This window comes from Actinoplanes sp. NPDC023714 (assembly GCF_040639855.1).
Classification (GTDB): domain Bacteria; phylum Actinomycetota; class Actinomycetes; order Mycobacteriales; family Micromonosporaceae; genus Actinoplanes.
Window position 1 is genome coordinate 1 of the sequence record NZ_JBFAAR010000003.1, and the last position, 104,677, is coordinate 104,677.

Below are 104,677 nucleotides of genomic sequence, written 5' to 3' on the forward strand. Positions count from 1 at the left end.
CGTTACGAGGCAACGGTTACCGTCGCCTCAATCATGATCTGGCTCCGTGCGAAACCCGACCGGAGCCGACCATGATCCGTCAGATTCGCTCTAGCTCCCCACCTGTGCCAGGAAGTTCTCGACGTCCTCGCGCAGCGGGTCGGGCAGGTCCACGAACTCCAGCCCGAGCTCGGTGACCCCGTCGCGCGGCATCCGGCGGACCACCCGGGCGTCGGCCGTGCCGCGCAGCCCACCCGGCACCCCGCCGCCGTCCCCCAGATCGAAGGCCGCCCGGACCGTGTCGCCGACGGCCAGGGCAGCGCTGTTCGGAACCGTGCAGCCCACGCCGTCGGCGCTCAGGTCGACGGCCTGCCCGGTGAGCTCGCGGCCCGCCGCGTGCAGCCGGACCGTCCCGTGCACCGGCAGCCGGTCGGTGCGCCGCCGCTCCAGCCGCTCCGCCACGTCGGACAGGTCGCCGATCTGCGCCATCGTGGCGTCGACGCTCTGGTGCAGCAGCATCACGATGTCGTTCTGCCGGTCCGCGATCCCGCCCAGCTGCCGCATCGCGTCCTCGATGTCGCCGACGTCCTTGATGATCGCGGTGAGCGTCTCGCCCATCTGCGCGACGTCCGCCTCCAGCGCCGCGATCGTGCTCGTGATCTGCTCGGTCGAGTCGGCGGTCGTGTCCGCCAACCCCTTCACCTCGTCGGCGACCACGGCGAACCCGCTGCCGGCCGCCCCGGCGCGAACCGCCTCGATGGTGGCGTTCAGCGCGAGCAGCCGGGTCTGCGAGGCGATCCCGGAGATCACGCTGGCGATCCCGGCCACCTGCCGCAGGCTGGCGTTCAGGGCGGTGGCCGCCTCGTCGGCGCTGTGCGCCCGCCGGACCAGGGCCTCGGCCGCGCTGTTCGTGACGGTGACCCGTTCCTGGGTGGCGGCCGCGGCGTCCCGGGCCGCTCCCACCTGGATGACCACGTCCTCCAGCTTGCCGCCGATCACCGCGGCCGTGCCGTCGATCGCCTCCTTGGCGCGGCGGCGCAGGCGCTGGTTGAGGCGTACCTGCTCGACCTGCGAACTCTGCGCCCGCGCGTCCCGGTCGGCGCGCAGCCGTTCCAGTTCGGCGTCCCGCTCGGCGAGGGCGGCGGTCAGCTCGTCGATCCGCAGCTGTGCGTCGGGGGAGACGCTCTCGCCGCCGAATCGTGTCCGCCAGCTGGGGGTCAACCGTCCGCCTCCCATCGGGCACGTCGAGGGCATTCCCGACGCTACCCCCTCCCCCTCCCCGATCTTGTGAACTTCGCCAGGAACGGTCCCGCCGAACTCCCCAAGATCGCGGAGAGGCGGGGCTGTGGCCGGGCGGGGCGCCCTCTCCCGCCCCGATCTTGTGAAGTTCTGCAGGAACGGTGCTGTGGAGCTTCACAAGATCGGGGTGGGGTGGGGTTGTGGCCGGGCGGGGCGCCCTCTCCCGCCCCGATCTTGTGAACTTCGGCAGGAACGGTGCTGTGGGACTTCACAAGATCGCGGAGAGGGGGAGGGGCGGAGGGATTACAGCAGGGCGTCGATCTGGTCCTGGGCGGAGCGCATGCCCTCCTCCATGCCCATCTCGGCCATTCTCTCCAGCTGTTCGGCGCTGGTGAACGTGGAGACCGTGGTCATCCGCGTCCGGTCGCCGACCTGCTCGAACGTGACGACGCCGTGGGTGGTGTCCTTCGGGTCGACCGGCTCGAAGTTCTCGTCGGCGAACCCGTCGTCGAACTCGAGGCGGTGCGGCGCCTCGACCGCGGTGATCGTCCACCAGCCGCGGGACCGGGTGCCGTCCGGGCCGGTCATGTAGTAGTGCACCCGCCCGCCGGGCTTGAACTCGTACGTCTCGAAGGTCGCCGGCCAGGTCGGCGGCCCCCACCAGCGCTCCAGCTTGCGCGGATCGGCCCAGACCTGCCAGACCCGGTCGACGGCCGCCTCGAACTCGGCGACGAACGTCATGGTGAGCGCTTCCACGTTCTTGACAGAGCTGACCACCGGCATGACCGGTCTCCTCTCACTCGTCCTCGTCCAGGATGTCGGCGATCCGGCCGGCTCGTCGCCGCCAGACCTCCTCGTACGCATCGAGCAGGAGGGCCACCCGGCGCAGCGCCGTGACCTCCCCGTGCACGATCTGCTCCCGCCCGCGCCTCGTCTTGGTGACGAGGGCGGCGCGTTCCAGCACCGCGACGTGTTTCTGCACCGCGGCGAAGCTCATCGGATAGTGCCGGGCCAGCTCGGAGACCGACTGCCCGGAGTGGATGACCCTGGTCAGGATGTCGCGTCTCGTCGCGTCCGCGAGGGCGTGGAAGACGAGATCGGCGTCCTGACCTACAACCATGTGGTTGTACGTTAGTCGCGACCGGTGGCTCTGGCAACCCACTCGGTAGCGGATCGGGTGCGGCGTCCGATTTCTCTGGAACGGATGCGGCGCCGGCCGATCAACGGGGTAACACCCAGCTGATCAAGCCGACAGAGGAGTCGTCATGAGCCTGACCATCGGAACCTCGACCCCGCCCACCACCCGTGACACCCACGCCGCGTGGCTGCGCCGCCGGGAGGACGACCGTCCGTTCAACTGGGCCGAGCGCGCGACCGAGACCGACCGCCGGGAGCTTCAGCCGGCGCTGGTCTGATCGGGGAGCACCTCGACGGCGACCGGGCCGACCCGCAGCACGCCGTCGGTGAGCGGCACGCAGCGGACCCCGCCCCGGCGGCGCAGCGCCTTCCACGCGCCCGGGCCGACGGTCACGTCCATCCACGCGCATGGGTGGGCCGGACGCCGGACCCGCAGGAGCACCGGCCCGTCGCCCGAGTCGAGGCTCAGCACCGAGCCCACGAGGTCGTCGACGGGGATGCCGGCGGTGAGGATGTTCCGTCGTACCCGGGAAAGGCCCGCACCCGCGGGCAGAGACTCACCCGCCATGACTGTGACGCTCGCGTCCCGATGGGCCGGGTGGTTGAAATAGCGGTCACCCACGATGCCGAGCCCGGCCCGGAGACGGATCTCCTCGACGAGCTCCCCGGCCGGGGCGGGCGCGGGGCCGTCGGACGGGCGGCCCTCGAAGCGGTGCACGGGTGAGGCGAGCAGTTCCAGGATTCGCGGCGACGACACGCCGGAATCCTAGGAGATCACCCCAGCGTGGCGAGCGCGTCGGCCAGGGCGTCCGTGGCGTCCTGCACGTCGACCTCGCGCGCCTGCAGCGGCCCGCCGGTCTCGGTGAGCCGGGCCGCCTTGGCCCCGCCCGCATAGAACGGCGCGAACCCGAGCTCGCGGATGATCTGGCAGGCCGCCTCCCGGGCGTCCCGCTCGTCGGTGCAGACGAACTCGGCGAGCAGCGGGTCGTGGCCGCGCCGCCGGCTCAGCACGTCGGTGGAGAGGTTGTTGAACGCCTTCACCCAGTGCGCGCCGGGCGCCCACTCGATCAGCGTCTCCAGGCCGCTCTTGGCGCCGGCGTGCTCCATCAGCCGGTCGGACGCCTCGCCGGGCGGGCCGTTGACGGCGGCGGCGATCAGCACCGGGTCCTTGGTGCTCGCGCCGGTCAGGTAGCTGCCGGTGAACGCGCCGGTGAACGAGCCGGCGGGCACCCCCGGCACGCCGTCCTCCGGGTTGGTGCCGTCGATGACGACCTTGCCCTCGAGCGCGGACCGGGTGAGGTCGACCGCCTCCTTCGCCCCGGACCAGTTCGGCGCGAAGATCACGATGTCACCGAACGCCGCGGCCTGCGGGATCGACATGACGCGCAGCTTCCCGCCCATCCGGTCGACCCGCTCGCGGAGCCGTTCCGGGTGGCGGGAGGTGACGGCCACGTCGTGACCGCTCTCGGCGCACCACGCGGCCAGAGTGCCCCCGAGCTGACCTGCCCCAATGACACCGATTCGCATGTCCTCAGCGTGCCTTCTGAATCACCCTGCCGCGCCGGTTTCCCCTATTTCGCCGTAGAGGATCCGCAGCTCGACCAGGACCATGTCGTCGACAAGGCCGGCCGGGTCCGCTGCACCGGCGAACGCCGCCAGCCGCAGGTCGTCGATCAACCCGGCCAGGACCGCGGGGGCCGGCCCGTCCGGGGCGAGCCCGGCCGCGCGGTCCCGCTCGATGCGCGCGGCCAGCCGCTTCACGTGCGCGTCGCGCAGCCCGGCGCGCCACGCGGCGATCGGCGGGCAGCCCGGAGCGGCGGCGAGCGCGCCGGCCAGCAGCCGCCCGTGACCGCTCCAGATCGCGGCGAGCCCGGTCAGCGAGCGGCGCAGCGCCTCCTCGTCCGGCCCGGTGCCGTCCAGCCAGGGGCTCGAGCCGGCGTGCAGCTCGCCGGTGAGGTCGTGCAGCAGGGCCACCACGACGGCGAGCTTCGAGTCGAAGTAGAAGTAGAAGCTCGACCGGGAGATCTCCGCGCCGGCCGCGAGCTCGTCGATCGTGATGTCGGCGAGCGGTTTGCGGGTGAGCAGGTCACGCGCGGTGGTCAGGATCGCCCGCTCGCGGCGATCGCCTTTGCTGGGTCCTCGCCGGCGGGTCATGACACCACGGTAACGCGGTTAACATCGAATAATCGACGCGGTGTCGACTTTCTCGACGTACTGTCGAAAAGCCTCGACCGATTGGAGATCCCCCGTGCAAGAGATCCGCCTCGCCTCCCGTCCCACCGGCTGGCCCACCGCCGCGAACTTCGAGCTCGCCGAGGTCGAGACGCCGGTCGCCGGCGAGGGCCAGGTGCTCATCCGCAACATCTACATGTCGGTCGACCCGTACATGCGCGGCCGGATGAACGACACCAAGTCCTACGTCGCGCCCTTCGCGGTCGGCGCGCCCCTGGACGGCGCCGCGGTCGGCGAGGTCGTCGCCTCGAACGCCCCGGCGGTGCCGGTCGGCGCGGTGGTCGCGCACGGCCTGGGCTGGCGCGAGTACGCGGTGGCGGACGCGAACCGGGTGCGGGTCGTCGACCCGGCGCAGTCGCTCTCGGCGTACCTCGGGCTGCTCGGCATGACCGGGCTCACTGCGTACGTCGGGCTGCTCGACATCGCGCAGTTCAAGGAGGGCGACACCGTCTTCGTGTCGGGCGCCGCGGGAGCCGTGGGCAGCGTCGTCGGGCAGATCGCGAAGCTGAAGGGCGCGAAGCGCGTGATCGGCAGCGCCGGCTCGGCGGAGAAGGCCGCGTACCTGACCGGCGAGCTCGGCTTCGACGCCGCGTTCAACTACAAGGACGCCCCGGTCCGCGAGCAGCTTCGGGCCGCCGCGCCGGACGGCGTCGACGTCTACTTCGACAACGTCGGCGGCGACCACCTGGAGGCCGCGATCGCGTCGGCCAACAAGTTCGCCCGGTTCGCGCTCTGCGGCGCCATCGCGCAGTACAACGAGACCGCCCCGCCGGCCGCGCCGCGCAACCTCGCGCTCGCCATCGGCAAGGAGCTGAACCTGCGCGGCTTCATCGTCGGCAACCACAACCACCGGATGCCCGACTTCCTCGCCGAGGTGGGCGGCTGGCTGCGCGACGGCCGGATCTCCGCGCGCGAGACCGTCGTCGAGGGCCTCGAGAACGCGCCCGACGCCTTCCTCGGCGTCCTGCGCGGCGACAACACCGGCAAGATGGTGGTCAAGGTGGGTGACACGCCCACTGTCCGTTCTTGATCATTGGGTACGGGGGAGCGAGTCCCGCTTCCCCGTAACTCTGTGTAGTTGTTGCCGGTTTGCCGGATCCTGAACGATGATTCGGTCGCGCGGCGCTGTGATCGCGATACGGAACGTACGGATGATCGCACTCGTCCGTATGGACGAGGTGACTGACGGAAAGCAGACACTAGCGTTCCCGTGTGGCGAATCGGTTCCAACTCTGGGGACAAGCGGGCTGGGCAAGTGCCGAGGTGGTCGGCGAGACGCACTACGCGAAGGCGATACGTGCGCTCTTCGGCTCCGACTTCAACCCACAGGGGACCGACATATCCGTTCCCCTGCAGCTCATACCCGACCCCAAGAACCGTCACGACCGCAACGCGGTGGGCGTCTGGTCCGGGTCGGCGCTGCTGGGTCACCTGCCCCGGCCGGAGGCCGCGCGGTACGTGAAAGTCCTCTCCTCGCTGCACAAGCGCGGGCTGGTGCCCGAGGTCAACGGCCAGATCCACGGCCGGGAGTGGGGCGAGTACGACGGCCGTCCGCCGGCCTTCGTCGGCACGATCCGGCTCGACCTCGCCGAGCCGCACATGCTCGTCCCGGCGAACGAGCCGCCGCCCGCCGAGCACCGGCTCCTGCCGTCCGGCTCGGCCGTCCAGGTCAACGGCCAGCAGCAGTTCCTCGAAGCGCTGCGGCCGCTGCTGCGCCCGGAGGGTGAGTGCTGGGCGTACGTGACCCTGCACGAGATGGCCGACCACCTGGTCGAGGTGCGCATCGGCGACGCCCGGGTCGGCGACCTGAGCCCGAAGATGAGCGGCGAGCTGCTGCCCACCCTGCGCCACCTCGCCGAACAGGGCCTCATCACGGCCGCCCGCGGCATCGTGAAGGGCAACGCCGGCGAGGCCAGCGTCATGCTCTACATCTCCCGCGTCCAGGATCTCCCGGAAGCCTGGCAGGGCCGGCAGTCCTCCGCCTCCTCTTCCCCCGCGTTCCCCAATCCCTCGTCCTCCGGCCGTGCCGCGGCAGGCGTTTCCGCGTCCGGCGCGACCTCCACGGGACCGGCCACACCAGGCGCGGCGCCCGGCCCGGCCGGGGGCATCTCACCGAGCTGGTCCACGCCCGGTTCGCCGCCCGCTTCCCCGCCCGGTTCGTCGCCGGGCGAGCTCGCCCCGAGCTGGGCGGCGAGCAGCGACGCGACGCCGGCCTGGACCCCGCCGGTCGACCCCACCTCCGGCTGGACCCCGCCGGTCGACGCCACCTCCGGCTGGACCCCGCCGGCGGAGGGTGCCCCGAGCTGGGCCGCCCCCGGCGACCCGGTACCGAGCTGGGCCGCCCGCGACGACGTGACCCAGGGCTGGACCCCCGGCGCCTCCAGCGAGGCGACGGCAGGCTGGCAGGCGGGCGAGTCGGGCCTGCGGCTGGGCATCGCCAGCGACGCGGGCCTGGGCCGGACCGCGGCCGACAAGCGGGACAACCCGGGCTTCGGCGGTGGCGCGGGTACGGATCGTGACGCTGCGTTCGGTGGCGCTGGTTCGGACCGTGACACTGCGTTCGGTGATGCGGCTGCCGGTCGTGACGCGGGCTTCGGCGGTTCGGCTGCCGGTCGTGACGCGGGCTTCGGTGGCGCTGCTCCCGGCCTGGACGCCGCTGCCGGCCCGGACCCGGCCGCCGCCCGTGACTTCGACGCGGCCGCCGGCCTCCCGGTGCGCCCGGCCGGCGGCGAACCCGCGCTCCCGAGCTGGGCCACTCCCGCCGAACCCGGCCCGAGCTGGGGTACCACCACCGGCGAGGCGATCCCGGGCTGGGCCGCGCCGGGGGAGGCGGTGCCGAGCTGGGCAGTACCGAGCACCGGCATCCCCGCCTGGGCCACCCCGAGCGCCTCCGCGCTGCCCACCCTGCCCTCCACCGGTTCACCGGCCGGCGGCACGGCACCGCGCCTCGACACGCCGTCCGAAGCGACCCCCACCCGCCCGTCGTCGCCGGCGCCGGCCTATCCGGGTTCCCCGGCGGCAGCCGTCACGTCATCCGCGCCGGCGCCGGTCTCCGCATCCCCGTCCGCCGACGCGGCGGGAGGCTCGTCGTTCCCCGGCTCGCCCGCAGGTGCAACGACGTTCGCCGGCACTTCCGCCTCGGTGTCGGCCATGCCCGGCTCCCCGGTAGCCGCATCGCCCTCGCTCGCGGGATCGCCCCTTTCGGCCATGCCGTCCTCGGGGGCCCCGGCGCTCAACGGCCAGACGCCGGCAAGCCAGTCACTGGCCGGTCAGGCTCTGAGCGGTCAGGCTCTGGGCGGTCAGGCGTCGGCTGGTCAGGCGCTGGCTGGACAGGCTCTGAGTGGTCCGGCGCTGGGCGGTCAGGCGCTGGGCGGTCAGGCGCTGGGCAGCCCGGCGACGGTGGGTGAAGCCGGGCCGGCGGAATCGTTCGCCCATCCGGTCAGCCCGGCCCCGGTAGGCGCCCACATCGCCGAGACCACGGTCATCCCGGCCCTGGCCGCCGTCGTGAAGAGCAACCCGAGCCGGCTCTCCGGCGCCGCCCCGGTATCCGCGGCCCCCGCCCCGGCCGCCGAGGCCAACCCGCACCCGCCGATCCCCGGCGCGCCGACCGGCATCAAGTTCGTGGTGCCGCCCGGCTGGCCGGTGCCGCCGGACGGCTGGTACCCGCCCGAGGGCTGGCGTCCGGACCCGGGCTGGCCGCTGGCGCCCGCCGGCTGGCAGTGGTGGGTACCGATCTGGGAGTGACGGCACCCCGCCGGCTGCAGCGCATGGTCGTCGACCGGGCCTGTCGACAGCAACGGACTGCGGCCCGCTTCGGCCGGCTGCAGCCTATGGCTGTGTGGGAGCGCTACCAGCGACCATAGCGTGCAGCCGGCCTTCGGGCCGCGACCATAGCGTGCAGCCGGCCTCCCGGCGACGACCGTAGGCTGCAAGCCGCCCTCCCGGCGGCGACCACAGGCGACCATGGGGTGCAGCCGGGATGGGCGGGCGGCGGCGCGGCTTCCTGGCTGAGGGCGGCGTGTGCCCGTGTGGCATCGGATCGGCGCGCCACGCCCGACCTGTCGTACATGTCGGTAATGTTCTGTTTGTGGAAGTTTGCGGCGGCGTGAGCACGTCCTGCCCCGGGTCGGACAGGCCGAATTCGATTGGTTGAAGTCCGGAACGTCGGATTAACCCGGAAAATCGCCACGGTGACCCGCCTTGCCTTGCTGGAATGTGGCAATGCGGTGGGATGATGCTGACGGGTTGACCGGACGGCCGGATGCGCGTGTTCGCGGAGTGCTGGAGTCCTGGCGAGCCGGTCTGCTGGACTTCACCGGCAGCAATCCACTGATCGACGTGGATCCCGCGGGTCCCGGGGTCGTGGCGATCGTGAGCCCGACGCCGCGGAGCATCCTGGAGGCGCTCCGGGACGGACGGGAGTGCGGATTCCTCGGCATCGAGGAGCAGGCCGAGGGGCCCCGGCCGCGGGCCGCCAACGTCTTCCAGACCGAGATGATCGACGCGGACATGGACGCGACGCTGCACGCGCTGCGCCGGACCGCCCGTCGCGACCAGTACGAGCAGGGCATCTCGGCGCTCTACCTGACGCTGGGATCGCTGCACTGGGTGGACGGCGGCCAGCAGTTCGCCAGCCCGATCGTGCTGGTGCCGGTCGAGCTGGTTTGCCCGGACCCGCTGGACTACCCGCGGCTGCGGGCGCGGCCGGAGGACCCGATCGTGAACCCGGCGCTCGCGGTGCGGCTGCACGCGTACGGCATCGACCTCCCGCAGGTGGACAGCCTCGCGAACCTGGACCTCACGGTGTTCTGGGCCCGGCTGGACGCGGCGATCGGCAACCACCCGGACTGGCACTCCGACGAGTGCGTGATGCTGTCCCGGTTCGACGTGCAGCGCGAGGTGATGTACACCGACCTGGTCGACAACGAGCGGCAGATCCTCGCCCACCCGGTGATCCGGGCCCTCGCCACCGACCCGATCGCCCAGCCGGACGCGCTGCGCTTCGAGCCCGTCCCGGTACGCCGGATCGACGAACTGGCGGCGCCCGACGACGTGCCGCTGGTCCTCGACGCCGACGCCGCCCAGCGATCCGCCATCGCCGCGGCGGTCGACGGCCGTACGTTCGTGCTGCGCGGCGCCCCCGGCACGGGCAAGACGCAGACCGTCGCCAACATGATCGCCTGCCTCATCCACGCCGGGAAGCGGGTGCTGCTCGTCTCGGAGAAGGCGGCCGCCCTGGACGGCGTGAAGGAGCGGCTGGCCCGGGTGGGCCTCGCCGACTACCTGCTGGAGCTGCACAGCGACCGGATCGGCCGGACCCAGGTGGCCGGGGCGCTCGCCACGGCGCTCGACTTCATCCCGCTGCCGCCGCCGAGCCTCTCCACCGACGAGCGCGAGGAGCTGCGGCAGCACCGGATGCGGCTCAACGCGTACGCCGAAGCGATGAACGAGGTCCGCGAGCCGCTCGGTCACCGGCTGCACGACGTGCTCGGCATGTGCGCCCAGATGACGGATCTGCCGGCCGGGCCGGTGCCGGGCGGGTTGCCCGTACCCCTGACCACGCAATCCTTGCAGCGCGTCCGCGACGCCGCCGACCACCTGGGCCGCGCCTGGCGGCCCGCCCTCGAGGGCGACGACTTCCTGTGGCGCGACGTGATCGACCGCAACCGCCTGGACGCCCGGCTGCACCAGGCGCTCGCGGCGCTCGACCACCTGATCGAGGCGGAGAACAACGACCGGCTCGCCGAGGTGTTCGAGGCGCACACGATCGCCGACGCGATCGCGCTGACCACGCTGGTCGGGCACGCCGCCCGGCGGCCCGGCGAGGTGCCCGACGAGTGGCTGACGCTGGAGAGCCTGGAGCCGGTGGCGAAGGCCGCCGAGGGCCTGGTCGGCCACCTGCGCTCGCTGCACCAGGCCGAGGAGGCGGTCCGGGCGAAGGCCGGCGTCACCTGGTCGGCGCTGCCGTCGCCGGCGAAGCTGCCGGTGGTGCCGACGCTCGCGCACCTGAACCCGCCGCCGATCGAGATCCTGCCGCTCACCACGGCGCAGGCGATCGGGCTGGCCCGGCGGTTCGCCGAGGAGGCCGACCGGCTGGAGCAGCACCAGCACAGCCTGGACCGGGTCACCGCCCGGCTCGGCCTGCCGAACGTCGTGGCGTTCACCGACCTGCCGAGGGTCGCCGCGATCGTGGACCTGCTGAACCGGCCGAACAAGCCGGAGCTGGGCTGGTTCGACACGACCGGGATGGCGAACGCCCGGGCCGCGTCCCGGGTGCTGCAGCGCGCCGTCGAGGCGGTGAAGGCCGCCGAGTCCCGGGCCCGCGAGCACTTCAACGAGTCGGCGCTGGTGGAGCCGGTGGACGAGCTGGTCGAGCGGTTCGCCACCCAGCACAAGGGGATCCGCAAGCTGCGCAAGCCGTACCGGCGGGACAAGCGGATCACGGCCGGCATCGCCCGGCCCGACGTGAAACGTTCGGACGCGGTCGCGAACCTCGACGCGGCGGCCGCCTGGAAGCGGGCCGTCCAGGAGCTGGAGGCGGCCGAGCTGGAGTACGCGCGCAACCTGGGCCGGCACTGGAAGCACCTGGACACCGACTTCGACGCGATCCAGGACGCGCTGCGCACCGCCGAGGAGACGCTGCGGATCACTCCGCCGCTGGCCGTCGGCGGCATCATCGAGCGGGTCTGCGCGGCCACCCCGAACGGCGCGATCATCCGGATCGTCAGCGAGGCGCGCACCGAATTCGAGCGGTTCACCGCGGCGCTGCGCCCGGCGCCCGAGCCGGCGCCCCGCCCGCAGCTCGCGACCGGGCCGATCCACGACGCGGTCACCTGGCTGCGGGCGCACGTGGAGCCGCTGACCGCCGCGGCCGAGCTGACCCAGGCGTACAGCGTCGCGGCCGGCCGGGACTTCACGCTCGCCGAGTCGGCCGCGATCGGCCTGCTCCGGGAGACCGCCTCGGACGCGGCCGGCGCGCTCACCGCGAACGCCGGCGAGTACGCCGAGGTGCTCGGCCCGCTGTACCGGGGCACCCAAACCGACGTGGACGCGCTCGCCACCGCGATGTCCTGGGCGTCCGAGGCCCGCCGGGTGCGGGCCGGCGCCGACGTCCCGTTCACGCCGGAGCAGGCGCAGGCCCTGGCCCGGGTACGACCCACCGACGCGCTGCCGTCCCGGGTCGCCGAGTGGCAGTCCGCCCGCGACTGGATCCTGCGGGCGTTCGCGCCGCGCCGGCACCCGTCGCTCACCGCCACCCTGGACGACTACGAGCACGCCCGCGAGCTGATCACCGCGCTGCTCGAGGACGTGCACGGCCAGCAGGAGTGGTTCGACTACCAGGCGGCGCGGGAGGTGCTCAGCGAGCACGGCCTGGACCCGGTCGTGGAGTTCTGCGCGAGCCAGGACCTGCCGGTCGAGCAGCTGCTGCCGGTGCTCGGCCGGGCGCTGTTCCAGTCCTGGGCCGACATGATCATCCGGGAGGACGAGCGCCTGCCACCGCTCGACGCCGCCTCCCGGGACCGGCTCATCCGCGAGTTCCGGCTCTGGGACACGCTGCTGGAGCGGGCCGCCGCCGCCGACGTCATGAACGCCGTCGACGACATGCAGCCGTCCGGCACCGCGGTCGCCGAGGCGGCGATGATCCGGTCGGCCGCGGCCCAGCAGGGTCGCCGCCCGACCGTCCGGGACCTGCTCGCCGAGACCCGGCACGCCACCCAGGCGGTGAAGCCGGCGATGCTCACCATCCCGGCCGACGTGAGCCGGCTCATCCCGTCCGACCTCTACTTCGACGTGGTCATCGTCGAGGAGGCCTCGCGGGTGCCGGTCGCCGACGCGATCACCTGTGCGTACCGGGCCAGCTCGATGATCGTGGTGGGTGACGACCGGCAGCTCGGCGCCACCCCGCTGCCCGGCGGCGGCGACGGCCAGTCGATCCTGGGCCTGGCGATCCACTGCGGGGCGTTCCCGGTCCTGGACCTGACCACGCACTACCGCAGCCGGCACGAGTCGCTGATCGCGTTCGCGAACCACAGCTTCTACGCCGGGCGGCTCAACACGTTCCCGGCCGCCGGTCCGGCCGGTCCGGACGCGGGGGTGCAGCTGTTCGCCGCGGAGGGCGACGAGACGCTGGCCGAGGAGGTCGCCAGCCGGGTCGCCCACCATCTGGTGACCCGTCCCGACCGTACGCTCGGGGTGGTGGCCTGCACGCCGGAGCTGCGTCGGGAGATCGAGGCCGCGGTGGCCGACATGGTCGGGTCGCCGGACGACGACCGGTTGCGCGGGTTCTTCGTGAAGGACCTCGACGCGGTGCAGGGCGACGAGCGGGACGTGGTGATCCTGGCGATCGGCACGGATCTCGGCGGTCTCGACGGCCCGGACGGCTGGCGGCGGCTCAATGTCGCGACCACCCGCGCCGCGCGCCGCTTCGAGGTGGTGTCGGCGGTCCGGGCGCAAGAGCTTGCGGGGTACGAGAACCTGACGTTCCTGGCGGCCTACCTCGACTACGCCGTGCGGGGCGAGGACGCGCTGGACCTGACCGATGCGAGCGCCGAGGCGCAGACCCCGTTCGAGGACTCGGTACGGGACGTGATCGCCTCCTGGGGCTACCACGTGCGGGCCCGGGTCGGCACCGGCGCGTTCCGGGTCGACCTGGCGGTCCGCACCTCGTCGCGCCGCAACGCGCCGTACGCCCTCGGCATCGAGTGCGACGGCACCACGTACGACTCGGCGCCGGCCGCCCGCGACCGGGACCGGCTGCGCGAGCAGGTGCTGCAGAGCCTCGGCTGGAACCTGCACCGGATCTGGGGCACCGCCTGGTATCTCGACCGCGAGCACGAGGAGCAGCGCCTGCGGATCGCGATCGAGGAGGCGCTCGCGCAGTACCCGGCCGAGTCGGCGCCGGAGCTGACGGTCGAGGAGAGTCCGGTCACGGAGAGTCCGGTCACGGAGAGCCCGGTCACGGAGAGCCCGGTCACGGAGAGCCCCGTCATGGAGGCCGAGCCCTCGGTGGAGGAGCTTCAGGAGTACGAGGAGGAGGCGTTCGCCGAGGCCGACACCGAAGGGGAGATCTTCGCGGAGGCGTTCGCCGAGGTCTACGGCAGTCAATCCTTCGATGACGAGGTGACCGTCGAGATCAGCCCGGAGCAGGCGGCCGCCGCGACCGGCCCGGTCTTCCAGTACGACGAGCCGGCCGGTCCGGAGCCCTGGTACCTGGCCCCGGACTACCTGGTCGAGGAGGCCGGCGCCTACCTCGCCGGAGTGGACGACGTGGGCCGCGAGATGGCCGACGCCGGCGCGCCCGAGGAGGAGCGGACCGAGGTCCCGCGGGAGTGGGCGGACACCCCGTCGATGGTGGACGTGGAACTCGACGCCGACCTGGAGCCGTTCGCCGAGGAGTTCGAGGAGCACGTCGTCGTCCCGGCCGTCTTCGAGCACCTGCACCGCGAGGACATCGACCCGGCCGACATGCACCCGATCGCCGCGCACGCGCCGGAGCACCACGAGCCCGAGCCCGAACCCGAACCCGGGCACCACGAGGAGGAGGAAGCGCACCCGGTCGCCGCCCACCTCGCCGAGCAGTGGGCTCAGCCGTACCGGAAAGCGCAGCTCGCACCCCTCCCGGCCGGCGCCGGACTCACCGACCCGGACACCCGCGGGTTGTTGATCGACGCGGTGCGCGAGCTCGCGCACGTCGAGGGACCCGTCCATTTCTCGGTCGCGCTGCAGCGGATGCGCGAGGAGTGGGGCCTCACCCGGATCACCAAGCACGCGAAGGCGGCCGTCGAGGAGGCGATCGTCGAGGCCGGGCTCGGCTGGGACGGCACGTTCCTGAGCGACCCCGGGCAGGGCGAGCCGATGGTCCGGTTCAAGGCCGAGGACGTGGCGCGCAAGGCCGACCAGGTCGCCGACTCGGAGCTGAAGGTCGCGCTCGAGCACCTCGTCCACGACGGCGGCGTGCTCACCGTGGATCAGCTGCTCGCCGCGACCGGCCGGCTGCTCGGCTGGTCCTCGCGGCGCTCGCCCGAGGTGGAGGCGCGGCTCACCGAGCTCATCGCCGACCTGGTCGACGAGGGACACCTCATCCACCAGGCGGACGGCCTCGCGATCGGGCACGGCCTGCCGGACATCGCGTCGCTGCCCCGGCACGACGCGGGGGCGAAGGCGTCACGGCCACGTCGGTCGGCGGCCAGCCGGAAGTGAAACGGGGTTCACCGGCGCTGCCTAACGTCCGGCCACATGGGAAAGATCATTAATCGTACGATCGCCGGCGCCGGGGCTGTCGCTCTCACGCTGACGCTGGCCGGCACCGCCTCGGTGGCCGGCGGGCAGCACCACGACCGGATCACCAGGCCCACGCTGACCGGCTGGGCGTCGCTGCCCGCCGGAACGTTCGTACCGGGCAGCGAGCCCTCCGGCAGCCTGGTCACCGGCAACCTGAACGGGTTCACGGCGCCCTTCGCCGACCAGCCGGTCCAGGGCTTCTCCGGCATCGCGGACAACGGCGACGGCACGTTCGACGTGCTCAGCGACAACGGGTACGGCAACCAGGCCAACTCGGGCGACTTCCTGCTGCGCGTCCACCGGCTCGCCCCGGTCTTCCGGAACAACACCGTCGACGTGCTCGGCGGCGTCAACCTGACCGACCCGGACGGCCACGTGCCGTGGAAGCTGACCCGCGCGGACCGGGTGCTCACCGGCGCCGACTTCGACGTCGAGTCGATCGTGAAGGGCGCCGACGGCTCGTACTGGATCGGTGACGAGTTCGGCCCGTACCTGCTGCACTTCGACCGGGCCGGCAGGCTGCTCTCGGCCCCGGTCGCGCTCGACGGCGTGGTGGCGCCGGAGACCGCGGCGCGGACCGGGACGACCGCGACGCTGGGCAGCAGCAAGGGCTTCGAGGGGATGGCCGCGTCGCCCGACGGCCGCTACCTCTACCCGCTGCTCGAGGGCACGGTCACCGGCGACCCGGCCGGCGTGCTGCGGTTCAACGAGTTCGATCTGCGCAGCCGCAAGTACACCGGCAAGCGCTGGACCTACAAGCTGGACGCGCCGGCGCACGCGATCGGCGACGCCATCGCCGTCGACAGGAACCGCTTCCTGATCATCGAGCGGGACGGCGGACAGGGCGCCACCGCGGTGAACAAGAAGATCTACATGGCCACCAAGCGCTCCGACGGCACGCTCGCCAAGAAGCTCGTCGTGGACCTCATGGACGTCGCCAACCCGCGCCGGCTCGGCGGCTTCGGCACCAAGTTCACCTTCCCGTTCCAGACCATCGAGGACGTCGTCATCCTGGACGAGAAGACCATCGCCGTGCTGAACGACAACAACTTCCCGTTCTCCACCGGCCGCTCCGCGACCGCGGCGGACAACAACGAGTGGATCACCATCGCGCTGCCCGAGTCGCTGCGCCCGGACAAGCGCGTTCTCCGGTAGTTCCCCGGGACGAGGCCCGGGTGTCCACCTTCCGGACACCCGGGCCTCCTACCGTCGGGACGTGGCAGTTCTGGAGGCCACCCGACACGTGGTCCGCAATGAGACTCCGGTACGCCTGAGGCTGCTGTCCGCCCTCACCGCCGCGGCCGCCGCGGCGCTGCTGCTCGCGACCGGCCTCGTGATGGCGCGGGTCCAGGACCAGGTGCGGGTCATCGGGCATCAGGCCGCGCCGCAGGCGGTCACCGCGGCCGGGCTCTACTTCGCACTGAGCGACCTGGACGCCCAGGCCACCCGGATCCTGCTGGCCGGCGACGAGGACACCCTCGCCGGCAGCCGGCTCGACGCGCTCGGCGCCTACCGGGAGCGCGGCCGGCAGATCGACGCGGGCCTGCAGGACCTGCTCGCCGCGGGCGCCGGAGACCTGGAACGGCGCCTGGTGACCGAGGTGCGCGACGGTCTCGCCGTCTATCGCCAGCGGATCGGGCAGGCGCTGGCCGCCCAGCCGCACTCGGCCGCCGAGGCGCTCGGCCACTACACGCAGGCCACCAACGTGCTGCACCTCGACCTGCTCCCGGACGCGGCCCGGCTGCGCGCCGTGAGCGAGGAGAGGCTGACCCGGGCGTACGAGGCCAAGCGCGGCACCGAGGCGACCGCCGACGCCGTGGTCGTGCTGCTCGGCGGCGCGCTGCTGATCCTGCTCGCCGGCCTCCAGGTCTGGCTGGCCCGGCGGTTCCGCCGCACCTGGAACCCGGCGCTGGCCGCCGCCACGGCGCTGAGCCTCGCGCTGCTCGTGGCCGTGTCGTCGGTCGCCGGCGCGCAGGAACGGCGGCTCACCGGCGCGCGGGTGGACGCCCTCGAGCCGTACCTCGCGCTGTCCGAGCTGCGGGCGGTCGGCTACGACGCGGCCGCCGACACGAGCCGGTACCTGGTCAGCGGCAACCTGGCCCACTACCGGGAGGACTTCACCGTGAAGTCGCGGCAGCTGAGGGCTCTCGACCCGGTGGCCGGCGAGCGCTGGCAGGCCTACGAGCGCGGCCACGAGCGGATCCTGGCGCTCACCGACGCGGGCCGGCGGGACGAGGCGATCACGGTTCTCACCGGGATCCGGCGGGGCGACGCCGCGTTCGACTTCGCCTACTTCGACGCTGCCGTGGCGGCCGTTACCGACGTACAGAAGACCGATTTTGATCGTGGTCTCAGGGATGCCGAACGGGTGCTGACCGGAGCGGTGGTGCTGCCCGTCGTGACCCTCGTCGTGATCATCGGGCTGATCGGGATCGGGGTGCGCAGGAGATTGGCGGAGTATCGATGAGGGTCGCCGTCCTGATCCTGTTGCTGGCGCTCGCGGCCTGCTCAGCGCCGCCCGAACCGGCACCCGAACCGATCTCGTGCGCCTCCGGGACGACCGGCGGGCAGGGGTCGTCGGCGCAGACCAGCGCCCTCCAGGCCTGGATCAAGGCCTATCAGATCGCCTGCCCGGACGCGACCATCGCCTACGCCGGCACCGGCTCGGGCGCCGGCGTGCGGGCCTTCCTGGACGGCGAGGGAGACTTCGCGGGGACCGATTCCGCCCTCTCCGGCCAGGATCTGCGGAAGGCCGCCGAGCGCTGCGGCGGCCCGGTCGTGCACCTGCCGCTGGTGGCCGGGCCGATCGCGCTCGCCTACAACGTGGCCGGCGTGGGCGAGCTCCGGCTGACGCCGGAGACCATCGCGGAGATCTTCAGCGGGAAGGTCACGGCCTGGGACGACCCGGCCATCGCGGCCACGAATCCGCTCGCCGCGCTGCCGTCCACCGCCATCCGTACGATCCACCGCGCCGACGGCAGCGGCACCACCGACAACTTCACGCGCTACCTGGCGGCGGCCGCACCGGGGCGATGGCCGCACGGTGCGGGGAGCACCTGGCGGGCGCCCGGCGGCACGGGGGAGAAGGGCAGCCATCGGGTGGTGGCCGCGGTCGGCCGGACCGATGGGGCGATCGGCTACGTCGAGTCGTCGTACGCGCTGCTCAACGACCTGCCGGTGGTGCGGATCGGCCCGGCCGGCGGGCCGTTCACCGAGCCGACGAACTCGGCGGTCGCGGGCGCCCTGCTGCGCGCCACGATCACCGACGACCTCCGGATCGCGCCGCGATACGACGGGACGGCCGATTACGCGTACCCCCTGGTTTTGATCTCCTATGAGCTCGTGTGCCGAACCGGGACGCCGGCCCTGACCCGCAGCTTCCTGGCCTACGCGGCCGGTCCCTCCGGTCAGGCCGCGGCCGGCTCGGCGCTGCCCGAGGAGCTGCGCACCCGGGTGGAGCAGTCGGTGTTGGCGTTAACGTGACGTTTTCAGGCCTGCTACGGGTCGGTTATGGTGAGCGCTAACATTCGCTCTTTTCGTGTGTGGGGAGACGGCGTGACTTACGGTTCGAAGGCTCTGCGCCGGGCCGTCCTACGGGCCAACCTGATGATCCCGGCGGCCGGACTGGCCCAGCTGACCTGGGGAAACGTCAGTGGCATCGACCGTGAGGCCGGGCTGTACCTGATCAAGCCGTCCGGCGTCGCCTACGACGAGCTGACCGAGGACCACCTCGTCCCGGTCGACCTGGAGACCGGCAAGGTCCTCGCCGGCGACCTGCGCCCCTCCGTGGACAGCGAGTCGCACCGGGCGTTCTACCTGGCCTGGCCCTCGATCGGCGGCGTCACCCACACCCACTCCACGAACGCGGTGGCGTTCGCGCAGGCCGGCCTCGACATCCCGCTGCTCGGCACCACCCACGCCGACACCTTCAACGGCCCGGTCCCGGTCACCCGGGGCCTCACCGCCGCCGAATGCGCCACCGACTACGAGCTCAACACCGGCCGCGTCATCGTCGAGACCATCGGCGACGACGCCGCCGCAGCCGCGATGCCCGCAGCCCTGGTCGCCAACCACGGCCCCTTCACCTGGGGCCCCGACCCGATCAAGTCGGTGCAGCACGGCATCATCTGCGAGGCGGTCGCCGAGATGGCCCTCAAAACCCTGGCCCTCAACCCGGCCGCGTCGATCCCGCAGCACCTCTCCGAGCGCCACTTCAAGCGGAAGCACGGGCCGGGCGCCTACTACGGCAACCCGAAGCCCACAGCCTGACCAGTCCCTACCTCGACGTCCTGCGCCCGACGTCCCTCGGGCGCAGCGGCAGTCCTTTCCGCCGTTCCCGCCCGCTGCGCCCAGGCCGAACCACCTTTTCGTGCCGCACCAAGGCGTCACGGCGTCACCTCACAGCGCCGCGTCACCGCCCCATCTCATAGCGCCGCGCGATCGCGTCACCTCAAATCGCCGCGTCACTGCGCGTTCCCTGGCGCGCACAGCGCCCGAACCGCTCCTGGCGGAACGCCGCGGCACCCGCGCACCCGAGCCACCAGCCCACCATGCGTTCACGCATCCGTGCCCGCGCGCCCTCTCCTACTCGCAGATCTTGAACGGTCTCCCACCCCGCTCCGCGATCTTGGACGATCGACGCCCTCCTCCGCGATCTTGGACGGCTTGCCACCGAATCTGGTGGTGATGCGTCCAAGATCCGCCCGGGGCGCCCTTGGTTGCCGAGATCTTGGACGATCGCCCACCGGACTCTGCGATCTTGGTCGATTCGCCACCTTCCTTCGCGATCTTGGACGGCCTGCCACCGAATCTGGTGGTGATGCGTCCAAGATCCGCCCCGGGCGTCCTTGGTCGCTGAGATCTTGGACGATCGCCCACCGGATTCTGCGATGTTGGTCGGTTCGCCACCTGCTTCGAGATCTTGGACGGCTTGCCACCGGATGCGGTGGTGAAGCGTCCAAGATTTGCGAGAGGGTGGGCGGCGCGTGGGCGGCGCGGCGCGGGCAGAGGCGGTGCGGGCGAGGGCGGCGCGGCGCGGGCAAAGGCGGTGCGGGCGAGGGCGGCGCGGCACGGGCTAAAACGGTGTGGGCGCGGGCGGTGCGGCGCCGGCTAAGCGGTGGTGGGGTGGTGTGGGAGGGGGAGGGTCAGGTCGGGGAATTGGGGCGCGGATCCAGGGCCGGCCGGCGAGTGGTGTCGGGTTGGCGGTTGGGGAAGCGGCCCGCCGGCGTGGGGGAGGGCGGGAGCGCGTTCGCCGGCTGGGCGGGAATGGGGAGGCGGGGCATGTTGGCGGCCCTCGGGCGGGGGATCGTCGCGGGCTGGTGGCGCCAGGTGAAGGTGACGCCGCCCAGGATCACCGTCTCGCCGCAGGCGCACAGGCCGGACTCGCGGACCTCCGGCGCATGTCCGTAACTGATCATCAGGGTGGTGTCGTCGGAGGCGGGGGAGGTGTGTACGGCGTGGACTTCGCCGTAGCCGGTCAGGCCGCTGCCGTTCGCGGTGAGGAGGGTGGCCCGGCCGCGCAGGGGCACGGCCAGTTCGCGGCCTGCGGCGTCGCGGATGTGCAGGGTTCCGGAGAGGCGCGGGCTTCGGCGGCGGCCCAGCCAGCCCTCACCCATCGGCCGAGGACGATCGGGCCGGGGACGATCGGGCGGCGGAGGAGCGGCAGGAGGCGGGCACCCCTCGGACTGTAACGGCGATGGGCGTCCGGCGCCGGGTCAGTCACCGCCGAGGGTGACGGATCGAGGACAGAACTACCTCAGTCACCGCAGAGGGTGACGGATCGAGGACAGAACTACCGCCGCGGCGCCGTCGTGCTGGCCCGGGCCACCAGCGACGGCGCCACCAGCACGTCCTCCGGCGGCGCCGCGCCGGGCCGGCCGAGGTGGCGCAGCAGCAGGGCGAGCGCGCGCCTCCCCAGTTCGGCGAAGTCCTGGTGGACCGTCGTGAGGGGAGGCAGGAAGAACCCCGAGTCGGGCATGTCGTCGAACCCGACGACGCTCACCTCCTCGGGTACCCGGCGGCCCGCTTCGTGCAGGGCGCGCAGTACGCCGAGCGCGATCCGGTCGTTGGCGCAGAAGATCGCGGTGACCGCCGGGTCGGCGGCGAGGCGGCGGCCCTGCTCGTAGCCGGCGGCCGCGTCCCACCACCCGGCGGTGACGGCGGGGACCACGGCGCCGGCGGCGTACAGGGTCTCCCGCCACCCCTCGACGCGCGCCTGCGACTCGGGCCAGTCGGGCGGCCCGCCGACGTGGTGGACCGTGGCGTGTCCGAGATCGAGCAGGTGCCGGGTCGCCAGCCGGGCGCCCGCGATGTTGTCCACCCGTACCGTTGGGAATGGCTCCTCCAAGGCGCCGCCGGCGCCTCCCACGGCGACGCACGCGAGCCCTCCCGGCGCGTGGGTGAGCGCGGTGAGCACGGAAGGCTTGGGCGCGATCGCGATGATGCCGTCGACGTCGTGCTGGGCCAGCCGGTCGACCGCCTCCAGCACGGGACGGTGCTCCAGGTCGCGGACCGTGGCGACGCTGACCAGGTATCCGGCGGCGCGGGCGGCGCTCTCGATGCCGTAGAGCATGGACTCCGGCCCGAAGAGCGTGGTCTCGAAGCCGATGATGCCGAGCGTGTGCGACTCGCGGGTGGCGAGGGTGCGGGCGGCCAGGTTGCGGCGGTAGTTGAGCGACCGCATCGCGGCGAGCACCCGTTCCCGCGTCTCGGCGCGCACGTGGGGATGTTCGTTGATCACCCGGGAGACCGTCTGGTGGGACACCCCGGCCAGTTTGGCGACGTCGCGCATGACGGTGCCGCGCTCCTTGCCGGTCCGCGTCTCGCGTCGTGCGCGCGGTGTGCGGGAGCCGGCCGTGGATCGCTGCTGGGCTGCGGGTTCCGGACCCGGCGCCGCTGATGGGGTCGCCATTGGACGATTCCTAGCAGGTGATGGCGCAGTGACCCTGGGCGATACCGCCGTTCTTGCAATCTAGCTGAAACAAAGATCGAGATCTCTTGACGAGCACGTTGAGAACGGTAACACTCACGAAACGCAAGCTGTGACGCCGGTCGCAGCAGTCCGACTATCCCTGCGGTCAAGGCAAGTGCTGCCTGCCGCTGCTCATTTTGTGAACGGTAACAAGTTTCGGGAGGTTATGGTGCGCAGGAACTGGTCCGCGGCCGCTCTGAGCGGCATCCTGGCCGTCTCCGTGCTCGCCGGTTGTGGCGGCAGCGACGGCGGCGACAGCGGCTCGGGCAACGACGACGGAAAGATCACCCTCGGGTTCTCTCAGGTGGGCGCCGAGAGCGGATGGCGTACCGCGAACACGAAGTCCATCCAGGAGTCGGCTGCATCGGCTGGCATCGATCTTAAGTTCTCCGACGCACAGGGCAAGCAGGAGAACCAGATCTCCGCGATCCGGAACTTCATCACGCAGAAGGTCGACGTCATCGCCTTCTCGCCGGTGGTCACCTCCGGCTGGGACGCGGTGCTGCAGGAGGCCAAGGACGCCGGCATCCCGGTGATCCTGACCGACCGCGCGGTGGACTCGCAGGACACCTCGCTCTACAAGAGCTTCATCGGCTCGGACTTCGTGGTCGAGGGCCAGAAGGCCGGCGACTGGCTGATCAAGGAGTACGAGGGCAAGAACGAGCCGGTCAACATCGTGGAGCTGCAGGGCACCACGGGCTCGGCGCCGGCCCTGGACCGCCAGAAGGGCTTCGCCGAGAAGATCGCGTCGAACCCGAACTTCAAGGTCGTGAAGTCCCAGACCGGTGACTTCAAGCGCGCGGACGGCAAGACTGTGATGGAGACGTTCCTTCAGTCCACCCCGGACATCGATGTTCTCTACGCGCACAACGACGACATGGGTCTCGGCGCCATCGAGGCGATCGAGGCGGCCGGCAAGAAGCCCGGCACCGACATCAAGATCATCACGGTCGACGCGGTCAAGGACGGCATGACGGCCCTCGCCGACGGCAAGATCAACTTCATCGTCGAGTGCAGCCCGCTCCTCGGCCCGCAGCTGATGGAACTGGTCAAGAAGGCCGACGCCGGTGAGGAGATCCCCGCCCGGGTGCTCACCGAGGAGACCACCTTCACCCAGGAGCAGGCGAAGGAAGCCCTGCCCACCCGTCAGTACTGAGTGATCCCGTGAATGCCCCGGCCGGCCCGGCCGGGGCATCCGCGGAGCTTCGAAACGGAGCACGAATGGGCGAGCAGTCCCCGGTCCTCGAGATGACCGGGATCCGAAAAGTCTTCCCCGGCGTCGTCGCCCTCGACGGCGTCGATTTCCGGTTGTTCCCGGGCGAGGTCCATGCCCTCATGGGCGAGAACGGCGCCGGGAAATCCACCCTGATCAAGGTGCTGACCGGGGTCTACACCATCGACGGCGGCGAGGTGAGGCTCGGCGGCGAGGTGGTGCGCATCAACGGCCCGCTGCAGGCGCAGCAGGCCGGCATCAGCACCGTCTACCAGGAGGTCAACCTCTGCACCAACCTGTCGGTGGCGGAGAACATCTTCATCGGGCGGGAGCCGCGCAAGTTCGGCCGGATCCAGTGGGGCCTCATGCGCAAGCGTGCCGCCGAGCTGCTCGCCCGGCTCGATCTCGACATCGACGTGTCGGCGCCGCTGAACACGTACTCCCTGGCGATCCAGCAGATGGTCGCGATCGCGCGCGCCGTGGACATCTCGGCGCGGGTGCTGATCCTGGACGAGCCGACCTCCAGCCTCGACGCGTCCGAGGTGGAGCAGCTCTTCGCCGTGATGCGGCGGCTCAAGGCGGACGGCGTGGCGATCCTGTTCGTCTCGCACTTCCTGGACCAGATCTACGAGGTCTCCGACCGGCTCACGGTTTTGCGCAACGGCCAGCTGATCGGCGAGTTCAAGACCGAGGACCTTCCTCAGGTACGCCTCGTCGAGAAGATGATCGGCAAGGAGCTCGCGGCGCTGGAGTCCCTGGAGGACAAGGCCCAGCGCACCCGGGAGCGGACGGCCGGCGCCGAGCCGGTCCTTCAGGCGAAGGAACTCGGCCGCACCGGCGCCATCGCGCCGTTCGACCTGACGATCCACGCCGGCGAGGTGGTCGGCCTGGCCGGGCTGCTCGGCTCCGGCCGCACCGAGCTGGCCCGCCTGCTCTTCGGCGCGGACAAGCCCGACTCGGGCGAGCTGCGCCTCGAGGGCAAGCAGGTCAACCTGCGTGACCCGCAGGTGGCGATGAAGCGGGGGATCGCGTTCTCCTCGGAGAACCGCCGTACCGAGGGCATCATCGGCGAGCTGAGCGTCCGGGAGAACATCATCCTGGCGTTGCAGGCCTCCCGGGGCTGGACCCGGCCGATCCCGCGCCGCAAGCAGGACGAGATCGTCGACAAGTACATCAAGGCGCTGCAGATCCGGCCCGCCGACCCGGAGCGCCAGGTCCGCAACCTCTCCGGCGGCAACCAGCAGAAGGTGCTGCTGGCCCGCTGGCTGATCACCGAGCCGCGGCTGCTGATCATCGACGAGCCCACCCGGGGCATCGACGTCGGCGCCAAGGCGGAGATCCAGAAGCTGGTCGCCGAGCTCTCCGACGGCGGCATGGCGGTGCTCTTCGTCAGCGCCGAGCTCGAGGAGGTCCTCCGGCTCAGCCACAAGATCGCGGTGCTCCGGGACCGGCGGCTGGTCGAGGAGCTGGAGAACACGCCGGACGTCGACGCCGACCGCATCATGCAAACCATCGCCAGCGGAGCGAACCCATGACCATCCTCAAGAACAGGTTGTTCTGGCCGGCGGCGATCCTCGTGGTCCTGCTGGTCGTCAACGCGTTCACGTCCAACCAATTCGTCACGGTGCGCGACGGGCACCTCTTCGGCAGCCTGATCGACATCCTGCGCGGCAGCGCCCCGCTGGTGCTGGTGGCGCTCGGCATGACGCTGGTGATCGCGACCGGCGGCATCGACCTCTCGGTCGGCTCGGTCATGGCGATCTCCGGCGCGGTCGCCTGCCTGCTGATCAGCGACCTCGGCGACCAGAACAGCGTCGGCAGCGTCCTGCTGATCATGCTGGCCGCGATCGGGGTGTCGCTGCTGGCCGGCCTCTGGAACGGCGCGCTCGTCGCGATCATCGGGATCCAGCCGATCATCGCGACGCTGATCCTCATGGTGGCCGGCCGCGGCATCGCGCAGCTGATCACCGATGGTCAGATCATCAACGTGCAGTCCGGGCCGTACGCCACCATCGCGACCGGGTTCTTCCTGGCCATCCCGGTGGCGTTCCTGATCGCCGTCGCGGCGGTCGTGCTGATCACGCTGCTGACCCGCCGTACGGCGCTCGGTCTGCTGCTGGAGTCGGTCGGCGGCAGCCCGACCGCGAGCCGGCTCGCCGGCATCCGGGCCAAGCGGATCACCGTGATGGTCTACGTCGTGTCCGGCGCGTTCGCCGGGCTCGCCGGCCTGATCTACAGCGCGAACATCAAGAGCGCGGACAGCATCTCGGCCGGCAACCTGATCGAGCTCGACGCGATCCTGGCCGTCGTGATCGGCGGGACCGCGCTGATCGGTGGCCGGTTCTCCATCGCCGGCACCGTGCTCGGCGCCGTGCTCATCCAGGCGCTCGGCGTCACCGTGGTGGCGATCGGCGTGCCGTCCGACTTGACGCTGCTGTTCAAGGCGATCGTCGTGGTGGCACTCTGCCTGTCCCAGTCGCCGGAGTTCCGGGCCAAGGTGTTCGGGCGCTTCAAGACGCGAACGGAGGCCATCGCGTGACGACCGTCGACGTCACCCCGGAGACCGGCGGCAAGAAGGACTCGCCGATCAACCCGCGGCGCCGGGTCTACCGGCCGAACGCCAAGTACATCCCGATCCTGGCGACCCTCGCCCTGCTGGTCATCATGTACAGCGCCGGCGTGGCGAACTACGAGAACTTCGGGCAGCCGAGCGTCATCGTCAACCTGTTCCGCGACAACGCGGTCCTGCTGGTGGTCACCGTCGGCATGACGTTCGTGATCCTCACCGGCGGCATCGACCTGTCGGTGGGCGCGGTCATCTCGATGACGACCACGCTGACCGCGACCCTGCTGCAGGGCGGGTGGCCGCCGTTCGTCGTACTCGTGCTGGTCCTGCTGCTCGGCTCGCTGATCGGTGCCGGACAGGGTGCGGTGATCCACTACTTCAAGGTGGAGCCGTTCATCGCCACCCTCGCCGGCCTCTTCCTGGCCCGCGGCATCGCGCTCTTCATCAACCAGAGCTCGATCCCGATCCGCGACGAGACCTGGAAGGCGATCTCCGAATACCGGATCCCGCTCGCCGACGGCGTCGTCACCAAGCCGGTCGCCATCATCGCGATCATCACGGTGCTGATCGCCGCGGCGGTGCTGGCCTGGACCCGGTTCGGCCGCAACGTGTACGCGATCGGCGGCAGCGCCGACTCCGCGCTGCTCATGGGACTGCCGGTGGCCCGTACCCGGATCGCCGTCTACACCCTGAGCGGCTTCTGCGCGGCGCTCGGCGGCGTGCTGTTCAGCATCAACTCGACCTCCGGCTGGGCCCTGCAGGGCAACGGCCTGGAACTCGACGCGATCGCCGCCTGCGTCATCGGCGGCGTGCTGCTGACCGGCGGATCCGGCTACGTCTTCGGCGCCCTCCTCGGCGTGCTGGTGACCGGGCTGATCCAGACGATCATCATCTTCCAGGGCGACCTGAACGCCGCCTGGACCCGGATCATCGTCGGCGTTCTGCTCTTCGCCTTCATCGTTCTGCAGCGACTCGTGACGCGAAAGGTCAAGTAAATGAGCAACGGGGAAGTCTGGTTCCTCACCGGCAGCCAGGGGCTCTACGGGCCGGAGACCCTGGACCAGGTCGCGTCGCAGTCCCGGGAGATCGCCGCCCGGCTCGATGCCGCCATCGACGCCGACGTGGTGTGGCAGCCGGTGCTCACCAGCGCCGAGCAGATCCTCGACGTGTGCCGGCGGGCCTCGTCGACGCCCGGCGTGCTCGGCGTGATCACCTGGATGCACACGTTCTCGCCGGCCAAGATGTGGATCGCCGGCCTGGACGCGCTGCGGGCGCCGCTGCTGCACCTGCACACCCAGCACAACGTCGAGCTGCCCTGGGCCGAGATCGACATGGATTTCATGAACCTCAACCAGGCCGCCCACGGCGACCGGGAGTTCGGGTTCATCGAGAGCCGCCTCGGGGTTCCGCGCAAGACGGTGGCCGGGCACGTCTCCAATCCGGCGGTCGTTAAAAAGATCGAGACATGGGTACGGGCGGCGCGTGGTTACGCGGCCATGCGCAGCCTCAAACTGGCCCGATTCGGCGACAACATGCGGGACGTGGCCGTCACCGAGGGCGACAAGGTCGAGGCGCAGCTCCGCTTCGGCGTGTCGGTGAACACGTACGGTGTGAACGACCTGGTGGCGGTGGTGGACCAGGTCCTGGACACTGAGATCGACAAGTTGGTCGGGGAGTATTCCGACATTTACGAAATTTCGCCCTCGTTGCTGCCCGGTGGTGATCGGCACGACTCGCTGCGCTACGGCGCCCGGATCGAGATCGGTCTCCGGCAGTTCCTCACCGAGGGCGGCTTCAAGGCGTTCACCAGCAACTTCGAGGACCTCGGCGGTCTGCGCCAGCTGCCCGGCCTCGCGGTCCAGCGACTCATGGCCGACGGCTACGGTTTTGGCGGCGAAGGCGACTGGAAGACCTCGGTGCTGGTGCACACGCTCAAGGCGATGGCCCCGGGCGGCGCCACGTCCTTCATGGAGGACTACACGTACGACCTCACGCCGGGCAACGAGGTCATCCTCGGCGCCCACATGCTGGAGGTCTGCCCGACGATCGCGGCCGGCACCCCCAAGCTGGAGATCCACCCGCTCGGCATCGGCGGCCGCGAGGACCCGGTCCGGCTGGTCTTCGACGCGGCGCCCGGCCCGGCGATCGTGCTCGGCCTCGCCGACCTGGGGGAGCGGTTCCGCCTGGTCGCCAACGAGATCGAGGTGGTACCGCCGACCGCGCCGCTGCCGAAGCTGCCGGTCGCCCGGGCCGTCTGGAAGCCGGCGCCGTCACTCGAGACGTCGGCCGAGTGCTGGCTCACCGCGGGCGGGCCGCACCACACCGTGCTGTCCGCGTCGGTCGGCGCCGAGGAACTCGCCGATTTGGCCGAGATGGCCGGCACCGAGCTTTTGGTGATCGACGAGGCGACCACGACGAGGTCGTTCGCCAAGGAGGTGCGCTGGAACCAGGCGTACCACCGCTTGGCACGCGGTTTCGGTCGCTGACCGCTCTCCCGAGCGTCTCCCCGCGCGCCTCTCCCGTGCCTCGCCCCCTGCGCCGATCTTGTGAAGCTCCGCAGCACCGCTCCCGCGGAACTTCACAAGATCGGCGTGGGGGGAGAGGCGGGATCACCACTGCTCGGGGGCGGACTCGATCGTGATGTAGTCGAGGTCCCCGGCGTAGTAGTCGCAACCCACGTCGATCTGGTCGCAGTCCAGCTTGCCGCCGATCGAAACCGGCCACCCGTTCGCGATCGGCCCGGTCCAGCCGCTGCGCGCCGCCACCTGCCGCCCGTCGATCATCAAAGCCACCCCGGCGCGGACCCGCACGCACCGCACGATGTGCCAATCCCCGTCGTTGATCGAGTACGGCGCCACCACCTCGAGGAACGCTTTGGTGCCCCGGAACGTGCACTCCACCCGGCCGCTCGGGATCTGCAGCTTGAAGTTGCCGCCCGCGACCGTGGCCTGGCCCTTCTGGATGATGTTGCCGAACTTGTTCTTCGTCCGGAGCCGGACCGTGACGGCGTAGTCGTCGGTGCCGGGATCGAGGGCCGAAGAGTCGGGAACCACGACCAGATGGCCGGGCCGGGTAGGCGGAGTGTCCGGTTCCAGCCGGTCGAAGTGGTAGCCGATGTCGTCGCCGGACGTCAATCCGGTGGCGACCTCGTCGCCGATTCTGCCGTCCAGGCCGTTGCCGCTGCTGTCGATCATCCGGGTGGCGCCGGGCTGTTCGTCCATCCGCCAATACGCGACCAGAGAGCCGGCCGCGCCGGACAGAGCCCCGGCCGCGCCGGCCGGGGAGCCTGCCGCGCTGGCCGGGGAGCCGGCCGCGCCGGCCGGGGCGGGGACGAGCGCGGAACCGGCCGTCAGGGCGGCAGTGAGAAGAGCGGCCAACATGATCAGAGCCTATTGGGGCGAATATCCGTTTCGTGCCCGGTTCCGGAAATCGCCTGCTCGGCGTGATCCGCTGCTCTCTCGCAAACGGCCAGCTCAAGTTGGTAGCATCCGCCGATCATGGTCGCAGCTCCGACGGGAACCCGGGGCCGGACCTGATCCCCCCTGCGCTGACAATCAGATAAGGAACGTGTCGAAGTGCTGCTCAATGGGACGGACAGTGAGACCTCGGAGCACACCATGATCCCGCCGAACCCGGGCCTGCCGAACCAGGCGCTCCAGGTGCTGGCCCTCGCCCAGCGCACGGCCGAGGAGCACGTGGCGAGCGCCCAGCACCACGCGGACAAGATCCGTACGGACGCGCTGGCGGCGGCCGAGCAGATCGCCCGGGACGCGCAGGCGCACGCGAACAACGTGCGCCGCGAGGCCGACCGGGTCATGGCGGAGGCGCGCGCCGCGGCCGAGCAGATGGCCCGCGACGCCCAGGCCCGTGCCGAGGAGGCCCGGCGCACCGCCGAGAAGATCGTGGCGGACGCCCGCTCCCGCGCCGAGACGATCGGCGCCGACGCGATGGCCGGCGCCGAGCAGCTGCGCAACCAGGCCCAGCAGCGCTACGACGACGTGGTCGGCAGCCTCGGCCAGAAGCGTGAGGCCCTCCAGCAGCAGATCGAGGCCCTCGAGGACTTCGACCGCGAGTACCGCGGCCGGCTCACCGCCTTCATGCAGAGCCAGCTGCGCGCCCTCTGGATGGACGCGCCCCAGCTCGCCGCCGAGGTGATCGAGGAGGAGCCGGTGGCCGAGGAGCTGGAGGCCGCCGCCCCGCAGCAGGCCCAGCAGCCGGCTCGGCACGCCCACCAGCAGCAGGCCGCGCCCGCCGACGAGGCCGACGACGACGAGGACGTTCCCGCCGAGAAGTGACCGCCGGAGAAGGCCCGGGAGTTTTCCCGGGTCTTCCTTGTTGTGCATCGCGGACTAGTCTTCACAGCGGATTAGCTCTGACTGCGGACTAGTCTCTTAAGCTGCATAGACCTGAGCTCCGTCGATGTAAGTGAGTGCCACCGAGGCCGCGCCGATCTCCTGCACCGGCGCGTCGAACGGATCACGGTCGAGCACCACGAGGTCGGCCACGTACCCGGCCCGGATCACCCCACGATCGTCGAGGTGATTCACAAAGGCAGACCCCGCCGTGTACGCCGTGAGCGCCGTCCCGAGATCCAACTCCTGACCCGGCAGGAACGGTGGGTGGTCGCTGCCGTGGTGCACCCGGTTGACCGCCACGTGGATCGCTTCGAGCGGGTCCGGGGTCGTCACCGGCCAGTCGCTGCCGGCGGCCAGGTGGGCGCCCGCCCGGCGCAGGTCACCGAACGGGTACTGGCGGCCCACCGCGTCCGGGTCGAGGAACGGGATCGTCAGGTCGTCCATCTGCGGCTCGTGCGACGCCCAGTACGCCTGCAGGTTCGCGCTCGCCCCGAGCCGCCGGAACCGGGGCACGTCGTCCGGGTGCACGACCTGCAGATGGGCGAGGTGCGGGCGGGTGTCGGTGAACCCGTTCGCGGCCCGCGCCGCCGCGACCGCGTCCAGCGCGTCCCGCACCGCCCGGTCGCCGAGCGCGTGGAAGTGCGGCTGGAAGCCGAGCGCGTCCAGTTCGGTGACGTACGACGGCAGCAGCGCAGGGTCGATGAAGGACAGCCCCCGGTTCGTGGTGGCGCAGCCGCACCCGTCCCGGTACGGCGAGGTCATCGCGGCCGTGAAGTTCTCCGCGACCCCGTCGAGCATCAGCTTCACGCTGCCTGCGCGCAGCCGGCCGGTGGTGAACCGCTCCCGCTTCGCGACGAGCTCCGGGATCTGCGAGGCGTCCCGGTCACGGTCCCACCAGAGCGCGCCGACCACGGTGGCGCGCAGCGAGCCGTCCCGGGCCGCGGTGAGGTAGGCGTCCGAGACGTCCGGGTACCCGTTCGTGGCGCACACCATGGCGTCCTGCCAGGCCGTCACGCCGAGCGAGAAGAGCAGCTCCTGCCCGCGGTACAGGCCGGCCAGCCGGTCCGCCGCGGTGGTCTCCGGCAGCAGGTCGGTGACGAGCCGCATGGCCCCCTCCTGGAGGCCGCCGGCCGGGGTGCCGTCCGGCTGCCGGTCGATCCGGCCGTCGTCCGGGTCCGGGGTGTCCGCGGTGATCCCGGCCAGTTCCAGCGCCCGGCTGTTCACCCACGCGCCGTGGTGGTCGCGGTTGGAGAGGAACACCGGCCGGTCCGGTACGACGCTGTCCAGCAGCTCACGCCCGGGCACCCCGCCGGGGAAGCTCTCCATGGCCCAGCCGCCACCGGCGATCCACTCGAGATCCGGGTGGGCGTCGGCGTACTCCCGCACCCGGCGCAGGTACTCGCCCACGTCGGTGGTGTTGCTGAGGTCGCACTGGTTGAGCTCGACGCCGCCCATGACGGCGTGCACGTGCGCGTCCTGGAACCCGGGCAGCAGCAGCCGGCCGTCCAGGTCGACGATCTCGGTGTCCGGGCCGGTCAGCAAGTCCCGTACCTCGTCGGCCCCGACCTGCTGGATCCGGCCGCCGCGCACCGCGACGGTCGTGGCGTAGCCGAGCGCGGGATCGGCGGTGAAGACACGTCCACCGGTGAAGATCAGGTCGGCGGGCGGCACGGCGATCGGCATGCCGTGATCGAATCATCAGCCGCGAGAGCCCGTCAAACATCAAGAGCTTCTTTCGTACGGAATGCGCAGAGGTCCCGAGTCGTCACTTAGGGTGAGCGCGCGAGGATGCCCGGCATGTCACTCGCACGGGTGAATCGACGAGTGTGCCCGCCGGGTATGCGGTATGCGGGTGATCGTGCGGTGGGAGCGCTTCCAGGGGCAATGCGGTGGCCTCAGGCGCACAAAGCGTGTTTGTTGTGTCTGACGCGGCGCAACTATGGTGAGCGGATGGCGTCGACCTCTGTCGATCTAGATCGCGATGACCGCGAGCGCCACGAATCCGGTGGCCGCGGTTCCGTCGCTGTCGACGCCATCGTCGGAGTTCAGTCGTCCGCACGCTATCGGAACGACCGGTTCTGCGCCGCCCTGGAGATGGCCGTCGTGGCGGCTCACGAGATGGACACCGGCCGGATCCCGGTGCAGCGGGCCGAGGTGGGCCTGGCGGGGCGCATCCAGCGGGATGCGATCGTGCGGCTGCGGGCCGGCGCGACCGCGAATCCCGGGCTGCTCGCCCTGCTGGCGGAGGGCCGTTTCCTGCCGCCACCGGGGATCGCCCCGGCGGGCGGGAGCCTTTCCTCGGCCGGGGTGGATGGGCGGCATGCGGCGAAGGCCGGGAATGTCGGTTCACATGCGAGCGGGACGGCGCCCGACCGTGCTGAGGCGGTGCGGAGGGCTCTCGCCGTACCCGATCTGCTCTGTCTCGTGGCGCCGCAAGGCGCGGCACGGACCTTGACCCTCGTGGAGATCGTGCGGGCGGCGGCGGAGCGAGGCGAGCGGGTGCTGGTCACCGGACCGGACGCGGCGGCCGTCGACGCCGTCGTCACCCGGCTGCCGCCCGGGCATCTCGTCGTGCGCGCCGATCAGTCCGGAGGGGACGCGAGCCTGGCCGCCGCCGCTGCCGAGATGCAGCGGAGCATCCTGGCGCGCTCGCAGGCCGCGGCGCTCCGGCTCGAACCGTGGCTCGGTGATCCGTCGCCGGCGATGGGCTGGCTCCGGCGGCTCGGCAGTGCGCTCGCCGAGGCCGCCGAGGAACGGTCCCGCGCCGACGTGGCCGGCGCCGAGCGGGACGAGATCGCGGCGGCCGCGCGGAAACGGCTCGGCGGCGCGGTACGCGATCAGCGCCGGGTCGTCGAGGTCGCCGAACGAGCCGCGGCGCTCGCCGGCGAGGCCGTCCAGCGGCTCGGCGCCGCCCTGGAACGGGCCGAGAGCTCGCGATTCGGGCGCTGGCGGGCCGGTCGGCTGCGGACCCGGCTGGCCTCGGCCGTCCCGGCGGCGGACGTGGCGAACGGTGCGCTGGCGCAGGCCCGGGAGGAGTACGCAGGCCGCCAGAACCGGCTGGAGAAGCAGGTCGAACAGGACGGCGCCGTGCGGGCCGCCGCCGATCGGGCCGCGTTCGCCGACCTGGCCGCCCACCGCGCGCTCGAGGCCGCCGAACGCTCGGCGCACCAGCTCACCCGGCTCATGGAGGGCGTGGCCCCGGAGACCGGGTGGATCGCCGACGCCCCGGGCATGGCCGGGTTCGCCGCCCGCTGCGACGCGCTCGAACCGGTGCTGCGCGGCCGGGCCGGACTCCTGCGCGAATGGCGGCAGCGGGTCGCGCGTCCCAGCCGTCAGCTGCACGCCGAGCTGCTGCGCTACGCCGACGTGGTCGCGGCCACGTGCCTCGGCGTCGGCCGCCCCGAGCACGGCGACCTCGCGTTCGACCTCGTGGTGATCGTCGACGCGGGCCGGGCCACGCTGCCGGTCGCGCTCGTGCCGCTGGTCCGCGCCCGCCGGGCGGTCCTCGCCGGCGACGTGGCGAGAGCGCCGTTGCGCCAGGCCGGATCGCCGGCGTTGCGTGAGCCCGGGTCGCCTGCACTGCGTGAGCCTGGGTCGGCGGCGCTGCGTGAGGGCGGGTCGGCGCTCGTGCCGGATGAGGTGGCCTGCCTGCTGACGGCGAGCGTGCTGGAGCGGCTGCTGGAGAAGGCGCCGGCCGCGAACCGCGTACGGCTGCGGGCCGGGCCGTGACCGAGCCGGCCCACCTGCCCCTCCGCGAGATCGAGCGGCGGGTCGGTGCGCTGCCCGGGGTGCGGCCGCGACGGATCGTGCCGCTGCTGCTCCCGGTGTGGGCCGTCGAGGTGACCGCGACGGTGCGGGAGTCCCAGTCGTACGACGTCCTCGACCGCTACCTCTCCCGGGCCGTGGCCGAGGGCCGGCTGGATCGGACCGAGGAGCTGGCCGAGTTCCTCGGGGTGGAGCAGCCGATGGTGGCCCGGGTGGTACGCCACCTGGCCGGGATCGGTCATCTGGTCCGCGACGGCGACAAGCTGAGCCTGACCGATCTGGGCCGGCGGTCGGTGGCGGACGGGCGGCGCTATCAACTGGCTGCCGGGCGACGGATGCTGTTGCGGTTCGACGGGTTCACCGGGGGACCGGTGCCCTATGCGACGGCGATCCACACGGTGTGGTTGACCCAGCCGGCGCTGCGGTTGACCGACGGCACCACATTCCACGAAATCACGGAAATATCCGAAATCTCGGACGATGCGGTGGAACGACTCCTCGAACGGCCGGACGCCGACGACTTCACCGGCCCGGTCGTCCCGGTCTCCGCCACGATCAACTCGGTCAAGAAGCAGTATCTGCCGATCTATCTCGTGGAGTGCGACTCCGAGGACGACCTCGTCTTCGGGCGCGCCATGGACGGCCCCGACCCGTACCTCTCCGGGTTTATCCCTTTCCTGAGCGGGAACCGCGAAACCTAGCATCACCCAGTGTGGGGACCGACACGGTCCCTCCCGGACCATCTTGGTCCATTACGGTCTACCGTGGTCCTATGCCTCGCCCCACGAAGCAGCAGATCGACGACGAGATCCTCGACACCGCGGCCGGCCTCTTCGCGCGCCACGGCTTCAAGGAGACGTCGCTCCAGCGCATCGCGGACACCGTGGGCTACTCGAAGACCGGCCTGCTGCACCGCTTCCCCACGAAGGAGGCGCTCCAGACGGCCGTGATCGCCCGCTGTGTCGATCGGATCAGGAACACCGCCGCCGGCGTCTCGGACCTGCCGGTCGGCCCGGAGCGGGACCGGGCCGTGATCACCGGGATCGCCGAACTCGCCCTGGCCCAGCCCGGCGCCGTGGCGCTGCTGCTGTCCTCGCTGCTCAACGACGGCGGCCCGACCGGCGAGAGCGCGGGCGACAAACCCCTGGAAGTCGTCGGCGAAGCCATCTCGGAGGCCTTCGGCGACGCCTTCCTCTGCGACGAGAGCCGGACGTTGCGCGTCGCGGGGGCGCTGGGCGCTCTCGCCGTCGGCAGCGTCGCGCTCCGCGACCGGATGACACCGGCGCTCACCGCCGTCCTCGTCGAGGTCGGTTACGACGCTCTTGGACACAGGACACCCTGAAAGGGAAGTACCCCTCATGGCAACTTTGTTGCATCGCCTCGGGCTGGCGTCCGTACGGCACAGGATCGTCGTCACGCTCGTCTGGCTGCTGGCCCTCGTGGCCGTCGGGGTCGGCGCGGCCACGCTCTCCGGCAAGACGGCGAACACCTTCAGCATCCCGGGCCAGGAGTCGACCACGGCGCTGGACCTGATGGAGGAGAAGTTCGGCGCGGCGTCGGCCGGCGCCACCGTGCAGGTGGTGTTCGAGGCCCCCGCCGGCGAGACCGTCACCACCCCGGAGAACGCCGCGCAGATCGCCAAGACGGTCGCGTCGCTCGGCCAGGTCCCGGGCGTCGTCGGCGTGAGCAACCCGCTCGACCAGGCGAACCCGACGGTGTCGCAGGACCAGGGCGCCGCGTACAGCACCGTCACGTTCGGTGTGCAGCCGTCCGAGGTCACCGACGAGGAGCGTGAGGCGCTCATCGACAAGGTGGAGCAGGCCCGCGCGTTCGGCATGACCGTCGAGGCCAGCGGTGAGGCGCTCAGCAACCCGGCCGACATCGGCGGCGCCTCGGAGATCCTCGGCGTCGTGGTCGCCCTCATCGTGCTGGCCCTGACCTACGGCTCGCTCGTCGCCGCCGGCATGAACCTGCTGACCGCGATCGTCGGCGTCGGCATCGGCGCGGCCGGCATCGTCACCCTGACCGGTTTCGTCGACCTGCAGTCCACCACCCCGATCCTGGCGGTGATGCTGGGTCTCGCGGTCGGCATCGACTACGCGCTGTTCATCATCACCCGCTTCCGGCACGAGCTGCGCCGCGGCCTCGACGTCGAACCGGCCGCCGCGATGGCCGTGGGCACCGCCGGCTCGGCCGTCGTGACCGCCGGCCTCACCGTCGTGATCGCGCTGGCCGGCCTCTCGGTCGTGGGCATCCCGTTCCTCACCGAGATGGGTCTCGCGGCCGCCGCCACGATCGTCATCGCCGTTCTGGTGGCCATCACCCTCGTACCCGCGATCTTGGGTTTTGTGGGTCTGAAAGCCCTTCCCCGCAAGCAGCGTGACGTGTCCGGCGCGGAGGAGCTCCCCGTCGGCCGCGGCTTCATCAAGGGCTGGGCGCACCTGGTCACCAAGCAGCGCACCCTCAGCCTGATCCTCGCCGTCGCGGTGCTCTCCGTGATCGCCATCCCGTTCTTCTCGATGCAGACGACGCTGAACCAGCGGGCCGCCGAGGGCAGCACCCAGGCCCGCGCCCAGGCGATCATGGACAGCCGCTTCGGTCCGGGCGTCAGCAACCCGCTGCTCATCCTGGTCGACGGCCCCAACGCGGTGCAGTATGCCGCCACCGTCCAGAAGCAGGTCGCGTCGCTGCCGGACGTCGCCTTCGCCACCCCGCCGCGGCCTAATCAGGATCAGTCAGCCGCGCTCATCACGATCATCCCGGCGTCCGGCCCGGAGGACGAGAAGACCGTCGACCTGGTCCACTCGATCCGCGACACGGTGGCCGACGGTGACGGCGCCGAAGTGTACGTCACCGGCAACACGGCGGTCAGCATCGACGTCTCGCAGAAGCTGAACGACGCGCTCCCGGTCTACCTGGCCCTCGTCGTCGGCCTCGCGTTCGTGCTGCTGGTGCTGGTCTTCCGCTCGATCCTGGTGCCGGTCGTCGGCGTGCTCGGCTTCCTGCTGACCATCGCCGCGGCGTTCGGCGCGACGGTCGCGGTCTTCCAGTGGGGCTGGGCCGCCTCGGCGGTCAACGCCGGCTCCACCGGCCCGATCCTGAGCCTCGCCCCGATCATCATCGTCGGGATCCTTTTCGGTCTCGCGATGGACTACCAGGTCTTCCTGGTCTCCCGCATGCACGAGGCGCACGCCCACGGCGCCTCCCCGCGCGACGCCATCGTGACCGGTTTCCGCCAGGCCGCCCCGGTGGTCGTGGCCGCCGCGACCATCATGTTCGCGGTCTTCGCGGCCTTCGTCCCGGAGGGCAACGACACGATCAAGCCGATCGCGTTCGCCCTGGCCGTAGGCATCGCCTTCGACGCCTTCGTGGTCCGCATGATCGCGGTCCCGGCGGCGCTGGCTCTCCTGGGCCGCTCGGCCTGGTGGCTGCCGTCCTGGCTGCGCTGGCTGCCGGAGCTGGATGTGGAGGGTGCGGCGCTGCAGTCGTCTCCTTCCTCCTCGCCGTCCTCCGCTTCGTCTTCCGCCACCCCCTCTACTCCTTCGTCGCCTTCGTCCCCCTCCGCCCCTGCGTCGCCTGCGTCGCCTTCGTCGCCGGAGGAGCGCGCCGGCGTCTGACCGGGTCTTTCTGAGCGAGGCCGTCGCCCTTTCCGGGCGGCGGCCTCGCTTTCTCTGTACGGGGGACCGCCCTTTTTCTTTCTTGACCGGCACTCTTCGGTCTCGCCAGTCCGATGGCTGGCGCTATCGTTTGCCCGATGAGCGAGCCGATGCCGGAGTGGGAGCGCTACCGCATCCTGCGAGCCGAATCCGAATTCGCCGCGGTCCGCAAGGAACCCCGAACCGTCTTCCTGATCTGGGCCGTGACCGGTCTGCTCGGCGGCCACCGCTTCTACCTGGGCGACACGGCCCGCTCGATAGCGATGCTCTTCACCCTGGGCGGCCTGGGCCTGTGGACGATAGCCGACGCCTTCTGCATCCCGAACCGGGTCCGCACCGTCAACGCCCGCCGCCGAGCCGACATCATGGCCCGCCACGGAGTCCTGGAGTCCTGAATGGCCTACGGAGTAGTCCTCCGCCCCGACCCGCAGACCGCCCGCGACCTGATAGCCCTCTCCCAATCGATCGGCGCCGCCCACACCCCGCTGATGCTCCTGGGCGAGAAGTCCCCTCCCCACGTCTCAGTCCTGCACGTGGACGCCGACCCGGGCGACATGCCGGCCGTGGTCAGATCCCACCAGGGCCGAACCTTCGACGTGAAACCGATAGGCCTCCTCTTCGCCGTAGTCCCACCAGGCGACTACTACGTCCCGACGGGCGGCCACTACTTCGGCATAGAGGTGATCCGAACCCCCGAGCTGAACGCCCTCCACCACCGATTCCTGGAGCTGGGCCAACCCCCGCTGGGCCTGGTAGGCGATGATTACCGCCCCCACATAACCCTGGGCATGACCGCCGAGCAGCCAACTCTGCCGCCGCTGGACCGGGTACCGGCAGCCACCCTCAAGATGACCCTCGCGAGCGGCCCGGTGGCCCCGTTCGGAACCTTCCCCCACCTCACCTGAACCGCCACTTCACCGAGCAATCCACGCTCAGGCTGTCGTTTCCTGCCCCAAGGCTGCCTGGCGCGGACCGCATCGGTTCGACAGCGATCGCCTCGCCCGAAGCCTCCCGACGCAGGCCGCGGGATGGCCGATCGTGCCTGCCCAGCCGAGACCGCCCGGGCTCGGATCACGGGACGTTCAGCGACGAGCCTTCGCCCGAGCCCGGCGCGAAGGCTGAATCCCACCAAGGCTGTTCAGGGCAGCCCGCCCCCGTAGCCCTCGGAACGCCCCCGAGCTATCAAGCCCGAACCCCGTCCCCAGCCGAAGCCCGGTCGCCAGCCCCGACCCCAGCCCCGCCCCGCCGAACCCGCCCGCTTCGTGCCCACCAAGGCCACCCGCCGCGTGTCCACCCGCTGCGCGCCCACCAAGGTCGCCCGCCGCGCGCCCGTCGAAGCTGCTGGTCACGTGCCCGTCGCTGCCGCCCGCCGTGCGCACGCCGATCCCGAGCACAGCCATTCCCTCGCTCGAGCCGTCAGCTCCAGCCCTGCCCGCCACCTCGGACATTTCTGAAATGTCGCCCACGTCATTGAAGCCCTCATCGCCGGCCGCAGGCGTGAAGGCGGGGAACTCGGTCGCCGGCGCCGGTGCGTTGGCCGCTCCGAACAGGACCCACGCGGCGGCCACGTTGGCGATCGCGAACGGCGCCGCCGTGAACAGCACGACCGGCGACGCCGCCTCCGGCAGGATCAGCCACGCTCCCGAGGCCACCGCCGTGACGAGAGCGGTGACGCCGTCCCAGACGCGGGGCGCCTCGTGGGGCCGCCGGGCGAACCGCACGGTCGAGATCGCACTGGCCGCACCGAGCGCCGCGGCGGCGACCCATCCGGCGACGAGCGGCCAGAGCCGTCCCCACGTCCCGGTCTCATCGGCGAAGAAGAACATCAGGAACAGCGCGCCGACACCCGCGATACCGGAGAACACGATCGCGTTCACCGTCAGCACGATCATGGCGCCGTGGACCGTGTCGAGGCGCCGCAGTCCGCGACCGATCGCCGCCGTACCGATGCTGACCATCGCCGCGCCACCTTCCTGGGAACTGCCTGATGACCTTGGCACGGAACCGTAACGTATCGACGCCATAAAAGACCATGTGCAACCGATGGTTGCGCTTCGGCCCGCCGCTCCGCTAGCGTGATACGCAACCAAAGGTTGCAGCAGCCCGTTTCGCAGGAGGTAGGCATGGAGTTCGGAGCGATCGAACGCGAGATCTACATCGAGGCGACGCCCGAGGTGGTCTTCGACGTGGTGAGCAGTCCGGAGCACATCAAGGGCTGGTGGCCGGACGACGCCGACTACTCTCTCGTAGCCGGCGAACCCGGCCACATCAGCTTCGGCGACAAGGTCGAGCAGTTCACCGTCGTCGAGGCGAAGCCCCCGGCCCTCTTCCAGTTCCGCTGGACCCACGGCCCCGGCGAGGTGGCCGCCGCCGGCAACTCCCTCCTGGTCACGTTCGAGCTGCACCCCTCCGGCGACGGAACCCTGCTCCGCATGACCGAGACCGGCTTCCGCGAGCGCGGCTGGGAAGCCGCGGTCCTGGAGCAGTGCTTCAACGACCACGTCAGCGGCTGGAACCACTTCCTTCCCCGCCTGGCCCCCTACGCCGAGAAGCTCCAGTCCCACCCGTGACCGCCTCCTTTCTTCCCTCTGCTGAAGGCCGTTCCCCACTCGCTGAAGGCGGTGCGCCTTGTCCGTGATCGACGACGACCTCTGGTCGGCCATCGGCGACCCGACCCGTCGCCGCATGCTCGATCTGCTGCTCGTGGAGGGCAACGGCACCGCCACCTCACTGAGCCAGCAGATGTCGGTGACCCGCCAGGCCGTGGCGAAACACCTCACCGTCCTCGACCGAGCCGGCCTGGTCCGCTCAGCCCCGGCCGGCCGCGAACGCCGATACCACGTAGACGACGCCCAACTGGCCCGAGCAGTGGCCCAGCTCAACCAGGTCGGCTCAGCGTGGGACGCCCGTCTGCGCCGCATCAAGTTCATCGCCGAGGCCATCCAGAAGAACGAGTCCACGCAGAGCCAGCCCACGCAGAAGAGCCAGTCCACGCAGAAGAGCCAGTCCACGCAGAAGAGCCAGCCCACGCAGAAGAGCGAGCTCAACCCGAAGAGCAAGTCATAGGAGGAAGCAATGCCCGACATCCTGCACCGCGTAGGCGTGAAGGACTCAACCCCGCAACAGGTCTACGAAGCTCTCACCACCATCGAAGGCCTGTCCGCCTGGTGGACCAACGACACCAAGGGCAGCCCCGACCAGGGTGGCGTGATCGAGTTCCGCTTCGTCCCGGGCGGCTTCGACATGGAGGTCACCTCCCTGAAGCCGGCCGAACACGTCGCCTGGAAGGTGGTGGACGGCCCCGAAGAGTGGATCGGCACCACCATCACCTGGACCCTTCACCAGGAGGGCAACTTCACCATCGTCCTCTTCAAGCACGAAGGCTGGCGCGAGCCGGTCGAGTTCATGCACCACTGCTCGACCAAGTGGGCCCTCTTCCTGATGAGCCTCAAGTCGCTGCTGGAAACAGGCGAAGGCGCACCCTCCCCGAAAGACGTCCACATCGACAACTGGAATTGACAAAATCCGACAGTAGATCGTCACGCACTTTCCTGACCACCTCCTCGGCATTGTGACGCACCCACGTAGGGATTCCACAGCCGCGCATTTCGTGCGGCCGCCGGCGAACATCGTTGCGGACGCCTCATGCATCCGCCGCAGGCAGTCGACCTGCTGAAAGAACTGCCTTGCCCTCGCATGCATGAAATTGTTCCAGGTCGCGGATGGCCCCGCTAAGTGCAAAATCGTGCCGATTCGAACGCCATTTGCGAACCTGACACCTCGCTGATTAAACCCTGAGATGGCGTCTCTCAGGGCGACTCGTTCTGCCGCATCAAGGTGAGTTCAAAAATTCTAGGTCGCGGGGCTTGAGTCGTCCCTTGGGGCCGGGTTTAGCGTCGTTGGCAGGACGTGAGGGAAGGAGGTGGGGCGTACGAATGAAGGGTCTCAACAAGCGACCCCGTCGGCGAGGGTCAGGTCACTCGTCGACGGGGTTGCAAGGGCCACGCTTCCCGACCGCGCCTGACGGGCGGGGAGTGCGGGGCGGCAGCCAGGCGGTCGCACCATGACGGACGTGCGAGGTGGCTACACACGTGCGTGCGAGGGGGTACAGACGTGCGGGCGAAGGGATGCACACGTGGGTGCGAGGGGGTACAGACGTGCGTGCGAAAGGATGCACACGGGGGTGCGAGGTGGCCACACACGTCTCCGCCGCCGAGGTGGCTGCACAGGTGTCCCGCCTGTGTAGCGGGGGAGTGCCCCGCCGGCGCGGCGGGCAAGAGTCGCGCCGGCGGGGAGTTGACGGGTGGTCGGGGTCAGGACTCGATGGCGGTTGTCCGGGCTACGACCTCGGCGGACGTGATTTCGAGCAGTTGGTCGTCGACCGCGGCCAGGCGTTCGCGGGCGTCGGACGGGAGGTGGACAGGGGTTCCTGCGGCCAGGGGCAGCAGGTGGAGGGTCAGCTCGGCGTTCTGGTGGTAGCCCGCGTCCGTCAGGTTGACGACCCAGCGGGAGCCGTCCCAGAAGCGGTCGGTGACCGTGGTGCCGTCGACGCGGAGTTCGCCCACGTCGCCCGCCCAGTCGATGCGGAGGAGGGGGTCGAGAGCAGGGTCGGCGGCCCAGGACGGCAGGGTCAGGCGATAGACGGCGGCCAGTTCGTCGAAGGTGTCCGGGGTCGGGGCGGAGGGTCGGCCGTCGTGTTTGCCGTAGCTGACCGGGACCGTCGTGGCCGCGGCGCGCACCTGGTCGGCTGCTACCCGCTCAGGCGCCGGAGGGAGGTCCGGAGAGGGGAGCGGAGACGGGGCCGGTGAGGCTGCCGACTTCTGCTGCGGGGTGAGGTCGAGGTCGGCGAATGTGCGGATGGTGGGCTGGTAGACCCGTACCCTCGGGGTCTCCGCGGCCTTGACCCGCACCTTGCCGGAAGCGTCCCACTGGAGTTCGTCGTCGCTGAGCAGCAGGCGGCGGTTGTCGCCTTCGATCACCCAGGCCGACGCGGCCACGGAGGAGGGGAGGACCAGGACGTCGAGGGAGCCGAAACGGACCGGTTCGAAGCCGGGGGTGATCTCGTGGACGTCGATGTGCGACCGGCCTGCTGAGTCGGCGGGCAGGTGCGCGACGGCCACCTCGGGGGTGATGCCGGCATCGGCGATGAGGACCAGCGTGGGGATCTCGCCGGGTAGCAGGGTCAGTGCCGTGGCGGTGGCCCAGGCGATCCGTACGCCGCCGAGGACGGTGTTGACCGGCCAGCGCGCGAGGGTTCCGGGTGGGATGTCGACGGGCTTCGAGGGGAACTCGAGGATCTCGTCGTCGAATTCGATGCGGAAGCGGGCCTGCTCGTAGGTGGAGAGGGGGAAGTGCGGCTGGTGCCAGGCTACGAAGACGAAGCCGGAGGTGCCGTCGCTGCGGAGGGCCCAGCGGAGGGTCGCCGAGTCCTCTACGCCGGTGGGGCGGACCTCGGGCAGCGACGACGGCATGTCGGCCAGCCGGTCGCCGAAGGCTGCCAGGAAGGCGTGCTGGCGGCGGAGTTCGGCGTGGCTCGGGGCGAGTGCGCCCGCCTCGCCGACCGGGGCGTGGAAGTCATAGCCGAGACGGGGGAGGTCGTTCGGGTATCCGGTGGCGTGTGACTCCTGCATGCCGCCGGCGGGGACGGGATGCGTGCCGCCAGCGGGGACGGGGGCGTGGACGGAGTGCGTGTCACCTGCGGGGACGGAGCTCGTGCCGCCGGGGGAGACGGGGTTTGTGCCGCCTGCGTACATGTAGTAGCCCTGCCAGGCTGAGCCGTTGCCGATTTTGCAGTGGGCTATGGCGGCTACGTCAAGGGCGTCCGGGCGCGGGCGCCTGTGGTAGGCCGTCGCCATGCCGCCGGCCAGTTCGCAGGTGGCGGCCGGGAAGAGGTCGGACGGGGTGCGCGGGCCGCCCTTCGCCGCCTCGATGTTCTGGGCTCGGCGGACGTCGGCGCCGATGCCGGGGTCGTCCCAGACGTGGGAGAAGAAGTAGTGGTCGCGGAAGTTCGGGGCCCACGGGGCGTCCGGTTCGACCCAGAAGCCGTCGCCGTAGCCGCCGTAGAGGGGGAGGACCTCTTCTTCGGGTAGTTCGGCGCTGTCCCACGCGGTCGCGGTCCACAGGGGTGCCGACATGCCGGCCTTGCGGGACATCCGCTTGAGGGTGCGCAGGTGTTCGGGCTGGGTGTAGAGCTCGTTCTCGAGCTGGATGCCGAGGACCGTGCCGGTCGCCGAGGCACGGCCGTCGAGGGCCGCGCCGATCTGGCCGAACCATTCGCGGACCAGTGTCAGGTAGAACGGATCGTCGGTGCGGTGCCGGACCGGTGCCTGCTGCACCCAGTCGGGGAAGCCGCCGTTGCGGGTCTCGCCGTGGCACCACGGACCGATCCGGAGCACCACGTCGAGGCCGGTCTCGACGGCGAGGTCGACGAACGCGGCCACGTCGAGGTTGCCCTGGAACGACGCCTCGCCCCGGCGCGGCGAGTGGTGCAGCCAGAAGATGTAGCTGGCCACCACGGTCACGCCGCCGGCCTTGAGCTGGCGCAGGCGCTCGGCCCAGCGGTGCCGTGGGACCCGGCTGAAATGCAGCTCGCCGGAGACCGGGATGACCGGCACGCCGTCACGCAGAAGGTACCGGTTGGTCAGGGCGATCCCGTCCCGTACGTCTTCGTCGTTGCTCATCCGTGGCCGGCGCAGCGGCGTCTGCCAGGCGTGGTGGCGGACGGAGAGCGGCTCGGGCCACCTCGTTGGTTCAGTGGGCACGAGAACCCCTCCTCGAGTTTTGACTGTAACCGGTCACAGGCCGGTGAGGCCGAACGATACACAGCGGTAACGGGTCAGACGCAAGGGCTTGACACATCGCCGTAACACCAGCACTGTAACCGGTCACAGGGCTGACCCCACCGCCCTCGGCTTCCGTTCCCCCGGCCAAGCCGATCAAGGAGGATCGATGAAAACGAAATTCGCCCCGCTCATGGCGGCACTGACCGCAGCGGCTTTGTTCACCGGCACCGCCTGCTCCAGCGGCTCGGACGACACCACCGAGCAGTCGAACCCCGACGAGAAGGTCGCCCTGACCTACTGGACCTGGGCGCCGAACATGGACAAGGTCGTCGCGGCCTGGAACGCGGCGAACCCGAACATCCAGGTCACGGTCAACAAGCAGGACGGCGGCGACCCGGCCGTCACCAAGCTGCTGACCGCGATCAAGGCCGGCAGCGGCGCGCCGGACATCATGCAGGCCGAGTACCAGAAGATCCCCACGCTGGTCTCCGCGGACGCGATCGCCGACATCGCGCCCGAGGTCGGCTCGCTCAAGGACAGATTCCCGGAGGGCTCCTGGAGCGGCGTGACCCTCGGCTCCGAGGCCGTCTACGGCGTCCCGCAGGACTCCGGTCCGCTCATGTTCTTCTACCGCGCCGACGTCTTCGAGAAGAACGGCCTCGAGGCGCCGAAGACCTGGGACGACTACGCCGCGGCCGCCGAGAAGATCCACAAGGCGGACCCGAAGCAGTACCTCGGCACGTTCTCGGCGACCGACGCGGGCCTGTTCACCGGCCTCGCCCAGCAGGCCGGCGCCTCCTGGTGGGGCGTGAACGGCGACGCCTGGAGCGTCAACATCAACGAGCCGGCCACGCAGAAGGTCGCCGCGTACTGGGGTGGCCTGGTCGAGAAGGGCGTCATCGACAACAAGCCGATGTACACCCCGGAGTGGAACGCCGCCCTCAACGACGGCACCCAGGTCGGCTGGGTCAGCGCCGTGTGGGCGCCGGGCGTGCTCGAGGGCAGCGCCAAGGACACCAAGGGCAAGTGGAAGGCCGCTGCCATGCCGCAGTGGGACGCCGCCAGCCCGGCGACCGGCAACTGGGGCGGTTCGGCCACGAGCGTGACGACCCAGACCAAGCACAAGGCGCAGGCCGCCAAGTTCGTCTCCTGGATCAACAGCGACCCGGCCGCGCTCAAGCTGCTCGCGACCGAGGCCAACATCTACCCGGCCGCCAGCGACGCCGCGAGCGTGCTGACCTCGCCGCCGGCGTTCTTCTCGGACCAGGCGGACTTCTACACGATCGCCGGTGAGGCCGCGAAGGCCACCAAGCCGTTCACCTACGGCCCCAACGTCAACGTGGCGTACAGCGCGTTCAACGACGCGTTCGGCAAGGCCGCCGAGGCGAAGAAGGCCAGCGCGTTCACCGAGTCGCTGGTGACCATGCAGCAGACCACTGTCGACGACCTGAAGAACAGCGGCTTCAACGTCGCCGGATGATCCCCGGGCCCGGGCTCGCGTGGAGCCCGGGCCTATCCGGAAGAGAGGTTCGGCGATGTCGCTGACCATTGACAGGCCCGCCGTGGCGACAACTCGACCCCCATCGACGAAAAAGGCGAAACGGACAGGCGTACCCTGGGCCTTTCTCGCCCCCGCCCTCGTCCTCTTCACCGCCTTCCTCGCCGCGCCGATCATCTACGCCGGCTACCTGAGCCTGCGGAAGACGCAGGTCAGCGGCCTGGGGCTGGGTAAGGCGTCGCGGACCGAGGTGTGGGCCGGGCTGAGCAACTACGCCCGCTCGCTCACCGACCCCGACTTCCTGCCGAGCGTGTGGCGGGTCGGCGCCTACGGCCTCATCGTCGTGCCCACCATGCTGGGCCTGGCCCTGCTCATGGCCCTCCTGTTGGACGCCGCCCGCACCAGGGAGTCGATCGGCAAGTTCGCGCGGATTTCAATCTTTCTTCCGTACGCCGTACCGGCCGTGGTGGCGTCACTTCTCTGGGGCTTCCTCTACCTCCCTCGTGTCAGTCCGATCACCGACCTGTTCGAGGCGGTGGGCATCACCCCGCCCAACCTGCTGTCGTCCGACCTCACCCTGTGGTCGGTGGCGAACATCGCGGTCTGGGGCGGCACCGGCTTCAACATGATCGTCATCTACACGGCGCTCCGGGCGGTCCCGACCAGCCTGTACGAGTCGGCGCGCATCGACGGCGCCTCGGACATCACGATCGCGTGGCGCATCAAGATCCCGATGGTGATGCCCTCGCTGGTCATGACGTTCGTCTTCTCGATGATCGCCACGCTCCAGGTGTTCGCCGAGCCGATGACCCTGCGGCCGCTCGCCAACACGATCTCGACGACGTGGACGCCGCTCATGAAGGTCTACCGGGACGCGTTCACCCGCAACGACATCTACGCGGCCGCCGCCACCTCGGTGATCATCGCGCTCGCCGCCTTCATCCTGTCCTTCGGCTTCCTCAAGCTCGTCGGGCGCCGGGCGTTCAACCAGGAAGACTGATCATGGCTGTCAAACATCGCAGCGTCATCGCGACGACGCTCCTTCTCCTGGGTGCCGCGTACTGCCTGCTCCCGGTCCTCTGGGTGCTGATCGCCTCGACCAAGAGCGCCGGCGAGCTGTTCTCCACGTTCACCCTGTCTCCCAGCACCCACCTGTGGGACAACCTGGTCGACCTGAACGGTTACCGCGACGGCCTCTACTGGCGCTGGATGGCGAACACCGCCGTCTACGCCGGCCTCGGCGCCGCCGTCTCCACGTTCGTCTCGGCGATGGCCGGGTACGCGCTGGCGAAGTTCGAGTTCCGCGGCAAGGGCTTCGTCTTCAACCTGATCCTGGCCGGCGTCCTCGTACCCGGCGTCCTGCTGGCCATCCCGCAGTACCTGCTGCTGGCCAAGGTCGGCATGACCAACACCTACTGGGCGGTGCTGCTGCCCAGCTTCATCAGCCCGTACGGCATCTACCTGGCCCGGATCTTCGCGGCCGCGTCGGTGCCGACCGAGATCCTGGAGGCGTCCCGGATCGACGGCGCCGGGGACTGGCGGACCTTCATCCGGGTGGTGCTGCCGATGATGCGCACCGGCCTCGTGACGGTCTTCCTCTTCCAGTTCGTCGCGGTCTGGAACAACTTCATGCTGCCGTACATCATGCTCGGCGACGACCGGCTCTACCCGATCACCGTGGGCCTGAACGGCCTGCTCAATCAGGGCGCCAACCAGCCGGCCATGTACACGGCCGTGGTGACCGGCGCCCTCGTCTCGATCATCCCGCTGATCGCCCTGTTCCTGGCGTTGCAGCGCTACTGGCAGGTCGACCTGGCCGCCGGTGGGGTCAAGGCGTAGCTATGATCCCGAACGTGCAGTCGCGTAAACGCCCCACCATCCGCGATGTCGCTCGCGAGGCCGGGGTTTCCTACGCGACGGTGTCCCGTGTGCTGAACGGCCGCGACTGGGTCAGCCCGGAAGCCGTCCGCGCGGTCCGGGACGCCATCACCCGCACCGGGTACACCACGAACCACCACGCGCGGTCGCTCGCCACCGGCCGGTCCGGGTCGATCGCGTTCCTGCTCACCGAGCCGCAGCACCTGCTCTTCGAGGACCCGAACTTCTCGGTGCTGCTGCGCGGGGTGGCCCAGGCGCTCTCCGACCGGGAGCTCACCCTCATCCTCATGATCGCGTCGACGCCGGAGGAGCGGGAGCGGACCATCGCGTACCTCTCCGGCGGCCATGTCGACGGGGTCCTGCTGGTCTCCCCGCACTCCGGTGACCCGCTGCTCCGGCAGCTCGTCCAGGCCGAGGTCCCGATCGTCGCGTGCGGTCAGGTGCTCGGCTTCGAGGACACCATCAGCTCGGTCTCGGCCGACGACTGGGGCGGCGCCCGTACGGCGGTCGAGCACCTGCTCGCCGCCGGGTGCCGCCGGATCGCCACGATCACCGGCCCGCAGGACACCTTCGGCGGCGTGTTCCGGCTCCGCGGGTACTCCGACGCCCTGGCCGCGGCCGGCCTCGCGGTCGACCCGGCGTACATCGTGCACGGCGACTGGAGCCGGGAGAGCGGCGCGGCCGGGATGCGCGCGCTGCTCGACCGGGTCCCCGAGGTGGACGCGGTGTTCGCGGCGTCCGACGGGATGGCGGCCGGCACCCTGCCGGTCCTCCGCGAGGCGGGCCGGGACGTGCCCGGCGACGTCCGGATCGTCGGCTTCGACGACTCCGGGCTGGCGGCCACCACCGAGCCGCCGCTCACGACCGTCCGGCATCCGCTGGAACGGATCAGCGAGGAGATGGTCCGGCTGCTCACCGATGTGATCGCCGGCCGTACCCCGCTCTCGATCACCGTGCCGACCAGCCTGGTGATCCGCTCTTCATCCCCAACCTGAGGTTCGGTCCTCCCCGGGGCCGCCTCATCCGTGAAACACCCCTTTTGTCCACAAAGGAGTGTCATGAGATCCGTCCTCGCGATCGCCGCCGTCCTCGCGGCGATCCTCACCCCCGCCCCCGCCGTCGCGCATGACAAAGAAGCCCTCACGATGCGCGGCGCCGACGTCTCCACCCTTCCCCGCGCGCTCGACCTCGGCGCGAAGTTCTACGACTTCCGGGGCCGGCGCGACAACGCCTACGACATCCTCAAGCGGGCCGGCGTCAACTACGCCCGGCTGCGCATCTGGAACGACCCGACCAGCGGCTACAGCAACAAGGCGAAGGTGCTTCAGCAGGCCCGGGCGATCAAGGCCAAGGGTCTGAAACTGCTGATCGACTTCCACTACTCGGACACCTGGGCCGACCCCGGCAAGCAGTTCACCCCGGCCGCGTGGGAGGGCCACGACCTCGCGCGGCTCACCGAGGACGTCTACGACTACACGTACGAAATCTGCTCCTCGCTGAAACGCCAGGGCACCGTGCCGGACAGCGTCCAGGTCGGCAACGAGATAAACGTCGGCATGCTGTGGCCGGTCGGATACATCGCGAACAGCGACTTCGGTCCGGTGTCGCAACTGCTCAACGCCGGGTACGACGCCACGAAGGCCTGCAACCGCTCGACGAAGGTCCTCGTGCACACGGCGCTGGCCGGCAACCTCGACGCGGCGCACTGGTTCTACGACGGCATCACCGCGGCCGGCGCGAAGTGGGACATCACCGCGCTCTCCTACTACTGCATGTGGCACGGCAGCCTGGACAACCTGGCCACGGTGATCGGCGACGTCAAGAGCCGGTACGCGAAGCCGGTCGTGATCGCCGAGACGGCGTACCCGTACACCACCGAGAACTTCGACCACCTCGAGAACATCGTCCTGTCGCCGGCACCGTGCGACGGCATCCCGGCCACGAAGAAGGGCCAGGCGCAGCAGTTCGCCGCCGTCCAGCGGACCGCCCGCGACGCCGGGGCGATCGGCGTCTTCTACTGGGAACCGACCTGGACTGCGATCGACGGCAACGGCTGGGACACCGAGGACATCGAGAACTCGGGCAACGCCTGGGAGAACATGGCGACCTTCGACGACGGCGGGCGCGTCAACCCGTACATCAGGTGGGTGAAGTGATGCGCATCCTCCGAGCGCTCCTCGTCGCGGCGGTTCTGGTCGCCGTCACCCCGAGCCCCGCGCAGGCAGCTTCGCTCACCATGCTCGGCGCCGACGTGTCCAGCCTGCAGCGCAGCCTCGACCTCGGCGCGAAGTATTACAAGAACGGCACGGCGACCGACCCCTACGACATCCTCAAGGGCGCCGGCGCCAACTACATGCGGCTGCGCGTCTGGAACAACCCGGCCAGCGGATACAACAACAAGGCGAAGGTCCTCCAGCAGGCCAAGGCGATCAAGGCGAAGGGTCTGAAGCTGCTGATCGACTTCCACTACTCGGACACCTGGGCCGACCCGGGCAAGCAGTACCCGCCGGCGGCCTGGCAGTCGCACTCGCTCAGCCAGCTGCAGACCGACGTCTACAACTACACCTACGACGTCTGCACCGCGCTCAAGGCGCAGGGCACCACGCCGGACAGCGTCCAGATCGGCAACGAGATCAACGTCGGCATGCTCTGGCCGCGTGGCCAGGTGACCAACAGCGACTTCGCGCCGCTGGCCTCGCTGCTGAAGCAGGGCTACAACGCCACGAAGGCCTGCAACGGCTCCACCCAGGTCATGATCCACACGGCGAACTCGGACAGCCTCACGAACGCCCGCTGGTTCTACGACGGCATCAAGGCGGCCGGTGTCACCTGGGACATCACCGCGCTCTCCTACTACTGCATGTGGCACGGCACCCTCGCCAACCTCTACAACGTCATCACCGACCTGCGCACCCGGTACGGCAAGCCGGTGGTGGTCGTGGAGACCGCCTACCAGTTCACGTCGGCCGACGCCGACGCCGAGAAGAACTCCATCCCCGGCACCGTTCTCTGCGACAACATCCCGTCCACCTGGGCGGGCCAGGCCCAGCAGTTCGCCTGGGTGCAGAACACCGCCCGCAACGCCGGCGCCGTCGGCGTCTTCTACTGGGAACCCACCTGGTACGCCGTCAAGGGCAACGGCTGGGACCCGGCGAACATCAACGGCACCGGCGACGGCTGGGACAACATGGCCACCTTCGACTGGTCCGGCAACGTGAACCCCTCCCTCAGGTGGATCGCCTGACGTGAGCGACGCCGCCGCTGATTCCCTCCCGGGGCTCAGCGGCGGCCCGGAGGTGCCGAAAGGGGGGAGAGGGAAAGGGGACCGCATGTCTCGCTCGCCGCGACAGCGTCTGTCTGATCTGCCCATGGCCGTCAAGGTGTTCACCTCGGTCGTGGCGGTCGCGGTGGCCTGTGCCGCGGTGATCGGGATCGCCGTGGGCGGGCTGCGGTCCGTCGAGCAGAAGTCGAAGGTCGTCTACGACCACGGGGTCACCCCCATCCAGCTTCTCGCCAGCCTCCATCAGGACGTGCTGCGCACCCGGATGTTCACGCTGAACTACTTCATGTCCGGCGCCGAGTACCGCCAGAAGATCACCGCGCAGGTGGCGGACCTCGACGAGAAGGTCGCCGGGACGTGGGACGACTACACGCCGCTCGCCGCCGACTCCGGGGTCAACACGGACCTGCGGGCCAACTACGACAAGTTCCTCCAGCTGCGCGACGACGTGATGCTGCCGGCCGCGACGGCGAGCAACCTGCCGGGATTCTGGGGCGGCTGGAACGAGGCCACCACCGTCTTCACCACGATCGACGAGCAGTTCGCCGATCTGGAGGCGAAGCACGCCGAGCAGGCGGTCGCCTCGATCCAGGAGGTCTCCGACGCGAAGGGGTCGGTCACCACGCAGGTGCTGGTCATCGGCGTGCTCGGGCTGCTGATCGGGCTCGGCGTGGCGCTGCTCGCCGTGCGGGCGCTGGTCGGGCCGGTCCGGAAGGTGACGAGCGTGCTCCAGGCGGTCGCGGCCGGTGACCTGACCCGGGACGCCGACGTGCGCAGCCACGACGAGGTCGGGCAGATGGCCGAGGCGCTGCGGCGGGCGACGACCAGCATGCGCGAGGCGGTCGGGGTGATCAACGGCAGCGCCGCGACCGTCCTCGAGTCGAGCCGGAACCTGAACTCGGTGAACGACAGCCTGGCCGGTGGCGCGATGACCGCGTCCGACCGCGCGGCCGCGGCCCAGCAGGCGGCCGAGGACGTGGCGCGGCACGTCGGCACGCTGAGCGCGGCGGCCGAGGAGATGGGCGTGTCGATCCGGGAGATCGCCACGAACGCCTCGGACGCGGCGGGCGTCGCCAACGAGGCGGTGTCGGTGGCGCACGAGACCAGCGGCATCGTGGCGAAGCTGGGGGAGTCGTCGAACGAGATCGGCAACATCGTCAAGGTGATCAACCAGATCGCCGAGCAGACGAACCTGCTCGCGCTGAACGCCACGATCGAGGCGGCCCGCGCCGGTGAGCTGGGCAAGGGGTTCGCCGTGGTGGCCGGCGAGGTGAAGGAGCTGGCGCAGGAGACCGCGAAGGCGACCGAGACGATCAGCCAGCGGGTGCAGGAGATCCAGGGGGACACCGCGAGCGCTGTCACCGCCATCGAGCGGATCTCCGACGTGATCGTGCGGATCAGCGACTACCAGACCACGATCGCCTCGGCCGTGGAGGAGCAGACCGCGACGGCCGCCGAGATCAGCCGCAGCGTCACCGAGGCGGCCGGCGGCGCCGAGGAGATCGCCCGCAACATCAGCGACGTCGCGGACGCGGCCCAGGCCACCACGAGTGGGCTCGCGGGGTCCCGGTCGGCGGCGCACGAGCTCGCCGGGATGGCCGACGAGCTGACCGGCGCGGTGCGGAGGTTCGAGATCAGCCGGACGTAGTAGTGTCCGATCCATGGGCGACGATCGATCTCTTGAGGTCGTTTACGACGAGGAGGAGCGCCCCGCCCGCGTGCTCACCGGGCGCTACGCGTCGTTCGTCGCGGTAGTCGCCTTCGCCGTCGCCCTGCTCGTCCTCTGGCAGGTGTTCCGCCCGCTCGCGCAGGGCAGTCAGTTCTACCTGATCATCTTCTTGTCCGGCACGCTGCCACTGGTCTTCCTCGCGTACCGAAGCGGTTTTCCTTCGTACCGAAGCGGTTTTTCTCCGAAGAGCGGGCCCACCTGGCCCGACCTGTTCCTGGCCGCTTTCGCCATTGTCGTGTGTCTCTATCCGGTGAATCCTTTCGCCGGCGGATACGACGCCTTCCTCGATCGGCAGGGCCTGCTCGAACCCGTCGACGTCGCCTTCGGCGCCGTGCTCCTCGTCCTGGTCATCGAGGCCTGCCGGCGGACCACCGGGTGGGCACTGCCCGTCGTTTGCCTGATCTTTCTCGGGTACGGCTATTACGGCGGTCTTCTGCCACAACACTGGCCCGTCGCGCACGCGGGGCTCGATTTCGCCCAGATCGTGGACGCTCTCTACAACTCCGGGAGCGGATTCTACGGGACCCCGCTCGACGTGGCCGCCACCTACATCGTGCTGTTCACGATCTACGGCGCGGTGCTCGATCTGTCCGGCGCGAGCCGCTTCTTCGTGGATCTCTCGGTGGCCGCCTTCCGGCGCTCGCGCAGCGCGGCCGGGCGCACCGCGGTGGCCGCCGGCTTCCTGCTCGGCACGGTCTCAGGGTCGGGTACGGCGACGGCCGTCAGCGTCGGCGCGGTCACCTGGCCGATGCTCAAGAAGGCCGGCTACCCGCGGGAACAGGCCGGCGGGATGCTCGCCGCGGCCGGAGTCGGCGCGATCCTGTCACCGCCCACCCTCGGCGCGGCCGCGTTCATCGTCGCCGAATACCTCAACGTCTCCTACCTGACCGTCCTCGGCTGGGCGATGATCCCGACGGTCCTCTACTACCTCGGCATCCTGCTCGCCGTCGAGATCGACGTTCGGCGCTTCGGGGTGCGGCCCTTGGATGTGGGCGGCGCGAGCGCGTGGCGGTTGCTCGCCCGGTTCGGCTACCACTTCTCGTCGCTCGTGCTCATCGTCGTGCTGCTCGCGCTCGGCGAGTCGGCGACCCGCTCGGTCGTCTACGCGACGATCCTCGCGGCGGCGCTCTCCTTCCTGGACCGGCGCTGCTTCCTGACGCCGCGGCGGGCCTTCGAGGCCCTCTCGGCCGGGGTACGCAGCGTGCTGCCGGTCGTCGCGGTCTGCGCCGCCGCCGGCATCATCACGGCCACCACGACCAAGACCGGGCTCGGCGCGCAGCTGGCGTCGCTGCTGGTCGGCGCGGCGCAGGCGGTCACCGACAACCCGGCCGTGGTGCTCGGCCTGACCGTGGTGCTCGCGGCGTTCGCCCTCGCCCTGCTCGGCCTGGCCGTCCCGGTCACCGCCAGCTTCATCATCGGCTGGGTGATCATCGGACCGGCGCTGCTGGCGCTGGGCGTGCCGGCGCCGGCCGCCGCCATGTTCGTCTTCTACTACTCGGTGCTCTCCGAAGTCACCCCACCCACCGCGCTCGCGGCGGTGGGGGCCAGCGCCATCACCGGCGGCCGAGCGATCCCGACCATGTGGCAGGCCCTGAAATACGCGTTGCCCGCCTTCCTCGCGCCGATCGCCTTCGTGCTGACGGACAACGGCGAACATCTCCTCGCGCGCGGCTCCCTCGTGGACATCCTGTGGACGTCGGTGGTCGCCGGGCTGGCCGTGCTGAGTCTGGCGATAGCCACCGGCGGGTGGGTGTTCGGGGTGGGGCCGGCCGGGGTGGTCAGCCGGGTGCTCGGCGGGGTGGCCGGTCTGCTGCTGCTGTATCTCGCGCCGATCGCCGTGGGCGTGGGTGTGGGGGCGCTGATCCTGGCGGTGCTGCTGGCTCTCCTCGGCCGCCGGGCGCGTCGATCGGCTCCCGTGCCTGCGCCGGCTTCCGTGTCTGAGCCCGGTTCCGTGTCCGCGCTCTCTGCTTCCTCGCCCGACATTTCGGAAATGTCGCCCGAGAGCCGCGATGTCGACAACAGCCGCGACCGGAACCGCGACGCCGGCAACGGCCACGAGGCCAGCAACGGCCGCGACCGTGACGCCGGTAAGGGGCGCGTCGACGGCGACGGCGATGCCGGTCATGGCCGTGGCGCCGCTGATGGCGGCGACGGTGGCCGGGATGCTGCCGTGCGGGATGGCGGGAGCGGCCGTGACGGGACTTCTGCTACCGCGTCCGTTGAGTCTTCTGACACGTTGCCACGGAGGAATGCATGAAGCGTGCTCTTGCCCTCACCCTGATCGGAACCCTGGCGGCGGCCACCGCGGCGTGTGGTGGCCGGCAGGACAGTGCGACCACCGACGCCGGTGGGGAGGTCACGTGCGAGGTCGGGCAGCCGACCCGGATCGGGATCGCCACCGGTAATGCGATCGGCGTGTACTTCGCGCTCGGGAACGCCTATGCCGAGCAGATCAACGCGGCGGGCGGCAACCTGCAGGCCACCGCGTCGGAGACCGGTGCGTCGGTGCAGAACATCCAGCAGCTCGTGGCGGGCACCTATGACGTCGCGTTCTCGCTCGCCGACACCGCGGCGGACGCGGCCGGGGGCAGCGGGAGCTTCAGCGGACCGCAGCCGGTGGCGGCGCTGGCCCGGATCCACACGAACTACACGCAGGTGATCGTGCGGAAGGGCGCCGGGATCACCGACGTGGCCGGGATGAAGGGCAAGCGGGTCTCCACCGGTTCGCCGAAGTCGGGTACCGAGGTGATCGCGCAGCGCGCACTGACCGCGGCCGGGTTGAATCCGGAGACCGACGTGAGCGCGCAGAAGCTGGACCTCACGAAGACCGTCGACGGGATGAAGGACGGCACCATCGACGCGCTGTTCTGGTCCGGTGGGCTGCCGACGCCCGGCATCACCGACCTGCTGACGACGTCGGCCGACAAGGTGGAGTTCCTCGACATCACGCCGCTGCTCCCGGAGATGCAGAAGATCAACGAGGTGTACCAGGAGGGCGTGATCCCGGCCGCCACCTACAAGACGCCGGCGGACGTGAAGACGATCGTGGTGCCGAACTTCCTGCTGGTGCGCCAGGACCTCGACCCGGATGTCGCGTGTGTCCTGACGAAGACGCTGTTCGAGCGGAAGACACAGCTGGAGCAGGCGAACGCGGCGGCCGAGGAGATCAGCCTGGAGACGGCGCGGCAGACCGGGCCGGTGCCGCTGCACCGTGGCGCCACGAAAGCCCTCGACGACCTGAAAGCGCCTCAATAGACCGTGCAACCTCCCACCACGCTCGCCTCGTGATTAGCGCGAACTGACGGGATGGGGGATGACATGGGCGACCGCGACGAGGCGTTCGCGGAATACTTCGCGGCCCGGTCGGCGGCGATGCGCTCGACGGCCTTCCTGCTCTGCGGGGACTGGCATCGTGCCGAGGACCTGGTGCAGGTCGCGTTCACGAAGCTCTACCTGCGGTGGAACCGGGTGCAGCGGCACGACACCCTGGACCCGTACCTGCGGAAGGTGCTGATCCGGTCCTTCATCGACGAGGGACGGTGGGGGTGGTGGCGGCGCGAGCGGCCACACGACCGGCAGCCCGAGGTGGCCGCCGCGCCGGTGCCCTCGGACGACCGGGTCGTGCTGCTCGCCGCGCTGGCCCGGGTGCCGGCCCGGCAGCGTGCCGTGCTGGTGCTGCGCTACTGGCAGGACCTGAGCGTCGAGGAGACCGCGGCGGCGCTCGGCTGCACCGCCGGGACCGTGAAGAGCCAGGCCGCCCGTGGCCTGGAGACCCTTCGTGCCCTGATCACCCAGCCCGTCGACGCCCGCTGAGAGGAGGAGTCGTGAACGAGGATGATCCGCGAGGAATCGTGGACGAGGACGATGTGCGAGCGGCGATGCGTACGACGATCGCCCGGAACCCGGCGCCGCCGCCGATGACCTCGGCGTCCGCGCTCGCCGCCGCCCGCCGGTCCGCGCGGCGCCGGAATGCGCTGGCCGGGGCGGGAGCGGCCGTGGCGCTCGCGGCGGTGGCCTTCGCCACCGTGCCACTGCGGGACGCCCTGGGGGAGCCGCCGATGACGGCCGCGGGAGACGGGCAGCCGGTGATGGCGCCGTCCGCTCCGGTCGAGACGCCGGATCCGGATGACACCAAGCCGTCGTGGCCGGCCGAGGCGAGCGGGGATGCGACGTACGACAGCGGAACCCACTACGTGAAGGGGAAGAGGCTGCTCGACGAGGTGCTCGCGATCGTGCCGGAGGGGTATACGGCGCCGGAGATGACGACGCCGGAAGGGATGCCGTCGCGGTATCACCAGGCGGCCGTCGAGGAGCGCGGCACCGGCTACTCCGCCTACGCGTTCGTCGCGAAGGGGGGCGGCACGGGACGGATTCTGGTCGAGGTGCGCCGGCCCGGTGACGGGTTGCCCGGCGATCCCTGTGAGCTGGCGCGGTCGTTCTGGGGGATGGGCGGCGTGTGCGAGGTGTCCACGACGGGCGGTGAGCGGGTCGGTGTCGTCAAGTCGAGTTCGGAGGAGCGTCTCGACCAGTGGGCGGCGTTCCGGCACGAGGACGGGACGGTGGTTTTCGTGGCCGAGGCGCGGTCGGCCGATCCGAGCCTTCCCTCGCTGCGGGACGTGCCCATCCCCGTACAAAAGCTGGTTGATCTTGCCACTGATGAGCGTTTCCTTTTGCAGTGAGCCGGTGGCGGGCGGGGGTTGAACCTGAGAGTGACGGCTGCGGTACACCCTGTAGAGAAGAAGACCAGCAGGGGAGACCGGGATGATCGCCGTGACCCATCCGCAGGTAGTCGCCGTCCGCCACCCCGCCCGGATCGCGCACGTCGTGATCTGGGCGTTCCTGCTCGTCAACCTGGCCGTCGTGCTGAGCATGTTCGTGCTGGCCGGGCCGCCTGCGCACAACACGCTCGGCTCGATCGGCCGGATGCTCGGCCTCACCCTCGCGTTCGTCATGGCGATGCAGCTGCTGCTCGTCGCGCGCCTGCCGATCCTCGACCGGGGGATCGGCATGGACCGGCTGACGACATGGCACCGATGGACCGGTTTCACCCTGTTCTGGCTCGCGATCCTGCACCCGACGTTCGTCATCCTCGGATTCGCACAATACGACCGGGTGCCGGTCCTCACGACGTTCCTGTCGCTTTCGCGCCAGACGCCGGTGCTCCTCGGGTTGATCGCCGTGGGGCTGATCGTGCTGGTGGTGGCGCTGTCGATCCGGGCCGCGCGCCGCCGGCTCTCCTATGAGGCGTGGCATGCCGTGCACCTGCTGCTCTACGTCGTCGTGGCGCTCGGTGTGGTGCATCAGATCTACGAGGGGACCGCCTTCAGAATCAATCTGTATACGCAGATCTACTGGTGGGGTCTGTGGGCGTTCGCTCTCGGTTCGCTGCTCACCGGCCGGCTGTTCCTGCCGCTGATCCGCAATGCGCGGCACCGGTTGCGCGTCGCCGCCGTCGTCCCGGAATCCGACGACGTCGTCTCCGTGCACGTGACCGGCCGCGACCTGGAACGGCTCCGGGCGTCGGCCGGGCAGTTCTTCCTCTGGCGATTCCCGCGCCACCAGTCGTGGTGGCAGGTCAATCCCTTCTCGCTGTCCGCCGCGCCCAACGGGCGTTCCCTGCGATTGACCGCAAAGGCCATCGGTACGACGTCAGCCGGACTGCGTGAACTGCCGATCGGAACGAGGGTGTTCGCGGAGGGGCCGTATGGCGCGTTCACGCTGGCGCAGCGCTCCCGCCCCGGAATCCTGCTGGTCGCGGGCGGTATCGGCGTGACACCGATCCGGTCGCTGCTCGAGGATCCGGCGATCGGTTCCGACGTGGTGGTCCTCTATCGGGTACGCAGCGCCGCCGACGCGGTCCTCCTCGGCGAACTGCGGAATCTGGTGCGCGAGAGGGGCGCCCGGATGCACGTCATCACCGGCCGGACCGGCGGCAGCAATCAGCCGTTCCGCCCGGAGAATCTGTTCGCCCTCGTGCCCGATGTGGTGAATCGGGATGTGTACGTGTGCGGCCCGATGCCGTTGACGAAAGCGGTGGTGGCGAGTCTGAAGGCGTTGCGGGTGCCGGCACGCCAGATCCACGCCGAACTGTTCCGGCTGGCCGCCTGAGGATCGTCAGAGATCACGGACCTCGATGACCCGCGTGACCGGGGCCGCGTCGCCCAGCGCGGTGCGCAGGGCGAGACGATCCGGATCGACCATGAAGGAGTCGTAGCCCTCCCGGCCCGCGAACCGGATCACGTGCACCTCGGTGCCGCCCGTCCCGTCGCGCATGCGCCGCTCGAGGACACCGCCGTGCCGGTCGAGGATGGCAAGCACCCGATCCTCATATTCCTGCCCGGCCTCGGCCCGGCCCTCCGCCATCTCCACCACCGCAACCAGAAGCATGCGATCAGTATCGGCCATGACGACGCAGGGAAATGAAGTGATCTCTGGGGTGCGGGCTGCCATCATCGTCCGCATGAGTGCGAGGTTGCGGGGGATGGCTAAGGAGACCCTCGCCGTCATCCGGAGCGGGCGGCTCGGCGACACCGACATCGCGGACGGCGTGGAGCGGGCCGTGCGCGGCACCCGGCTGATCCTGCCCGGCGACGAACTGCCCTCCCCGGTGGCCGTTGATGGGTCGCCCGCGATCGAGGTCACCGGTGAATCCACATTGGCCGCCGCTGCCCGGCTCGCGGATCCGGTATGCCTGAACTTCGCGTCGGCCCGCAACCCCGGTGGCGGCTTCCTCAACGGCGCGCAGGCACAGGAGGAGAGCCTGGCCCGCAGCTCGGCGCTGTATCCGTGCCTGCTCGAGGCCGGCGAGTTCTACGCCCATCACCGGGCGGAGCGGAGCCTGCTCTACACCGACCGGGTCATCTACGCGCCACGGGTTCCGGTGTTCCGGGACGACCGGGGGCGGTTGCTGCCCGAGGCGTACCCGGTCTCGTTCCTCACCGCGGCCGCCCCGAACCGGTCGATGATCGTCCGCAACCAGCCGGAGCTGCTGCCGCAGGTCCCCGGCGTGCTGGCGCGGCGGGCCGCGCGGGTGCTGCGGGTGGCGGCCGCCTTCGGGCACACCGAGATCGTGCTGGGCGCGTGGGGCTGCGGCGTCTTCGGCAACGACCCGGGCGAGGTGGCGGACGCGTTCGCGGCGGCGCTACGGGAGACGCCGTTCAGTCGGGTGGTGTTCGCGATCCTGGACCGCCGCGAGGAGATGCGTGACGCGTTCCGGTCCCGCTTCCCCGGGGGATCCCGATAGTCTGAGCGCAGACTTCGGCAGGAGCCCGCGATGGCGACGAACTCCGACGACGTATTGGTCCGTGCCGGCCGCTGGGCGCTCGGCAAGGTGTTCTTCGGCTGCGTGCTCTCCGGGGCGTACGCGGTGGGCCGTCACTACGACTGGGCGCAGGCGTTCCTGACCGTCGCGGCGGTGCTCGGCGCGGCCGGGCTCGCGCTCGTCGCCTCGTTCCTGCCGATCTGGACCCGGCAGCGGCCCAGCGGCATCCCGGTCGCCGACGTCGGCCTGCGGGTGATGGTGTGGGGCGGCCTGACCGGTTCGGTGATCGCGCTGCTGATCGGCATGCCGGCGGTCGGCATGGTCGCGGCGGCGCTGCTGCTCAGCACCGCGGCGCGCACGTTCGGCGACCCGTTCGCGCCGTTCCTGAGCCGGCTGCGGATCACGCCGGCCACTCCCTACCGCGAAGCGCGGGCTCGCGTAAGGAAACGTGATGAGTCCCGCATGAGCTGGAAATAGGTATGCCCTCATACCTAATAATGGAGCCATGACGGACGACGCCGTAGCGCTGATGCACCTGGCCCACCAGCTGCACCGCAATCTCGAGCGTCGCCTTCAGTCCGATTTCGCCCACCCCAAACCGCCCGAGATGCAGATCGTCGCGCTCTGGCAGGTCCGGGAGCGCCCCGGCATCACGGTCCGCGAGCTCGCCGACGAGCTCCAGCTGCGGCCCAACAACGCCAGCGCCCTGGTCACCGCCATGGTCACCGCGAATCTGCTGCGCCGCGAGCCCGACGAACGGGACCGGCGGGTGGTGCGCCTGCACACCACCGAGGAGGCGCGGGAGCGTATCGACCGGGTGCAGGACCTCTTCACCGGCTACCTGCTGAACGGTCTCGGACAGCTCACCGACGAGCAGCAGTCCGCGATCAGGGCCGCACTGCCCGCGCTGGCCGCCCTGTCGGCTTCGGTGCGGCGCGATGCGCACTGAGCTTTCGACGTACTGATCAATCGCACCAAAGATGGAGCACCACCATGCCGCCGGCAAAGATCCAAGCCGCACCCACCCCTGCCCACTCGCCGCCGGCCGCAGGCCGACGCGGCAACCCCTGGCTGTCTCTGATCGCTGTGGCGTTCGGCCTGTTCATGGTCGGCCTGGACGGCAGCGTCGTCTCGATCGCCAACCCGGAGATCGGCCGTGACCTGGGCGCCAGCACCGCCGAACTGCAGTGGGTCACGAACTCCTACCTGCTCGCCCTGGCCGCCGCGCTGATCCTCGGCGGCAAGCTCGGTGACCGTTTCGGACGGCGCCGCTACTACCTCATCGGCGTGGCCGGCTTCACCGTCGCGTCCGTCGCCATCGGCCTCGCCGGCTCGATCGAGGGCGTCATCGCCTTCCGCGCGGCGCAGGGCTTCTTCGGCGCGCTGCTCATGCCGAACACGCTCGGCATCCTGCGGGCGACGTTCCCGCCGAAGAAGTTCGGCATGGCCGTCGGCATCTGGGCGATGGTCTCCTCGGTGTCGACAGCGCTCGGCCCGATCGTCGGCGGGCTCCTCGTGCAGCACGTGAACTGGGAGTCGGTCTTCTACATCAACGCGCCGGTCGGCGTCATCGCGCTGCTGGTCAGCGCGGCCGTGCTGCCGGAGAGCAGGAACTCGACCGGGCAGCACCGGTTCGACGTCCCGGGCGTGCTGCTGCTCGCCGCCGGCCTGCTCGTGCTGGTCTTCGGCGTGGTCAAGGGCGAGACCTGGGGCTGGGGCTCCAGCGCTACCCTCGGCACGATCGTTCTCGGTCTGGTGATCCTCGTGATCTTCGGCTGGTTCGAGTCCCGGCAGGAGCACCCGCTGCTCCCGATGCGGCTCTTCCGCAGCCCGGCGCTCACCATCGGCGCCGTGATCACCGCGATCAACTTCTTCACGCTGCTCGGCTCGATCTTCTACATCATGCTCTACCTGCAGAACGTCCGCGGCTACACGCCCGTCATGGCCGGTGTGCTGACGCTGCCGCTGAGCCTCGCGTCGGTCGTCGCGTCGCCGCTCGGCGCCGCCCTCACCGACCGATTCGGCCCACGGTTCACCATGCCGCTCGGCATGCTGCTGCAGGGCGCCGCGTCGTTCGGCCTGATGCTGCTCGACACCGACTCGTCGTACGCGGCGATGTGGCCGTCCTTCATCGGGCTCGGCCTCGGCGTCGGCATGGTGATGGCCGCGTCCTCCGAGGCGATCGTCGGCAACGCGCCGGTCAAGGACGGCGGCGTCGCCGGTGGCCTGCAGGCGACCATGCTCCAGATCGGCGGCGCGCTCGGCACGTCGGTGCTGATCTCGCTGATCAGCAGCCGGGTGGGTTCGACGCTCGTGGATTCGCTCACCGGGGCGGGCGTTCCCGCGCCGATGGCGCATGGCCTCGCCGAGGCCAAGGACGCGGTGGCCATGGGAGTCGCGCCGGTCTCGGCCGAGATGACCGATTCCGTACGGGCGGCAGTGACCGAGGGGGCGGGGCTGGCCTTCATCGACGGGGTGCACCTCGCCGCGTCGGTGGCCGGAGTGATCTGCCTGGTCGGGGCGCTGGTGGCCGCGGTCGGTATCCGTCGGCGGGAGTGATTCGTCGGGTCCGACATTTCGGAAATTTCCGGATTGTCGGACCCGTTGGTCTCTCAGCAGGTGCGCCCCGGTTGCCGACTGGGAAGACATGAGCGCGATGACCGCCGAGGCCGTGATGCCCAGGACCAGCAGCCGGGGCTACTGGGCGGACCTCAGTGTCAACATCAAGATTCTGGTGGCGGTGGCCGTCGCGTCGGTCGTGGCGCTGCTGATCGGGGTGCTCGGCCTGCGCGCGCTCGGTGAGTCGAGCGACACGGCGCAGCAGATCTACCGGAGCAACCTGCTCGGTGTCGCGGCGCTCGGCTCCCTGCAGAACTCCATGACGCAGGCCCGGCTCGACCTGTCGAACAACGCGGTCATGCGGGACCCCACGACGAAGCAGCAGTTCGCCGAGAGCTTCGCCGCCGACGTGAAGGCGATCGAGGCGGGCTGGGAGGAGTACGAGTCCACCGGGCCGGTCCCGCCCAGCGCCATGATCGCCGACGTGCGGGCGGACTGGCAGAGGATCGTCGACATCGCGAACGACCAGCTGCTGCCGGCCTCGGCCCGCAACGACCTCGCCACCTGGGCATCGGTCCGCAACGGCGACATGGCGGAGATCGTCACCGAGGTGAAGGAACACCTCGGCGAGATGGCCGCGATGGAGAAGGCCGCCGCCGCCCAGGCCGCCGACGACGCCCGCAGCGGGTACGAGTCCACCCGCCTCCAGCAGATCCTGCTGCTCCTCGCCGGGATCATCGCGGCGCTCACCCTCGGCTTCCTGGTGGCCCGCGGCATCGTCCGCTCGCTCAGCCGGGTCACCGAGGTGTGCGAGGGCCTCGCCGACGGCGACCTCACCCGCAGCAGCGGCCTCACCTCCGCCGACGAGCCGGGCCGGATGGGCCGCGCCCTCGACACGGCGGTCACCCGGCTCCGGGACACCGTCACCACCATCGGCGGCTCGGCCGCCACCCTGGCCGGCGCGTCCGAGGAGCTCTCCACGGTCAGCGCCCAGCTGCAGAGCGGCGCCGCCGACGCGGCCACGAAGGCGAACTCGGCCAGCTCCGCCAGCGAGGACGTCAACCTCGGCGTCCAGTCGATCGCCGCGGGCGCCGAGCAGATGAGCGCCTCGATCACCGAGATCGCCACGAACGCCTCGGAGGCGGCCCGGGTGGCCCAGGAGGGCATGGCCGTCGCCGAACGCACCAACAACCAGGTCGCCGAGCTGGGCGCGGCCAGCGCGGAGATCGGCGACGTGGTCCGGCTGATCACCAGCATCGCCGAGCAGACCAACCTGCTCGCCCTGAACGCCACCATCGAGGCGGCCCGGGCCGGCGAACTCGGCAAGGGCTTCGCCGTCGTGGCCGGCGAGGTGAAGGAGCTGGCCCAGCAGACCGCCAAGGCGACCGAGGAGATCACCCAGCGGATCGGCGCCATCCAGGAGTCCAGCGACTCGGCGGCCTCGGCGATCGGCGAGATCACCCACGTGATCCAGCAGATCGGCGACTACACCACCACGATCGCGTCGGCCGTCGAGGAGCAGACCGCCACCACCGGCGAGATGAGCCGCTCGGTCGCGGACGCGGCCACCAGCAGCGGCGACGTCGCCCGTACCGTCTCCGGGGTCGCGGAGGTCGCGAACGCGACCGCCGACGGCGCCCGGGCCACCCAGCAGGCCGCGGCGGACCTCACCCGGCTCGCCGGCGATCTCGCGAACCTGGTCGGCGGGTTCCGGCACTGAGGCCGTGCCGGCGGCTTTCGGCACCGAAGGTGCGGAAGGCACCGAGGCCCCGGGGTTCCTCCTTCCTGGTTTCGTTTCCCTCCGGTCGGGGATGCGGCCGCCGATGGTGTCTTCGCAGATGTCCGCCCGACACCCGGAGCCTTGATGACCGACGAAGCGTCCTACGGACTGCCACGCCCCACCGTCGAGGACGCGCGGGAAGCCGTCTACCGGGTGCACGGCGGGGACGGCCCCCGCGTCTGGGACCAGCTGGTCCGGACCGCCGGGGACAGCACCCTGGAACGGCTGCTGCCGGCCATGCAGTCCGCCGACCCCACCACCCGGCTCTGCGCGCTCGCCCTTCAGATCCGGGTCACCGCGCACAGCCAACTCACCGCCGCGTACACCACTGTCAGGAGCTGATGTGAACACCGAACTGTTCGACCGGCTCGGCACCCCGGAACGGATGCGGGAGATCGCCGGGTACGACCTGCTCCACCCGGACCTGCGCACCAGCCTCGACGAGATCGCCAAGCGCAGCGCGTCCCTGCTCGAGGCGCCGGTGTCGCTGGTCTCCGTGGTGCTCGACACCTCCCAGCTGATCATCGGAGCGCACGGCGTCTCGGGCTGGGTCGCGGAGGCGCAGGGCACGCCCGCCGAGTGGGCCATGTGCACGCACACCGTGCTCGCCGGGGAGCCGTACTGCGTGGTCGACGGCCGCGAGGACCCGAAACACGTGAACAACCCGTTCCTGGAGATGACCGGGCTGCGGAGCTACCTCGGGGTGCCGCTGCTCGGCCGGGGTGAGCAGGTGATCGGTGCGCACTGCGTGATCGACAGCCGGCGCCGCATCTTCACGGACGTGGACCTGGCCGTGCTCACCGACGGTGCCGAGAAGGTGATGAAGCTGCTGGGGGCGTATCGGCTCTAGGCCGTCGTCTCTCGAACCCCGGCCGGCTTCATCGCGGGTTCGCGTCCCAGCGCCAGCCGGTCAGCCGCTCGTGGCCGGGCAGGTCGCCGCGGCCGGTCGCCCAGAGCAGTGTCTCCCGGCGTCCGGTGCCGATCGGCGCGTCCGGGAAGAGCCGCCACAGCACCCGGTCGCAGAGGTCCTCCGGCGGGGTCCACTCCAGACCCAGGCCGCCCGCGAGATCGTGCAGGTGGACCAGCGTCTCGACGACCCCCATCGCGGCGAATCCCTCGGCGTCGGCCATGCCCATCGGGTGGAACGCGCGCCGGGGCCGCCCCTCGGCGGGCTTCGGGGCCGGCGCCTTGGCCGCTTCGGTGCCGCTCTCGGTCGCTTGGGTGCCGCTCTCGGTCGCTTGGGTGCCGCCCTCGGTCGCCGAAAAATGTCATAGGTGCGCGGCATCATCGCGACATGGGAGAACCAGCCACACCGATCCGCCGCCGTCTCGAGCTCAGCATCGCCGAGGCGCGCCTGCGGTTCCAGCAACTCGTGCGCGTCACCGGCCTCACCGGCCAGGTGACCGTCGTCGTCGACGGTGGCCGCCCGATCGCCGCCATCGTCCCGATGTCCGGCCTGCCGGGCGACGGCCCGCCGGTGACCGCCCCGGCGGCGGGAGCACCTCCCGCCCTGAGCCCTCCCGCCCCGGGCCCTCCCGCCCAGCCCTCTCCTGCCCAGCCCATTCCTGCCCAGCTTCCTCCCGCTCCTGCCCAGCTTCCTCCCGCTCCCTCTCCCCGGCGGCCGGTCGCGCCCATCCACGCGACCGAGGGCGCCGCCGACGGGTGGATGCGCCGCATCGAGAAGGTGCGCGAGGACGTCCGCCGCCAGCACGCCGGCCGCATCGGCGAGCTGACCCGGGCGCTCGACGAGGCGTGGCAGGCGCTCGACGCGGTGCGCCCGGCCGGTACCGATCGGGTGGTCGACACCCTTCGCGCCGCCCACGCCGACCTCCGGCCACCACGATGATCAATGGATATATGGCCTATCGGGGCGGGGGTAAGATCGGACGATGCCTGAGCAGCTCGACCTGTTCGTGCCGGGGGTGGTGTACCTCGACGTCATCTTCACCGGCCTCCGTGAGCTGCCCGGCCCCGGGACGGAGGTGTGGGCGCCCGGGATGGGCTCGTGCCCCGGCGGCGTGGCCAACCTCGCGGTCGCGGCGAGCCGGCTCGGCCTGCACACCGGTCTCGGCACGGCGCTCAGCACCGATGCCTACGGCGAGTTCTGTCACCAGGTGCTCAGCCGGCAGGAGGGCATCGACCTGTCCGCCTCGAAGCGGGTGGACGACTGGCATTCGCCGGTCACGGTGTCGCTCGCGTACGACCGGGACCGCAGCATGATCACGCATGGGCACCCGCTGCCGACCGAGCCCGACGGGCTGGTCAACGGCCTTCCGGCGGCCCGCAGTGCGGCCGTGAGCCTGGCCGGCTCCGGGATGGGCTGGGTGCACCGGGCCAAGGCCGGGGGCATGCTCGTCTTCGCCGACGTCGGGTGGGACGAGACCGAGGAGTGGTCGCGTGACGTGCTGGCGGCGCTGACCGACTGCCACGCCTTCCTGCCGAACTCGGTGGAGGCGATGCGCTACACCCGTACCGATGAGCCCCGGCAGGCGCTGGACAAACTCTCCGGCCTCGCCCCCGTCGTGGTCGTCACCTGCGGCGGCGACGGCGCGCTCGCGGTCGACGCGACGACGGGCGAGGTGGCCGCGGTGCCGGCCGTGCCGGTGGAGGCGCTCGACCCGACCGGCGCGGGCGACGTGTTCACGGCCGGCTTCATCACCGGCACGCTCGGCGGCTGGCCGCTCGCCGACCGGCTCGCGTTCGCCAACCTGGTGGCGGCGCTCTCGGTGCAGCATTTCGGCGGTTCGCTCTCGGCACCCGGCTGGGGCGACATCGCCGACTGGTGGCAGGCCGTGCGCGGTGCCGCCACCCGCCACCACGACGAGTCCGGCGAGGCCGGGCTGGCCCGGCGCTACGCCTTCCTCGACGACGTGATCCCGCCCGGCCGGCGGACCGCGGTGCACCGGGCCACGGCGACGATCGCGAGGCTGTCCGACGCCCGCCCGAGCACGGATCGTGAATCGGAGACCGAATGACCATGGGCGACTGAAAGACGGCGCCGCGTGCCGGCAGCCGTTCGTGACCGGGTCCGCGCAGGGCTTCTGTCCGCCGGCGGCGGCGGGTGGGTGGCCGCGGGCTCGTGCCTGGGCGGCCGCCTGCGATCGAGCGCTGACCGTGAGCGGGCGGCGGTTTCGGCGTGGGCGGCGGGCTGAGCGTTGGGCGCCGGGCGTGCGCAGTGGTTCGGGCGTGCGCGGTGGTTCGGGCGTGCGTGGCGGGCTGGGCGGTGGTCCGGGTCTGCGCGGCGGTCCGGGCATGCGCGGTGGTTCGGGCGTGCGTGGCGGGCTGGGCGGTGGTCCGGGTTTGGGCGGCGGTCCGGGCGTGCGTGGCGGGCTGGGCGTGGGCGGCGGGCTGAGAAGGGGTGGCGGTTGGTGACTTCGGCACATTTCGCGGCTGGGGGCCGCTTTCGACGGGGGAATGGATGCGACTGACGATTCTGGGTGGTGGCGGGTTCCGGGTGCCGCTGGTCTATCGGGCCCTGCTGGCCGATCACCGGCGGACCGGGATCACCGAGGTGGCGCTGCATGACGTCGACGGCGGGCGGCTGTCGGCGATCGGGCGGGTGCTCGCGGCTCAGGCCCGGGACGTGCCGGACGCTCCGGCCGTGGTCACGACCACCGACCTCGGGGAGGCGGTGGCGGGGGCGGCGTTCGTGTTCTGTGCCGTCCGGGTGGGTGGGCTGGCCGGCCGGGTGCTCGATGAACGGGTCGCGCTGAGGACGGGCGTGCTCGGGCAGGAGACCGTCGGGGCGGGCGGCATCTCCTATGGGCTGCGGACCGTGCCGGTGGCGCGGCGGATCGCGGAGACCGTGGCGCGGCGCGCGCCGGAGGCGTGGGTCATCAACTTCACGAATCCGGCGGGGCTGGTCACCGAGGCGATGGCGGGGCTGCTCGGCGATCGTGTGATCGGTATCTGCGACTCGCCGTCCGGCCTTGTCGACCGGGTGCTGCGGGCGCTCGGGGCCGACCCGGCGACCACGGACGTCGACTACGCGGGCCTCAACCACCTCGGGTGGCTCTACGGGGTGCGGCCGGAGGCGACGGGCGAGGATCTGCTTCCCGGGCTGCTGGCCGACGAGGCGCTGCTCGGGACGCTCGAGGAGGGGCGGCTCTTCGGGGCCGGCCGGCTGCGGGAGCTCGGGGCGATCCCGAACGAGTACCTGCACTACTACTACGACCCGGCCGGCACCCTCGCCGCCATCCGGGACGCGCCGCAGACCCGGGGCGAGTTCCTGCTGGAGCAGCAGCACCGGTGCTACGACTCGCTGGGCGACCGCACCCGCGATCCGCTCGACGCCTGGCTCGGCGCGTGGCGGGAACGGGAGGCCACCTACATGGCGGAGAACCGGGAGCTCGCCGGCGCGGGCGAGCGCGAGCACGACGAGTCCCGCCCGGCGGGGTACGAGGGGGTCGCCCTCGCGGTGATGCGCGCCCTCGCCGCGGACGAGCCGGCTCGGCTGATCCTGAACGTCCGTAACCGGGGCACCGTCGGTGTGCTCGACGACGACGCGATCGTCGAGGTTCCGTGCACCGTGGACGCCGCCGGCGCCGTACCCCGCAAGATCTTGACCTTGCCCGATCATGGGGTGGGCCTGGTGCGTGCCGTGAAGAGCGCCGAACGCGGGGTGCTCGAAGCGGCCGCCGCGGGATCACGGGCGGCGGCGATCCGCGCGATGGCCGCGCACCCGCTGGTCGGCGAGGTGGACGTCGCGACCCGCCTGGTGGACGCCTACCGCGACGCATTCCCCGACCTGAACTACCTCAGATAAGGATAAAACCAGATATGTACGGATATTTCGGCACGATGAAAGCGAAGCCCGGCCACCGCGACGCCGTCGTGGAGATCCTCGTGAGCGGCGCCGGCGGGCTGAAGGCGGCGGGCGCCCACCTGTACGTCGTGGGCGTGTCCGACACCGACGAGCAGACGATCTTCGTGAACGAGGTGTGGGAGTCGAAGGAGCACCACGACGCCTCGCTGCAGCTCCCGGAGACGCGCGCCGCGATCGCCACCGCCATGCCGATGCTGACCGGCGAGTTCAGCAGCACCGAGGCGCGCATCGTCGGCGGCCTGGGGGTGTGACGACGAAGGCCGCCCCGGACGACGCCGGGGCGGCCTTCGAAAAGGCGATCAGACGGTCGCCGGCTCCGGGTGACGCGGCGGGATCGCGTGGTCGATGTCGTTCGCCTTCTCGCGGTTCGGCAGCGCGAGGCGGAAGACCTTGGCCCACGCCGACGCGACCTGCATGGGCAGCGGGCCGGACACGTAGTTGAGGTCGTACTTCTCGAAGAGCGCCCGCACCTTCGGCGCGATCTCCGCGTAGCGGCTGGCCGGCAGGTCGGGGAAGAGGTGGTGCTCGATCTGGTGCGACAGGTTGCCCGTCATGATGTGCATGAGCTTGCTGCCGGAGATGTTCGCCGAGCCGAGCATCTGACGGAGGTACCACTCGCCGCGGGTCTCGCCCGTGATCGACGTACGCTCGAAGGTCTCGACGCCGTTCGGGAAGTGACCGCACATGATGACCGAGTGGCTCCACAGGTTGCGGACCACGCTGGCCACCGCGTTCGCGCTGAGCGTGCCGAGGAAGGCGCCGAGCGGGTTGCCGAAGGCGAGGCCGACCGGCACCGACAGCAGCGGGTGGACCACGTAGTCCTTAGCCGCCTGCTTGCGGATCTTGCGGCCGACTTGGCGGAGGGCGGCGCGGAAGGCCGGGTTGTTGCGGCGCTTCTTGCTCTTCAGGTTGCGGCCGAGCTCCAGGTCGTACGCGGCGATGCCGTACTCGAAGAAGATCGCGTTGATGAAGTTGTAGAGCGGCTGGCCGAGGTGGGCGGGCACCCACTTCTGCTGCTCGTCGACGCGCATGATGCCGTAGCCGAGGTCGTTGTCGCGGCCGACCACGTTCGTGTACTTGTGGTGCAGCTCGTTGTGCGAGTGCTTCCACTGCTCGGCCGGCGACGCCGAGTCCCACTCCCAGGTCGTCGAGTGGATCTTCGGGTCGCGCATGAAGTCGTACTGGCCGTGCAGGATGTTGTGGCCGATCTCCATGTTCTCGAGGATCTTCGAGATGGAGAGGCCGACAGTGCCGAGGATCCAGGCCGGCGGGAAGAGCGAGAAGAGCAGGACCGCGCGGCTGCCGAGCTCGATGCGCCGCTGCACCTTGATCATGTTGCGGATGTACTTGGCGTCCTTCTCGCCGCGCTTGGCGATGAACTCGTCCCGGATGGCGTCGAGCTCACGGCCGATCGCCTCGATGTCCTCGGGCGAGAGATGGGCGATCGGGTTGACGTCCTTGCGCTGCAGAGTGGTCACGGCGGTTCCTCGTTCTCTTTTTCGTCTGTTTCTTCGTCGGGAAGCGGTCAGGCGACGATGCTTCTTCTTCGGGAAGCGGTCAGGCGTCGATGCGGCACGGCCCGGCGGAGGCCGAGATGCACGTCTGGATCAACACGGGCTCGTCGAGCTCGGTGACGGTGGTGACGGCCCCGTCCCGGACGTCGCGGATGATGCCCTCGCGCATCGGCAGCACGCACTTGAAGCAGATCCCCATCCGGCAGCCGGAGGGCATGAGCTGACCGGCGGCCTCACCGGCGTCGAGGATGGTGACGCCCGGCGGGACCTCGGTCTCGACACCGGAACGCTCGAAGGCGACCGTGCCCCCGTCGCCGGCCACCAGCACGGTCGGCCGGAATCGCTCGACGTGCAGCCGGTCCTCGGCGCCCGCGTCGGCCCAGTGCTCGGCGAGGGCGTCCAGCATCTCGCCCGGGCCGCACGCCCAGGTCTCCCGCTCGAACAGGTCCGGCACCAGCTCGGCCAGGTCGGCTGCCTTGAGCCGCCCGTCGGCGCGGGTGTGCCGTTCGATCAGGCGGATGTGCCCCTTCGCTGCCAGATCGCGCAATTCAGACCCGAAGACAACATCTTCTTTCGTACGGGCGGAGTGCACGACCACGACGTCCGGCAGTTCGTGGACCGCGCTCCGGAGCATCCCCATGACCGGGGTGATCCCGCTACCGGCGGTCACGAACAGCGCCTTGGCGGGCCTCGTCGCCGGCAGCAGGAAGTCGCCGGCCGGCAGGTCGAGGGTGAGCAGCATCCCGCGGCGGGCGTGCTTGCGCAGGTAGGAGCTGACGACGCCGTCGGCGACCTCGTTCACGGTGACCGTGAACCGGCCGTCGGTGCGGCCGGCCGCGCTGCTCACCGAGTAGGCGCGCCAGAGCCGCACGCCGTCGACGTCCACGCCGAGGCGGACGTACTGCCCGGGCTGGTGGGGCTGCCAGTTACGGCCGGGACGCAGCTCCAGCGTCACGGCCTTGTCCGTCTCGTGGCGGACCGCCTCGACCCGGGCACGGAGGACGTTGGGGTTGCGGAGGGGCGCGATGACGTCGAGGTAGTCGGCCGGCACCACCGGGGTGGTGATCAACTCGACGACACGCCACGCGCCGTTGCGCAATGTCTGTGTAACTGGCACCTGACCAAGCCTGCTGCCTCACAGCGGCGAAAGCATGACCACGGGAAGTGAATCGGACGCCGCATAATTGTTCGGCGGGGACAAGGGTCGGACCGAAGAAGGGACAGAGAGTGATCGAGCCGCTGCGTGACGTGCGGTCCTACCGTCTCCCCGAGGACGTCGTGGCGCCGTTACGACGGGGACTGCCCGAGGTGGCCGTGCAGTGCATCGCCGCCATCACCATGGAAGTGCCGGCCTACGCGGAGGCGTTCGCCGGCGAGCTCGGCCACAAGATCGAGCGGGCCGTGCAGGCCGCGCTCGGCACCTTCTTCGACCTGGTGTCGCGGCCGGGCGCGGACGGGGGCGTGCCGCTGCGGGCCGCGTTGAGCGGGGCGTACGCGCTGGGCCGGGGCGAGGCCCGGTCCGGCCGCAGCCTGGACGCGCTGCTCGCGGCGTACCGGGTCGGCGCCCGGGTGGCGTGGCGCGAGCTCGCCGCGATCAGCGTCGGCGCCGGTCAGCAGGCCGCCGTGGTCGCCGACTTCGCCGAGATGGTGTTCGCGTACATCGACGAGCTCTCCGCCGCGAGCGTGGCCGGGCACGCCGACGAGCTGGCCGCGTCCGGGCGGATCCGGATGCGGCACCTCCAGGAGCTGGCCCAGGCCCTGGTCGCCGGCGAGCCGGCGCACGTCATCCAGGCGGCCGCCGAGCAGGCCGAGTGGACGCCGCCGCAGACGCTCACCGCGATCATGCTGCCGGAACGCGCGGCGCGCTGGGTGATCGACCTGCTCGACCCCCGGACCCTGCAGCTCGCCGACGCCGTACCCGAGCTGCCCGGGATGACCGTGCTGCTCGTCCCCGATCCGCAGGGCGAGTCCCGGCCGACCCTGTTCCGGCTGCTCACCGGGCACAGCGCGATGATCGGCCCGACCCGGCCGTGGCTGGAGGCGCAGTCCTCGGTGAACCGGGTCATCCGCGTCCACGAGCTGTGCCGGCCCGCCGGCGGGGGAGTGGTCGACACCGAGGACCACCTCGCCTCGGTCGTGGTCACCGCGGACCCGAGCGCGCTCGCCGACCTGCGGGCGCGGGCGCTCGCGCCGCTCGCCGGGGAACGTGGCGCGGCCGCCGCGAAGCTGGTCGAGACGCTGCGCAGCTGGCTGCTGCACCAGGGGCGGCGCGAGGACGTGGCGGCCGAGCTGTTCGTGCACCCGCAGACGGTCCGCTACCGGATGGCGCGGCTGCGCGAGCTGTACGGCGATCGGCTGAAGGAACCGGAGTGGGTGCTGGCACTCACCATCGCGCTGGCGGTCCCGGAGCCCGACCCGCTCTGAGGCATATACCAAAGTCGCGGGGCCGTCGACTTCGGTAGTCTGGCCCCGCTCTCCCCGGCGGCATAGCGTCGTTCCCGTGCCCGGAGAACCGACAGTCCTCACCCTCTCCCGAGCCGACCGTGCGTGGATCACCCTCGGCCCGGCGGCGGCCGGCGTGCTGCTCGCGCTGATCCTGCCGGTCGTCGCGCGGTGGCTCGCCGGCCTCGGCGTCGCGCTGCCGTTCGGCTTCGTGATCAAGGCGGTGGCGGGCGTCGACGCGTGGTGGAAGGTCGCGATCCAAGCGGCGATCTTCGGCGTTCTCGGCGCCCTGGTCAGCGCCGAGATCCTGCGGCGCGTCACCCGGGTCACGGTCGCCGACGACCGGCTCGAGCTGCAGACGGCGGGCGCCCGGCAGACGTTCGCGCGGCTCGAGATCGGCGCGCTCTACCCCGAACGCGACCTGCTGATCGTGCTCGACAACGACTCCCGGCACATGTTCCACGGCGAGCCCGGCGCCAGCCGCGCCCGGCTCGGCGAGGCGTTCCGCGAGCACGGCTGGCCGTGGCACGACGACGACCCGTTCGCCGGCCTCTACCAGCGCTGGGAGCCGTCCGGCGGCCAGCTGCCCATCGACGCCGACGCGGTGCTCACGGCCCGGGCCGTGGCGCTGCGCAAGAAGGCCGGCAAGGAGGCCGGCGAGCTGCGCGACACGCTGCAGAAACTCGGCTACGCCGTCCGCGACGAGGGCGACCGGCAGTTCTGGCGCCCGCTGGTCCGCCGATGAGCGGCCCGGCTCCGGGTGGGCCGTCTCCGGGTGGGCCAGCTCCGGGTGGGCCGGATCCGGGTGGGCTGTCTCCGGGCGGCTCGGGTCCGGGTGGGCCGGGTCCGGGTGGCCCGGGTCCGGGTGGGCCGCCTCCGGGCTGGCCGGTGGCTCTGCTGCGGCGCGGTGGTCCTTTGCGGACGGTGGTGAAGGATCGCGCCATCGACGTCGCGGCGATCCTGGTCTCGTGTTTCTGCGCGCTGCTGCTCGCCGGGTCGGCCGAGTCGTCCGGCCGGATCCAGGGCGACGAGACGTTCTTCGCGCTGCTGCTCGGGTTCGCCGGCTCGCTGTCCCTGTGGTGGCGGCGCCGCAACCCGCTCGCCGTGGCGTTCTTCCTGACGGCGCTCAGCCCGCTCGCCGAGACGATCGCGTTCGCCGGGCTGGCCACCCTCTACACGCTCGTCGTCCGGCGCCGCACCCGGGCCGTGCTGCTGATCGTGGTGCTGAACATCGGGACCGGATTCGCCTATTCGCTGCGCCGCCCCGACGTCGAGCTCACCCCGGTCGCCGAGATCGTGCTCAACGCCGCGCTGCTCACCACCGCGGTCGCGATCGCGCTGGCGGTCCGCTCCCGCTACGAGCTGATCGACTCGCTGCGCCACCGCGCCGAGCAGGCCGAAGACCACGCCCGCCTGCGCGCCGACCGGCTCCGCGCCCTGGAGCGCGAACGCATCGCCCGCGAGATGCACGACTCCATCGCCCACCGCATCTCCCTGGTCAGCCTGCACGCCGGCGCACTCCAGCTGCGCCGCGACCTGACCCCCGACGAGACCGCGAAAGCCGCCGCGACGATCCGGAAGAGCGCCCACGAGGCCCTCGAGGAACTGCGCGCCATCCTCGGCGTCCTGCGCGCCGGCGACAACGACAGCAACCTGCGCCCCCAACCCGACCTGACCCACCTCGGCGACCTGCTGGCCGAGGCCGAGGCGGCGGGCATGCGCGTCCGCGCCGACAACCGCCTCAACGGCACCCCGGTCTCGGCGGCGCTAGGCCGTACTGTCTACCGCCTGGTGCAGGAGGGCCTCACCAACGCGGGCAAGCACAACCCCGCGGCCACCCCGGTCGACCTGGTGCTGGAGCGGACCCCGGAAGGCGAACTCCACGTCCACCTCTCCAACCCCCTGCTGTCGCCGCCGCCGGGTCATGCTTCGGCGCCGGCTGGTCCTCCACCGCCGGGTCATGCTCCGGCGCCGGGCGGCCTCCCGTCCGGGCCGGCGGTTCCTGGAGCGCACGCGGGGCTCCTCGGCCTGAGCGAGCGCGTCGAACTCGTCGGTGGCCGCCTCCGGCACGGTGTCCGGGCCTCCCCGGGCGCCGGCCTCACCTTCGACCTGGAAGCCTGGCTCCCATGGCCGAAGACCTGACCTCCGAGCGCAGCGAACCGACCGGCGATCCGGCCTCCGAGCGCAGCGAACCGACCGGCGATCCGGCGTCCGAGCGCGGCGAACCGACCGGCGATCCGGCCTCCGGGCGCGGCGAACCGGCCGGCGGGGTGACCTCGGGGCTGGGCGAGCCGGCTGCCGCTGCCGGCGGCGCGGTGATCCGGGTGCTGATCGCTGATGACGATCCGCTGGTGCGGGTGGGGTTGTCGCTGGTGCTGGGGGCCGGCGCCGACATCCGGGTGGTGGGGGAGGCCGCCGACGGCGTCGAGGCCGTCGAGGCGGCTCGGCGGCTGGCGCCGGATGTGGTGCTCATGGACGTCCGGATGCCTCGGATGGACGGTCTCGCCGCCACCGAAGTGCTGCGGCGCGGCGGGGAGAAGCCGGCGATCGTGGTGCTGACGACGTTCGACACCGACGACTATCTGCTCGGGGCCCTGCGGCTCGGCGCGAACGGGTTCCTGCTCAAGGACATCGCGCCCACCGAGATCCTGGACGCGGTACGCCGCGCGGCAGCGGGTGAGCCGATCCTCGCGCCGTCGGTGGTGCCCCGGCTCATCGAGCACGCGGTCGGGCGGGGGAGTGTGGCCGGGCCGGATCCGCTGGACGGGCTGACCGAGCGGGAACGGCACGTCGCCGAGGCCGTCGCGACCGGGGCCTCCAACGCGGAGATCGGTCGTGATCTGCACATGAGCGTGCCGACCGTGAAGTCGTACGTCTCCCGGCTCATGGAGAAGCTGAAGTGCGCCAACCGCGTCCAGATCGCGATCCTGGTCCACGAGTCCCGGAGAAACTGACCGGCTTGAAAGTGACGATCTTCGTGAGGGTCGTTACATCAATTGGCGTCACGGACACCTGAAAGCTATCTTTGGCCACGGTGCAAAGCCGATCAGTTGAGTAGGTTTTGCGACGCTCGTCACATCGGCTGACCAGGGTGTTTTACGTGATAGAAATCAGCGGTCTGCACAAGACTTACCGCTCACGCAAGCGAACGGTCAACGCCGTCGACGGCGTCGACCTGTCCGTGGGCGAGGGCGAGGTCTACGGCGTCCTCGGTCAGAGCGGCGCCGGCAAGAGCACGCTGCTGCGCTGCGTCAACATGCTGGAGAAGCCGGACGCCGGCACGGTCGAGGTCGACGGCGTCGAGCTCACGAAGCTGCGCCGCGGGGACCTGCGGATCGCCCGGCACGGCATCGGGATGATCCACCAGCACTTCGCGCTGCTCTCCTCGCGGACCGTCGCGGCGAACGTCGCGTTCGCCCTGGAGATCACCGGGACGCCGCGGGGCGAGCGTCGTCAAAGGGTGAAGGAGCTGCTCGACCTCGTCGGGCTCAGCGAGCGCGCCGACGCGTACCCCGCTCAGCTCTCCGGCGGGCAGAAGCAGCGCGTCGGCATCGCCCGCGCGCTCGCCGCCCGGCCGAAGGTGCTGCTCTCCGACGAGGCGACGTCGGCGCTCGACCCGGAGACGACCGACTCGATCCTGCGGCTGCTGCTCGACCTGAACCGGCGGCTCGGCCTCACGATCCTGCTGATCACCCACGAGATGACAGTGGTGAAGCGGATCTGCACGTCGGCCGCGGTGATGCGGGACGGCCGGTTCGTCGAGTCGGGGCGGGTCGCCGACCTGCTGCGCGAGGACTCCGAGCTGGCCCGTGACCTGTTCCCGATCGAGGCGCCGACCGCGATCCCCGGCTCGACCGTGATCGACGTGACGGTGAGTGGCGAGGATGCGGATCGGCCGTTGCTGGCGGAACTGGCCCGCCGGTTCGACTCCGACGTACGCATCCTCGGTGGCTCGGTGGAGACGCTCGCCGCAACGCGCGCCGGAAGATGGAGGCTCGCCCTGCCTGGCGAGGACAACCAGGAAGCCGTGGACTTCCTCCGCAAGTCGGGCGCGTTGGTGGGGGCCGCGAGATGACCTGGTCCGAAACGTTCGAGCTGCTCGGCACCGGATTCCAGGAGACCGCCTGGATGGTCGGTGTGTCGACGCTGCTCACCGCGATCGGCGGCCTGCTCATCGGCGTGCTGCTGATCCTCACCGACAAGGGCGGGCTGCTCGAGGCGCGGCCGGTCAACGCCGTGCTCGGCGTGATCGTCAACGTCGGCCGGTCGCTGCCGTTCATCATCCTGCTCGTCGCGATCATCCCGTTCACCCGGCTGATCGTCGGCACCACGATCGGCACCGACGCGGCGATCGTGCCGCTGACCATCGGCGCCATCCCGTTCTTCGCCCGGATCGTCGAGTCCGCCCTGCGTGAGGTGCCGTCCGACGTCGTGAGCGCCGCCGTCGCGATGGGCGCCACCCGCCGCCAGATCGTCGGCAAGGTGCTGCTCCGCGAGGCGATGCCGGCCCTCATCGCCGGCCTGACCATCACCGTGATCGCGATCATCGGCTATTCGGCGATGGCCGGCACGGTCGGCGGCGGCGGTCTCGGCGACCTCGCGATCCGGTACGGCTACCAGCGCTTCGAGACCGAGGTCATGATCGCCACGGTGGTCGCTCTGGTGGTCTTCGTCCAGCTTGTCCAGATGGTGGGCGACATTCTCGTCCGCCGGCTCTCACACCGCTAGAAAGGTTCCGCGAAAAATGCGCCGCTTGGCCGCCCTCATCGCCGCTGGTTCCCTCCTTCTTGGCCTCGCTGCTTGCGGTTCTTCCTCTGACGAATCCGGCGATTCGGACGTCTTGAAGGTCGGCGTCAGCCCGGTCCCGCACGGCGAGATCCTCAAGTACGTCGCCGACAACCTGGCCTCCGCCGAGGGCCTCAAGCTGGAGATCGTCGAGTTCAACGACTACATCCAGCCGAACGTCGCCCTCAGCGAGGAGCAGATCGACGCCAACTACTTCCAGCACATCCCGTACCTGGAGGAGGAGGTCGCGGCGAAGGGCTACAAGTTCAAGGCCTTGGCGCCGGTGCACATCGAGCCGCTCGGCGTCTACTCCAAGACCGTGAAGAGCATCGCCGAGGTCCCGGACGGTGGCGTCGTCGCGATCCCGAACGACCCGTCGAACTCGGGCCGCTCGCTCAACCTGCTCGCGAAGAACGGCCTGATCACGCTGAAGGACGGCGTCGGCGTCAAGGCCACCGAGAAGGACATCACGGCCAACCCGAAGAACCTGCAGTTCAAGTCCCTGGAGGCGGCCCAGCTCCCGCGCAGCCTCGAGGACACCGCGATCTCGGTGATCAACGGCAACTACGCGATCGAGACGGGCCTCAAGCCGTCGGCCGACTCGCTCGCGCTGGAGACCGGTGACGACAACCCGTACGCCAACCTGGTCGTCGTCCGGGCCGGCGACGAGAGCGACGCCCGGGTCGTCAAGCTGGAGAAGCTGCTGCACTCGGCCGAGGTGAAGAAGTTCATCGAGGACAAGTACCAGGGTTCGGTGCTCGCCGCCTTCTGACCGCTCCCGGTCCTCCCCGATCTTGTTGATTCCGTGCGCCCCGTTGCCGCGCAGATCAACAAGATCGGGGACTGACTGGAATCGGGGGTCAGCAGGCTCCCTGGTCCACCCATACGGCGGCGGAGCCGGGCGTCTCACCCTGGGTCCACCACGACGCCCGCCACTTGCGGCCGTTGTGGGTGGCCAGGTTACCGCCGACGTACACCGTCGAGCTCGCCCACGCTCCGACGCCACCGCAGTTGCCGGTGGGCGGGGGAGTCGTCGGGCCACCGCCGCCGGTTCCGCCGACGTTCACGTCGATGCACGAGTAGAACGCGTTGGTGGTGTCCGAGATGTTCCAGACGGCGAGGATCTTCTGCCGCCCGGAGTAGCCGCTCAGGTTCACCGTGTGCGACAGCGTCGCCGGCGGCTGCTGGTTGTTCCCGCTGAACGACGCGATCCGTGTGTTCCCGATCCAGTACTCCCAGTTCGCCGTCGCGTGCCGCGCCGTATTCACCCAGGTGAACGTCTGCGACGTGCCCACGTTGGTGGCCGGCCAGCCTCTGCTGTCGTCGTTGAGCTCCGCGAACTGCCCGACGTTCGCATTGCACGTCTTGAGCCCCTTCGGCCCTTCGACGCTCTGCGGCTCGTACTTGATCTGCCCGCACGACATTCTGCCCTGCGCGCAGAGCGCCTGCCTGCTGGGCGGCGAGGAGACGTACCCGTGCGCCGCTGCCGGGGATGCCGCCAGCAACGACCCCGCGGCGCCGACGATGGCGACCGCGAGCAGGGCGAGCAACCTACGCATGCCACACCTCCAATGACGTTCATCGATTCATGGGTGTGACAAGAATATAAAGCAAACTTTCCTAACAGAGAACAGTCAGATTCAAGGTCAAATTCAAGATGTCGCATCGGGGTGGGTGGTTCAGTTCGCTGCTCCCGCCGAGGGCCCGGCCCGGGCCGCTGGCCGCTACGCGTCCATCCCGCGGCCACGAGCCGGGCGACCTGAGTGAGCCCTCCGCTCCCTTCCTCTCAGTCCCGCCCCGAATCCGTCCCCGCCGGGCACGCTGTCCCTCGTACCCGAGAGGGGTTTGGTCCATGAAAAACGGGCGCGTCGCCGGAAGGGTCCGGAAACGCGCCCGCGGGCGACCTGCTAAGCCAGGATCGTGGAGATCTTCTCGGTGGGGAGGCCCAGGGCGGTGCCGACCGAGTCGTTGGTCAGGGTGCCGTTGTGAGCGTTGAGGCCCAGGGCCAGGGCCGGGTCGGCGCGGAGGGCGTCCTTCCAGCCCCGGTCGGCCAGGCGGAGGACGTAGGGCAGGGTCGCGTTGGTGAGGGCGTACGTCGAGGTGTTCGGGACGGCGCCGGGCATGTTCGCGACGCAGTAGAAGACGGACTCGTGGACCTGGTAGACCGGGTCCTGATGGGTGGTCGGGCGCGAGTCCTCGAAGCATCCGCCCTGGTCGATGGCGATGTCGACGAGGACCGAGCCGGGCTTCATGCGCTTCACCAGGTCGTTGGAGACCAGCGTCGGGGCCTTCGCGCCGGGCACCAGCACCGCGCCGATCACCAGGTCGGCCTCGAGGACCGACTGCTCGATGGCGAGCGAGCTCGAGACGAGCGTCTTCACCCGGCCGCCGAACTGCGCGTCGATCTGCCGCAGACGCGGGATGCTCAGATCAAGAACGGTCACGTCGGCGCCGAGGCCGAGGGCGATGGTGGCCGCGTTGACGCCCGAGACGCCGCCGCCGATCACCGTGACCTTGGCGGGGGAGACGCCCGGGACGCCGCCCGGGAGCACGCCGCGGCCGCCGCTGTTGCGCATCAGGCTGTACGCGCCGACCTGCGGGGCGAGCCGGCCGGCGACCTCGGACATCGGGGCGAGCAGCGGCAGCGAGCCGTCCGCGAGCTGCACGGTCTCGTAGGCGATCGCCGTCGTCCCGCTCTCCAGCAGCGCCTTCGTCCCCTCGGCGTCGGCCGCGAGGTGCAGGTACGTGAAGAGCACCCGGCCTTCGCGCAGCCGGTGGTACTCCTCGGCGATCGGCTCCTTGACCTTGAGGACCATATCGGCCGCGTCCCAGACCGCGTCGGCGTCCGGGGCGATCGACGCGCCGGCCGCGAGGTAGTCCTCGTCGGTGATCGCGGAACCCGCGCCGGCCCCGGCCTGGATCAGGACCTCGTGGCCGTGGCGTACCAGCTCCACCACGCCGGCCGGGGTGATGGCCACCCGGTACTCGTGGTTCTTGACCTCTTTCGGCACGCCGACGCGCATGGGGGTTGTCCTTTCGACTCCGTTGTCTTCTGGCGATAGGGTGGAACGATGTGCAGCGGGCGGGCAAGTGCGGCGAAGATGATTCTGTCCGCGTCGGCCTCGGTGTTTTTCGTTCGCGCGGAGATCGCATGATGGCCGAGCCGCCGAAGGATGTTCGAGGCCTCGACGAGATCGATCTGGAGCTGCTGAGCCTGCTGCGGGCCGACGGCCGGATGCCGAACAACGCCCTCGCCGACCGCGTCGGCATCGCCCCATCGACGTGCCTCACTCGCGTCCGGCGGCTGCGCGAGCTCGGCGCGATCCGCGGCTTCCACGCCGACGTCGACCCGGCGTGGATCGGCCGGCCCATCCAGGCCATGATCGCCGTCCGGATCCGGTCGGACGCGCGGGACGGCATCGGCAAGTTCGCCGAGTCGCTCGCCGGGATCCCGGCCGTCCGGGACGTCTACTTCGTGTCCGGGTCGTACGACTTCCTGCTGCACGTCGCGGCCGCCGACGTCGACGACCTGCGCAACGTGATCACCGAGCGGCTGAGCAGCACCCGGCTCGTGGCGGGCACCGAGACGTACCTGATCTTCGAGCACCGCCGAGGGGCTTAATCCGGCATTGCTCTCCCGTTCGATCGTCCGGTATGGAGGGTTAAGACTCCGGCGATCGGATGGTGTGATGAAGAGAGTTCTTCTCGTCGCCGCGCTCATCGCGGCTTTTGTCCCGTCTTCTGCTTTTGTCCCGTCTGGTTTTGTCTCGTCTCCCGCCCAGGCTCACGGGCGCCACGACGATGTGCGATTCGCGACTTTCAACCTCTCGCTGAACCGGTCCGCCGAGGGCCTGCTCCGCGAGCATCTGGCGAACCCCGATGTCGACGACGTCTACCGCCGGCAGGCGCGCAACGTCGCCGAGGTCATCCAGCGGGCCGCCCCGGACGTAGTCTTGATCAACGAGTTCGACTACGACCCGGCGGCGGCGCGGCTGTTCTCGGCGAACTTCCTCGAGGTGTCGCAGAACGGCGCTCCGAAAATCCGGTATAAATACCGATATGTCGCCCCGGTCAACACGGGTGTCGCGTCCGGTTTCGACCTGAACAACAACGGTGTCGTCGACACGACCCCGGGTGACGGCTCCTACGGCGACGACGCGTTCGGCTACGGCGTCTTCCCCGGCCAGTACGGCATGGTCGTCTACTCGAAGTACCCGATCGACTTCGGCTCGGTGCGCACCTTCCAGAAGTTCAAGTGGAAGGACATGCCCGGCAACCTGATCCCGGCCGGCTTCTACTCGCCGGAGGAACAGGCCGTCCTCCGCCTGTCGTCGAAGAGCCACTGGGACGTCCCGGTCCGGGTCGGCGGTCGTACCGTGCACTTCCTGGTCTCGCACCCGACGCCGCCCACCTTCGACGGCGCCGAGGACCGCAACGGACGCCGCAACCACGACGAGATCCGGTTCTGGGCCGACTACGTCCGCGGCGCCCGCTACATCTACGACGACCGCGGCCGGCGCGGCGGTCTGGCCCGCAACGCCGCCTTCGTGGTCGCCGGTGACCAGAACGCCGACCCGAACGACGGCGACTCCTACGACGGCGCGATCCACCAGCTGCTCGACCACCCGCTGATCAATTCCGGCCGCATCCCGTCGTCGGCCGGCGCCGCCGAAGCGTCCGCTCTGCAGGGTGGCGCCAACACGTCGCACACCGGCGACCCGCGACACGACACCGCCGACTTCGCCGACACGGCGCCCGGCAACCTGCGCGCCGACTATGTCCTGCCGAGCACCGGCCTCAAGGTCGTCGGCAACGGTGTCTTCTGGCCTACCCGGGCGAACCCGCTCTCCCGGCTCTCCGGCGTCTACGGGCCGGAGTGGTCGGCGGTGGGTGGCTTCCCCACTTCGGATCACCGCCTCGTCTGGACCGACCTGAAGCTCCGCCGCTGACGCCATCCCGCGTCCCGGTTCCCTGGCTGTACCACAGAGCGACAATTCGGGCGTGGGGTCAGCCGTGGTGTGCAGCCGGTCTCGGTTGGCTGCACAGGAGGGCGACAATTCGGGCGTGGGGGCAGCCGTGGTGTGCAGCCGGTTCGGGCTGGCTGTACGGCAGGGCGACAAATCGGGCGTGGGGGCAGCCGTGGTGTGCAGCCGGTTCGGGCTGGCTGTACGGCAGGGCGACAAATCGGGCGCGAGGTGGAGGGCGCGGGGTGCGGCCGTGGGGTGGCGGGCGCTGGGTGGCGGAAGGCGGCGGCCGCGGGGTGGCTAGGGGTGCAGAGAGTTCACTGCTTCGGGCACCGGGGTCTCGCCGTTGAAGAGTTCGGCCACCGTGCCGATGGTTGCCGGCGTGTGGAGAATCTCGGCCAGGACCGCGGCCACGTCGTCGCGGGTCACCGGGCCCCGGTTGCCCAGGGTGGTGGTGAGGTTGACCCTGCCCGTTCCGGGGTCGTCGGTCAGGGAGCCGGGCCTGATGATCGTGTAGTCGAGGCCGCTCGCGATCAGGTGGCGGTCGGCGTCGGCCTTGGCCTGGAGGTAGGGGAGCATGGGACCGTCCGCCGCCTCGGGACGGTCGGCGCCGATGGAACTGATCATCACGTAGCGGCGTACGCCCAAGGCTCTTGCCGCATCGGTGAGCTTGACCGCGCCACCCAGATCGACTGTCGCCTTGCGCGCGGCGCCGCTGCCGGGGCCCGCACCCGCGGCGAAGACCACCGCGTCGGCGCCCTTCACGTAGGCCTCGAGGCTCGCGTCGGCCTCCAGATCGCCGAGCACCGGGATCGCGCCGACCGCTTCCAGATCGGCGGCCTGCCCGGGTTTGCGGATCAGGCCGCGGGCCCGGTCACCGCGCGCGGCGAGCAGCCCGAGGAGCCGCAGAGCGATCTTGCCGTGTCCACCGACCACGAGAACGTCCATGGGGCGACCGTACCTCGCCGGGGCGGCCCGCCTCTGGGATGATCGACCACCATGAGCCAGACATGGGGTGTCACGCCGGCGGGCAAGATCGGGCCGATCGTGGCCGGGGTGGTCGTGACCGGGTACGGATACGCGGTCGCCGGCCCGGTCTTCGGAACGGTGGCCCTGGTCGTCAGCGCGGCCGGGATCTGGCTGGCCGCGTTCCGTCCGTCGCTCACGCTGACCGCCGACGAGCTGATCGTGCGCAACCCGTGGAGCACCACGACGATCCCGCTCGCCGACGTGAAGGGGTTCGGCGGGGCCTACGCCGGGCTCAGCATCGAGCGGCACTCCGGGGGTTCGGTGGCGGCGTGGGCCGTGCAGAAATCCAACGCCGCGAAGTGGGCCGGCAAGCGGACCCGGGCCGACGAGGTGGCCGACGCCATCCGCGAGGCCGCGGGCCAGCGCCTTTGAGAAGCGCTTCGAAAAAGCGCCTTCAAGAGAGGCCGTAGACCCGGATGGCGGTGCCCCCGAAGATCTCGTCCAGCGCGGCCGCGGGCAGCGGCGGCAGGGCCTCCCGCAGGGCCGTCAGCACCTCGCCGTAGCGAGCCACCAGCAGGCAGACCGGCCAGTCCGAGCCGAACATGAGGCGGGAGGGGCCGAACACCTCGACCGCCGTGGCGATGTAGGGGCGCAGGGCTTCGACCGTCCAGGACGGGCCGATCTCGGTGACCAGGCCGGAGAGTTTGCAGGTGACGTTCGGGTTGGCGGCGAGGTCGGCGAACGGGCCCCGCCAGCCGGCGAAGGTGCGCGGCTTGCCGAGGTGGTCGAGGACGAACCGCAGGCCGGGGATCGCCTGCGCGGCCCGGGCCGCCGCCGGCAACTGGTCCTCGCGGATCACCAGGTCGAAGACGAGGCCAGCGTCGGCTATCGCGGCGAGGCCGCGGCGGACGTCGGGGCGGTCGAGGTGGTCGGGGTCGGGTTCGGCCTGCACCTGGGCGCGTACCCCGACGAGGTGGGGCGACCGGGGGAGCGGGCCGGGGTCGGTCACGTCGACCCAGCCGACCACGCCGGCGATCTCCGGGGTCTCGTCGGCGTAGCGCAGGAACTCGGCCGTCTCCGAGGGGTGGCACCGGCCGCCCTCGACCAGCACGGTGGCGCCGACCCCGGCCGCCCGGAGCTCCGGCGTCAGGTCGGCGGGCAGGAACGGGCGCCGGATCGGGGCGAGCCCGGGGGCGTCGAGCCAGGCGTAGCCCGCCTCCGGCCGCCACAGGTGATGGTGGGCATCGACGATCACGGATCAATACTGCCCTACCGGGCGAGGAGCGCCTCGACCCCGTCGAGCAGGCGCTCCAGGCCGAATCGGAAAGTCCGATCCGGATCACCCACGGCGTTGTACTCCTGTCCCGCCGCCGTGCCGACCCGCCCGGAGAGCGGGTACGCGCCGGGCGGCATGACGCGCTCCAGGACCGGCGCGTTGACCGCCCACCAGTCGGCGTCCGAGATGCCGCTCTGCTCGGCGGTGCGGCGGGCCGTGACCGAGACCTGCGCCGAGCCGGCCGTGTAGGCGCCGAGCATCGCGACGACCTGGTCCATCTCGAGGTCGGTGAGCCCGGCGCCCTCGATCGCGGCGAGCTGCCACTCGTAGCGCTCGGAGGAGTGCGGGCCGATCCACGGCCGGCTGCTCTCCACCTGCAGCAGCCAGGGGTGGCGATGGTATTCGTCCCACATGTGGAAGGCCACGGTGGTGAGGCGTTCGCGCAGGTCGCCGTCGAGCGGGGGATGCGCGTGCTCGCCGATGACCTCGTCCACCATGAGGCCGATCAACTCCGAGCGGCCCGGAACATACGTGTAGACGCTCATCAGCTTGAGGCCCAGCCGGTCGGCGACCTTCCGCATCGAGAACGCCGGGAGGCCCTCCTCGTCGGCGACGGCGACACCGGCCCGGATCACCTCGTCCACGCTGACGCGCTTCTTCGGGCCCCGGGTGCCCTGCGGGGTTCCCAGCGTGCGCCGCCAGAGCAGCTCCAGCGTGCGGTCCGGTTCCCGATTCTCCATGTGCGGATATTACCCCGTGGGGTGTACGGTGTTCGGCGCAGCAATTTCCGTAAGGCATACGGAGTTAAGGAGCGCCGGTGCACACCCTCTTCGCTGAAGGACTGCGCAAAAGGTACGGAGACCTGCCCGCCCTCGACGGTTTCGACCTCACCGTTCCGGCGGGCGTCATCCACGGGCTGCTCGGCCCGAACGGCGCCGGCAAGACCACGGCGGTGAAGGCGCTGGCCACCCTCGTCGACGTGGACGAGGGGACGGCGCGGGTGGCCGGGTACGACGTGCGCACCCGGCCCGCCGAGGTCCGCCGCCGGATCGGGCTGGTCGGGCAGAACGCCGCGGTCGACGAGGTGCTCGGCGGCCGGCAGAACCTGGTGATGTTCGGCCGGCTCTACGGGCTCGCCAAGGCGGACGCGCTGAGCAGGGCGGACGAGCTGCTCGGCGGGTTCGGGCTGACCGACGCGGCCGACCGGCCGGTGAACACCTACAGCGGCGGCATGCGGCGGCGGCTCGACATCGCGGCCGGGCTCATCCTCACGCCGGCCGTGCTCTTCCTCGACGAGCCGACCACCGGCCTCGACCCGCGGGCCCGCAACGAGGTGTGGAACAGCGTCCGCGAGATCGCCGGCCGGGGGACCACGGTGCTGCTCACCACGCAGTACCTCGACGAGGCCGACCAGCTGGCTTCGCGGATCTCGGTGATGGACCACGGGCGGGTGGTGGCCGAGGGCTCCCCGGACGAGCTGAAGCGGCAGGTCGGCGGGGAGCGGGTGACGGTCACCGTGTCGATCGACGACTCGCTCGACGAGGTGGCGCGGAGGCTGGAACCCGCCGTCGTCGATCATGACGCGAGGACGGTGACCGTCAGCGGCGGTGTCAAGGACGTACTCATGATCCTCGAAAAATCCGAGATCTCGCCGGAGGACCTTCAGGTGCGCCGCCCCACCCTCGACGAGGCTTTCCTGGAGCTGACCGGAGGTGACCGATGACCACGATGCGCCCGGGATGGATCCTCACCCAGCGCGAACTCGCGCACTGGGTCCGCGAGCCGTGGGGCCCGATCTTCTCGGTCCTCTTCTCGATCATGTTGTTGCTGGTCTTCGGGTTCCTCTTCGGCGGGGCGATCGACCTGCCCGGCGGCGGCGACTACATCGACTACCTGCTGCCCGGCATGCTGGCGCTGTCCATGATGTTCGGTGTCGAGTCGACCGCCACGGCGATGGCGAACGACGCGAAGAAGGGCATCACCGACCGGTTCCGATCACTGCCGATCGGCAGCGCGTCGGTGGCCCTCGGCCGGGTCGGCGCCGACATGGCGAACTCGGTGCTGGAGCTGTTCGTGCTGATCGCCGGCGGTCTGCTGGTCGGCTGGCGGATCACGTCGGATCCGGCGTCGGCGGCTCTCGCCGTACTCATGCTGTTGCTCTTGAGGTTTGCGGTTCTCTGGATCGGGATCTTCCTGGGCCTGACGTTCCGCGGCGACGGTGCGACGGCGGCCGTGCAGGTGCTGGTGTGGCCGATCGGCTTCCTGTCCACCGCGATCGTGTCGGCCGAGACGATGCCGGCCTGGCTCGGGGCGATCGCGGCGTGGAATCCGCTGTCGGCCACGGCCACCACGGTCCGGCAGCTGTTCGGCAATCCGACGGGCGTGACCGGTGGCGTGCTCGAGGACGGCGCCGTGTGGCTCGCCCTCGGATGGCCGCTGGTGCTGACGGCGATCTTCGTGCCGCTGTCGGCGCGGGCCTATCGACGGCTGCGAGCCTGACGACGGCGTCGGTGCTGCCCGCCCCCCACTCGGGCAGCACCGGCGCGTTGTCGTACGCCCCCGTAGCGACGACTCTCGGATCGTATACGATCCAACGAAAGATATACGATCACCGCGGACGGGGTCTATGTCATCTCTGCTCTCGAAACACGAGTCGGTGTACCGGTCCATCCGGGAGCGCATCCTCGGCGGAACCTACGGACCGGGGGAGCGGCTCGTCCTGAGCGCCATCGCCCGCGACCTCGACGTCAGCCCGGTCCCGGTGCGCGAGGCCATGCGCCGCCTCGAAGCCGAGAACCTGATCACGTTCGAGCGCAACGTCGGCGCCCGGGTCAACACCCTCGACGACGAGGAGTGGGAGCAGCTCGTCGAGATGCTCGCCCTGCTCGACGGCTATGCGATGCGCCGCGCCCGGTGCCGGATCACCCCGGCCGCGATAGGCGAGGCGCAACGGCTCAACGACGCGCTGCGCGCCCACGCCGGCGGCCCCGCCGACCAGCACGGCGAGGTCATGGCGCTGCACCGGCTGTTCCACCGGACCCTGTACGCCTCCGGCGACAACCGCTATCTGATCGAGTCGCTGGACAGCGCGTGGGACCGCATCGACGCCTCCCGGGTGCTCGTCTCCCGCTGGCCGGCGCACCGGCTCGCGAGCTCCGTCGACGAGCACGACGAGCTGCTGCGGATGCTGCGGTCCGGCGAGGTCGCGGCGGACGAGCTGGAACGCTGCACCCGCCAGCACAGCCTCAACGCGATCATCGCGATCCGGGGCCGGGAAACTCCGGGCCAATTGGATCGGGTGGTGCTGCCCGGCCTTCCGTAACGTCCGGTCCGTGACCACAGGATTCCTCGGCCTCGGCGTGATGGGGCAGCCGATGGCGCTGAACCTCGCCCGGGCCGGCACCGACCTGATCGTCTGGAACCGGACCGCGTCCCGGGCCGTCCCGCTGCGCGAAGCGGGGGCGGCCGTCGCCGGGTCCGCCGCCGAGGTGCTCGCCACGGCGGACACCGTGATCCTCATGCTCGCCAACGACCGCGTCGCCGAGTCGGTCGTCGACCTCGACCTCGTCGCCGGCCGCACGCTGGTCCACATGGGCACCACCGACCCGGCCTGGTCGGCACGCTTCGGGGCGGACGTCCGCGCTGCCGGCGGCTCCTATGTCGAAGCGCCGGTCAGCGGGTCGCGCGGTCCGGCCGAGGCCGGGCAGCTGGTCGCGATGATCGCCGGCGACGAGGCCGGGATCGCGCGGGTGACGCCCCTGCTGCGGCCGATGTGCCGCTCGATCGTCCCGTGCGGCGCGGTGCCCGGGGCGCTGCTCATGAAGTTGTCCGTGAACACCTTCCTGATCAGCATGGTGACCGGGCTGGCCGAGGCGTTCCACTTCGCCGAGCGGCACGACCTCGACCTCGCCACCCTGCAGGCAGTCCTCGACGCCGGTCCGATGGCCAGCGCGGTGTCACGGGGAAAGGGTCAGAAACTCGTCACCTCCGACTTCTCGGTACAGGCTTCGGTCGGCGACGTGCTCTACAACAGTCGCCTCATCGTCGACGCGGCCCTGCGCGCCGGAATCCGCTCACCCCTGCTCGACGTCTGCGCCGCGCTCTATGCCACGGCCGCGGGCGACGGGCATGCCGGTGAGGACATGGTCGCGGTGATCAGCTCCCTGCGTACAGATGAGGGGTTGTCGCTCGCAGAAGGAAACCGCTCAGCGTGAGTGGCTCGCCCTCCTGGAGGGCGGCTATGCCGATCTCGTCGATCGACACGCCGACCCACGACGGGCCGGGGAAGGACGCGCGCAGGAAGTCCGCGGTGACGCCCCAGCCGTCGTCGTTGGCCCGCGAGACCGCGAGCACGAAGAGTGTCGCTCCGGGGGCGGAGATCAAAGGCAACTTCCCGATGTACGAGGGATAGTCGGCGCCCGTGCGAACCAGGCTGTGCAGCAGTCCCGAATCGAAGATCGAGTCGAACCGCTTGGTCAGCCGCAACCGCGTCGCGTCGGCGACCTCGAACTCGACGGTCAGCCCCTCGGCGGCCGCCTTCGCCCGCGCCTGATCGACAGCGGTCGGCGAGAAATCGACGCCGGTCACCTGAAATCCCAGCCGCGCCAGCGCGATCGCGAGATCGCCGGTGCCGCAGCCGAGATCGAGAGCGCGCGGACCGCGCGGCTCACCCGCCTTCAGCACGGCGGCGAGGGCGGGCTGCGGGCCACCGATCTCCCAGGGCGGTGGGGTGTCGGCGCGGTACATCTTCTCGAAGTCCATCGTTCCTCCCCATCTCATCGCTGTTGACTCCTCTCCTGCACCAGTCCCGGCCGGCACTTCCGGATCCACCGCTCCACGTCGGCGGCATCCCAGACCTTGCCCATCGGCAACACCTGATAGGGCCGCGGGAAGTCATCCCGATTGATCACTTGGTGCGCGCGCTGGCGCGAGACCTGCAGGCGGGCGCGGATCTCGGCCGGGCCCATAAGAAAGACTCTCTCCATGCCCCTCAACCATAGTCGTAGACCTAGTAGCGCGCGACAAGGTGTCCGAGATGGGCGTTAGTTCGGTTTGTCCAGGTGAAGGGGGGTTCTGTATCGACGATTGTCATGACAGGGGGCCGTTTTTTTGGGGTGTGTTTTGTGCTCGGTAGCGATGGACTGCAACTGGTTCGGTTGGCGCACGGTGTGCGGTGTGCGGTATGCGGCGCCGGGCAGACTGCGGGCTTGGGGCGCCGTGCGCTTCACCCTTAGCGGATCTTGGACGATCGACCACCGCATTCGGTGGGAAGGCGTCCAAGATCCTCGCCATCCGCGATCTTGGACGATTGACCACCGCATTCGGTGGGTAGACGTCCAAGATCCTCGCGACCCGCGATCTTGGACGATCGACCACCGCATTCGGTGGGTAGACGTCCAAGATCCTCGCGACCCGCGATTTTGGGCGATTGGACACCGCATTCGGTGGGAAGGCGTCCAAGATCCTCGCGACCCGCGATTTTGGGCGATTGGACACCGCATTCGGTGGGAAGGCGTTCAAGATCCTCGTGATCCGCGATCTTGGACGATCGATCACCCAATCCGGTGGTGAATCGTCCAAGATCTGCTGGGGTGGCGTGGGCGGCAAGCGCGAGCACCGACGGCAAGCGCGGGCGCGGGGTACCGGCGCGGGGCGCGGGCACGGGGCGGGGGGGCGGGCACGGGGCAGGGGGCGGGGGCGGGCTATTGCGGCGGGCCGCTTGTGCCTCGGATTACCAGTCTCGGTTCGATCACTACTTCGCGGTGTTCGACCTCGGCGGACTCGATGCGTGCCACCGCGCGGCGCACCGCCCGGCCGGCCAGCGCGTCCACGTCCTGCGCGACCGTCGTCAGGTCGATGTGGGCGAGCCTGCTGAACGTGCTGTCGTCGTAGCCCACCACGCTGATGTCGCCGGGCACCTCATGACCGTTGCCGCGCAGGACGTCGAGCAGGCCGGTGGCGCTCAGGTCGTTGAAGACGGCCACCGCCGTGGGAGGTTCCGCGAGCAGGGCCGCCGCGGCGCGGACGCCGTCCTCCTCGCCGGGGCCGCCGGGGACGATGCGGATCAGCGAGGCGAGGCCGTGCCGGCGCATCGCCCGCTGGTAGCCCTGCCGCCGCTCGGCCGAGCCGGGCATCGTGCCGCCGTCGATGTGGGCGATCCGGCGGTGACCGAGTTCGACCAGGTGGTCGACGGCGAGTTCGGAGCCTCGGGCGTCGTCGGTGCGGACCACGTCGACGTCGCGGTGGCGTACCCCGCGCATCATCGCGACGACCGGCATCCGAGCGGCGAGCGCGGCGAGCTCAAGAGTGCGCGAGCGGGGGCTGAACAGCACGAGCGCCTCGCACCGGTCCTGGAGCAGGCCGTCGATCGCGGTCCGCTCGTCGCGGCGGGGTGTCACGGCGCTGAGGGTCAGTTCGTAGCCCACCTCGCCGGCCGCCGCGTAGAGCCCGGTCAGCAGGTCGACGTGGAACGGGTGCCGCACGTCGAAGACCACCCCGAGCAGGCGTGTCCGGCCGCTGCGCAGCAGGCGGGCCCGGCTGTCGGGCTGGTAGCCGAGCCGCTGGGCCACTTCGAGGACGCGCTCGCGGGTGGCCGCACCGGCGCCGGCGGCTCCGCGCATCACGATCGACGCGAGGGCGACCGAGACGCCCGCCTCCGCCGCGACGTCGGCGAGGGTAGTGCGCCGCTCCCCTGACTGCATAGCCACGATCGTACGTTGTGAGAACTAGAACGTTATATACCGGCGCGCCACTAGAACGTTCTAGAGTCGGCACCCGTGGACAACCTGACAGCCGGCCGTCGCTGGGCGGCCCTGCTCGCCCTCTCCCTGGGCGGCTTCGGACTCGGCCTGACCGAATTCGTCGCCATGGGACTGCTCCCCGAGATCGCCGCCGATCTCCTGCCCGCCGCGTACGCCCGCTCGCACGAGGACGCCGTCGCGACCGCCGGCTGGATGATCACGATCTACGCTCTCGGCGTCGTCGTCGGCGCGCCCACGATCGCCGCCCTCACCGCGCGGATCGCCCGTCGTCGCCTCGTACTCAGCCTCTTGGGCCTCATGGTCGTGGGGACCGCCGCCTCCGCGCTCGCGCCTACCTTCGAGCTGGTGCTGGCCGGCCGGTTCGTGGCGGCGCTCGCGCACGGCGCGTATTTCGGCGCGGCCGGCATCCTGGCCGCGAGCATCCTCGGCCCGGGCAACCAGGGCAAGGGCGTCGCCATGGTCATCGGCGGCCTGACCGCCGCGAACCTGCTCGGCGTCCCGCTCATCACGGCGCTCGGCCAGGCGCAGGGGTGGCGGGCCGCCTACCTCGCGGTGGCCGCCGTCTTCGCCCTCACCCTGGTGGCCGTGCTCCTGACCGTGCCCGCGGTGGCCGCCTCCCCGGGCGGCTCACCCCGCGCCGAGCTGGCCGCCTTCCGCTCCCCGCAGGTCTGGCTCGCCGCCGCGACCGTGGCGATCGGCACGAGCGGCTTCTTCGCGGTGAACAGCTACGTCGCCCCGGTGACCACCCAGATCACCGAGCTGTCCTCGGGCACGGTCCCGTGGGTGATGGCCGTGATGGGCCTCGGCATGACCGCCGGCATCGCGGTCGGCGGCGTGGCGGCCGACTGGAACCTGCGCCGCACCGTGCTGATCGGCTTCGTCGCGATGCTCGCCTCGGTCGCGATCTTCGCGCTCACGGCGGCGCACCCGGCCGGCCTCTTCCTCGGCGCGTTCCTGACCGGCGCGGCCAGCCTCTTCATCGTCCCGGCCCTCCAGGCGCTGCTGATCGAGGCGGCCCCCGAGGCCCAGCTCATGGGCGCCGCGGTGAACCAGTCCTCGCTCAACGTCGCCAACAGCATCGGCGCGGCCCTCGGCGGGGCGGCGATCGCGGCCGGGTGGGGCTATCTGTCGTCGGCCTGGCTCGGCGTGGCGCTCACGGTGGCCGGCCTCGGCCTGGCGCTGCTCAGCTTCCGGGTCAAGTCACCGGCCCGCACCGAGGACCGCGAACCGGTGGCGGTCTGAGAAGCCGGATCGTCGAGGAGTGCTGTTGAAACCCGGAGTAACCAAGGACTCATTAACTTGCCGCTGCAACAATCCGGAGCTTGACTACATGGCGTGACCAACAAGCTCTTCACCCCGACCACGCTCGGTGCGCTCAACCTCCGCAATCGCCTGGTCATGGCCCCTCTCACCCGCATCCGGGCGGGCCAGGACGGCGTGCCCGGCGACCTCCTGGTCGAGCACTACCGGCAGCGCGCGTCGATGGGCATGATCATCACCGAGGGGACCTTCCCGATCCTCGAGGGACGTACCTGGATCGGTCAGCCCGGCATCGAGACGGCCGAGCAGATCGCCGGCTGGCGGCGGGTCGCCGACGCGGTGCACGCCGAGGGCGGCACGATCGTCATGCAGATCATGCACGGCGGCCGCATCTCGCACCCGGAGATCAGCCTGACCGGCCGTACCGTCGCGCCCTCCGCCATCGCGGCGCCCGGTGAGATCCGCGTCCCGGCCGGCAAGACGGAACTGCCGGTCCCGCACGCCCTCACCCTCGTCGAGATCGACGACATCATCGCCGGGTTCGCCGCGGCCGCCGCCAACGCGATCGAGGCGGGCCTGGACGGCGTCGAGATCCACGGCGCCAACGGCTACCTGCTGCACCAGTTCCTCGCGCCCAATTCCAATGCCAGGACCGATGCGTACGGGGGAACGCCCGCGAACCGGGCCCGTCTCGCCATCGAGGTCGTCACCGCGGTGAGCGCCGCGATCGGCTCGGAGCGCACCGGCATCCGCGTCTCCCCGGAGCACAACATCCAGGGCGCCCTGGAGACCGACCCCGACGACCTGGCCGCCACCTATGCGGCCCTCGCCGACGGTCTCGCGCCGCTCGGCATCGCCTTCGTCGACGTCCTGCACCAGGAGCCGGCCGGCGCGCTGGCGCAGAGCTTCCGCAAGGTCGCCCCGGTGATCGCGAACACCGGCTTCGGCACGCAGACCACCCGCGCCGAGGCGATCGCCCTGGTCGAGCAGGACGTCGCGGACGCCGCTGCGGTCGGCCGCGCCGCGATCGCCAACCCGGATCTGGCGGCCCGCTGGCTGCACGACACCGAGGAGAACGCGCCCGACGCGAGCACGTTCTACACCCCGGGCCCGCGCGGCTACACCGATTACCCGACCCGCTGACGGGAACACGAAGCCCCGATCAGGCGGCACGCGTGAGACATACCATCGGATCATGGCCCGTTCACCGGGTGCTCTTCTCCGTGTGTGACCATGCCACGCCGGCTGCTCACGTCCGACGCGCCGCGCGCACCCGTACCTGATCGGAGCCCGATGTCTTCCCGCAACACCCCCGGTCCCTCCCTCCTGCGCGGCGTGACGCAACGGCGGCTCGGCCGCCGTGACGCGTTGCGGCTCGGCGGCCTCGGCGCGCTCGGCGCGGCGCTGGCCGCCTGCGGGGTGGAGGGCAGGGGCACGCCCGCGGCGAGTGTCGACACCAACACGATCGCCACGTTCTGGGCCGGCAAGCAGCAGAACAACAAGCTCGACTTCGCCAACTGGCCGCTCTACATGGATCCGGAGAGGCCGGAGCTGAAGAAGTTCACCGCGAAGACCGGGATCGCGGTGAACTACCAGGAGGTCATCCAGGAGATGGGCCCCTGGTTCGCCAAGGTGCAGCCGCAGCTGTCGGCGAAGCAGCCGATCGGCTACGACCTCATGGTGATCACGAACGGGGTGCAGTTCGGTCAGTTCCGCTCGGCCGGGTTCCTCGCGCCGCTCGACCACAGCCGGCTGCCGAACTTCGCCGCCAACGCCGCCACGGCGTACAAATCTGAGGCTTTTGACCCTGGCAACGTCTTCAGTGTGCCGTGGGCGTCCGGGATCACCGGCATCGCTTACGACCCGGAGAAGGTCGACCGGCCGATCACGAAGCTGGCCGACCTGTGGGATCCGGCGTTCAAGGGCAAGGTCGGCATGATGTCCGACCTGACCGAGCTCGCCAACTTCGGCATGCTCGCCGCCGGCGTGACCCCGGGCCAGTCGGACGAGGCCGGCTGGCGGAAGGGCGCCGCGAAGCTCAAGCAGCAGAAGGACGCGGGCATCGTGCGCCAGTACTACGAGCAGGACTACGTCGACGCCCTCGGCAACGGCGAGGTCTGGATCACGCAGGCCTGGTCCGGTGACATCTTCCAGAAGAACCTTTCCGAGGGTACGAACCTCAAGTTCGTCATCCCCGAGGAGGGCGGCACGATCTGGACCGACAACTTCGCGATCCCGATCACCGCGGCGAACCCGGTCGACGCCCTCATGCTGATCGACTTCTTCTACGAGGTCGAGAACGCGGCGTCGCTGGCCGAGTACATCAACTACGTGTGCCCGGTGCCGGCCGCGCAGGAGCAGATCCGCAAGGACGCCGCCGGGCTCTCCGGGGACGACAAGAAGGAGATGCTTGCGGTCGCCGAGAGTTCGCTGGTGTTCCCGAGCGAGGCCGACTACGAGAAGCTGCACTACTACGTCAGCTTCAACACGGCCGAGGAGCAGCAGAACTTCACGTCGGTGTTCGAGCCGATCGTGCTGGGCTGACCCCTCAGGCCTTTCGTCTCAGCCGCTGAAGTACGCCGAGATCTTCGAGGCGTCCGACGTGATCGTGTCCGCGGACACCAGGTCGGACGCCTGCTCGGTGAGCACCTTCGCCCGCCGGTCGAGGACGGTCTGCGCCACTCCGCTGGTGTAGAGGGCCTCCTTCAGGTCGGACTGCGCCTGCGTGTACTTCCCGGCGTACACATCATCGGCCTGGAAGCGAGTCACCAGGATGTTGGACCGCCCTCCTCGTCCTCCGCCTCGATTGCCGGGCATCCCGCTCGGCTGTGGCCTCACGCCCCCGTCACCACCGCCGTCGCGACCTCCGCCCATGCCTCCGAAGGCCAGGTTGAGGTCCCAGTTGACCACCGTCATGATCTTGGTGTCGGCCGTGTAGCGCAGGTAGGAGTTGTTGCCGGGCCCGTCGATGTCGTCGGAGTTCTGGACCAGATCCTGGAAGGCGAGGTACGTCGCGAACGCGTCCACGTCGAGGTACTTCCCCAGGTCGGCGCCGAACGTCGCGTCGTCGGACTCGTTGATGAACTCGAGGAACGCGATCAGCGGCGTGAGGTCGTCCTCGCCGGCCTCCTGATCGAAGACGTCCTCGTAGCTCGCCGCGTCGTCACCCCGGTAGCTGTAGTCCCCGCCGCTCTCCGCCTTGTAGAGCAGCCCGGCGCCGGTGAAGTTGTCCGCGTCCCACTTGTCGCCCGGATTCTCCACGACGAGGCGCAGCACCCGGTCGCCGCCGTTCACGGACAGGCTCGTGGAGAACGACTTCTCGGTGGCGAGCCCGGCCCGGCCGAGCAGTTCCAGGGCGACCGCCTCGTTCAGCGCCGACGCGGTGTTGTTCGAGCGGACCACGAACTCGGCGTAGCCCTGGTGCTGCCGGCCGTCGACGAACTTGTCGAGACGGATCAGCCACGGCAGGTCCTGCGGGCTGTCGTCGCCGCTCAGCCCGCGCAGCGAGGAGTTGCCCTTGAGGCGCAGACCAGCTTTTTCGTACGAAGAACCGTCGATCGTCACGGTCGCTTCGATCCAGTCCTTCGTCCCGTCCTTCAGATAAGCCTCGATCATCGCGTCGTAGGCGCCGTCGTCGAACGCCAGCGTGATGTCATGCACCGTGCCACCGTCGAAGATCGTCGCGCCGGCGCTGCTGCTGCTGCCGCTGGTGCTGCTGCCGCTGCTCGCCGTGGTGGCGTCGGCCGCGCATCCGCCGAGCGCCGCCACGCCGAGGACTCCGGCGAGGGCGGCGCCGAACCGGCGGCGGGAAAGGGTGTACGACATCGACGCATCCTTCGAGGGCCGTTGACTGGACCACTCCAGGAAAGTGCGCGCGCTGGTGAGGTCGTTGTGCTGAGCCTGTGCATTCGATGTCAGGCTTTCTTCGTCAGGCGTGGGCGACCGTTTCGGCCCTCGCCGCCGGCCAGCGGCTCGACGAGCACGAGAGCCACCCCACTGATCGCAAGCCACAGCCGTCCCTCACCGGCTGCAGCCCATCGCTCCCGCGGCGTGTCGCGGCAATACGCTGCAGCCGGCGTCCGACCGACCGAACCGGCTGCGGAGTGGACTCGGTCGGCTCGCCTCCGGTGCCGAGGCGGCGCTGACACGGGCGGGGCGATGCGGCGGGCCGACACGGGCGGGGCGGTGCGGGCGGGTTACGGGTCGGTCAGGGCGTTTCGGGCCAGGGCGGCTAAGGCTGCCGTGTCGTGGGGGCCCGCTGCGATCGCGGCTGCGTGGCGGAAAGCGATCGTGTGGCCGTTGCCCTTGGAGCGCAGTGGGGGGTGGGGTGGGTTGTACTCGTCGCCCACCAGGACCACCCGGGCCGGCGGGTTGTGCTCCGCTCGTACCTCGGACGGGCCGTCGCCGGTGAACGAGAGCGCGCCCCTCCAGCGCAGGCCTCCGCCCACGGCGGCGAACGTCAGGGGAGCGCCGGAGATGTTCGTGAGCGTGTTCTCGAAGAGCAGCACCCAGCTGTCGTCGCCGGTGAGCTGGGCGGTGAGTGCGCGCCATTCGTCGAGGACGGGTACGCCGTTGTGACCGGTCCAGATCAGGCGGTGGGCGGCTGTCGCGGTGACGCCCGTCGTGGACAGTTCGGTCAGGGAGGCGTCGCCCGCCGGGCGCAGGCGTGGATGTTCGTCGATGTGCGGGGGTGTCCAGGCGACACCGGGAACCGTGTCGTCACCGAGTGTGCGGACAGTGCGGAGCGCCGGCTCTGGGCCGTATACATACGAAAAAAGGGAAATGTCGCCTGCGGAGACACTCACTACCCGTCCCGGCTCATGGATCACCCGCAGATCGGTCGGAGAAGAGGGTCGCGGGCACGTCCAGGACTCGCCGGCCGTCCGCGGGCCGGTCACTGTCTCGGCGGTCGATCGCAAGGTCCGTCCCCCGCTCGGAAACCAACACACTCGGAAACCAACACATCCAGACGGGATTCAACGCTGCCGCGCGTCCTCAGTCAACTCGACCGCACATAGATCAGGGGTGTCCTCAAGAGATAAGGGTTACCTATCCTTATGCCCATGCTGCAGCTGACCGGAGTCTCCGTCCGGCACGAGATCGACGAGGAGTGGGGCCCGGCCCGCCCGCAGAACGTCACCGCCGAGATCGGCGCCGGCGAGGTGGTGCTGCTGCTCGGCCCGTCCGGCTGCGGCAAGTCCACGTTGACCCTCACCGTGAACGGCCTGGTGCCGCAGGTCATCGACGCGCACCTGACCGGGACGATCAGGATCGGACAGCACGACACGCGAACCACGCCGGTGCCACAGCTCGCCACCGAGGTCGCCATGGTCTTCCAGGACCCGGACGCGCAGATCGTCACGGCGACGGTCCTCGACGAGGTCTGTTTCGGACCGGAGAATCTGCTCGTCCCGCCGGCCGAGGTGGAGCGGCGGGCCGAGGAGGCACTGCGCCGCGTCGGGCTCTGGGAGCGCCGCCACGAGGAGCCGGACCGGCTCTCCGGCGGCGGGCGGCAGCGGCTCGCGATCGCCTGCGCGCTGGCCCTGCGCACGCCGGTGCTGGTCCTCGACGAGCCGACCGCCAACCTCGATCCGGCCGGGGTCGAGGAGGTTTTCCGTACGCTGCGTGACGTCACGGCCGACCGCGACCGTGCCGTGCTGCTCGTCGAACACAACCTCGACGCCGCTGTCGAACTGGTCGACCGGGTGATCGTTCTAAACAGTGAGGGCCGTGTCGTGCTCGACGGTCCGGCGCGCGAGACATTGCAGGACCACGCCGATTACCTCGTCGAGCTGGGTGTCTGGCTTCCGGCCGCCACGCTCGCAGCGCTGCGCCTGCGTGCGGCGGGGATCGTTTTCGACCCGCTGCCGCTCACTCCGGGCGAGCTGGCGGCGGCGCTCGACGCGACCTCCGCGCTTCCCGAGCCGCGGCGGCGCGCGTCACTCTCCGTGCGCGATGAAAGGGCCATTTCGGTACGGGGACTGAGCGTGCTCCGGGATGCGAAGCCGATCCTGACCGGCATCGGTCTCGACATCGCCGCGGGGGAGTTCGTCGCCGTCACCGGTTCCAACGGCGCCGGCAAGACCACCCTGGCCCAGGCCATGGCCGGCGTGATCACGGCAAGGCGGGGAGAGCAATCAGGAACGGTCATCGTGGACGGGCTCGATCCCGCCACGGCCGATCCGCGGCTGCTCGCCGAGCGGGTCGGGTTCGTCTTCCAGAACCCGGAGCACCAGTTCGTGACGAGCCGGGTCGACGACGAGCTCGCCTACGGGCTGCGGGTCCGCGGGGCGCCGGCGGACGAGGTCGAGGCCCGGGTCGGGGAGCTGCTCGATCGGCTGGGGCTGCGCGAACTGCGTACGATGCACCCGTTCCTGCTCTCCGGCGGCCAGAAACGGCGGCTCTCGGTCGGCACCGCGCTGGTCACCCGGCCGCGCGTGCTGGTGCTCGACGAGCCCACGTTCGGCCAGGATCGGGAGCGTGCCGAGGAGCTGTCGTCGCTGCTGGACGGCCTGCACGCGAACGGCACTACGATCGTAGTGGTCAGTCACGACATGACCCTGGTGGCCGAGCACGCCACCCGGGTGATCGTGCTCGACGACGGCCGGATCGCCGCCGACGGCACGCCCGCGGAGATCTACGCCGACGCGGATCTGCTCGCCGCCACCGGCCTGCGCCCGCCGCCGCTCGCCCGGGCCGCCCGCGCGCTGGTCAACCACCCGCACTGGCACGGCCTCACCCGCCTCGCCGACCTACCGGCCAGCGAGAGCGGCCTGCCGGCCCTGGAGGCCTCGAAGTGAAACCAATGGCGGGAATCACGGATTTGCGGTCCTACAACCCCGTGGTCAAGGTGCTCGCCCCGATCCCCGCCATGGTCGTAGCCCTCGGCACACGCGACCTCCGTACCCCCGCCGCCTTTGCTCTGATCGCCCTGATCATGCTGATCCTCTTCGGACGCCTGAGCGGCCGGACCCTGCTGTGGACCATCGCCGGCCCGATCGCGCTCGTGGCGGTCATGACCGTCTCGTTCGGCGTGTGGACCGATCCGGGCCAGGTCGACGACACGACCGCGCTGATCACTCTCGGACCCTTCACGCTCTGGTCGGGCGCGCTGGAGACCGGCCTCGCGACGAGCCTGCGGGTCACGTCCGTGATGCTGCTGGCGCTGCTGGCCGGGCTCACCATCGACGGCCCGGACCTGGTCCGTTCGATGATCACGCACCTGCGGATGCCGTACCGGATCGGGTATGCCGGGTTCGCCGCCATCCGGTTCGTGCCGCGATTCCGCAACGACCTCGAGGTGATCCGGCTGGCGCATCGGGTGCGGGGCGCCGACGCGGGACGCGGGCCGATCGCAACCGGACAGCGGTACGCCGGTTACACCGTACCCTTGCTCGCCGGCGCCATCCGGCACGGCGACCGCGTCTCGCTGGCCATGGAAGCGCGGGGTTTCGGGGCGCATCGCGCCCGGACCGAACGACGCACGGTGCCGCTGCGGGCCCGTGACGCGGTCCTCGCGGCCTGGCTGATCTCCCTCTGCTTTCTCGTGCCCAACCTGACTGGAGTCTGACGGATGAAGACCCGCTTCCTCATGGCGTGCGCGGCGATCGGCGCGGCCACCGGCGTCCTGCTGCTGCCGGCCAACTTCGTCGCGGCGGCGATCTCGGCGGCCGTCCCGCTCCTCTACGCCGCGATGGTCGGCGTCTGGCTGGTCGGCCCGGTCGTGGCGCTCGCGGTGCTGCGGCGTCCCGGCGCCGCCCTGATCACCATGCTGATCGCCGGCATCATCAACATCCCGACGCCGGCCGGCCCGGCCGCGATCGTCACGAACCTGATGGTCGGCGGCGCGATGGAGCTCGGCTTCCTGGTGACGCGCTACCGGATCTGGAAGCCGTGGCTGTTCTACGTGACCGCCGTGGTCTTCGAGAGCTTCTACGCGTTCTCCGCCTACTCCTTCTTCAACATCGGCGACATGGCGCTCGCGGCGCAGATCGTCTTCTTCGGGCTGATGGCGGTGAGCGCGGTCGTGTTCATCGCCCTCGGGCTGCTGATCGCCCGGCGTCTCGAGGCGACCGGCGTGGCGCGGGGGATCGCTCCGCGCCGCCGTCCGGCCCTGTCAGAGAGCTGATTGCGGGAGATCTATCCGGATCGCCGCCGGCTTCCCGGCGGCATCAAGATCCAGGCGTACGGGGAAAGCACCGTCGCCCACCGAGGTCCGCGCCACCAGGATGTCGGCGTCGCCGGCCGTCACCACGGCGGCGTCGTGGATGGACCCGCGGATGCCGGCCAGCGCCTGCCAATGGTGCGAGTGCGGCCGGAAGTCGAACGCGAAGTCGGCCTGCGGCTCGGCGTGCTGCCGGTGCTGGAGGCGGACCGCGAGTTGGTAGGCCTCCTCGTCGGGGAGATCCGTCCACCCGTACGGGTCGTCGGCGAGGATGCCGGTGCGCCCGGCCCGGAACTCGGCCGCGATCAGCTCCTCGTCGCGTCCCCAGAAGACCAGGTCGGCGAGGCCGTCCAGGGTCTCCTCGTGCACCCACGAGCAGAGCGCGCCGACGTCGGCGAAGACGAACCGCTCCTCCTCCACGTGGATGTCGCCGAGCCGGCGGGTCTCCACGGGGGTGCCGGCGCCCATCCAGATCTGGATCTCCCGCCAGCCCTTCGGCCCGGGCGTCGCGGTCACCGGCAGCGGGCGGTCGGCGGGCAGATCGCCGACCGGAACCGCCGGGAACCCGGCGACCAGGAAGTCCCGCGCGCCGGTCTTGAGCGCCCGGCGCAGCCGCTCGCGGTGCGGGACCCGTCGCGGGAAGAGCCGCAGCGTCGCCTGGAGACCGTGCTCCGCGCAGTGCTCCTGGAACTGGGCGTGCACCTTCGCGACGCCGTGCTGCGGGATGTCGTAGAGGTAGCGGCCGGACTGCCTGTCGAACGACCGGGCCGCGGCCAGCGCGTCCGGCCCGGCGATCTCGAAGTCGGCGGCCGCGACGGTGCCCGGCTCGGCCGTCTCGTCCGGCGACAGCTCGCCGGACCACAGGCCGAGGCGACCGCTGTCCATCAGGACGAGTTCACCGGACGGGCAGGTGATCTCGCCGAGCAGCACACTTTCCTTCATGGGCGCGGAGTCTAAACAGGCGGGGCCTGTTTTGCTCCTTAGCGGAACCTTAAGTGCGCGGCGGCCCGGCTCGCTCCTCAGGCCCTCCGATCGCGGCGCGGGGCGCGATAGAATGGCCGCGGGTGGAGCGCCCACCCGAGCCCGGTGTCCGGCCAAGAGTCCCCGACTCAGCGCGTTCCTTGAGTCACCGTGCTGAGGGGCGTGATCGGGATGTTCGAGCGGTTCACCGACCGTGCACGACGGGTCGTCGTGCTGGCGCAGGAGGAAGCCCGCCTGCTCAACCACAACTACATCGGCACCGAGCATCTCCTGCTGGGCTTGGCCCGCGAGGGAGAGGGTGTCGCGGCCCGCGCCCTGGAGGCGTCGGGCATCACCCTCGAGCGGGTGCGCGAGCAGGTCGAGGAGATCATCGGGCAGGGGCAGCAGCCGGCGGGCGGGCACATCCCGTTCACGCCGCGGGCCAAGAAAATCCTGGAGATGTCGCTGCGTGAGGCGCTCCAGCTGGGTCACAACTACATCGGTACGGAACACATCCTGCTCGGCCTGCTGCGCGAGGGCGAGGGCGTCGCCGCGCAGGTGCTGGTCCGGCTCGACGCCGATCTCAACCGGGTCCGCCAGAAGGTCATCCAGATGCTCAGCGGCTACCCGGAAAGGGACGTGACCGCCACCGGCACGGCCACCGCGAGCCCGCCGTCCACGTCGATGATCCTCGATCAGTTCGGCCGCAACCTGACGCAGGCCGCCCGCGAGGGCAAGCTCGACCCGGTGATCGGCCGGGAGTCCGAGATCGAGCGGGTCATGCAGGTGATGTCCCGCCGGCTGAAGAACAACCCGGTCCTGATCGGCGAGCCCGGCGTCGGCAAGACCGCCGTGGTCGAGGGGCTGTCCCAGGCGATCGTCAACGACGACGTGCCCGAGACGCTGAAGGACAAGCAGGTCTACACGCTCGACCTGGGCGCGCTGGTGGCCGGCTCGCGCTACCGCGGTGACTTCGAGGAGCGCCTCAAGAAGGTGCTCAAGGAGATCCGCACCCGGGGGGACATCATCCTGTTCATCGACGAGATACACACCCTGGTCGGCGCCGGGGCGGCCGAGGGCGCGATCGACGCCGCGTCGATCCTCAAGCCGGTGCTGGCCCGCGGCGAGATCCAGGCGATCGGCGCGACCACGAGCGACGAATACCGCAAGAGCATCGAGAAGGACGGCGCCCTCGAGCGGCGGTTCCAGACGGTCCGGGTCGAGGAGCCCTCGCTGGCGCACACCATCGAGATCCTCCGCGGGCTGCGCGACCGCTACGAAGCACACCACCGGATCAGCATCACCGACCCGGCCCTGGTCGCCGCCGCGACGCTGGCCGACCGCTACATCTCCGACCGCTTCCTGCCGGACAAGGCGATCGACCTGATCGACGAGGCCGGCGCCCGGATGCGCATCCGCCGGATGACCAGCGCCGAAGCCGGGTCGGACGTCGGTGAGGAGCAGATCGCCGAGGTCCTCGGCAACTGGACCGGCATCCCGGTCCACAAGCTGACCGAGGAGGAGACCACCCGGCTGTTGCGGATGGAGGACGAACTGCACCGCCGCGTGGTCGGTCAGGACGATGCCGTGCAGGCCGTCGCGCGGGCGATCCGGCGTACCCGGGCGGGTTTGAAGGATCCGAAGCGTCCGAGTGGCTCGTTCATCTTCGCGGGCCCGTCCGGTGTCGGGAAGACCGAGTTGTCCCGTGCGCTGGCCGAGTTCCTGTTCGGCTCCGAGGATGCGCTGATCCAGCTCGACATGTCCGAATACCACGACCGCTACACGGTGTCCCGGCTGGTCGGCGCCCCTCCGGGCTATGTCGGCTACGACGAAGGCGGGCAGCTGACCGAGAAGGTTCGCCGCAAGCCGTTCTCGGTCGTGCTCTTCGACGAGATCGAGAAGGCCCACCCCGACGTCTTCAACACGCTGCTGCAGATCCTCGAGGACGGGCGGTTGACGGACGGCCAGGGCCGCATCGTCGACTTCAAGAACACGGTCGTCATCCTGACCACCAACCTCGGCACCCGTGACCTGGTCAAAGCGGTGTCCCTCGGCTTCCAGGCGTCGGAGGAGTCGGCGTCGTCGTACGAACGCATGAAGCTGAAGGTGAACGACGAGCTGAAGCAGAACTTCCGGCCCGAGTTCCTGAACCGCATCGACGACACGATCGTCTTCCACCAGCTGGCCGAGGACGAGATCCTGCGGATCGTCGACATCTTCGTCGGCCGGATCGAGGGGCAGCTGAAGAACAAGGACATGGGCCTGGAGCTGTCCGACGAGGCCCGGCGTCATCTCGCGTCCAAGGGCTTCGACTCGGTGATGGGGGCGCGGCCGTTGCGGCGGGCCATCCAGCGGGAGCTGGAGGATGCGCTGTCCGAGCAGATCCTGTTCAACGAGCTGAGGCCGGGGCAGACGGTCGTGGTGGAGGTGGAGGAGGGAAAGCTGGTGTTCCGGGCGGCCGTGGCGGTTTGACGGTTTCGGGGTCCGGGCCGGGGCCGCCGAGCCGGGGCCGGGGGGATTCGGGGCCGCCGGGGGCCGGGTGTGTGGGGGAGGGGATTGGTCCGGGCCGGTTTGTCGCCGCCGGGTGGGTGGCTGTG

Annotated in this window: 93 protein-coding genes and 1 pseudogene; 67 read left to right on the top strand and 27 right to left on the bottom strand. The window is 70.6% G+C overall.

The window, feature by feature from the left end; translation table 11 throughout:
* Positions 1 to 90 precede the first annotated feature (90 nt).
* The 3 genes from AB0G10_RS15310 to AB0G10_RS15320 all read right to left on the bottom strand — a co-directional run bounded on the left by AB0G10_RS15310 (position 91) and on the right by AB0G10_RS15320 (position 2,338).
* The gene (locus AB0G10_RS15310; RefSeq protein WP_360920789.1) at positions 91 to 1,200 is read right to left on the bottom strand and encodes a methyl-accepting chemotaxis protein; all 1,110 of its coding nucleotides are present in this window, start codon (positions 1,198 to 1,200) and stop codon (positions 91 to 93) included.
* 321 nt (positions 1,201 to 1,521) lie between these two features.
* A complete protein-coding gene (locus tag AB0G10_RS15315; protein ID WP_360920792.1) occupies positions 1,522 to 2,001 on the bottom strand; it encodes an SRPBCC domain-containing protein in 480 nt (159 codons plus the stop codon).
* A gap of 13 nt (positions 2,002 to 2,014) precedes the next feature.
* Positions 2,015 to 2,338 carry a winged helix-turn-helix domain-containing protein gene (locus AB0G10_RS15320; RefSeq protein WP_360920795.1) on the bottom strand — a complete coding sequence of 108 codons (324 nt, stop codon included), beginning with the start codon at positions 2,336 to 2,338 and terminating at the stop codon, positions 2,015 to 2,017.
* Between the two features lie 145 nt (positions 2,339 to 2,483).
* Between AB0G10_RS15320 and AB0G10_RS15325 the strand changes: the two genes are divergently transcribed.
* Complete coding sequence (locus AB0G10_RS15325) at positions 2,484 to 2,633, top strand: hypothetical protein (protein WP_360920798.1); 150 nt, start codon at positions 2,484 to 2,486, stop codon at positions 2,631 to 2,633.
* Here the strand turns inward: AB0G10_RS15325 and AB0G10_RS15330 are convergent.
* The 3 genes from AB0G10_RS15330 to AB0G10_RS15340 are packed head-to-tail and all read right to left on the bottom strand — an operon-like array spanning position 2,615 to position 4,509.
* Positions 2,615 to 3,112 carry a molybdenum cofactor biosysynthesis protein gene (locus AB0G10_RS15330; RefSeq protein WP_360920800.1) on the bottom strand — a complete coding sequence of 166 codons (498 nt, stop codon included), beginning with the start codon at positions 3,110 to 3,112 and terminating at the stop codon, positions 2,615 to 2,617. The two genes, AB0G10_RS15325 and AB0G10_RS15330, sit on opposite strands and share 19 nt — an antisense overlap.
* Positions 3,113 to 3,129: 17 nt before the next feature.
* The gene (locus tag AB0G10_RS15335; RefSeq protein WP_360920803.1) at positions 3,130 to 3,882 is read right to left on the bottom strand and encodes an NAD(P)-binding domain-containing protein; all 753 of its coding nucleotides are present in this window, start codon (positions 3,880 to 3,882) and stop codon (positions 3,130 to 3,132) included.
* A 21-nt stretch (positions 3,883 to 3,903) separates the two neighbouring features.
* Positions 3,904 to 4,509, bottom strand: coding sequence for a TetR/AcrR family transcriptional regulator (locus tag AB0G10_RS15340; protein WP_360920805.1), 606 nt, complete (start codon positions 4,507 to 4,509; stop codon positions 3,904 to 3,906).
* A gap of 94 nt (positions 4,510 to 4,603) precedes the next feature.
* Between AB0G10_RS15340 and AB0G10_RS15345 the strand changes: the two genes are divergently transcribed.
* From AB0G10_RS15345 to araD, 7 genes are all read left to right on the top strand, one after another.
* A complete protein-coding gene (locus AB0G10_RS15345; protein ID WP_360920808.1) occupies positions 4,604 to 5,617 on the top strand; it encodes an NADP-dependent oxidoreductase in 1,014 nt (337 codons plus the stop codon).
* A 182-nt stretch (positions 5,618 to 5,799) separates the two neighbouring features.
* Positions 5,800 to 8,331, top strand: a complete 2,532-nt coding sequence (locus AB0G10_RS15350) for a hypothetical protein (RefSeq protein WP_360920811.1) — start codon at positions 5,800 to 5,802, stop codon at positions 8,329 to 8,331.
* A gap of 534 nt (positions 8,332 to 8,865) precedes the next feature.
* Positions 8,866 to 14,787, top strand: a complete 5,922-nt coding sequence (locus tag AB0G10_RS15355) for a DUF3320 domain-containing protein (protein ID WP_360920814.1) — start codon at positions 8,866 to 8,868, stop codon at positions 14,785 to 14,787.
* 36 nt (positions 14,788 to 14,823) lie between these two features.
* Positions 14,824 to 16,023 carry an esterase-like activity of phytase family protein gene (locus AB0G10_RS15360; RefSeq protein ID WP_360920817.1) on the top strand — a complete coding sequence of 400 codons (1,200 nt, stop codon included), beginning with the start codon at positions 14,824 to 14,826 and terminating at the stop codon, positions 16,021 to 16,023.
* A gap of 61 nt (positions 16,024 to 16,084) precedes the next feature.
* Positions 16,085 to 17,335 (top strand): hypothetical protein, encoded by a 1,251-nt coding sequence (locus AB0G10_RS15365; protein ID WP_360920820.1) that lies wholly within the window; start codon positions 16,085 to 16,087, stop codon positions 17,333 to 17,335.
* Positions 17,332 to 18,351 carry a phosphate ABC transporter substrate-binding protein PstS gene (gene pstS, locus AB0G10_RS15370; protein WP_360920823.1) on the top strand — a complete coding sequence of 340 codons (1,020 nt, stop codon included), beginning with the start codon at positions 17,332 to 17,334 and terminating at the stop codon, positions 18,349 to 18,351. The genes AB0G10_RS15365 and pstS overlap by 4 nt, the downstream gene beginning before the upstream one ends.
* 72 nt (positions 18,352 to 18,423) lie before the next feature.
* On the top strand, positions 18,424 to 19,137 hold the full coding sequence (gene araD / locus AB0G10_RS15375; protein ID WP_360920826.1) for an L-ribulose-5-phosphate 4-epimerase AraD: 714 nt from the start codon (positions 18,424 to 18,426) through the stop codon (positions 19,135 to 19,137).
* An 875-nt stretch (positions 19,138 to 20,012) separates the two neighbouring features.
* Here araD and AB0G10_RS15380 read toward each other — a convergent pair.
* Together AB0G10_RS15380 and AB0G10_RS15385 are read right to left on the bottom strand one after the other, a co-directional pair.
* Positions 20,013 to 20,483 (bottom strand): hypothetical protein, encoded by a 471-nt coding sequence (locus tag AB0G10_RS15380; RefSeq protein ID WP_360920829.1) that lies wholly within the window; start codon positions 20,481 to 20,483, stop codon positions 20,013 to 20,015.
* A 176-nt stretch (positions 20,484 to 20,659) separates the two neighbouring features.
* On the bottom strand, positions 20,660 to 21,658 hold the full coding sequence (locus AB0G10_RS15385; protein WP_360923013.1) for a LacI family DNA-binding transcriptional regulator: 999 nt from the start codon (positions 21,656 to 21,658) through the stop codon (positions 20,660 to 20,662).
* Between the two features lie 346 nt (positions 21,659 to 22,004).
* On the opposite strand from AB0G10_RS15385, the gene AB0G10_RS15390 reads away from it, so the two are divergent.
* From AB0G10_RS15390 to araA, 5 genes are all read left to right on the top strand, one after another.
* On the top strand, positions 22,005 to 22,994 hold the full coding sequence (locus tag AB0G10_RS15390) for an ABC transporter substrate-binding protein (RefSeq protein WP_360920832.1): 990 nt from the start codon (positions 22,005 to 22,007) through the stop codon (positions 22,992 to 22,994).
* A gap of 65 nt (positions 22,995 to 23,059) precedes the next feature.
* Positions 23,060 to 24,586, top strand: coding sequence for a sugar ABC transporter ATP-binding protein (locus tag AB0G10_RS15395; protein ID WP_360920835.1), 1,527 nt, complete (start codon positions 23,060 to 23,062; stop codon positions 24,584 to 24,586).
* Positions 24,583 to 25,590, top strand: coding sequence for an ABC transporter permease (locus AB0G10_RS15400; protein ID WP_360920839.1), 1,008 nt, complete (start codon positions 24,583 to 24,585; stop codon positions 25,588 to 25,590). Before AB0G10_RS15395 ends, AB0G10_RS15400 begins: the two co-directional genes overlap by 4 nt.
* Positions 25,587 to 26,612 (top strand): galactofuranose ABC transporter, permease protein YjfF, encoded by a 1,026-nt coding sequence (gene yjfF, locus AB0G10_RS15405; protein WP_360920842.1) that lies wholly within the window; start codon positions 25,587 to 25,589, stop codon positions 26,610 to 26,612. Before AB0G10_RS15400 ends, yjfF begins: the two co-directional genes overlap by 4 nt.
* Positions 26,613 to 28,103 carry an L-arabinose isomerase gene (gene araA, locus AB0G10_RS15410; RefSeq protein WP_360920845.1) on the top strand — a complete coding sequence of 497 codons (1,491 nt, stop codon included), beginning with the start codon at positions 26,613 to 26,615 and terminating at the stop codon, positions 28,101 to 28,103.
* Between the two features lie 123 nt (positions 28,104 to 28,226).
* On the opposite strand, the gene AB0G10_RS15415 is transcribed toward araA, so the two are convergent.
* A complete protein-coding gene (locus AB0G10_RS15415) occupies positions 28,227 to 28,997 on the bottom strand; it encodes a LamG-like jellyroll fold domain-containing protein (RefSeq protein WP_360920848.1) in 771 nt (256 codons plus the stop codon).
* A gap of 195 nt (positions 28,998 to 29,192) precedes the next feature.
* Between AB0G10_RS15415 and AB0G10_RS15420 the strand changes: the two genes are divergently transcribed.
* Positions 29,193 to 29,912, top strand: coding sequence for a hypothetical protein (locus tag AB0G10_RS15420; protein WP_360920851.1), 720 nt, complete (start codon positions 29,193 to 29,195; stop codon positions 29,910 to 29,912).
* Positions 29,913 to 30,008: 96 nt separating this feature from the next.
* Here AB0G10_RS15420 and AB0G10_RS15425 read toward each other — a convergent pair whose 3' ends face one another.
* Positions 30,009 to 31,655 (bottom strand): amidohydrolase, encoded by a 1,647-nt coding sequence (locus AB0G10_RS15425; protein ID WP_360920854.1) that lies wholly within the window; start codon positions 31,653 to 31,655, stop codon positions 30,009 to 30,011.
* Between the two features lie 267 nt (positions 31,656 to 31,922).
* Between AB0G10_RS15425 and AB0G10_RS15430 the strand changes: the two genes are divergently transcribed.
* From AB0G10_RS15430 to AB0G10_RS15455, 6 genes are all read left to right on the top strand, one after another.
* Complete coding sequence (locus AB0G10_RS15430; RefSeq protein ID WP_360920857.1) at positions 31,923 to 33,701, top strand: AAA domain-containing protein; 1,779 nt, start codon at positions 31,923 to 31,925, stop codon at positions 33,699 to 33,701.
* The gene (locus AB0G10_RS15435; RefSeq protein WP_360920860.1) at positions 33,698 to 34,438 is read left to right on the top strand and encodes a MarR family winged helix-turn-helix transcriptional regulator; all 741 of its coding nucleotides are present in this window, start codon (positions 33,698 to 33,700) and stop codon (positions 34,436 to 34,438) included. The genes AB0G10_RS15430 and AB0G10_RS15435 overlap by 4 nt, the downstream gene beginning before the upstream one ends.
* A 71-nt stretch (positions 34,439 to 34,509) precedes the next feature.
* Positions 34,510 to 35,079, top strand: a complete 570-nt coding sequence (locus AB0G10_RS15440; RefSeq protein WP_360920863.1) for a TetR/AcrR family transcriptional regulator — start codon at positions 34,510 to 34,512, stop codon at positions 35,077 to 35,079.
* A gap of 16 nt (positions 35,080 to 35,095) precedes the next feature.
* On the top strand, positions 35,096 to 37,354 hold the full coding sequence (locus AB0G10_RS15445) for an MMPL family transporter (RefSeq protein WP_360920866.1): 2,259 nt from the start codon (positions 35,096 to 35,098) through the stop codon (positions 37,352 to 37,354).
* Positions 37,355 to 37,491: 137 nt separating this feature from the next.
* Positions 37,492 to 37,788: a TM2 domain-containing protein gene (locus AB0G10_RS15450; RefSeq protein ID WP_360920869.1), complete on the top strand. Its 297-nt coding sequence runs from the start codon at positions 37,492 to 37,494 to the stop codon at positions 37,786 to 37,788.
* Positions 37,789 to 38,298 carry a 2'-5' RNA ligase family protein gene (locus AB0G10_RS15455; protein ID WP_360920872.1) on the top strand — a complete coding sequence of 170 codons (510 nt, stop codon included), beginning with the start codon at positions 37,789 to 37,791 and terminating at the stop codon, positions 38,296 to 38,298.
* Between the two features lie 177 nt (positions 38,299 to 38,475).
* Here the strand turns inward: AB0G10_RS15455 and AB0G10_RS15460 are convergent, their stop codons facing one another.
* Positions 38,476 to 39,351 carry a hypothetical protein gene (locus tag AB0G10_RS15460; protein WP_360920875.1) on the bottom strand — a complete coding sequence of 292 codons (876 nt, stop codon included), beginning with the start codon at positions 39,349 to 39,351 and terminating at the stop codon, positions 38,476 to 38,478.
* Positions 39,352 to 39,516: 165 nt separating this feature from the next.
* Between AB0G10_RS15460 and AB0G10_RS15465 the strand changes: the two genes are divergently transcribed.
* The 3 genes and pseudogenes from AB0G10_RS15465 (at position 39,517) to AB0G10_RS15475 (ending at position 40,912) form a co-directional block, all read left to right on the top strand.
* Positions 39,517 to 39,963, top strand: coding sequence for an SRPBCC domain-containing protein (locus AB0G10_RS15465; RefSeq protein ID WP_360920878.1), 447 nt, complete (start codon positions 39,517 to 39,519; stop codon positions 39,961 to 39,963).
* A 58-nt stretch (positions 39,964 to 40,021) separates the two neighbouring features.
* Positions 40,022 to 40,348 (top strand): annotated as a pseudogene (locus AB0G10_RS15470) (metalloregulator ArsR/SmtB family transcription factor); the annotation flags it as partial.
* 120 nt (positions 40,349 to 40,468) lie between these two features.
* Positions 40,469 to 40,912, top strand: a complete 444-nt coding sequence (locus AB0G10_RS15475; protein ID WP_360920881.1) for an SRPBCC domain-containing protein — start codon at positions 40,469 to 40,471, stop codon at positions 40,910 to 40,912.
* Positions 40,913 to 41,706: 794 nt separating this feature from the next.
* Here AB0G10_RS15475 and AB0G10_RS15480 read toward each other — a convergent pair.
* A complete protein-coding gene (locus AB0G10_RS15480; RefSeq protein WP_360920884.1) occupies positions 41,707 to 44,154 on the bottom strand; it encodes a beta-galactosidase in 2,448 nt (815 codons plus the stop codon).
* A 187-nt stretch (positions 44,155 to 44,341) separates the two neighbouring features.
* On the opposite strand from AB0G10_RS15480, the gene AB0G10_RS15485 reads away from it, so the two are divergent.
* The 12 genes from AB0G10_RS15485 (at position 44,342) to AB0G10_RS15540 (ending at position 58,668) form a co-directional block, all read left to right on the top strand.
* Positions 44,342 to 45,655: an extracellular solute-binding protein gene (locus tag AB0G10_RS15485; RefSeq protein WP_360920888.1), complete on the top strand. Its 1,314-nt coding sequence runs from the start codon at positions 44,342 to 44,344 to the stop codon at positions 45,653 to 45,655.
* A gap of 55 nt (positions 45,656 to 45,710) precedes the next feature.
* Positions 45,711 to 46,673, top strand: coding sequence for a sugar ABC transporter permease (locus tag AB0G10_RS15490; protein WP_360920891.1), 963 nt, complete (start codon positions 45,711 to 45,713; stop codon positions 46,671 to 46,673).
* A gap of 2 nt (positions 46,674 to 46,675) precedes the next feature.
* Positions 46,676 to 47,512 (top strand): carbohydrate ABC transporter permease, encoded by an 837-nt coding sequence (locus tag AB0G10_RS15495; protein WP_360920894.1) that lies wholly within the window; start codon positions 46,676 to 46,678, stop codon positions 47,510 to 47,512.
* A 14-nt stretch (positions 47,513 to 47,526) separates the two neighbouring features.
* The gene (locus AB0G10_RS15500) at positions 47,527 to 48,546 is read left to right on the top strand and encodes a LacI family DNA-binding transcriptional regulator (RefSeq protein ID WP_360920897.1); all 1,020 of its coding nucleotides are present in this window, start codon (positions 47,527 to 47,529) and stop codon (positions 48,544 to 48,546) included.
* 63 nt (positions 48,547 to 48,609) lie between these two features.
* The gene (locus AB0G10_RS15505) at positions 48,610 to 49,707 is read left to right on the top strand and encodes a glycosyl hydrolase 53 family protein (RefSeq protein ID WP_360920900.1); all 1,098 of its coding nucleotides are present in this window, start codon (positions 48,610 to 48,612) and stop codon (positions 49,705 to 49,707) included.
* Positions 49,707 to 50,795 (top strand): glycosyl hydrolase 53 family protein, encoded by a 1,089-nt coding sequence (locus AB0G10_RS15510; protein ID WP_360920903.1) that lies wholly within the window; start codon positions 49,707 to 49,709, stop codon positions 50,793 to 50,795. Before AB0G10_RS15505 ends, AB0G10_RS15510 begins: the two co-directional genes overlap by 1 nt.
* 124 nt (positions 50,796 to 50,919) lie before the next feature.
* Positions 50,920 to 52,479, top strand: a complete 1,560-nt coding sequence (locus AB0G10_RS15515; RefSeq protein ID WP_360920906.1) for a methyl-accepting chemotaxis protein — start codon at positions 50,920 to 50,922, stop codon at positions 52,477 to 52,479.
* A 13-nt stretch (positions 52,480 to 52,492) separates the two neighbouring features.
* Positions 52,493 to 54,817, top strand: a complete 2,325-nt coding sequence (locus AB0G10_RS15520) for a TRAP transporter fused permease subunit (RefSeq protein WP_360920909.1) — start codon at positions 52,493 to 52,495, stop codon at positions 54,815 to 54,817.
* Complete coding sequence (locus tag AB0G10_RS15525) at positions 54,814 to 55,815, top strand: TAXI family TRAP transporter solute-binding subunit (RefSeq protein WP_360920912.1); 1,002 nt, start codon at positions 54,814 to 54,816, stop codon at positions 55,813 to 55,815. The genes AB0G10_RS15520 and AB0G10_RS15525 overlap by 4 nt, the downstream gene beginning before the upstream one ends.
* 63 nt (positions 55,816 to 55,878) lie before the next feature.
* On the top strand, positions 55,879 to 56,373 hold the full coding sequence (locus AB0G10_RS15530) for a SigE family RNA polymerase sigma factor (RefSeq protein WP_360920914.1): 495 nt from the start codon (positions 55,879 to 55,881) through the stop codon (positions 56,371 to 56,373).
* A gap of 11 nt (positions 56,374 to 56,384) precedes the next feature.
* On the top strand, positions 56,385 to 57,239 hold the full coding sequence (locus tag AB0G10_RS15535; protein ID WP_360920917.1) for a hypothetical protein: 855 nt from the start codon (positions 56,385 to 56,387) through the stop codon (positions 57,237 to 57,239).
* A gap of 82 nt (positions 57,240 to 57,321) precedes the next feature.
* Complete coding sequence (locus AB0G10_RS15540; protein WP_360920920.1) at positions 57,322 to 58,668, top strand: ferredoxin reductase family protein; 1,347 nt, start codon at positions 57,322 to 57,324, stop codon at positions 58,666 to 58,668.
* 6 nt (positions 58,669 to 58,674) lie between these two features.
* On the opposite strand, the gene AB0G10_RS15545 is transcribed toward AB0G10_RS15540, so the two are convergent.
* Positions 58,675 to 58,947, bottom strand: coding sequence for a hypothetical protein (locus AB0G10_RS15545; RefSeq protein WP_360920923.1), 273 nt, complete (start codon positions 58,945 to 58,947; stop codon positions 58,675 to 58,677).
* Between the two features lie 94 nt (positions 58,948 to 59,041).
* Here AB0G10_RS15545 and AB0G10_RS15550 point away from each other — a divergent pair, with 94 nt between their 5' ends.
* The 7 genes from AB0G10_RS15550 to AB0G10_RS15580 all read left to right on the top strand — a co-directional run bounded on the left by AB0G10_RS15550 (position 59,042) and on the right by AB0G10_RS15580 (position 65,010).
* Positions 59,042 to 59,803 carry a TIGR02452 family protein gene (locus AB0G10_RS15550; RefSeq protein ID WP_360920926.1) on the top strand — a complete coding sequence of 254 codons (762 nt, stop codon included), beginning with the start codon at positions 59,042 to 59,044 and terminating at the stop codon, positions 59,801 to 59,803.
* A gap of 30 nt (positions 59,804 to 59,833) precedes the next feature.
* Positions 59,834 to 60,298 (top strand): hypothetical protein, encoded by a 465-nt coding sequence (locus AB0G10_RS15555; RefSeq protein WP_360920928.1) that lies wholly within the window; start codon positions 59,834 to 59,836, stop codon positions 60,296 to 60,298.
* A 28-nt stretch (positions 60,299 to 60,326) separates the two neighbouring features.
* Positions 60,327 to 60,770 carry a MarR family transcriptional regulator gene (locus AB0G10_RS15560; RefSeq protein ID WP_360920931.1) on the top strand — a complete coding sequence of 148 codons (444 nt, stop codon included), beginning with the start codon at positions 60,327 to 60,329 and terminating at the stop codon, positions 60,768 to 60,770.
* 137 nt (positions 60,771 to 60,907) lie between these two features.
* Positions 60,908 to 62,380, top strand: a complete 1,473-nt coding sequence (locus AB0G10_RS15565) for an MFS transporter (RefSeq protein WP_360920934.1) — start codon at positions 60,908 to 60,910, stop codon at positions 62,378 to 62,380.
* Positions 62,381 to 62,468: 88 nt separating this feature from the next.
* Complete coding sequence (locus tag AB0G10_RS15570; RefSeq protein ID WP_360920937.1) at positions 62,469 to 64,100, top strand: methyl-accepting chemotaxis protein; 1,632 nt, start codon at positions 62,469 to 62,471, stop codon at positions 64,098 to 64,100.
* Positions 64,101 to 64,244: 144 nt separating this feature from the next.
* Positions 64,245 to 64,502 (top strand): hypothetical protein, encoded by a 258-nt coding sequence (locus AB0G10_RS15575; RefSeq protein ID WP_360920940.1) that lies wholly within the window; start codon positions 64,245 to 64,247, stop codon positions 64,500 to 64,502.
* 1 nt (position 64,503) lies between these two features.
* Complete coding sequence (locus tag AB0G10_RS15580) at positions 64,504 to 65,010, top strand: GAF domain-containing protein (protein ID WP_360920943.1); 507 nt, start codon at positions 64,504 to 64,506, stop codon at positions 65,008 to 65,010.
* A 28-nt stretch (positions 65,011 to 65,038) separates the two neighbouring features.
* Here AB0G10_RS15580 and AB0G10_RS15585 read toward each other — a convergent pair whose 3' ends face one another.
* Complete coding sequence (locus tag AB0G10_RS15585) at positions 65,039 to 65,290, bottom strand: hypothetical protein (RefSeq protein WP_360920946.1); 252 nt, start codon at positions 65,288 to 65,290, stop codon at positions 65,039 to 65,041.
* Between the two features lie 164 nt (positions 65,291 to 65,454).
* On the opposite strand from AB0G10_RS15585, the gene AB0G10_RS15590 reads away from it, so the two are divergent.
* The 4 genes from AB0G10_RS15590 to AB0G10_RS15605 all read left to right on the top strand — a co-directional run bounded on the left by AB0G10_RS15590 (position 65,455) and on the right by AB0G10_RS15605 (position 69,236).
* The gene (locus AB0G10_RS15590; protein ID WP_360920949.1) at positions 65,455 to 66,006 is read left to right on the top strand and encodes a hypothetical protein; all 552 of its coding nucleotides are present in this window, start codon (positions 65,455 to 65,457) and stop codon (positions 66,004 to 66,006) included.
* Positions 66,007 to 66,049: 43 nt separating this feature from the next.
* A complete protein-coding gene (locus AB0G10_RS15595; RefSeq protein WP_360920952.1) occupies positions 66,050 to 67,135 on the top strand; it encodes a PfkB family carbohydrate kinase in 1,086 nt (361 codons plus the stop codon).
* Between the two features lie 443 nt (positions 67,136 to 67,578).
* Positions 67,579 to 68,925, top strand: coding sequence for a 6-phospho-beta-glucosidase (locus AB0G10_RS15600; protein WP_360920956.1), 1,347 nt, complete (start codon positions 67,579 to 67,581; stop codon positions 68,923 to 68,925).
* A 14-nt stretch (positions 68,926 to 68,939) separates the two neighbouring features.
* Complete coding sequence (locus tag AB0G10_RS15605; RefSeq protein WP_360920959.1) at positions 68,940 to 69,236, top strand: antibiotic biosynthesis monooxygenase; 297 nt, start codon at positions 68,940 to 68,942, stop codon at positions 69,234 to 69,236.
* Between the two features lie 48 nt (positions 69,237 to 69,284).
* Here the strand turns inward: AB0G10_RS15605 and AB0G10_RS15610 are convergent, their stop codons facing one another.
* The gene (locus AB0G10_RS15610) at positions 69,285 to 70,463 is read right to left on the bottom strand and encodes an acyl-CoA desaturase (protein WP_360920962.1); all 1,179 of its coding nucleotides are present in this window, start codon (positions 70,461 to 70,463) and stop codon (positions 69,285 to 69,287) included.
* Between the two features lie 79 nt (positions 70,464 to 70,542).
* Positions 70,543 to 71,616, bottom strand: a complete 1,074-nt coding sequence (locus AB0G10_RS15615; RefSeq protein WP_360920965.1) for a ferredoxin reductase — start codon at positions 71,614 to 71,616, stop codon at positions 70,543 to 70,545.
* A gap of 110 nt (positions 71,617 to 71,726) precedes the next feature.
* Here AB0G10_RS15615 and AB0G10_RS15620 point away from each other — a divergent pair, with 110 nt between their 5' ends.
* From AB0G10_RS15620 to AB0G10_RS15650, 7 genes are all read left to right on the top strand, one after another.
* A complete protein-coding gene (locus AB0G10_RS15620; protein ID WP_360920968.1) occupies positions 71,727 to 72,923 on the top strand; it encodes a helix-turn-helix domain-containing protein in 1,197 nt (398 codons plus the stop codon).
* A gap of 76 nt (positions 72,924 to 72,999) precedes the next feature.
* Positions 73,000 to 73,686, top strand: coding sequence for a hypothetical protein (locus tag AB0G10_RS15625; protein ID WP_360920971.1), 687 nt, complete (start codon positions 73,000 to 73,002; stop codon positions 73,684 to 73,686).
* 179 nt (positions 73,687 to 73,865) lie between these two features.
* A complete protein-coding gene (locus AB0G10_RS15630; protein ID WP_360920974.1) occupies positions 73,866 to 75,083 on the top strand; it encodes a histidine kinase in 1,218 nt (405 codons plus the stop codon).
* 173 nt (positions 75,084 to 75,256) lie between these two features.
* Entirely contained in the window at positions 75,257 to 75,895 is a 639-nt protein-coding gene (locus AB0G10_RS15635) for a response regulator transcription factor (RefSeq protein WP_360923016.1), read from the top strand.
* Between the two features lie 146 nt (positions 75,896 to 76,041).
* Entirely contained in the window at positions 76,042 to 77,016 is a 975-nt protein-coding gene (locus tag AB0G10_RS15640; RefSeq protein ID WP_360920977.1) for an ATP-binding cassette domain-containing protein, read from the top strand.
* On the top strand, positions 77,013 to 77,669 hold the full coding sequence (locus AB0G10_RS15645) for a methionine ABC transporter permease (protein ID WP_360920980.1): 657 nt from the start codon (positions 77,013 to 77,015) through the stop codon (positions 77,667 to 77,669). Before AB0G10_RS15640 ends, AB0G10_RS15645 begins: the two co-directional genes overlap by 4 nt.
* 112 nt (positions 77,670 to 77,781) lie before the next feature.
* Positions 77,782 to 78,498 (top strand): MetQ/NlpA family ABC transporter substrate-binding protein, encoded by a 717-nt coding sequence (locus AB0G10_RS15650; RefSeq protein WP_360920983.1) that lies wholly within the window; start codon positions 77,782 to 77,784, stop codon positions 78,496 to 78,498.
* A gap of 88 nt (positions 78,499 to 78,586) precedes the next feature.
* On the opposite strand, the gene AB0G10_RS15655 is transcribed toward AB0G10_RS15650, so the two are convergent.
* On the bottom strand, positions 78,587 to 79,285 hold the full coding sequence (locus tag AB0G10_RS15655) for a lytic polysaccharide monooxygenase (RefSeq protein ID WP_360920986.1): 699 nt from the start codon (positions 79,283 to 79,285) through the stop codon (positions 78,587 to 78,589).
* Between the two features lie 348 nt (positions 79,286 to 79,633).
* The gene (gene ald / locus AB0G10_RS15660) at positions 79,634 to 80,749 is read right to left on the bottom strand and encodes an alanine dehydrogenase (protein ID WP_360920989.1); all 1,116 of its coding nucleotides are present in this window, start codon (positions 80,747 to 80,749) and stop codon (positions 79,634 to 79,636) included.
* A 131-nt stretch (positions 80,750 to 80,880) separates the two neighbouring features.
* Between ald and AB0G10_RS15665 the strand changes: the two genes are divergently transcribed.
* Together AB0G10_RS15665 and AB0G10_RS15670 are read left to right on the top strand one after the other, a co-directional pair.
* Entirely contained in the window at positions 80,881 to 81,348 is a 468-nt protein-coding gene (locus tag AB0G10_RS15665; protein WP_360923019.1) for an Lrp/AsnC family transcriptional regulator, read from the top strand.
* A 181-nt stretch (positions 81,349 to 81,529) separates the two neighbouring features.
* On the top strand, positions 81,530 to 82,675 hold the full coding sequence (locus AB0G10_RS15670) for an endonuclease/exonuclease/phosphatase family protein (protein ID WP_360920992.1): 1,146 nt from the start codon (positions 81,530 to 81,532) through the stop codon (positions 82,673 to 82,675).
* Between the two features lie 315 nt (positions 82,676 to 82,990).
* Here AB0G10_RS15670 and AB0G10_RS15675 read toward each other — a convergent pair whose 3' ends face one another.
* On the bottom strand, positions 82,991 to 83,638 hold the full coding sequence (locus AB0G10_RS15675; protein ID WP_360920995.1) for an SDR family oxidoreductase: 648 nt from the start codon (positions 83,636 to 83,638) through the stop codon (positions 82,991 to 82,993).
* A 51-nt stretch (positions 83,639 to 83,689) separates the two neighbouring features.
* Between AB0G10_RS15675 and AB0G10_RS15680 the strand changes: the two genes are divergently transcribed.
* Entirely contained in the window at positions 83,690 to 84,091 is a 402-nt protein-coding gene (locus AB0G10_RS15680) for a PH domain-containing protein (RefSeq protein ID WP_360920998.1), read from the top strand.
* Between the two features lie 22 nt (positions 84,092 to 84,113).
* Here the strand turns inward: AB0G10_RS15680 and AB0G10_RS15685 are convergent, their stop codons facing one another.
* Both AB0G10_RS15685 and AB0G10_RS15690 read right to left on the bottom strand, forming a co-directional pair.
* Entirely contained in the window at positions 84,114 to 84,914 is an 801-nt protein-coding gene (locus tag AB0G10_RS15685) for an amidohydrolase family protein (RefSeq protein ID WP_360921001.1), read from the bottom strand.
* Positions 84,915 to 84,928: 14 nt separating this feature from the next.
* A complete protein-coding gene (locus AB0G10_RS15690) occupies positions 84,929 to 85,675 on the bottom strand; it encodes a TetR/AcrR family transcriptional regulator C-terminal domain-containing protein (RefSeq protein ID WP_360921004.1) in 747 nt (248 codons plus the stop codon).
* Positions 85,676 to 85,752: 77 nt separating this feature from the next.
* Here AB0G10_RS15690 and AB0G10_RS15695 point away from each other — a divergent pair, with 77 nt between their 5' ends.
* From AB0G10_RS15695 to AB0G10_RS15710, 4 genes are all read left to right on the top strand, one after another.
* Entirely contained in the window at positions 85,753 to 86,658 is a 906-nt protein-coding gene (locus AB0G10_RS15695) for an ATP-binding cassette domain-containing protein (protein WP_360921007.1), read from the top strand.
* Entirely contained in the window at positions 86,655 to 87,434 is a 780-nt protein-coding gene (locus AB0G10_RS15700; RefSeq protein WP_360921010.1) for an ABC transporter permease, read from the top strand. The genes AB0G10_RS15695 and AB0G10_RS15700 overlap by 4 nt, the downstream gene beginning before the upstream one ends.
* Positions 87,435 to 87,561: 127 nt before the next feature.
* Complete coding sequence (locus tag AB0G10_RS15705; protein WP_360921013.1) at positions 87,562 to 88,257, top strand: GntR family transcriptional regulator; 696 nt, start codon at positions 87,562 to 87,564, stop codon at positions 88,255 to 88,257.
* Between the two features lie 10 nt (positions 88,258 to 88,267).
* Positions 88,268 to 89,149 (top strand): NAD(P)-dependent oxidoreductase, encoded by an 882-nt coding sequence (locus tag AB0G10_RS15710; protein ID WP_360921016.1) that lies wholly within the window; start codon positions 88,268 to 88,270, stop codon positions 89,147 to 89,149.
* Here the strand turns inward: AB0G10_RS15710 and AB0G10_RS15715 are convergent.
* The 3 genes from AB0G10_RS15715 to AB0G10_RS15725 form a co-directional block, all read right to left on the bottom strand.
* The gene (locus tag AB0G10_RS15715) at positions 89,091 to 89,696 is read right to left on the bottom strand and encodes a class I SAM-dependent methyltransferase (protein WP_360921019.1); all 606 of its coding nucleotides are present in this window, start codon (positions 89,694 to 89,696) and stop codon (positions 89,091 to 89,093) included. The two genes, AB0G10_RS15710 and AB0G10_RS15715, sit on opposite strands and share 59 nt — an antisense overlap.
* Before the next feature lie 14 nt (positions 89,697 to 89,710).
* Positions 89,711 to 89,902, bottom strand: a complete 192-nt coding sequence (locus AB0G10_RS15720) for a hypothetical protein (protein WP_360921022.1) — start codon at positions 89,900 to 89,902, stop codon at positions 89,711 to 89,713.
* Between the two features lie 735 nt (positions 89,903 to 90,637).
* Positions 90,638 to 91,636, bottom strand: coding sequence for a LacI family DNA-binding transcriptional regulator (locus AB0G10_RS15725; protein WP_360921025.1), 999 nt, complete (start codon positions 91,634 to 91,636; stop codon positions 90,638 to 90,640).
* Positions 91,637 to 91,711: 75 nt separating this feature from the next.
* Here AB0G10_RS15725 and AB0G10_RS15730 point away from each other — a divergent pair, with 75 nt between their 5' ends.
* The 3 genes from AB0G10_RS15730 (at position 91,712) to AB0G10_RS15740 (ending at position 95,500) form a co-directional block, all read left to right on the top strand.
* The gene (locus AB0G10_RS15730; protein WP_360921029.1) at positions 91,712 to 92,938 is read left to right on the top strand and encodes an MFS transporter; all 1,227 of its coding nucleotides are present in this window, start codon (positions 91,712 to 91,714) and stop codon (positions 92,936 to 92,938) included.
* Between the two features lie 93 nt (positions 92,939 to 93,031).
* On the top strand, positions 93,032 to 94,099 hold the full coding sequence (locus AB0G10_RS15735; protein WP_360921032.1) for an alkene reductase: 1,068 nt from the start codon (positions 93,032 to 93,034) through the stop codon (positions 94,097 to 94,099).
* 150 nt (positions 94,100 to 94,249) lie between these two features.
* On the top strand, positions 94,250 to 95,500 hold the full coding sequence (locus tag AB0G10_RS15740; protein WP_360921034.1) for a spermidine/putrescine ABC transporter substrate-binding protein: 1,251 nt from the start codon (positions 94,250 to 94,252) through the stop codon (positions 95,498 to 95,500).
* 18 nt (positions 95,501 to 95,518) lie between these two features.
* Here the strand turns inward: AB0G10_RS15740 and AB0G10_RS15745 are convergent, their stop codons facing one another.
* Together AB0G10_RS15745 and AB0G10_RS15750 are read right to left on the bottom strand one after the other, a co-directional pair.
* Positions 95,519 to 96,781 carry a CotH kinase family protein gene (locus AB0G10_RS15745; protein ID WP_360921037.1) on the bottom strand — a complete coding sequence of 421 codons (1,263 nt, stop codon included), beginning with the start codon at positions 96,779 to 96,781 and terminating at the stop codon, positions 95,519 to 95,521.
* 371 nt (positions 96,782 to 97,152) lie between these two features.
* Positions 97,153 to 97,761 carry a DUF6807 family protein gene (locus AB0G10_RS15750; RefSeq protein ID WP_360921040.1) on the bottom strand — a complete coding sequence of 203 codons (609 nt, stop codon included), beginning with the start codon at positions 97,759 to 97,761 and terminating at the stop codon, positions 97,153 to 97,155.
* 258 nt (positions 97,762 to 98,019) lie between these two features.
* On the opposite strand from AB0G10_RS15750, the gene AB0G10_RS15755 reads away from it, so the two are divergent.
* From AB0G10_RS15755 to AB0G10_RS15765, 3 genes are read left to right on the top strand one after another with little or no spacing between them, the layout of a single operon-like run.
* Positions 98,020 to 99,756: an energy-coupling factor transporter ATPase gene (locus tag AB0G10_RS15755; protein ID WP_360921043.1), complete on the top strand. Its 1,737-nt coding sequence runs from the start codon at positions 98,020 to 98,022 to the stop codon at positions 99,754 to 99,756.
* A 5-nt stretch (positions 99,757 to 99,761) separates the two neighbouring features.
* Positions 99,762 to 100,526 carry an energy-coupling factor transporter transmembrane component T gene (locus tag AB0G10_RS15760; RefSeq protein ID WP_360921046.1) on the top strand — a complete coding sequence of 255 codons (765 nt, stop codon included), beginning with the start codon at positions 99,762 to 99,764 and terminating at the stop codon, positions 100,524 to 100,526.
* A 3-nt stretch (positions 100,527 to 100,529) separates the two neighbouring features.
* Entirely contained in the window at positions 100,530 to 101,084 is a 555-nt protein-coding gene (locus AB0G10_RS15765; RefSeq protein ID WP_360921049.1) for an ECF transporter S component, read from the top strand.
* On the opposite strand, the gene AB0G10_RS15770 is transcribed toward AB0G10_RS15765, so the two are convergent.
* Positions 101,073 to 102,062 (bottom strand): hypothetical protein, encoded by a 990-nt coding sequence (locus AB0G10_RS15770; protein WP_360921052.1) that lies wholly within the window; start codon positions 102,060 to 102,062, stop codon positions 101,073 to 101,075. The genes AB0G10_RS15765 and AB0G10_RS15770 overlap by 12 nt on opposite strands.
* A gap of 210 nt (positions 102,063 to 102,272) precedes the next feature.
* On the opposite strand from AB0G10_RS15770, the gene AB0G10_RS15775 reads away from it, so the two are divergent.
* Positions 102,273 to 104,552, top strand: a complete 2,280-nt coding sequence (locus tag AB0G10_RS15775; protein WP_360923022.1) for an ATP-dependent Clp protease ATP-binding subunit — start codon at positions 102,273 to 102,275, stop codon at positions 104,550 to 104,552.
* The last annotated feature ends 125 nt before the right edge of the window (positions 104,553 to 104,677 follow it).

Coding starts and splice junctions, on each gene's coding strand:
- AB0G10_RS15315 (WP_360920792.1), bottom strand. CDS start 2,001: ATGCCGGTGGTCAGCTCTGTCAAGAACGTGGAAGCGCTCACCATGACG.
- AB0G10_RS15320 (WP_360920795.1), bottom strand. CDS start 2,338: ATGGTTGTAGGTCAGGACGCCGATCTCGTCTTCCACGCCCTCGCGGAC.
- AB0G10_RS15325 (WP_360920798.1), top strand. CDS start 2,484: ATGAGCCTGACCATCGGAACCTCGACCCCGCCCACCACCCGTGACACC.
- AB0G10_RS15335 (WP_360920803.1), bottom strand. CDS start 3,882: ATGCGAATCGGTGTCATTGGGGCAGGTCAGCTCGGGGGCACTCTGGCC.
- AB0G10_RS15340 (WP_360920805.1), bottom strand. CDS start 4,509: ATGACCCGCCGGCGAGGACCCAGCAAAGGCGATCGCCGCGAGCGGGCG.
- AB0G10_RS15360 (WP_360920817.1), top strand. CDS start 14,824: ATGGGAAAGATCATTAATCGTACGATCGCCGGCGCCGGGGCTGTCGCT.
- pstS (WP_360920823.1), top strand. CDS start 17,332: ATGAGGGTCGCCGTCCTGATCCTGTTGCTGGCGCTCGCGGCCTGCTCA.
- AB0G10_RS15380 (WP_360920829.1), bottom strand. CDS start 20,483: ATGGGTGAGGGCTGGCTGGGCCGCCGCCGAAGCCCGCGCCTCTCCGGA.
- AB0G10_RS15385 (WP_360923013.1), bottom strand. CDS start 21,658: ATGCGCGACGTCGCCAAACTGGCCGGGGTGTCCCACCAGACGGTCTCC.
- AB0G10_RS15390 (WP_360920832.1), top strand. CDS start 22,005: ATGGTGCGCAGGAACTGGTCCGCGGCCGCTCTGAGCGGCATCCTGGCC.
- AB0G10_RS15395 (WP_360920835.1), top strand. CDS start 23,060: ATGGGCGAGCAGTCCCCGGTCCTCGAGATGACCGGGATCCGAAAAGTC.
- AB0G10_RS15400 (WP_360920839.1), top strand. CDS start 24,583: ATGACCATCCTCAAGAACAGGTTGTTCTGGCCGGCGGCGATCCTCGTG.
- araA (WP_360920845.1), top strand. CDS start 26,613: ATGAGCAACGGGGAAGTCTGGTTCCTCACCGGCAGCCAGGGGCTCTAC.
- AB0G10_RS15415 (WP_360920848.1), bottom strand. CDS start 28,997: ATGTTGGCCGCTCTTCTCACTGCCGCCCTGACGGCCGGTTCCGCGCTC.
- AB0G10_RS15425 (WP_360920854.1), bottom strand. CDS start 31,655: ATGCCGATCGCCGTGCCGCCCGCCGACCTGATCTTCACCGGTGGACGT.
- AB0G10_RS15430 (WP_360920857.1), top strand. CDS start 31,923: ATGGCGTCGACCTCTGTCGATCTAGATCGCGATGACCGCGAGCGCCAC.
- AB0G10_RS15440 (WP_360920863.1), top strand. CDS start 34,510: ATGCCTCGCCCCACGAAGCAGCAGATCGACGACGAGATCCTCGACACC.
- AB0G10_RS15445 (WP_360920866.1), top strand. CDS start 35,096: ATGGCAACTTTGTTGCATCGCCTCGGGCTGGCGTCCGTACGGCACAGG.
- AB0G10_RS15450 (WP_360920869.1), top strand. CDS start 37,492: ATGAGCGAGCCGATGCCGGAGTGGGAGCGCTACCGCATCCTGCGAGCC.
- AB0G10_RS15455 (WP_360920872.1), top strand. CDS start 37,789: ATGGCCTACGGAGTAGTCCTCCGCCCCGACCCGCAGACCGCCCGCGAC.
- AB0G10_RS15460 (WP_360920875.1), bottom strand. CDS start 39,351: ATGGTCAGCATCGGTACGGCGGCGATCGGTCGCGGACTGCGGCGCCTC.
- AB0G10_RS15465 (WP_360920878.1), top strand. CDS start 39,517: ATGGAGTTCGGAGCGATCGAACGCGAGATCTACATCGAGGCGACGCCC.
- AB0G10_RS15475 (WP_360920881.1), top strand. CDS start 40,469: ATGCCCGACATCCTGCACCGCGTAGGCGTGAAGGACTCAACCCCGCAA.
- AB0G10_RS15485 (WP_360920888.1), top strand. CDS start 44,342: ATGAAAACGAAATTCGCCCCGCTCATGGCGGCACTGACCGCAGCGGCT.
- AB0G10_RS15490 (WP_360920891.1), top strand. CDS start 45,711: ATGTCGCTGACCATTGACAGGCCCGCCGTGGCGACAACTCGACCCCCA.
- AB0G10_RS15495 (WP_360920894.1), top strand. CDS start 46,676: ATGGCTGTCAAACATCGCAGCGTCATCGCGACGACGCTCCTTCTCCTG.
- AB0G10_RS15505 (WP_360920900.1), top strand. CDS start 48,610: ATGAGATCCGTCCTCGCGATCGCCGCCGTCCTCGCGGCGATCCTCACC.
- AB0G10_RS15510 (WP_360920903.1), top strand. CDS start 49,707: ATGCGCATCCTCCGAGCGCTCCTCGTCGCGGCGGTTCTGGTCGCCGTC.
- AB0G10_RS15515 (WP_360920906.1), top strand. CDS start 50,920: ATGGCCGTCAAGGTGTTCACCTCGGTCGTGGCGGTCGCGGTGGCCTGT.
- AB0G10_RS15520 (WP_360920909.1), top strand. CDS start 52,493: ATGGGCGACGATCGATCTCTTGAGGTCGTTTACGACGAGGAGGAGCGC.
- AB0G10_RS15525 (WP_360920912.1), top strand. CDS start 54,814: ATGAAGCGTGCTCTTGCCCTCACCCTGATCGGAACCCTGGCGGCGGCC.
- AB0G10_RS15530 (WP_360920914.1), top strand. CDS start 55,879: ATGGGCGACCGCGACGAGGCGTTCGCGGAATACTTCGCGGCCCGGTCG.
- AB0G10_RS15540 (WP_360920920.1), top strand. CDS start 57,322: ATGATCGCCGTGACCCATCCGCAGGTAGTCGCCGTCCGCCACCCCGCC.
- AB0G10_RS15545 (WP_360920923.1), bottom strand. CDS start 58,947: ATGCTTCTGGTTGCGGTGGTGGAGATGGCGGAGGGCCGGGCCGAGGCC.
- AB0G10_RS15550 (WP_360920926.1), top strand. CDS start 59,042: ATGGCTAAGGAGACCCTCGCCGTCATCCGGAGCGGGCGGCTCGGCGAC.
- AB0G10_RS15555 (WP_360920928.1), top strand. CDS start 59,834: ATGGCGACGAACTCCGACGACGTATTGGTCCGTGCCGGCCGCTGGGCG.
- AB0G10_RS15560 (WP_360920931.1), top strand. CDS start 60,327: ATGACGGACGACGCCGTAGCGCTGATGCACCTGGCCCACCAGCTGCAC.
- AB0G10_RS15570 (WP_360920937.1), top strand. CDS start 62,469: ATGAGCGCGATGACCGCCGAGGCCGTGATGCCCAGGACCAGCAGCCGG.
- AB0G10_RS15575 (WP_360920940.1), top strand. CDS start 64,245: ATGACCGACGAAGCGTCCTACGGACTGCCACGCCCCACCGTCGAGGAC.
- AB0G10_RS15585 (WP_360920946.1), bottom strand. CDS start 65,290: ATGGCCGACGCCGAGGGATTCGCCGCGATGGGGGTCGTCGAGACGCTG.
- AB0G10_RS15590 (WP_360920949.1), top strand. CDS start 65,455: ATGGGAGAACCAGCCACACCGATCCGCCGCCGTCTCGAGCTCAGCATC.
- AB0G10_RS15595 (WP_360920952.1), top strand. CDS start 66,050: ATGCCTGAGCAGCTCGACCTGTTCGTGCCGGGGGTGGTGTACCTCGAC.
- AB0G10_RS15600 (WP_360920956.1), top strand. CDS start 67,579: ATGCGACTGACGATTCTGGGTGGTGGCGGGTTCCGGGTGCCGCTGGTC.
- AB0G10_RS15605 (WP_360920959.1), top strand. CDS start 68,940: ATGTACGGATATTTCGGCACGATGAAAGCGAAGCCCGGCCACCGCGAC.
- AB0G10_RS15645 (WP_360920980.1), top strand. CDS start 77,013: ATGACCTGGTCCGAAACGTTCGAGCTGCTCGGCACCGGATTCCAGGAG.
- AB0G10_RS15655 (WP_360920986.1), bottom strand. CDS start 79,285: ATGCGTAGGTTGCTCGCCCTGCTCGCGGTCGCCATCGTCGGCGCCGCG.
- ald (WP_360920989.1), bottom strand. CDS start 80,749: ATGCGCGTCGGCGTGCCGAAAGAGGTCAAGAACCACGAGTACCGGGTG.
- AB0G10_RS15665 (WP_360923019.1), top strand. CDS start 80,881: ATGGCCGAGCCGCCGAAGGATGTTCGAGGCCTCGACGAGATCGATCTG.
- AB0G10_RS15675 (WP_360920995.1), bottom strand. CDS start 83,638: ATGGACGTTCTCGTGGTCGGTGGACACGGCAAGATCGCTCTGCGGCTC.
- AB0G10_RS15680 (WP_360920998.1), top strand. CDS start 83,690: ATGAGCCAGACATGGGGTGTCACGCCGGCGGGCAAGATCGGGCCGATC.
- AB0G10_RS15690 (WP_360921004.1), bottom strand. CDS start 85,675: ATGGAGAATCGGGAACCGGACCGCACGCTGGAGCTGCTCTGGCGGCGC.
- AB0G10_RS15700 (WP_360921010.1), top strand. CDS start 86,655: ATGACCACGATGCGCCCGGGATGGATCCTCACCCAGCGCGAACTCGCG.
- AB0G10_RS15705 (WP_360921013.1), top strand. CDS start 87,562: ATGTCATCTCTGCTCTCGAAACACGAGTCGGTGTACCGGTCCATCCGG.
- AB0G10_RS15715 (WP_360921019.1), bottom strand. CDS start 89,696: ATGGACTTCGAGAAGATGTACCGCGCCGACACCCCACCGCCCTGGGAG.
- AB0G10_RS15720 (WP_360921022.1), bottom strand. CDS start 89,902: ATGGGCCCGGCCGAGATCCGCGCCCGCCTGCAGGTCTCGCGCCAGCGC.
- AB0G10_RS15725 (WP_360921025.1), bottom strand. CDS start 91,636: ATGCAGTCAGGGGAGCGGCGCACTACCCTCGCCGACGTCGCGGCGGAG.
- AB0G10_RS15740 (WP_360921034.1), top strand. CDS start 94,250: ATGTCTTCCCGCAACACCCCCGGTCCCTCCCTCCTGCGCGGCGTGACG.
- AB0G10_RS15745 (WP_360921037.1), bottom strand. CDS start 96,781: ATGTCGTACACCCTTTCCCGCCGCCGGTTCGGCGCCGCCCTCGCCGGA.
- AB0G10_RS15755 (WP_360921043.1), top strand. CDS start 98,020: ATGCTGCAGCTGACCGGAGTCTCCGTCCGGCACGAGATCGACGAGGAG.
- AB0G10_RS15760 (WP_360921046.1), top strand. CDS start 99,762: ATGGCGGGAATCACGGATTTGCGGTCCTACAACCCCGTGGTCAAGGTG.
- AB0G10_RS15765 (WP_360921049.1), top strand. CDS start 100,530: ATGAAGACCCGCTTCCTCATGGCGTGCGCGGCGATCGGCGCGGCCACC.
- AB0G10_RS15770 (WP_360921052.1), bottom strand. CDS start 102,062: ATGAAGGAAAGTGTGCTGCTCGGCGAGATCACCTGCCCGTCCGGTGAA.
- AB0G10_RS15775 (WP_360923022.1), top strand. CDS start 102,273: ATGTTCGAGCGGTTCACCGACCGTGCACGACGGGTCGTCGTGCTGGCG.